94 protein-coding genes and 2 pseudogenes (2 of these 96 running past the window's edge) are annotated in these 115,343 nt (G+C 43.8%); 33 read left to right on the forward strand and 63 right to left on the reverse strand.

Annotated elements, in window-relative coordinates; translation table 11 throughout:
* The 6 genes from LYZ37_RS07960 to LYZ37_RS07985 all read right to left on the reverse strand — a co-directional run.
* On the reverse strand, positions 1-769 hold the 5' portion of the coding sequence (locus tag LYZ37_RS07960) for a TonB-dependent siderophore receptor (protein WP_272785084.1). 1,337 nt of this gene lie to the left of the window's left edge; the window shows 769 of its 2,106 coding nt (coding positions 1-769); the start codon lies at positions 767-769; its stop codon lies beyond the left edge, outside the window.
* 194 nt (positions 770-963) lie between these two features.
* On the reverse strand, positions 964-2,340 hold the full coding sequence (locus LYZ37_RS07965; RefSeq protein ID WP_272785085.1) for a histidine kinase sensor domain-containing protein: 1,377 nt from the start codon (positions 2,338-2,340) through the stop codon (positions 964-966).
* A gap of 3 nt (positions 2,341-2,343) precedes the next feature.
* Positions 2,344-3,006 carry a response regulator transcription factor gene (locus tag LYZ37_RS07970; RefSeq protein WP_272785086.1) on the reverse strand — a complete coding sequence of 221 codons (663 nt, stop codon included), beginning with the start codon at positions 3,004-3,006 and terminating at the stop codon, positions 2,344-2,346.
* Positions 3,007-3,148: 142 nt separating this feature from the next.
* Entirely contained in the window at positions 3,149-3,925 is a 777-nt protein-coding gene (locus tag LYZ37_RS07975) for an MBL fold metallo-hydrolase (RefSeq protein ID WP_272785087.1), read from the reverse strand.
* Between the two features lie 191 nt (positions 3,926-4,116).
* Positions 4,117-5,079 carry a lactate/malate family dehydrogenase gene (locus LYZ37_RS07980; protein WP_272785088.1) on the reverse strand — a complete coding sequence of 321 codons (963 nt, stop codon included), beginning with the start codon at positions 5,077-5,079 and terminating at the stop codon, positions 4,117-4,119.
* Positions 5,080-5,202: 123 nt separating this feature from the next.
* On the reverse strand, positions 5,203-6,075 hold the full coding sequence (locus LYZ37_RS07985) for a DMT family transporter (RefSeq protein ID WP_272785089.1): 873 nt from the start codon (positions 6,073-6,075) through the stop codon (positions 5,203-5,205).
* A gap of 150 nt (positions 6,076-6,225) precedes the next feature.
* On the opposite strand from LYZ37_RS07985, the gene LYZ37_RS07990 reads away from it, so the two are divergent.
* From LYZ37_RS07990 to LYZ37_RS08010, 5 genes are all read left to right on the forward strand, one after another.
* Complete coding sequence (locus tag LYZ37_RS07990) at positions 6,226-6,927, forward strand: glycerophosphodiester phosphodiesterase family protein (protein ID WP_272785090.1); 702 nt, start codon at positions 6,226-6,228, stop codon at positions 6,925-6,927.
* 268 nt (positions 6,928-7,195) lie between these two features.
* The gene (locus tag LYZ37_RS07995; protein WP_171801668.1) at positions 7,196-7,591 is read left to right on the forward strand and encodes a hypothetical protein; all 396 of its coding nucleotides are present in this window, start codon (positions 7,196-7,198) and stop codon (positions 7,589-7,591) included.
* 213 nt (positions 7,592-7,804) lie between these two features.
* On the forward strand, positions 7,805-8,908 hold the full coding sequence (locus tag LYZ37_RS08000; RefSeq protein ID WP_272785091.1) for a phosphoribosylaminoimidazolesuccinocarboxamide synthase: 1,104 nt from the start codon (positions 7,805-7,807) through the stop codon (positions 8,906-8,908).
* A gap of 431 nt (positions 8,909-9,339) precedes the next feature.
* The gene (locus LYZ37_RS08005; protein WP_272785092.1) at positions 9,340-10,464 is read left to right on the forward strand and encodes an AAA family ATPase; all 1,125 of its coding nucleotides are present in this window, start codon (positions 9,340-9,342) and stop codon (positions 10,462-10,464) included.
* Positions 10,465-11,148 (forward strand): hypothetical protein, encoded by a 684-nt coding sequence (locus LYZ37_RS08010; protein WP_272785093.1) that lies wholly within the window; start codon positions 10,465-10,467, stop codon positions 11,146-11,148.
* A 22-nt stretch (positions 11,149-11,170) separates the two neighbouring features.
* Here LYZ37_RS08010 and LYZ37_RS08015 read toward each other — a convergent pair.
* Positions 11,171-11,290, reverse strand: a pseudogene (locus LYZ37_RS08015) (IS110 family transposase); the annotation flags it as partial.
* Between the two features lie 404 nt (positions 11,291-11,694).
* A complete protein-coding gene (locus LYZ37_RS08020; RefSeq protein ID WP_272785094.1) occupies positions 11,695-12,225 on the reverse strand; it encodes a hypothetical protein in 531 nt (176 codons plus the stop codon).
* Positions 12,226-12,356: 131 nt separating this feature from the next.
* Between LYZ37_RS08020 and LYZ37_RS08025 the strand changes: the two genes are divergently transcribed.
* A complete protein-coding gene (locus tag LYZ37_RS08025; protein WP_272785095.1) occupies positions 12,357-13,271 on the forward strand; it encodes a LysR family transcriptional regulator in 915 nt (304 codons plus the stop codon).
* Here LYZ37_RS08025 and LYZ37_RS08030 read toward each other — a convergent pair.
* From LYZ37_RS08030 to gyrA, 5 genes are all read right to left on the reverse strand, one after another.
* On the reverse strand, positions 13,268-14,134 hold the full coding sequence (locus LYZ37_RS08030; protein WP_272785096.1) for a YjjW family glycine radical enzyme activase: 867 nt from the start codon (positions 14,132-14,134) through the stop codon (positions 13,268-13,270). The genes LYZ37_RS08025 and LYZ37_RS08030 overlap by 4 nt on opposite strands.
* 12 nt (positions 14,135-14,146) lie before the next feature.
* A complete protein-coding gene (locus tag LYZ37_RS08035; RefSeq protein ID WP_272785097.1) occupies positions 14,147-15,688 on the reverse strand; it encodes a YjjI family glycine radical enzyme in 1,542 nt (513 codons plus the stop codon).
* 143 nt (positions 15,689-15,831) lie between these two features.
* On the reverse strand, positions 15,832-17,715 hold the full coding sequence (locus tag LYZ37_RS08040) for a methyl-accepting chemotaxis protein (RefSeq protein WP_272785098.1): 1,884 nt from the start codon (positions 17,713-17,715) through the stop codon (positions 15,832-15,834).
* 127 nt (positions 17,716-17,842) lie between these two features.
* Entirely contained in the window at positions 17,843-18,148 is a 306-nt protein-coding gene (locus LYZ37_RS08045) for a hypothetical protein (protein WP_272785099.1), read from the reverse strand.
* A 187-nt stretch (positions 18,149-18,335) separates the two neighbouring features.
* The gene (gene gyrA, locus LYZ37_RS08050) at positions 18,336-20,963 is read right to left on the reverse strand and encodes a DNA topoisomerase (ATP-hydrolyzing) subunit A (protein WP_272785100.1); all 2,628 of its coding nucleotides are present in this window, start codon (positions 20,961-20,963) and stop codon (positions 18,336-18,338) included.
* 285 nt (positions 20,964-21,248) lie between these two features.
* Here gyrA and ubiG point away from each other — a divergent pair, with 285 nt between their 5' ends.
* From ubiG to yfaE, 4 genes are all read left to right on the forward strand, one after another.
* A complete protein-coding gene (gene ubiG, locus LYZ37_RS08055) occupies positions 21,249-21,956 on the forward strand; it encodes a bifunctional 2-polyprenyl-6-hydroxyphenol methylase/3-demethylubiquinol 3-O-methyltransferase UbiG (protein ID WP_272785101.1) in 708 nt (235 codons plus the stop codon).
* Positions 21,957-22,424: 468 nt separating this feature from the next.
* Positions 22,425-24,707 carry a class 1a ribonucleoside-diphosphate reductase subunit alpha gene (gene nrdA / locus LYZ37_RS08060; RefSeq protein WP_272785102.1) on the forward strand — a complete coding sequence of 761 codons (2,283 nt, stop codon included), beginning with the start codon at positions 22,425-22,427 and terminating at the stop codon, positions 24,705-24,707.
* 85 nt (positions 24,708-24,792) lie between these two features.
* Positions 24,793-25,926 carry a class Ia ribonucleoside-diphosphate reductase subunit beta gene (nrdB, locus tag LYZ37_RS08065; protein WP_272785103.1) on the forward strand — a complete coding sequence of 378 codons (1,134 nt, stop codon included), beginning with the start codon at positions 24,793-24,795 and terminating at the stop codon, positions 25,924-25,926.
* Positions 25,926-26,204: a class I ribonucleotide reductase maintenance protein YfaE gene (gene yfaE / locus LYZ37_RS08070; RefSeq protein WP_004748709.1), complete on the forward strand. Its 279-nt coding sequence runs from the start codon at positions 25,926-25,928 to the stop codon at positions 26,202-26,204. Before nrdB ends, yfaE begins: the two co-directional genes overlap by 1 nt.
* A 43-nt stretch (positions 26,205-26,247) precedes the next feature.
* Here the strand turns inward: yfaE and LYZ37_RS08075 are convergent, their stop codons facing one another.
* Positions 26,248-26,499 (reverse strand): hypothetical protein, encoded by a 252-nt coding sequence (locus LYZ37_RS08075; protein WP_272785104.1) that lies wholly within the window; start codon positions 26,497-26,499, stop codon positions 26,248-26,250.
* Positions 26,500-26,743: 244 nt separating this feature from the next.
* On the reverse strand, positions 26,744-27,985 hold the full coding sequence (locus LYZ37_RS08080) for a CinA family nicotinamide mononucleotide deamidase-related protein (protein ID WP_272785105.1): 1,242 nt from the start codon (positions 27,983-27,985) through the stop codon (positions 26,744-26,746).
* 177 nt (positions 27,986-28,162) lie between these two features.
* Here LYZ37_RS08080 and LYZ37_RS08085 point away from each other — a divergent pair, with 177 nt between their 5' ends.
* The gene (locus tag LYZ37_RS08085; RefSeq protein ID WP_272785106.1) at positions 28,163-29,059 is read left to right on the forward strand and encodes a DUF3943 domain-containing protein; all 897 of its coding nucleotides are present in this window, start codon (positions 28,163-28,165) and stop codon (positions 29,057-29,059) included.
* Positions 29,060-29,277: 218 nt separating this feature from the next.
* On the forward strand, positions 29,278-29,790 hold the full coding sequence (locus LYZ37_RS08090) for a glycine cleavage system protein R (protein WP_171324575.1): 513 nt from the start codon (positions 29,278-29,280) through the stop codon (positions 29,788-29,790).
* A 49-nt stretch (positions 29,791-29,839) separates the two neighbouring features.
* Here the strand turns inward: LYZ37_RS08090 and nspC are convergent, their stop codons facing one another.
* From nspC to LYZ37_RS08110, 4 genes are all read right to left on the reverse strand, one after another.
* Positions 29,840-30,979 (reverse strand): carboxynorspermidine decarboxylase, encoded by a 1,140-nt coding sequence (gene nspC, locus LYZ37_RS08095; protein WP_272785107.1) that lies wholly within the window; start codon positions 30,977-30,979, stop codon positions 29,840-29,842.
* A gap of 186 nt (positions 30,980-31,165) precedes the next feature.
* Positions 31,166-32,419, reverse strand: a complete 1,254-nt coding sequence (locus LYZ37_RS08100; RefSeq protein ID WP_004748715.1) for a carboxynorspermidine synthase — start codon at positions 32,417-32,419, stop codon at positions 31,166-31,168.
* Positions 32,420-32,434: 15 nt separating this feature from the next.
* The gene (locus LYZ37_RS08105) at positions 32,435-35,335 is read right to left on the reverse strand and encodes a pyridoxal phosphate-dependent class III aminotransferase (RefSeq protein ID WP_272785108.1); all 2,901 of its coding nucleotides are present in this window, start codon (positions 35,333-35,335) and stop codon (positions 32,435-32,437) included.
* Between the two features lie 507 nt (positions 35,336-35,842).
* Entirely contained in the window at positions 35,843-40,792 is a 4,950-nt protein-coding gene (locus LYZ37_RS08110) for a cadherin domain-containing protein (protein ID WP_272785109.1), read from the reverse strand.
* 288 nt (positions 40,793-41,080) lie between these two features.
* Between LYZ37_RS08110 and LYZ37_RS08115 the strand changes: the two genes are divergently transcribed.
* Together LYZ37_RS08115 and LYZ37_RS08120 are read left to right on the forward strand one after the other, a co-directional pair.
* Positions 41,081-42,394, forward strand: coding sequence for a TolC family outer membrane protein (locus LYZ37_RS08115; protein ID WP_272785110.1), 1,314 nt, complete (start codon positions 41,081-41,083; stop codon positions 42,392-42,394).
* Positions 42,395-42,428: 34 nt separating this feature from the next.
* Positions 42,429-43,010 carry an OmpA family protein gene (locus tag LYZ37_RS08120; RefSeq protein WP_408068352.1) on the forward strand — a complete coding sequence of 194 codons (582 nt, stop codon included), beginning with the start codon at positions 42,429-42,431 and terminating at the stop codon, positions 43,008-43,010.
* 76 nt (positions 43,011-43,086) lie between these two features.
* Here the strand turns inward: LYZ37_RS08120 and nhaA are convergent, their stop codons facing one another.
* From nhaA to LYZ37_RS08145, 5 genes are all read right to left on the reverse strand, one after another.
* Positions 43,087-44,271 (reverse strand): Na+/H+ antiporter NhaA, encoded by a 1,185-nt coding sequence (gene nhaA / locus LYZ37_RS08125; RefSeq protein ID WP_272785111.1) that lies wholly within the window; start codon positions 44,269-44,271, stop codon positions 43,087-43,089.
* A gap of 257 nt (positions 44,272-44,528) precedes the next feature.
* Complete coding sequence (locus LYZ37_RS08130; protein WP_272785112.1) at positions 44,529-45,650, reverse strand: lipocalin-like domain-containing protein; 1,122 nt, start codon at positions 45,648-45,650, stop codon at positions 44,529-44,531.
* On the reverse strand, positions 45,651-48,104 hold the full coding sequence (locus LYZ37_RS08135; RefSeq protein WP_272785113.1) for an ABC transporter permease: 2,454 nt from the start codon (positions 48,102-48,104) through the stop codon (positions 45,651-45,653).
* On the reverse strand, positions 48,085-48,756 hold the full coding sequence (locus LYZ37_RS08140) for an ABC transporter ATP-binding protein (RefSeq protein ID WP_272785114.1): 672 nt from the start codon (positions 48,754-48,756) through the stop codon (positions 48,085-48,087). The genes LYZ37_RS08135 and LYZ37_RS08140 overlap by 20 nt, the downstream gene beginning before the upstream one ends.
* A 123-nt stretch (positions 48,757-48,879) precedes the next feature.
* Positions 48,880-50,256 carry an MATE family efflux transporter gene (locus LYZ37_RS08145; RefSeq protein WP_004748761.1) on the reverse strand — a complete coding sequence of 459 codons (1,377 nt, stop codon included), beginning with the start codon at positions 50,254-50,256 and terminating at the stop codon, positions 48,880-48,882.
* Positions 50,257-50,358: 102 nt separating this feature from the next.
* Here LYZ37_RS08145 and LYZ37_RS08150 point away from each other — a divergent pair, with 102 nt between their 5' ends.
* Positions 50,359-51,792, forward strand: a complete 1,434-nt coding sequence (locus LYZ37_RS08150; RefSeq protein ID WP_272785115.1) for a DUF2867 domain-containing protein — start codon at positions 50,359-50,361, stop codon at positions 51,790-51,792.
* A 34-nt stretch (positions 51,793-51,826) separates the two neighbouring features.
* Here LYZ37_RS08150 and LYZ37_RS08155 read toward each other — a convergent pair whose 3' ends face one another.
* From LYZ37_RS08155 to rsuA, 3 genes are all read right to left on the reverse strand, one after another.
* Entirely contained in the window at positions 51,827-52,486 is a 660-nt protein-coding gene (locus LYZ37_RS08155) for a DUF2913 family protein (protein WP_004748763.1), read from the reverse strand.
* Positions 52,486-53,691 carry a Bcr/CflA family multidrug efflux MFS transporter gene (locus LYZ37_RS08160; RefSeq protein WP_272785116.1) on the reverse strand — a complete coding sequence of 402 codons (1,206 nt, stop codon included), beginning with the start codon at positions 53,689-53,691 and terminating at the stop codon, positions 52,486-52,488. The genes LYZ37_RS08155 and LYZ37_RS08160 overlap by 1 nt, the downstream gene beginning before the upstream one ends.
* A gap of 190 nt (positions 53,692-53,881) precedes the next feature.
* Positions 53,882-54,583, reverse strand: a complete 702-nt coding sequence (gene rsuA, locus LYZ37_RS08165; RefSeq protein ID WP_272785117.1) for a 16S rRNA pseudouridine(516) synthase RsuA — start codon at positions 54,581-54,583, stop codon at positions 53,882-53,884.
* Between the two features lie 73 nt (positions 54,584-54,656).
* Here rsuA and LYZ37_RS08170 point away from each other — a divergent pair, with 73 nt between their 5' ends.
* From LYZ37_RS08170 to LYZ37_RS08190, 5 genes are all read left to right on the forward strand, one after another.
* The gene (locus LYZ37_RS08170) at positions 54,657-56,396 is read left to right on the forward strand and encodes a DEAD/DEAH box helicase (protein WP_272785118.1); all 1,740 of its coding nucleotides are present in this window, start codon (positions 54,657-54,659) and stop codon (positions 56,394-56,396) included.
* 70 nt (positions 56,397-56,466) lie between these two features.
* Positions 56,467-56,865: a PepSY domain-containing protein gene (locus tag LYZ37_RS08175; RefSeq protein ID WP_272785119.1), complete on the forward strand. Its 399-nt coding sequence runs from the start codon at positions 56,467-56,469 to the stop codon at positions 56,863-56,865.
* A gap of 13 nt (positions 56,866-56,878) precedes the next feature.
* Positions 56,879-57,538 (forward strand): response regulator transcription factor, encoded by a 660-nt coding sequence (locus LYZ37_RS08180; protein ID WP_272785120.1) that lies wholly within the window; start codon positions 56,879-56,881, stop codon positions 57,536-57,538.
* Entirely contained in the window at positions 57,528-58,868 is a 1,341-nt protein-coding gene (locus LYZ37_RS08185; protein ID WP_272785121.1) for an ATP-binding protein, read from the forward strand. The genes LYZ37_RS08180 and LYZ37_RS08185 overlap by 11 nt, the downstream gene beginning before the upstream one ends.
* A 149-nt stretch (positions 58,869-59,017) precedes the next feature.
* Complete coding sequence (locus LYZ37_RS08190; protein ID WP_272785122.1) at positions 59,018-59,785, forward strand: DUF481 domain-containing protein; 768 nt, start codon at positions 59,018-59,020, stop codon at positions 59,783-59,785.
* Positions 59,786-59,846: 61 nt separating this feature from the next.
* Here the strand turns inward: LYZ37_RS08190 and LYZ37_RS08195 are convergent, their stop codons facing one another.
* From LYZ37_RS08195 to LYZ37_RS08250, 12 genes are all read right to left on the reverse strand, one after another.
* Complete coding sequence (locus LYZ37_RS08195) at positions 59,847-60,299, reverse strand: hypothetical protein (RefSeq protein ID WP_004748771.1); 453 nt, start codon at positions 60,297-60,299, stop codon at positions 59,847-59,849.
* Positions 60,292-60,984, reverse strand: coding sequence for a winged helix-turn-helix domain-containing protein (locus tag LYZ37_RS08200; protein ID WP_239825694.1), 693 nt, complete (start codon positions 60,982-60,984; stop codon positions 60,292-60,294). Before LYZ37_RS08200 ends, LYZ37_RS08195 begins: the two co-directional genes overlap by 8 nt.
* Positions 60,985-60,989: 5 nt before the next feature.
* Positions 60,990-64,058: an efflux RND transporter permease subunit gene (locus LYZ37_RS08205; RefSeq protein ID WP_272785123.1), complete on the reverse strand. Its 3,069-nt coding sequence runs from the start codon at positions 64,056-64,058 to the stop codon at positions 60,990-60,992.
* Positions 64,045-65,235: an efflux RND transporter periplasmic adaptor subunit gene (locus LYZ37_RS08210; RefSeq protein WP_272785124.1), complete on the reverse strand. Its 1,191-nt coding sequence runs from the start codon at positions 65,233-65,235 to the stop codon at positions 64,045-64,047. The genes LYZ37_RS08205 and LYZ37_RS08210 overlap by 14 nt, the downstream gene beginning before the upstream one ends.
* Positions 65,236-65,434: 199 nt before the next feature.
* Positions 65,435-65,884 carry a hypothetical protein gene (locus LYZ37_RS08215; protein ID WP_272785125.1) on the reverse strand — a complete coding sequence of 150 codons (450 nt, stop codon included), beginning with the start codon at positions 65,882-65,884 and terminating at the stop codon, positions 65,435-65,437.
* On the reverse strand, positions 65,877-66,527 hold the full coding sequence (locus LYZ37_RS08220; RefSeq protein WP_272785126.1) for a winged helix-turn-helix domain-containing protein: 651 nt from the start codon (positions 66,525-66,527) through the stop codon (positions 65,877-65,879). The genes LYZ37_RS08215 and LYZ37_RS08220 overlap by 8 nt, the downstream gene beginning before the upstream one ends.
* A 92-nt stretch (positions 66,528-66,619) precedes the next feature.
* On the reverse strand, positions 66,620-67,351 hold the full coding sequence (locus LYZ37_RS08225; RefSeq protein ID WP_272785127.1) for a DUF2931 family protein: 732 nt from the start codon (positions 67,349-67,351) through the stop codon (positions 66,620-66,622).
* A gap of 1 nt (position 67,352) precedes the next feature.
* Positions 67,353-69,425: a phospholipase effector Tle1 domain-containing protein gene (locus tag LYZ37_RS08230; protein WP_272785128.1), complete on the reverse strand. Its 2,073-nt coding sequence runs from the start codon at positions 69,423-69,425 to the stop codon at positions 67,353-67,355.
* On the reverse strand, positions 69,422-70,207 hold the full coding sequence (locus LYZ37_RS08235; RefSeq protein WP_272785129.1) for a DUF4123 domain-containing protein: 786 nt from the start codon (positions 70,205-70,207) through the stop codon (positions 69,422-69,424). The genes LYZ37_RS08230 and LYZ37_RS08235 overlap by 4 nt, the downstream gene beginning before the upstream one ends.
* On the reverse strand, positions 70,207-72,252 hold the full coding sequence (tssI, locus tag LYZ37_RS08240; protein WP_272785130.1) for a type VI secretion system tip protein TssI/VgrG: 2,046 nt from the start codon (positions 72,250-72,252) through the stop codon (positions 70,207-70,209). The genes LYZ37_RS08235 and tssI overlap by 1 nt, the downstream gene beginning before the upstream one ends.
* A gap of 175 nt (positions 72,253-72,427) precedes the next feature.
* Positions 72,428-73,720: an LssY C-terminal domain-containing protein gene (locus tag LYZ37_RS08245; protein WP_272785131.1), complete on the reverse strand. Its 1,293-nt coding sequence runs from the start codon at positions 73,718-73,720 to the stop codon at positions 72,428-72,430.
* Positions 73,721-73,734: 14 nt separating this feature from the next.
* Entirely contained in the window at positions 73,735-74,466 is a 732-nt protein-coding gene (locus tag LYZ37_RS08250; RefSeq protein ID WP_272785132.1) for a glycosyltransferase family 2 protein, read from the reverse strand.
* 345 nt (positions 74,467-74,811) lie between these two features.
* Between LYZ37_RS08250 and rplY the strand changes: the two genes are divergently transcribed.
* Entirely contained in the window at positions 74,812-75,090 is a 279-nt protein-coding gene (gene rplY, locus LYZ37_RS08255; protein ID WP_004746191.1) for a 50S ribosomal protein L25, read from the forward strand.
* 727 nt (positions 75,091-75,817) lie between these two features.
* Here rplY and LYZ37_RS08260 read toward each other — a convergent pair.
* From LYZ37_RS08260 to LYZ37_RS08275, 4 genes and pseudogenes are all read right to left on the reverse strand, one after another.
* Positions 75,818-77,437: a DUF262 domain-containing protein gene (locus LYZ37_RS08260; protein WP_272785133.1), complete on the reverse strand. Its 1,620-nt coding sequence runs from the start codon at positions 77,435-77,437 to the stop codon at positions 75,818-75,820.
* Entirely contained in the window at positions 77,434-78,420 is a 987-nt protein-coding gene (locus LYZ37_RS08265; RefSeq protein ID WP_272785134.1) for a hypothetical protein, read from the reverse strand. Before LYZ37_RS08265 ends, LYZ37_RS08260 begins: the two co-directional genes overlap by 4 nt.
* A gap of 1 nt (position 78,421) precedes the next feature.
* The gene (locus tag LYZ37_RS08270) at positions 78,422-79,699 is read right to left on the reverse strand and encodes an AAA family ATPase (RefSeq protein WP_272785135.1); all 1,278 of its coding nucleotides are present in this window, start codon (positions 79,697-79,699) and stop codon (positions 78,422-78,424) included.
* A 641-nt stretch (positions 79,700-80,340) separates the two neighbouring features.
* Positions 80,341-80,487, reverse strand: a pseudogene (locus tag LYZ37_RS08275) (integrase); the annotation flags it as partial.
* Between the two features lie 151 nt (positions 80,488-80,638).
* On the opposite strand from LYZ37_RS08275, the gene LYZ37_RS08280 reads away from it, so the two are divergent.
* Positions 80,639-81,829 (forward strand): hypothetical protein, encoded by a 1,191-nt coding sequence (locus LYZ37_RS08280; protein ID WP_272785137.1) that lies wholly within the window; start codon positions 80,639-80,641, stop codon positions 81,827-81,829.
* A gap of 104 nt (positions 81,830-81,933) precedes the next feature.
* Here the strand turns inward: LYZ37_RS08280 and LYZ37_RS08285 are convergent, their stop codons facing one another.
* From LYZ37_RS08285 to LYZ37_RS08315, 7 genes are all read right to left on the reverse strand, one after another.
* Positions 81,934-82,074, reverse strand: coding sequence for a hypothetical protein (locus LYZ37_RS08285; RefSeq protein ID WP_272785138.1), 141 nt, complete (start codon positions 82,072-82,074; stop codon positions 81,934-81,936).
* 395 nt (positions 82,075-82,469) lie between these two features.
* Positions 82,470-83,333: a phage integrase N-terminal domain-containing protein gene (locus LYZ37_RS08290; protein WP_272785139.1), complete on the reverse strand. Its 864-nt coding sequence runs from the start codon at positions 83,331-83,333 to the stop codon at positions 82,470-82,472.
* 300 nt (positions 83,334-83,633) lie between these two features.
* A complete protein-coding gene (locus tag LYZ37_RS08295) occupies positions 83,634-83,762 on the reverse strand; it encodes a hypothetical protein (protein WP_272785140.1) in 129 nt (42 codons plus the stop codon).
* Between the two features lie 345 nt (positions 83,763-84,107).
* Positions 84,108-84,986, reverse strand: coding sequence for an alpha/beta hydrolase (locus tag LYZ37_RS08300; protein WP_272785141.1), 879 nt, complete (start codon positions 84,984-84,986; stop codon positions 84,108-84,110).
* A 31-nt stretch (positions 84,987-85,017) separates the two neighbouring features.
* Complete coding sequence (locus LYZ37_RS08305; protein WP_272785142.1) at positions 85,018-86,964, reverse strand: TonB-dependent receptor domain-containing protein; 1,947 nt, start codon at positions 86,962-86,964, stop codon at positions 85,018-85,020.
* A gap of 151 nt (positions 86,965-87,115) precedes the next feature.
* Positions 87,116-88,054, reverse strand: coding sequence for a LysR family transcriptional regulator (locus LYZ37_RS08310; RefSeq protein ID WP_272787154.1), 939 nt, complete (start codon positions 88,052-88,054; stop codon positions 87,116-87,118).
* Positions 88,055-88,280: 226 nt separating this feature from the next.
* Positions 88,281-89,537 carry an integrase gene (locus LYZ37_RS08315; RefSeq protein ID WP_272785143.1) on the reverse strand — a complete coding sequence of 419 codons (1,257 nt, stop codon included), beginning with the start codon at positions 89,535-89,537 and terminating at the stop codon, positions 88,281-88,283.
* A 756-nt stretch (positions 89,538-90,293) separates the two neighbouring features.
* Here LYZ37_RS08315 and LYZ37_RS08320 point away from each other — a divergent pair.
* A complete protein-coding gene (locus LYZ37_RS08320; RefSeq protein ID WP_272785144.1) occupies positions 90,294-91,133 on the forward strand; it encodes a class I SAM-dependent methyltransferase in 840 nt (279 codons plus the stop codon).
* 95 nt (positions 91,134-91,228) lie between these two features.
* Here the strand turns inward: LYZ37_RS08320 and LYZ37_RS08325 are convergent, their stop codons facing one another.
* From LYZ37_RS08325 to nrdH, 6 genes are all read right to left on the reverse strand, one after another.
* On the reverse strand, positions 91,229-92,938 hold the full coding sequence (locus LYZ37_RS08325) for a protein adenylyltransferase SelO (RefSeq protein WP_272785145.1): 1,710 nt from the start codon (positions 92,936-92,938) through the stop codon (positions 91,229-91,231).
* Positions 92,939-93,022: 84 nt separating this feature from the next.
* A complete protein-coding gene (locus LYZ37_RS08330; protein ID WP_272785146.1) occupies positions 93,023-93,901 on the reverse strand; it encodes a 6-pyruvoyl trahydropterin synthase family protein in 879 nt (292 codons plus the stop codon).
* Positions 93,902-94,165: 264 nt separating this feature from the next.
* The gene (nrdF, locus tag LYZ37_RS08335; protein ID WP_272785147.1) at positions 94,166-95,137 is read right to left on the reverse strand and encodes a class 1b ribonucleoside-diphosphate reductase subunit beta; all 972 of its coding nucleotides are present in this window, start codon (positions 95,135-95,137) and stop codon (positions 94,166-94,168) included.
* A 13-nt stretch (positions 95,138-95,150) separates the two neighbouring features.
* The gene (gene nrdE, locus LYZ37_RS08340; protein ID WP_272785148.1) at positions 95,151-97,283 is read right to left on the reverse strand and encodes a class 1b ribonucleoside-diphosphate reductase subunit alpha; all 2,133 of its coding nucleotides are present in this window, start codon (positions 97,281-97,283) and stop codon (positions 95,151-95,153) included.
* A complete protein-coding gene (gene nrdI / locus LYZ37_RS08345; RefSeq protein WP_272785149.1) occupies positions 97,276-97,674 on the reverse strand; it encodes a class Ib ribonucleoside-diphosphate reductase assembly flavoprotein NrdI in 399 nt (132 codons plus the stop codon). Before nrdI ends, nrdE begins: the two co-directional genes overlap by 8 nt.
* Complete coding sequence (gene nrdH, locus LYZ37_RS08350; protein WP_004746201.1) at positions 97,674-97,895, reverse strand: glutaredoxin-like protein NrdH; 222 nt, start codon at positions 97,893-97,895, stop codon at positions 97,674-97,676. Before nrdH ends, nrdI begins: the two co-directional genes overlap by 1 nt.
* Positions 97,896-98,081: 186 nt before the next feature.
* Between nrdH and LYZ37_RS08355 the strand changes: the two genes are divergently transcribed.
* The 7 genes from LYZ37_RS08355 (at position 98,082) to azu (ending at position 104,148) form a co-directional block, all read left to right on the forward strand.
* Positions 98,082-98,450 carry a HesB/IscA family protein gene (locus LYZ37_RS08355; protein ID WP_239825660.1) on the forward strand — a complete coding sequence of 123 codons (369 nt, stop codon included), beginning with the start codon at positions 98,082-98,084 and terminating at the stop codon, positions 98,448-98,450.
* A 2-nt stretch (positions 98,451-98,452) separates the two neighbouring features.
* Positions 98,453-99,916 carry a Fe-S cluster assembly protein SufB gene (sufB, locus tag LYZ37_RS08360; RefSeq protein WP_272785150.1) on the forward strand — a complete coding sequence of 488 codons (1,464 nt, stop codon included), beginning with the start codon at positions 98,453-98,455 and terminating at the stop codon, positions 99,914-99,916.
* Between the two features lie 4 nt (positions 99,917-99,920).
* Positions 99,921-100,667, forward strand: coding sequence for a Fe-S cluster assembly ATPase SufC (gene sufC / locus LYZ37_RS08365; protein WP_272785151.1), 747 nt, complete (start codon positions 99,921-99,923; stop codon positions 100,665-100,667).
* Positions 100,642-101,913: a Fe-S cluster assembly protein SufD gene (gene sufD / locus LYZ37_RS08370; protein WP_272785152.1), complete on the forward strand. Its 1,272-nt coding sequence runs from the start codon at positions 100,642-100,644 to the stop codon at positions 101,911-101,913. The genes sufC and sufD overlap by 26 nt, the downstream gene beginning before the upstream one ends.
* Complete coding sequence (locus LYZ37_RS08375; protein WP_272785153.1) at positions 101,906-103,138, forward strand: aminotransferase class V-fold PLP-dependent enzyme; 1,233 nt, start codon at positions 101,906-101,908, stop codon at positions 103,136-103,138. Before sufD ends, LYZ37_RS08375 begins: the two co-directional genes overlap by 8 nt.
* A gap of 5 nt (positions 103,139-103,143) precedes the next feature.
* Positions 103,144-103,569 carry a cysteine desulfuration protein SufE gene (gene sufE / locus LYZ37_RS08380; RefSeq protein WP_272785154.1) on the forward strand — a complete coding sequence of 142 codons (426 nt, stop codon included), beginning with the start codon at positions 103,144-103,146 and terminating at the stop codon, positions 103,567-103,569.
* Between the two features lie 129 nt (positions 103,570-103,698).
* On the forward strand, positions 103,699-104,148 hold the full coding sequence (azu, locus tag LYZ37_RS08385; protein WP_171321519.1) for an azurin: 450 nt from the start codon (positions 103,699-103,701) through the stop codon (positions 104,146-104,148).
* An 89-nt stretch (positions 104,149-104,237) separates the two neighbouring features.
* On the opposite strand, the gene LYZ37_RS08390 is transcribed toward azu, so the two are convergent.
* Positions 104,238-106,130 (reverse strand): methyl-accepting chemotaxis protein, encoded by a 1,893-nt coding sequence (locus LYZ37_RS08390; RefSeq protein WP_171321646.1) that lies wholly within the window; start codon positions 106,128-106,130, stop codon positions 104,238-104,240.
* Positions 106,131-106,545: 415 nt separating this feature from the next.
* On the opposite strand from LYZ37_RS08390, the gene LYZ37_RS08395 reads away from it, so the two are divergent.
* Positions 106,546-108,444 (forward strand): glutamate decarboxylase, encoded by a 1,899-nt coding sequence (locus LYZ37_RS08395; RefSeq protein ID WP_272785155.1) that lies wholly within the window; start codon positions 106,546-106,548, stop codon positions 108,442-108,444.
* A gap of 71 nt (positions 108,445-108,515) precedes the next feature.
* Here LYZ37_RS08395 and LYZ37_RS08400 read toward each other — a convergent pair whose 3' ends face one another.
* The 4 genes from LYZ37_RS08400 to LYZ37_RS08415 all read right to left on the reverse strand — a co-directional run bounded on the left by LYZ37_RS08400 (position 108,516) and on the right by LYZ37_RS08415 (position 110,501).
* Positions 108,516-108,926, reverse strand: a complete 411-nt coding sequence (locus LYZ37_RS08400; protein ID WP_171321503.1) for a DUF1330 domain-containing protein — start codon at positions 108,924-108,926, stop codon at positions 108,516-108,518.
* A gap of 30 nt (positions 108,927-108,956) precedes the next feature.
* Positions 108,957-109,445 (reverse strand): GNAT family N-acetyltransferase, encoded by a 489-nt coding sequence (locus LYZ37_RS08405; RefSeq protein ID WP_272785156.1) that lies wholly within the window; start codon positions 109,443-109,445, stop codon positions 108,957-108,959.
* Positions 109,446-109,497: 52 nt separating this feature from the next.
* A complete protein-coding gene (locus LYZ37_RS08410) occupies positions 109,498-109,866 on the reverse strand; it encodes a VOC family protein (protein WP_272785157.1) in 369 nt (122 codons plus the stop codon).
* 83 nt (positions 109,867-109,949) lie between these two features.
* Positions 109,950-110,501 (reverse strand): sugar O-acetyltransferase, encoded by a 552-nt coding sequence (locus LYZ37_RS08415; protein WP_272785158.1) that lies wholly within the window; start codon positions 110,499-110,501, stop codon positions 109,950-109,952.
* 207 nt (positions 110,502-110,708) lie between these two features.
* On the opposite strand from LYZ37_RS08415, the gene LYZ37_RS08420 reads away from it, so the two are divergent.
* Positions 110,709-111,770, forward strand: coding sequence for a cytochrome-c peroxidase (locus tag LYZ37_RS08420; RefSeq protein ID WP_272785159.1), 1,062 nt, complete (start codon positions 110,709-110,711; stop codon positions 111,768-111,770).
* A complete protein-coding gene (locus LYZ37_RS08425; RefSeq protein WP_272785160.1) occupies positions 111,757-114,090 on the forward strand; it encodes an ATP-binding protein in 2,334 nt (777 codons plus the stop codon). The genes LYZ37_RS08420 and LYZ37_RS08425 overlap by 14 nt, the downstream gene beginning before the upstream one ends.
* A 77-nt stretch (positions 114,091-114,167) precedes the next feature.
* Here LYZ37_RS08425 and LYZ37_RS08430 read toward each other — a convergent pair whose 3' ends face one another.
* Positions 114,168-114,524 (reverse strand): PilZ domain-containing protein, encoded by a 357-nt coding sequence (locus LYZ37_RS08430; protein WP_272785161.1) that lies wholly within the window; start codon positions 114,522-114,524, stop codon positions 114,168-114,170.
* Positions 114,525-114,751: 227 nt separating this feature from the next.
* Positions 114,752-115,343, reverse strand: the 3' portion of a protein-coding gene (locus LYZ37_RS08435; protein WP_272785162.1) for a DUF6708 domain-containing protein. The gene runs 506 nt beyond the window's last position; the window shows 592 of its 1,098 coding nt (coding positions 507-1,098); its start codon lies off the right edge, out of view; the stop codon is at positions 114,752-114,754.

Here is a 115,343-nt window from a genome sequence, read left to right on the forward strand (position 1 = left end):
TAGAGCCGTTATCTAAATCGCCTTCCTCTTGCGTGCTGTCATAGTGAACCGACAGCATCACATCGTCGTTGATGTCGTAATCAACAAATAAGCCACCGACAAAGCGCTCAGTTTGTACATCTGTACCGTCAAAACGTGTGCGCCATGAATTCTGATCTTCCTTCGACAAGATCAGACGCGCGCGAAGTGTTTCATCGTTATTTAAAGAACCACTGACATCAACCATTGAACGAGTGTAATTGTTAGAGCCGATATCTTGGCTAACATTCACCTGCGTTTCATACGTTGGCTTCTTAGTGATCATATTAACCAGACCACCTGGTGTCGATTTACCGTAAAGCAAGCCCGCTGGGCCTTTCAAAACTTCAACACGTTCTAATAGTTCAATAGGCTGACGGTAGTGAGACCAGTGCTGCACGCCATCACGCAAGAAGCTCGAACCACTATCTAGGCTAAAGCCACGTAAATTGAATCGCTCACGGTTGGTTGATGTTGAACCAGCCGTAATCGACGCATCATTCTTTAGTACTTCACCAAGAGTGCTAGCACGCTGCTCATCAATGATTTGTTCATCGATAATTGCAACCTGTCCAGGAGTTTCTAGTTGTGAAGCTTCCATACGCATCGCTGTTGAGTTTGTGTCAGCTTTATAGCCATAGTCACGGCCTTCAACAACCATGTGTTCGTCAGTTTCAACACTTTCAGCAACCACTGCTGGAGCAGCTAATACAGCACCGATTACGAGTGCTAACTGGCTCTTTGTGAACATATTTTTCTCCGAATATTTTTATAGAACGTGCTTGTTCTTATCAGTTATTTGTTACGGAGCGAAATATAAGTGATAACCAATATCATTTGCATTAAATTTACAATCTTTGCATTCGTAAACAAATGTTGTCGTTCTGAATCCATAAAAAAAGCGAACATCTAAGATGCTCGCTTTTTCGCTCTGCTCATTTACCACTAGAGAGGTAACGTCAATTGAACCCTTAAGCCACTCTCTTTACGGTTAGAGGCCTTAACTTCACCACCAAGCAGCTTCATTGCTTCTTTGACGATTGCGAGCCCCAGTCCATAGCCACCACTCTGTTTATCCCGTGCCGATTCCAGTCGGGTAAAAGGTCTAAAAATCTCTTCCAATTGAGCTTGTGCAATCCCGGGGCCATTATCCGCCACTTCGATGCAGACTGATTTATTAGGCTGCTCATCGAACTCATAGATAGAGACTTCAATATGCGCATCCTCTCCAGCATATTTCATCGAGTTAGAGAGCAAGTTGGTTACACAACGCATCACTAAACGTTCATCGGTCATAACCACAGGTATCGTTGAGCCTGTTGAGATAGAAAGCGACTGTCCTACCTTAAGTTGTAGTCGACTTTGTTCAACCTGCGTCGAGATAAGACTTTCCAAGCATACCGGAGTCGAATCAGCCTCATAACGTGAGTTTTCTAAACGGCTAAATTCAAGGATCTCTCCAACCAAAGAGTCCATTTCATCGACTTCTTTTTCTAACCGTTCAACCAACGGCAACTCTGAGTCAGCAGCTTTGGTACGTAGCAAATGGAGTGCTAAATTTTGCCTTGCTAGCGGTGTTCTTAACTCATGAGAGACATCGCGAATCAAGCGACGCTGCCTTTCGGCTAAAGCGTGGATCTCTTTGGTCATGTTATCGAAGTCATGCGCCAGATCGTTAAATTCTCGCGTGTTAGACCTAAGCTCTTTAACAACCTTAACCTTAAAGTCTCCTGACGCCAGTCGACGGCTAGCTTCTCGCAGACGGTCGAGTGGCATCTGTAACTTTCTCGCGAAGATCAATGAGAACAACAGCAGAATAGCAATAACGATAATGAACTTACTCACAGAGAAAAAGATGATGAAGCGATGAGCCGGATGAAGCTGACTCGGCAGCTGGACAACCAAGGTGTTCCCTTTATCCAATCGCACACCAATAAGTGGCTTGTTGACCCTATCTTCAAGTAATTCATCAATTTCCCTAAGAAATCGTAACTTAAACTCAAAATGAGGATGCATCTGCCGATGTGATAAAGGCTTGTTCTCTGGATTTAGAACGAATAGATAATACGGCTGAGCATTCGCCCAGTCCGCTAGCTCATCCATATCGCCATCTTCGATTAACACATTGGCTTGATGTGCCAAACTCTGAATATCTTGCTTCACTTCAAGCGGTACTTTCAGCATGGTTTTGATAAGCGCTTGTTCGGCGACCGCTTGCAAAATCACTATCGAGATAATGACCGTCGACATATAGCTGAACAGTTGGAACGCGAGCGAATCTTTACGTTTTGAGAGACTTTTCACTCTCCATGACCAAACCATAAGCTACCTAACACTATCGACAAAACTGTAGCCTTTGCCCCTAATGGTTTTGATATGTTGCTTCGACAGACCCGCCTCGACAAACTTGCGCCTTAAATTACTAATGTGCATATCAAGGTTGCGATCAAATGGGCTTAGCTCTTTTTTGAGTACTTCAATTTGCAACTCGGCCTTTGAAACCACAATACTTTCACGGCTGATCATATAGTTGAGTAAATCGGCCTCGGTGCTAGTCAGTGGTAAATTAGATACTTGACTCGCCGCTCCCGCAAAATCGAAGCATTGACTTTGCCGCTGCTTTTCTAAACCCACGCGACGGAAGATCGCCTTAATGCGAGTCAATAATTCAAGGACTTTGAAGGGTTTACCTATGTATTGATCCGCACCCGACTGGTATCCATCTAACATAGACTCTTCATCATTCAGTGCGGTAAGCATTAGAATTGGCGTAGCAAAGCGTTGGCAAATTTTACGTGCCACCTGCATACCATTAAGTTTGGGCAACATGACATCAAGCAAGACCAAGTCGACCGGTTTTTTCTCGATGTGTTTAAGTGCCGTTTCCCCGCAGTGAACACACTCTACGCTATACCCTTCCGTGATAAGCACATCAGCAAGCAATCCACACAACTCGATATCATCATCGACTACTAAAATTCGCGACATGAGAACAACAGTACAATTGAAAAGGGTTCGCATTCTAATCTGAACCCTAAAACAACACAATGTCCTGCTGCGAGATAATGTTCTAAAACGTCTTTATACCAACTAGCATAAGTAGATGTTCAGATGTTGGTTCTAGAAGGTATTACTTACGTTTTGAAACGCCCAACCGCCAGATTGCCCCCGTAAGACTTTTAAGTTTAACCTTAGTCACACGCCAGTGAGTCGAAGGCGTGCGAGGCGCAGTATCGACCAAATGCTGGTACACCTGTTCATTCAGCTCTACTTGACCACCGTGTGCCACCAGCAGCACTTTTGGGTTTAGATTGTAAACGCGCTTTAGCGACGCTTTGTATTTGTTCGGATGGAAAATCGGAAAGGGTGAAATCAATCTTTGCTTCACTTCAACCATAAGATCAGCGACGTAAAGAATGTCGCGCTCAACATTATGCAGTGAGAGATCTCTATCCGTGTGCCCCGGAGTCTCTAATACTTTCCAATCTTCAAAGTTGGGAATCGCTTCCCCGTCGGAAAGCTCTACATCTGCACTGAGCTTTCTTGAGTACCATAGGTTACGTTTTGGCTTACGCTTTCTATTGGCGACCCATCGAGCCAGCGCAATATCCGTCAAATGCATTAAGAAACCATCGATACCGGAATACCAATCTTTGTCCCTTTTTGCCGAGACGATATTACAACCGGTTATTTCACGTAACTTATGTGCCGCACCTGCGTGGTCGGGATGCATGTGGGTCACGACAACCGTAGTCAGATCTGTAAAAGGTCTTTGAAGTTCATGGGTAATGAATTTTTTTATGTAGGAGATATCCGCTCTAGACGCTCCGTCGAGCAGCATTAACTTATCTGTATATTCAGCAAGGTAGATCTTTTGAATATACCCGTCTAGAGCATGAATTTTCATGACGCAAACCAATTTAACAAATCATTTACATTTCAATGTAACAAGCTTGGCGGCAATTGACAGAGTAAACACTCTATTTTGTGAACTTTGAAGTCTTCTGAAGCGCGAGCATTGAACTTATCTAGTTCAATCGAATTAAAAACGGGTGGTTTTAACCCCACCCGCATTAGGTTGTTTATAGCAACAGCCACCTATTCTTTGTACATAGCAAGACCCGTCTTATCCGACACTTGCTTCACGACCTTATTCACTTCAATCGCACTACTTGTTAGCTCTTCCATCTCTTGTTGGGTAAATGGATGGATAAGAATCGACTCTGCGCCGTTTTTTCCTACCACGGTTGGAACGCTTAGCACAACATCATTCAGTCCATACTCTCCATCAAGCAAAGTAGCCACAGGTAGCACCGAGCGCTCATCAATCATGATTGATTGGATGATACGGAAAACACTAGCGGCAATACCGTGAGTGGTATTTTGCTTACGTTTAAATATCTCGTAACCCGCTTGTTTTACCGACTCAAGTAGCTCGTCGGCACAGATTCGCTCAATATGGTGAGTATCACAATAGAAATCGGCCGGCTGCCCAGCGATGGAGATAAGGCTCTTAGGTGTAAAGCAATGACTACCATGCTCCCCCAGCACATAACCAAACACGTTCTTAGGATCTAGATTGACACGGCTAGCGACAATACTCATTAAACGCGCCGTATCAATCACACAGCCACTACTGATGACTTTAGAGCGCGGAAAACTGGTATTGGTGGCAATAAAGTGAGCGACTAAGTCACAAGGGTTACTGACAACAATCAATGTGGCGTTAGGTGCGACTCGTTCAACTTGCTTTGCAATATCAACACCGATACGGCTATTGATTTCCGCCAGATCGATACGAGTTTGACCTTGCTTGATTTGAGCGCCCGCGGTAATAACCACGATGTCGGCACCAATGAGCGTTAAGTAATCATCGGTGGGTACTAGATGGGTATTTTTTGAAAACGTCAGTGCTGAAGTGTGCCTAAAGTCAAACACCTCTCCTTCTGCTCGTTGCAAGTCTTTATCAAGCAGCACCAATTCACTGATGCTACCCAGTGTCAGGAGGTAGTTACACACCCCAACCCCGACTGAACCTGCTCCAATTACACCAATTTTCATTTAACTTTCCCTGTATTCGTTACCTCTTGACTGTGGATTGTACTAACAATTACATCAATTATTCCAATTTAATTTTATGCTAAAAATAAATAACAGAATTTACGACTACAGATTGGTCAATGATCAGTTTCTTCCTTTAAACAGTCGCCCATCGGTTCGGTAGAAGATCAGAGCGAGCAGAATTAAGCTACATCCAATTAATTTGTTTCGTGATAGCTGTTCTCCATACCAGAGAATGCTAAGGATAACCGTCCAGATTGGTTCCAAAAGCATGATGAGCGCAGCGTTGGCAGGGTTACATCCCTTTTGCCCTAATGTTTGCATCACGTATCTAAGGCTGGTGGCAAGCAATGCGCTAAGAGCAAACCAAACCCAAATAGACGCTTCAACACTTTCAGGTATCGTTTCAAATAGTGACGAGGCAACCAGTGCCAGAACTCCGGTAACAAACAATTGAATGCAGGTCAGCATCAAAACGGGGATTTTCTGCGCGAGTTTACTGTTCACATTGAAGTGAAGCGCAAGAAGACAGGCATTGGCAAGAAACCACAACTGCCCTGCTGAGCTTTTCCAACCATCTGTTAATGACAGCATTGCTAAGCCAGCGATTGCAATCGGCATCGAAACCCAAAAGGCTCTTTTCGGTCTTTCTTTATAAAGTACCCAGGCAATGATTGGCACGATGATCATCGATAGGCTAACAATAAACGCCCCTTCACCGAGCGTCTCGCTGATTGAAATGGCATAAACCCAAGTCAGTAGCGCTAACGCCAGAATGCTACCTCCTCCTATGGCTTGAAGTAACAATTGGCTTGTTAAATCCCTAAAGCGCTTATAGCACAATGGTAACAAGCAAATAGAAGCCACCACAAAGCGCAACCCAACAAAACCAAACGGGGGAAGACCTTGTATTGCTTCTTTGGAGAAGATCCAGCCTAAACCAGCCAGTGCAGTGGTGAAGAACAGAATCCAGGCAGCTTTACTTTCAGCGTTCAATTTACATCTCTCTAAGGTCTAACGACCTATCTATTTTATTATTAATATCCGACTGATAGTGTCAGATTTAGGCTGCAATGGCTATGAATTATCTATCCAAAATTTAAGCGAAGGAGTAATCTATTCTCTTTCCATCATTGAGAAGAAAATATGATTATTGTCGGACATCGCGGAGTCGCCGGTCGCTACCCTGAAAATACAAAATCGAGTATAGAAGCGGCCATTAACCTCGGTCTCGATTGGGTTGAGGTAGACGTACAACCCACAAAGGACGACCAACTTGTTATCTGTCACGATCATACAATTAATCGATGCAGTGACGGTTCCGGTCGTATCGATAAACTGACTCTGAAGCAGCTAAAGCAGTATGACTTTGGCGCTTGGTTTAATGCAGAGTTTGCTAATCAGCGCCTTCTCACACTAGAGGAACTTCTCACCTTAGCTAAAGCGCAAAACTTAAAACTCAACCTTGAGATAAAAGTAGACTGCCATGATGTTCAAAAAGTGTGTGAGTTACTCAAAGAGCAATTAGCCAAAAGTAATGTTGATCCTTGCGATGTTGTGCTTTCGAGTTTTAGTCATGCAGTGATACGTCAGCTTAGCCAATCGCTCCCACAATATCGACTTGGTGTGTTGTGTAACCGTCTCGACAAGAAAACCAAAACTCTCCTTAAAGAAGTAGGTGCCTTTAGTTGCAACATCAACTACCGATGGGCTAACAAGCTGCAGATTGAACAACTCAAGCATGACGGATATCAGGTATGGAGCTACACCGTCAACAACCCGAACTCACTGAAACACCTACCTAACCTAGACGCGATTTTTAGCGACTTCCCCGAACGATTCTTATAGCGCTACTGACGATCTGACATACAGTGTTATCCAGTACTACTGTATAACACTGTATAGGCCATAGTGACCTGTATCACTATTTATGAATTATTTGTCAAATCTCTCTCACACCCAAAAACCTCACATTTATTATATATATCAAAACCTTAAATAACACCCCGAACTCGCGCCGTTCTAATTCTGTTTAAATGCTGCACAAAAATGCTTGCCAACACAGCCAATAAAAACTACTGTATAACCATACAGCATGTACAAAGGAACAGTAATTATGATTCAGGCACATACTCAAACTCACACGTTCTCTAAATACAATGTTTTGGCTCAACCTACCGCGCCAATGAACATCGATAACGATACGTTAAGTCGCCTAGCTGGTCTTTCTGGCCAGAAACAATGGATCTTATTTACTGCTGAATGTCCTCGCCCTGACTATGAGCAGTTCGCTGCTTTCAGTGTGAGCTGTAAGAAAATTATCCAGATGAAAGCTTCTCAAAAACAGTCTGAGTTTGAAATTGTTAAGAAAGCGATTGAATCAGGTAATGCGAGTGCTGTTGTTGCATCAAACAATATTCCTATGGTTGAGCAAAGCTTACTCCGCAACCATGCTACCCAATTCCAGTGTGAAGTCTTTTTCGTTGAGGGCAGAGTTAACCAGTATCACTAACAAGCTCAACAAATTCACTGTCTTTTTGCCCTACCTAGCGTAGGGCTTTTTCTTTTTTGCGCCCTATTGAGCTGTTTTTCGCCATCTAGAGAAAAAACAAAGCAAACGTTTGCTTTTTCTCTGGCAGCACAAAATAGTTCTGGTATTATGCGAAGCAAATAAATTATCTGCGTAGATAATTTCACCACCTTGCTAAAGTATAGGAATGTCAAAATGAGTCTCGCTGATCAAGTTCTTGCTGTTAACGATGATCTTCCAATTCGTACCGATAAACCCGTCCACAGCGGAAAAGTACGCTCTGTTTACTGGCTAACTGAAGAAGACAGCAAGCGTCTTATCCAAGAAAAAGGTTATGACGTTGCCCCTGATGCGCCACTTGCTATCATGGTAATCAGTGACCGTATCTCAGCATTTGACTGTATCTGGCATGCTGAAGGCGGCTTAAAAGGAGTTCCTGGAAAAGGCGCGGCACTCAATGCGATTTCCAACCACTGGTTTAAGCTGTTTAAAGACAACGGCTTGGCAGACAGCCACATCCTTGATATTCCCCACCCTTTCGTTTGGATCGTTCAAAAAGCGAAACCAATTATGATTGAAGCGATCTGCCGCCAGTACATTACCGGCTCAATGTGGCGATCTTATGAGAAAGGCGAACGTGAGTTCTGTGGTATTGAGTTACCAGAAGGACTAGAAAAGGATAAAGCGTTGCCAGAGCTGCTGATGACACCTTCAACGAAAGGCATTTTAAAAGGCATTCCGGGCGTGCCTGAAGCGGATGACGTCAACATCACTCGCCAAAACATCGTTGATAACTTTGCAGCATTCAACTTCTCTAAAGCAGATGACATTGCTCAATATGAAAAACTGCTACGCGAAGGTTTTGTTGTCATTAGCAACGCTCTTGCAGAAATCGAACAAATCTTTGTCGATACCAAATTTGAATTTGGCTACGTTCACGATGCAGCAGGTAAAGAGAAACTTATCTATATGGATGAGGTGGGTACGCCAGATTCATCACGCATTTGGGATGAGCGCGAATATGATGCAGGTAATATCGTAGAGAACTCGAAAGAAGGTTTCCGCCAATTCTTGCTTAACCACTTCCCTGATCCTGACATTCTTTTAAACAAAGAACGCATGGATGAGCGTGAAGCTTTAGCGCGTGACAATGAATTACCTCTAGAAGCCTTAATGGATATTTCTAAGACTTACCTCGGCATCGCTGAGAAAATCACAGGCGCTGAAATCCACCTCAGCGAAAACCCTAAACAAGAGATCATCGATATCCTAAGCCGTGGTTACGGCCTGATCGATTAAGCTCCCCCACCCGATTTCAAATGCCCTCGCTTTTGAGGGCATTTTTGTTTTGTGATGCTGTCGTTATGGGATTTTCGATTTAAAGCGAACTAGAAATGTTAGAAGAGGCTGGATTGATTATGCCCCAAAGCTTTTCAGTACCAATAAGCGGACGACCTTGTCAGAGCGCTAATAGACCAAGTTAATCTAATCTGTACTTTGGGCTGTTAGACTGAATTTTCCGTAGTTTACCCCCCGCAACAATATGTCGATTCACATAACAGGCTGATACCAGTTGAGTTTCATAATGGACGCCAGCAAGATAGACGGAATGAAAACACAGAAAGATTCCGTCTAATAAGTGTTATGACAATTGAGTTCATCAATCTAATGAGATTTCCACAAGAGTGGAGTATGATTAGGACAAGTATAGATAGTTAAAGGTATATCTGTTGAAAGTATTGAAGTTAAGTTTTGAGCAATCTAAACCTAAGCTAATAATTGATAATGTAGAGTTTGGTTCATTGAATGCACTAGTTGGTATATCTGGAGCTGGTAAAACTACAATCATTGTAGGTTTACAGAAGCTTGTACAGATAGCACAAGGAGCAAAAGGCCATTCGTTTCAATGGAATTTGAGCTTTATAGATGATCTAGATCGTAAGGTCGAATGGTCAGGAGAGTTGTCATCTCCTTCATCAGTCACTGATGAAGGCGCTGAGTATGGACATTACCTTGCCGAAATATTAGAGGTTGATGGTGTTAAGGTTATATCAAGGTCAGAGGATAATATTCAGTACAACGGCGTCACACTACCGAAACTAGACTCACTCACTAGTCTAATTTATCAATTTAGGGATGAAGATGGGATTGCTGATGTATATGACTCCTTAAACTCGATGACAATTGTTGATGTAGATTCGAATGACTTTTCGAGACCTAAGGCTGTTCCTCTAATTAACGCTAAAATTCATGAGGAAATAATTAATTCTGGCTTTGATAATATCGAGGAAATATCTAAAAGATACAAAGGTATTAAGTGTAGAGAAAAAATATACTACGCCTTTAAATTTGATCAAGATAAATTCGATGATTTTATTTTTGCATACAGCAGTATCTTTCCGTCAGTTAAAACAATAGAGCCAAGGTTGATTGAGGCTATTACGGATGATTCTGAAGAAAAAAGAAATCTAATTTATATAGATATGCATATGGAATCTGGTGAAGTTGTCAATCAGCACTCAATTTCTTCCGGTATGTTCAAAACGATGATGATACTTGCAGAGTTATATTTTGGTAACAATAAGTCACCAATTGTGATCGATGAAATTGAGAATAGCTTGGGTGTGAATTGCTTATCTGATGTTCTTTCAGAAATGGAAGCAACTGAAAATCAAATTATTTTAACGTCTCACCACCCTAAGGTTATAAATATGATTCCAGCTAAGTTCTGGAGCATTGTTTCTAGAAAAGGGAATGTTATTTTTACAAGAAAAGCAGAGTCAATTATAGGCTCAACAAGTAGTCACGATAAATTTATTCAGCTTATTAATAGCAAACTATACCGAGGTGAATAGGTGAAGTTGTATTTCCTCGTAGAAGGTATTTCCTCTGAAATGCAAGTATACCCTGAGTGGGTGAAGTTGTATCTTCCAAATCTAGAAGTTCATGATGATTTCGATAGCTTTAAATGTAGCGACACTGGGGTTTATTATATATCGGGTGAGGGCTATCCATCTATCTTAAATCATATAGAGCATTCTGTATCAGATATCAAATTGTCAGCAGATGTAGATTACTTCTTTATTGTTTTAGATTCAGATGAAGACTCGATTGAAGCTCGCGAGGAAGAAGTGAAGGTAAAACTAGAAATGTTAGAGTTACCTGAAAGAGTAAATGTTTGTATCGTAGTTCAGAAAAGATGTTTTGAAACTATTTTATTAGGTAACCGCTATGTAATTCCAAGGCAACCGAACAGTGAGCCTCTAGTCAGTTACATGAGATACTACAATGTTAACGATAACGACCCAGAGTTAATGGGTGCCTATAGTGACGGTGATACTCATTCGCAGTTTCATGCAAAATATGCAATTAAAGCGCTTAAAGAAAGGCGAGTGAGGTACTCTAAGTCCAATTGTAGTGGTGTTGCAAATTTGGGGTATTTTGAGAAAGTCGTTGAGCGAGTAGATAAAGATCAGCATCTTAAATCCCTTTCTCCGCTTATAAATACATTAACTGAAGTGCGTGAAAAATTGTCATAACAAGAGACTATGGCGTCAATAGTTAATTTTTGGCGCTATGCTGTTCCCACACGACACCGTCTCTTAGCACCGAATTTAAGATAATCACCATCTTTCTCATACAGGCAACTATGGCCACTTTTTTGGGCTTTCCTGCGGCAATTTTGGTATTGCGTTGCTCCCCCCTTAACAGGGCGTTACTTTTCTATACGTGAACTAATCCGTTACATTCTAACTTACTAATACAACTAACTCGTTTCTGTCCAAAAATACGTTAGCGAAATAACACTCGTTCAAGCACCATTTGTATGCAGATCACGGATATCTCGTTCCTCAATTCCAAGATCACGAGACCTTTCCACACCGTCATTCCTGAAACAATGTACCCACGTAAGTAAGTATTTTCACCCTAGGTGGGCATTGTTGTCAGGAATCTACTTAAGGGGTGTGCTGGCTTATATTAGTAGATGTGTTTCCGCGCTGAGAAAAAACGAAAGCCCCCTGACTATCAAGGGGGCTCGCTGTATTTCACGTGCGCGAAAGACCTCACACGTCGCCTAGCTAAGTCTACTTATCTTTACCGCCTTTATTTCCACCGCCATTGCCGCCACCACGGTTACCACCGCCGCCACGATTACCGCCACCTTTATTACTATTACCGCTGTTTCCTCGGCTTTCGCTGCGGTTACTGTTTCCCTGACTTCGAGAACTCGATGAGCTACTCGTCACGTTGTTCGATTGTCGATTCGTTTTAAGCTCCCCTGTCCCATTACCCGGATTAGAATACTTAGCATGTGCATTAAGCTCCTCTTGAGTAACAAAACCATCGCGATCTTTATCGAACGAAGCAAACGCACTGAGTCCATCTCCTTCTTGCTCAGACTCATCGCCTTCTTCCTCGTCACCGTCATCATCACCCTGACGGAACTGATTGAACTCTTCTTGTGATACTAATCCGTCACCATCGGTGTCAATGTCTTCAACACTTGGTGGCGTTTTGGTTCTGTTGCTGCCCGTCTCTTCACCCTCTTCTTCTTCCGCGTAAGCATTAGAAAATGCCAGTGCTAACAAGACAGCAGTCAATAGCAATTTCTTCATAATTCACTCCTGATATATCCCTCAATTAAAGTCTAGCGGATATCGCGGTGATCGCTTATGTGAGTGACAGGCTATGAATTATTGCGGCGAAGCGGTATAAGTAGCATTCCCAATTTAAGTCCCTTTGAATTATGGATTACCTAGCCCTTTCTCGAATCAGCCTTAAACACCTTACCGTGTTACATGTCCTTCTCAGCACTCATAGCGTGACCAATGCCGCCAAGGTTTTATGCGTTACACCATCGAGTGTGAGTAAGACTCTCAACCAGCTGCGTGATCAACTTAAAGATGAGCTGTTTTACCGCGAGGGAGGCCAATTAATTCCAACGCCATTTGCGCTCAATATTGGCTCTGAAGTTCATAAAATATTGTCGAGCATGAATGGTATTTTGCACCAAGGTGCTTTCAAACCAGCGGAATTCGAGGGGACGATTTCTCTCTCTATGCGCGAAAGTACCTTTGAACTGTTCGCGTCAAAAATCGCGCTCATCATAAACCAGCTCGCCAACGCGAGAGCCATCAATGTTTACGCGAAAGAGCAGTTAAGTTTTGATGCCTTGGTGCGCGGGCAAGTCGATTTTATGATCTTGCCGCATGACATTAGCCAACCGCCAACTCGTAGCCGAGAGCTAATGTGGAAGCAAATTCATTCAGATGAGATGGTGTGCTTGATGTCAGAGCAGCACCCACTCGCAAAGAGTGAGTTGGATATACCCGGATACCTCTCGTATCAGCATATCGGTATTTTGGACAAAGACCTCGCTGAGCCCTACTTCGAGCAAAACCTGACACAAAAATACGGTGCTCGTAAAGTGGCAATGTCCGTTGCAGATTTTGGCGCTGCCGCGATCATGTGCCACCATTCAGAACACTTGCTGACCTGCTCTAAAATGTGGGCTGAAAATGCAGCGCAAGCGAAAGGCTTAGTTTCTAAACCTCTTCCTTTTGAGTATGGTGAGGTCGCCTATAGCTTAGTGTGGAACCAAGCAAGCTTAAATAACCCTGCGCTACACTGGCTCCATCAGCAATTAACGACCGCTGACTAAGTATAAATAGCGGGGGTAAGTATCGGTTGGGCAATTTTATCTGCAAAAAGTGAGCGAAACCGATTCATCTCATCTTCGCTACATTTACCCCACTCCAATGCTTGCCCACTCACCCCGTGATGCTGAAACGCATTGAGCCGAACGACGACATCATCTGGCAATGAACGAATTAGCTTAACAACCTCATCGATTTCAGTGTCCAGATCACTTTTCCCCGGAATATGTAACAGCCTAAGCTCATGCAGTTTTTTGCCTCTTGCTAGGTAGCGAATCGAATCAATCACCCTGTGGTTATCTCTTCTGGTTAACCACTGATGCGTTTCACTCTGCCACGATTTTAAATCAAGCATAACGCCGTCAAGAACAGGTGCGACTTTTTCCCAAGCATGAATAGGTAAATAGCCGTTACTATCAATGAAACAGGTTAGATGTCCTAGTTCTTTGTCTGCTTTGATTGCTCGAAATAGCGCTATGATAAACGGAAGCTGAAGAGTGGCTTCTCCACCCGAAACCGTGATGCCGGAAATAAAGAAGTGTTGGTTACGGATGAGCTCCAAGACTTGAGTGACATTGTAACGCTTAATCTTGGGACTCGATTTGTGACCACAGATATCGATACATTTATCGCAGTGAGTGCAAAGCCCTTCATCCCACACTACTTTGTTATCAATCATAGCTAACGCTTGTGTAGGACATGAATCAACACAATCGCCACAGTGATTACAATGATTGATCGTATGTGGGTTATGGCAATTTAAGCAATCGAAGTTACACCCTTGTAGAAAGATGACCAGGCGATTACCCGGCCCATCAACACAAGAGAAATTAAGAATGCGGCTAACTAACGCTGACTTCTCACTCACTGCTATGCCCTACTACTTGTATACTGGCTCTGTTTCCATGCTTACCACGCGAGGTGAACGGTCTAGTATTCCAGTGTTCTTGGCCGCCTCAGCTCCCAAGAAAGTGGTGTTTTTACGTGAGCCTTCCTCGGCAAACTTGTTGATATCAGAAAGCTTAATCATGTAACCCGTGACACGGACTAAATCATTAGATGCAACGTTCGCGGTAAACTCCCTAAAGCCTTGCCTCAATGCCCCCTTGCACAAGTTGAACATCGCCTCAGGGTTGGATTTTACCGTTTCATCTATGGTCAAAATATCACTAATGCCAGAGGTGTAATATTTGTGTTGCTCAGCAGTTGCTTGAACATAAGACACAGGATCAGGTTCTGTGCCATAAGGGATACGAACGCCTGGCGTCACATCTTCATCTAAGCTAATCCCACCTTGAGCGTGAAGCAGCGCCTTGCCCTCTAAGCCGTATTTCACTGGGCTACTATCGACAAGGTGAGCCAGTTTTTCTGATATTGCCAGTGCGAGTCGATTTGCCTGATGGCTATGACCGTATTGCTCATCGATGCCTTCTTTATCAAGCAAGATATTGACCGCTTCAGCCATACCATAAATGCCATACATGGGTGCAAATCGATTCTCTTCAACCAAACCCTCAGTGGTTAAGAAACCTTTGAAGAAATTCGATTTCTCATGCAGGTGACTGCTGCGCGCATCCATAAGCTCGATCATTAGCTCACTATAAGATGGCAAAACGTAATCTAGAAAATCTGTTCTATCTTTGGCACGCAATGCGACTTGTTTTAAGTTCATGCGAACTAAGGTATTCGAACCACCAGCAAGAGGCAGAGAATTGTAGCAACTAACAATGCCAAACTTGTTTTCACCATAAGCGGCCGCATGCATCGGATAATTAGCAATATGAGGTTTGCTACATTCGCAGATATTGGTCGTCGCTTGTTTGAGTAGATCGTCTGGAGTAACGTTCGCGTCGTACATAAAGGTTAAATTAGGAGCGATCTGCTTTAACTCAGCGTCGACTCGCAATATGGTTCGGCAAATAACATTGTCGGTAGGACCAATATTCACATGCATAAAGGCATCAGGCAGCGTTCTATCGAGCATGATCCAAAAACGTTTCAGCTTGGTGTAAATTTCCGCTTCACTTAAGGTTCCTACATAGGGCAGCAAGACATCATCAAGCTGACCAAGATAGACAGGAATATTCGTTACAGAAGGAACATGGTGGTAGATGATCGTCAGTAGATTCAGTGCATCATCAAAATCAGTCGCGGGTTCTAGCTCTAGGTAATCTGAGCCTTGCTTAAGGAATTTCCCATAGTCAGGTAAAACATAGCGAGGTTTGAAAGGGGCATGGCCTTCAAACATGTCACAAATTACGCCCTCTTCCATCGCTTTTGAAACACCTTCAGAAACCTTCATATAGGGAAGACTGGCTTCCGCTTCTAGGGCTAAGAATTGGTTTTTCTGTTTTGGAGAGAGCTTAGCATCGGTAACGATATTGTTTACACGTTGCTGAAATGCGTTGTTAATATCAGACATAGTTATTTTCCTTATTATTTATAAGGATTCTAACCAATATCCTCCATGTCCACTATTGAGATTACGTTGATGACTGATGTCCATTTTGGAAATTAATAGTCAAGAAAAAGCCCCGAGCTTTCGGGGCTTTAAGAGTCATTGGATTACAGTTTAAATCGCTGAATCTCTTGCTCTAGTTCGTGAGATAGCTCAGACAACTGTGCGGCTTGTGCTGCAGCGTCGTGCGCTTCATCGGCAAGCTCATTCGAAACATCACGAATACCAACGGTGTTACGCGTGATTTCAGAAGTGACTGACGCTTGCTCTTCAGCAGCAGAGGCAATTTGAGTCGCCATATCGCTAATACGCTCTACCGCTGTTTGAATTTGAGTCAGGCTAACTGCGGCTGAATCAGCGTCCGCCACACTAGTATCGGCCAACTGACGGCTATCACCCATGATGCCGACAGCTTTACCTGTTGTGCCCTGCAACGTTTCAATCATCTGCTGAATTTCTTGGGTTGAAGCGTGGGTACGTTGACTTAGAACACGAACTTCATCGGCAACCACAGCGAAACCACGACCTTGCTCACCTGCACGCGCAGCTTCAATAGCAGCGTTAAGCGCAAGTAAGTTAGTTTGCTCTGCAATATCTTGAATCGTAGAAAGAATAGTGCTGATGCTCTTGCCATGAACTTCAAGCTCTTGGATCACTTCTGTCGCTACCTGAACTTCCGTTGCTAAGTTTTGAATCGAGCCTTGAGTCTGAACGACCTGCTCACCGCCGTGAACACAGGCAGTTACCGCTTCCGAAGAATTCTGAGCTGTATTGTCAGCATTACCTGCAATTTCTTGCGTTGCAGCCGCCATTTCATTGATCGCTGTTGCGACCATGTTGATCTCATCTTGTTGCAGGCGAATACGAGCGCTGCGCTCTTCTGCTTGTTGCGCTGTTTGCTTAGATTGCTCTGACAGCGATGCAGATACCAGGCTTAGCTTAGAAACCATAGTGTGCATATTACCAACGAAGGTATTGAAGTTAGTTGCAAGCTGCCCCACTTCATCATCGCTACGTGGTTCAAGGCGCTGGGTAAGATCACCTTCACCCGAAGCAATTTCCTCAAGTGCATTGGAAACACGAACTAAGTCTTGGAATAAGAAGCTCACTAACCAAGAAACCACCACTATAACGATTAAAGTAATCACGATTGCCGTAATGATTAGACTTTGTAGCAGCTCAGTGTGCGCCGCTTCTTCTGTTGCGCGATCCATCTCAATAGCAAAGATCCACTGAGTATCTGGAACCTTAGTAAAGAAATAGAGCTTCTCTTGACCATTACGTTCAATCAGCTTGATTGAACCTGCATTTGCAGCCTCTTCGATAGCACGTAGAGTGAACTCTTTTGAAAGTGTGGTGACAGGTTTAAGAGAAAGAGATTTATCTGGGTGCGCTAAGAAAGTGCCATTCTGAGTATCAATCAACATCGCGTAGGCATTTTTACCCGCATCTAAGTTGATCACATCGTTGATTAGTTGATCAATCAATACATCAGCGCCAACCACACCTACGAACTGACCGTTACGGCGAATTGGTTCAGCAATCGTCACTAACAAGGCATTCGTAATCGCATCTTTGTATGCCGTAGTGATAATCTGACGGCCTGCATTATTGGCATCGATATACCAAGGGCGAACACGTGGGTCGTAATCCGCTCGGTTGCGCTCTGGGTGCGAACGGTACATCCCCCCTTCTGGCGTACCTAAGAAGATGTCATCAAAGCCACCTGCTTTTCTCGCTTGTTGTAGGTAAGGTACAACGTCGACTTCATTGCTGTAGTCATTAAACGCAGAAGCAATATCTTTACGAATATTGATCCAGTCTTTGATGCCAGTAGACGCCGTCGTAGCGAGACTTTCTGCACGCGCATAAACACCATTTTGCGTTTGCTGCTCAAGTTGATCGGCGGATAGCCATGTTAACGCGCTCGCCATTAGCACTACTGCTAATAGGCTCGCACCTATAAGTTTTTGCTTTAGTGATAAGTTCATAAATTAAATATTGGTTGTGGAACAGACAGAGGTTGCGAATTTTATAGCCAAATTCTTCTATTTGCACGCAATATTATCGAGTTATTAACTTACACTAACTATCTGTAATATCGTTATTTTCTTGGCGTCAGAGAGTCGTCGCGTGGTCGTTATTAGCTTCAGATTTATCTAGCTCTAACTGTGCCTGCGGGTTGTCTCGATAGTACTTATCGAGTAACTCTTTTCCGTATATCACTTCAGTTTGCATATGCAGCCCAAACACTATCGCGGCAAAGAGTGCGCAGATAATGTTGAACCATTTGGTGACTTTCTTTCGTCGGACTGGAGAGTAAATAGCAATGTTCACAGCTACCAGTGCGAATGGATATATCACGATGATTGCGATTAAAACGGCGAGATAGTTGGAAATCGCCATAGGTGTGTCGTAACCCATAAACACCTCCAAGATATGTTTCAATACAATCTACCCATGAAGCATGTCTTAAGTCTCAGACCGGTTTAGGCAATGAGCTTTTTGATGCTCAACACTTGAAGTCACTCGAAGAAATGAAAATATGGAGTGATAAGGGCAAAAAAAAGCCAGACACTGAGTCTGGCATTTTGATGTTCAAATAACTGAATTACTCTTCAGTATCATCGCTTTCGCTTGGTGCTTCTGATGATTCCGCTGCTTGAACTACTTCGCCCTCGACTGCTTCTTCACCTTCAGCAAGTTCCGCTTCTTCTACCTCATCGATACGCTGTAGACCCACAACGTTTTCGTCTTCAGCAGTACGGATTAGCGTGACACCTTGCGTATTTCGGCCTACTTGGCTTACTTCAGCAACGCGTGTGCGAACTAGAGTACCAGCGTCGGTGATCATCATCATCTCGTCGCCTTCTTCTACTTGTACCGCACCAACTACAGGGCCATTTCGCTCAGACACTTTGATAGACACAACGCCTTGAGTCGCACGACCTTTAGTTGGGTATTCTGCAAGCTCAGTACGCTTACCGTAACCATTTTGCGTCACTGTTAGGATGTCACCTTCATTTGAAGGAACAATCAGTGAAACTACTTGATCATCTTCGGCTAGCTTCATACCGCGTACACCTGCTGCGGTACGACCCATTGCACGTACTTTGTCTTCTGCAAAGCGAACGACTTTACCCGCTTTCGAGAACAGCATGATGTCACTGTCACCATTAGTGATGTCGACACCAATTAGCGAGTCATCGTCACGTAGGTTCACAGCAATTAGACCGTTAGCACGTACGTTAGCAAATTGGTTCAGTGGCGTTTTCTTAACGGTACCATCGCCTGTCGCCATGAAGATGAACTTATCTTCAGAGAACTCATCAACAGGTAGAATAGCAGTAATACGCTCACCTTCTTCTAGTGGAAGAATGTTAACAATTGGCTTACCACGAGCGGTACGGCTTGCTTGCGGTAGTTGGTAAACTTTCAGACGGTAAGTCTTACCACGAGTAGAGAAACATAAGATGTTGTCGTGGGTATTCGCCACTAGAAGACGTTCGATGTAGTCTTCATCTTTCATCTTAGTTGCGCTCTTACCTTTACCACCACGACGCTGAGCTTCGTAGTCACTTAGAATTTGGTACTTAACGTAACCTTCGTGAGATAGCGTAACAACAACATCTTCACGAGCAATCAGCTCTTCCATGTCGATGTCGTGGCTTGCCGCTGTAATCTCTGTACGACGTGCGTCACCGAAGCCATCACGTACCGCTTCTAGTTCTTCACGAATTACTTCCATCAAACGCTCAGTGCTTGCAAGAATGTGCATTAGCTCAGCGATCTCATCTAGAAGTGCTTTGTACTCGTCTAGAATCTTCTCATGCTCTAGACCCGTTAGGCGGTGTAGACGAAGCTCTAGAATAGCTTGCGCTTGAGTTTCAGTCAGGAAGTACTGACCGTCATGGATACCATACTGCTCTTCTAGCCATTCAGGACGAGCAGCATCAGTACCCGCACGCTCAAGCATTGAAGCAACGTTACCAAGATCCCAACCACGTGAAACCAAGCCCACTTTCGCTTCTGCTGGTGTTGGCGCGTTTTTGATCAGTTCAATAACTTCATCAATGTTTGCTAGTGCAAGAGAGAGTGCTTCAAGAATATGTGCACGCTCACGCGCTTTACGTAGTTCGAAAATAGTACGGCGAGTTACCACTTCACGGCGGTGATCAACAAAGCACTTCAACATATCTTTCAAGTTGAATAGCTGTGGCTGGCCGTTGTTCAGTGCCACCATGTTGATGCCGAATGTGGTTTGAAGCTGAGTTTGTGCGTAAAGGTTGTTTAGAACCACTTCGCCAACCGCATCACGCTTACATTCGATAACAATACGCATACCGTCTTTATCTGACTCATCGCGTAGTGCACTGATGCCTTCAACTTTTTTATCTTTAACTAGCTCAGCGATCTTTTCGATCAAGCGTGCTTTGTTAACCTGATAAGGGATTTCGGTAACAATAATGGTTTCTTTACCATTCTTGTCTGTTTCGATATCCGCTTTCGAGCGCATGTAAATCTTACCGCGGCCCGTCTTATAAGCATCGACGATACCTTTACGGCCACTGATTAGCGCTGCTGTTGGGAAGTCTGGACCAGGAATGTAGTCCATTAGCTCATCAATAGTGATCGCTTCATTATTGATGTACGCAAGACAGCCATCAATTACCTCTGTCAGGTTATGCGGAGGAATGTTGGTTGCCATACCTACTGCGATACCAGAAGCACCGTTTACCAATAGGTTAGGAATTTTTGTAGGTAGAACAGCAGGGATCTGCTCAGTGCCGTCGTAGTTAGGCACGTAGTCTACTGTTTCTTTATCTAGGTCAGCCAAAAGTTCGTGGGCAATTTTTGCCATGCGAACTTCGGTGTAACGCATTGCTGCCGCTGAGTCACCATCGATCGAACCGAAGTTACCTTGACCGTCGACCAGCATGTAACGAAGTGAGAACGGCTGAGCCATACGTACGATTGTATCGTACACAGCGCTATCACCGTGTGGGTGATATTTACCGATTACGTCGCCAACAACACGGGCAGATTTTTTATATGGTTTATTCCAATCATTACCTAGTACATTCATCGCGAACAAAACGCGGCGGTGTACAGGCTTTAGGCCATCACGCACATCTGGAAGAGCACGACCCACGATTACTGACATCGCGTAGTCTAGGTATGAACCTCGAAGCTCATCTTCAATGTTTACGGGCGTGATCTCTTTCGCTAGATCGCTCATAGAGCCATTATCCCTCTATTTATAGATCGTATGTACAATACGCTTAAGGTGCAAAAATATAACATACATTTCAGTGGTTCGGCATTACTTTCCCTCTCCTTTTATCAGGTTGTGAGCTTGGTTGTGAATCAAACGCCGAGAATTTGCACACTCATCTGATATCTTGCTGATAAATGGTTATATTTTATCCACCCGTAGAGAAAAGTGATCCCGTCTATGGAGTGTATGTGGTTAACAGGTATAATGCCTGTCATTCAAGGAAGCGGTTAAATTAGTAGAGTTGTTATGACCCAATCACAAAACGTCGATCCAAACGAAATTAAGAAGTTTGAGGATATGGCCTCACGCTGGTGGGATTTAGAAGGTGAATTTAAGCCTTTGCATCAGATCAATCCTTTGCGCCTCAACTATGTTTTGGACAATTGTGATGGCTTGTTTGGCAAAGAAGTCTTAGACGTCGGTTGTGGTGGCGGAATTCTAGCGGAAAGCATGGCCAAAGAAGGCGCGGTTGTTACTGGTCTTGATATGGGTAAAGAACCATTAGAAGTGGCGAGACTGCACGCTTTAGAAACCGGTACTAAGCTCACCTACATCCAGAGCACAATTGAAGATCATGCTGCGGAAAACCAAGGCAAGTATGATGTTGTGACCTGTATGGAGATGCTTGAGCACGTCCCTGACCCACAATCAGTGATTCGTTCATGTGCGGCCTTGGTGAAACCGGGCGGCCATGTATTCTTTTCAACACTTAACCGCAACCTTAAGTCTTATCTGTTCGCGATTGTCGGCGCAGAAAAGCTATTGAAGATTGTCCCTGAAGGCACTCACGATCACGATAAGTTCATCCGCCCTGCTGAGCTGATTAAGATGGTTGATCAAACCGACTTAACCGAAACCGGGATTACTGGCCTGCACTACAACCCTCTTACAGACACCTACAAGCTAGGTCAAAATGTTGATGTAAATTACATCGTTCATACTCAGAAATTTTAACATTTGTCACATACTAGATGTAGTGGTCAAGATTAAGGCGATAGCACATGCTCATCGCCTTTTTTAGTGCCAATTGAAGCAATTTTTGTCGGTTTGATTCCAAAATAATCAAAGCAAAAATCGAAGACAACTTTGACCAAAGATCAAGGAATTTTTTTTTGTTTGTGGTTACTTCTAAACCGATCTAAAAACGGTAATTAATTACAATCTTACCCGCTCTAACCTCATCGGTTAGTAGTCACTTACTGTTTTTTTTAATTTTGTTAGTTATCCACAAGTCATCCAAGATCTGTAACTTGAAAAGCCATGGGGATAGCACTATCTTGTAACTCGCATCTCGATGCACCCCTATATGTTGTGTTTGTACTACAATATATAGATAGACTTTGATCACAAAGCCGGAACGATTTTTACAAGAATTACACAAAAATACGGCTTTTATCAGTTTTGTTAGGGAAATGAAGCAGAATGAACCAACAACTTACCGTTACTAAGCGTGACGGACGCAAAGAAAGTATTGATCTCGAAAAGATCCATCGCGTTATCACCTGGGCTGCCGAAGGTCTAGACAACGTCTCTGTATCTCAAGTAGAACTACGCGCTCACATTCAGTTCTACGACGGTATCACTACGTCTGATATCCATGAAACCATCATCAAGTCTGCAGCAGATTTGATTTCTGAAGAGACGCCTGATTACCAATATCTAGCGGCACGTTTGGCTGTATTCCATCTACGTAAAAAAGCGTACGACCAGTATGAGCCACCAACGCTATACGATCACGTTGCTCGCCTTGTGGATATGGGTAAATACGACCAGCACATTCTGGAAGACTACACCAAAGCAGAACTTGATGAGCTAGATGCCTACATCGATCACAAGCGCGATCTCGATTTTTCTTATGCAGCCGTAAAACAGCTTGAAGGTAAGTACTTTGTTCAAAACCGTGTATCCGGTGAAATCTATGAAAGTGCTCAGTTCCTTTACATCCTAGTTTCTGCTTGTCTATTCGCGAAATACCCGAAAGAGACACGTCTTGATTACATCAAGCGCTTCTACGATGCGACATCGACATTCAAAATTTCTCTACCTACGCCGATCATGTCTGGCGTACGTACTCCTACTCGTCAATTCAGCTCATGTGTACTTATTGAGTGTGGCGATAGCCTAGATTCAATCAACGCGACAGCAAGCTCTATTGTTCGTTACGTTTCTCAACGCGCTGGTATTGGTATCAATGCGGGTCGTATCCGTGCGCTAGGTTCAGAGATCCGTGGTGGTGAAGCATTCCACACGGGCTGTATCCCTTTCTACAAATACTTCCAAACAGCGGTTAAATGTTGTTCTCAAGGTGGTGTTCGTGGCGGTGCAGCGACTGTGTTCTACCCACTATGGCATGGTGAATCTCAAGCACTGATGGTTCTTAAGAACAACCGTGGTGTTGAAGAGAACCGTGTTCGCCATATGGACTACGGCGTACAGCTAAACCGCTTGATGTATCAGCGTCTAGTTGAAGGTGGCAACATTACTCTGTTCTCACCATCAGATGTACCTGGTCTGTACGATGCGTTCTTTGAAAACCAAGACGAGTTTGAGCGTCTATACGTTAAGTACGAAAACGATCCTTCAATTAAGAAAGAAACCGTTAAAGCTATCGAGATGTTCTCTATCTTGATGCAAGAGCGCGCTTCTACAGGTCGTATCTACATTCAAAACGTTGACCACTGTAATACGCACAGCCCATTCGACTCAGAAGTAGCACCGGTTCGTCAATCTAACCTATGTTTGGAAATCGCACTACCGACTAAGCCGCTAGTTAACGTTGAAGATGACTCAGGTGAGATTGCTCTATGTACATTATCGGCGTTCAACCTTGGTGCAATTAAGTCTCTTGATGACTTTGAAGAGCTGTCAGATCTTGTTGTTCGTGCACTAGACGCACTACTAGATTACCAAGACTACCCGCTTCCAGCTGCGTACAAGTCGACGATGAACCGCCGTACTCTTGGTGTTGGTGTGATCAACTACGCTTACTACCTAGCGAAAAACGGCGTGAAGTATTCAGATGGCAGTGCAAACGGTTTAACGCACCGCACATTTGAAGCGATGCAGTACTACTTGCTAAAAGCATCTGTTGCGCTGGCGAAAGAGCAAGGTAAGTGTCCTTTATTCCATGAAACGAATTACGCGAAAGGCTTAATGCCAGTCGACACTTACAAGAAAGCCGTTGACCAGATCTGTGACGAGCCACTGCACTACGATTGGGATGGCCTACGTGAAGAAATCATGACGCACGGCCTACGTAACTCTACCCTAACCGCGCTAATGCCATCTGAGACATCTTCTCAGATCTCTAACGCGACCAACGGTATTGAGCCACCACGTGGTTATGTTTCAGTGAAGGCGTCTAAAGACGGTATCCTGAAGCAAGTTGTGCCAGATTTCCTTGAGTACAAAGACAACTACGAGCTGCTATGGAACATCGGTTCAAACGATGGTTACCTGCACCTAGTGGGTATCATGCAGAAATTTGTCGACCAAGCGATTTCAGCAAATACTAACTACGACCCAACGCGTTTTGAAAGTGGCAAAGTGCCAATGAAGAAACTGCTTCAAGATCTGCTCACTGCGTATAAGTTTGGTGTGAAGACACTTTACTACCACAACACACGTGATGGCGCGAGCGACGATCAGAAAGACGCAGTACAACCACAAGACGACGATTGCGCAGGCGGCGGTTGTAAGATTTAAACCATAATCCTGACTAAAGGGTTATCAAGGCTTAACAAATTATTCGCCCCTCAGACATGAGGGGCTTAAAAGGAATTGAGGCACCATGGCTTACAGTACTTTTAACAGAAACAAAAATGACCAGCTAAAAGAACCAATGTTCTTAGGTCAATCAGTAAACGTTGCTCGTTACGACCAACAGAAGTTTGAGATCTTCGAAAAGCTCATCGAGAAGCAACTGTCTTTCTTCTGGCGTCCTGAAGAAGTGGACGTTTCAAGCGACCGCATCGATTACAATAAGCTGCCAGAGCATGAAAAGCACATCTTCATCTCAAACCTTAAGTACCAAACACTACTTGATTCTATCCAAGGTCGTAGCCCTAACGTTGCCCTACTACCCTTGGTATCTCTACCAGAAGTAGAAACTTGGATCGAAACTTGGTCTTTCTCAGAGACGATTCACTCACGCTCTTACACACACATCATCCGTAACATCGTGAATGATCCGGGTCTAGTGTTTGACGACATCGTTGAAAATGAGCATATCCTTAAGCGTGCTGAAGATATTTCTCGCTACTACGACGATCTGATTCAATTGACTAATGATTACCATCGTTACGGTGAAGGTACTCATAACATCAACGGCGAAGAAGTGAAGATTACCCTTCACGACCTTAAGAAGAAGCTCTACGTTTGTTTGATGTCAGTTAACGCACTAGAAGCGATTCGTTTCTACGTAAGTTTCGCGTGTTCGTTTGCTTTTGCTGAACGAGAGCTAATGGAAGGTAACGCTAAGATCATCAAGCTTATCGCTCGTGATGAGGCGCTGCACCTAACCGGCACACAGCACATGATTAACCTGCTACGTAACGGTCAAGATGACTTCTCTTTCATGCAAATCGCTGAAGAGTGTAAGCAAGAGTGTTTCGAGCTGTTTAAAGATGCTGCTGAGCAAGAGAAAGAGTGGGCAGAATACCTATTCAAAGATGGCTCAATGATCGGTCTGAACAAAGACATTCTTTGCCAATACGTTGAATACATTACGAACATTCGTATGCAAGCTGTTGGCCTAGACGCAGCTTACCCAGAAGCGACTTCTAACCCAATTCCTTGGATTAACGCATGGTTGTCTTCAGATAACGTGCAGGTTGCGCCACAGGAAGCAGAAATTTCATCTTACCTAGTTGGTCAGATCGACAGCGACGTACGTGCAGACGACTTCAAGGATTTCGAACTGTAATGCCTAATATCAAAATCAATGCTATTACATCGGTTCAGTCTCACCCTTCTAATACCATTCTCGAAACAATGGAGAATGCAGGGTTAGAGCCTGAATACAACTGTAGAGATGGGCACTGTGGCGCTTGCCGCTGTAAACTGGTCTCAGGTGAAGTTGAATACGTTGGTTTTGCAATGGCGTACACGCAAGAAAAAGAAATTTTGCCGTGTATCTGTAAGGCGAAAACAGACATTGAAGTGGAAGGTGTCAATTACTCGCTTAAAGAAAAACGCGCATAAGTATGCACGAAATAGACAACGGCCAGCTTAATGCTGGCCGTTCTTATATCTGAACTCGCACTCCAGACAAAAACTCATCCGCAGTCAGCATAGAAACAGGCTTATCTGCGATCTCCCTTCCATCATCATCAAATAACGAAAGTCGATAGCCCAAACACTCACCACTTGGTTTGTCTTCTGGCGCTTTTAGCCACAAAGAGATAACGTCTTGATGCTTTCCATTAAGTGCTTCACCTAAAAAGACTTTTTGGCTCGCCACTTGATACCAAACAAGGATCTTGGACTGATTAAACATGCTAACCTCCCTGAGCAATTGAAATCCTGAATTGTCATTTTATAGGTTATTTGGCCGAATGCACGTATCAAATCTAAGACAAAATCCTCTTCTATTGAAAATCATCCAGTTAAGCGATATTCGAATTTGGCATATAAAAATAATATGAGTATGAATGAGTAATAAGAAATAGGATCATTCACTTATTACAGAACAGTAGACTGAACCAATTTGACAAAATTGGCTCACTGTCCTAGTTGAATAATTATGCTTCTATTGCGCTGCGTGGTACAAACATTTCTTTGTTTCTGCTTAAAGAACTGTACTGGACAAACATAGGTTTAGCGTTGAGGTAACGGCGTAGCATATCCGCCGCAACGGTTGTGATCACCAGAGTACGCTCTTCGCGGGTATAGTTGCGATTGAAAGTTAGCGTTTGTCCCCACTCCCCTTCTGGTGCTGCGAGTGCAACTGAGAATGTTTTATCAATGACCTTAGCTGTCACTATGGCAATATCCGTCGCGCATTTGTCTTTCGTTGCTCCAGCAAGGGCAAATGCGGCGGCAAGTTGGTCGTCATTTTCATCACCAACATTAACGCGTTCGCCTAACACCCAGCCATGACCACAGTATTCGGCTGCCACCTCTTTTGATTGCAGCCAGTGTGATAACGAACCATATGTCGATTGTTCCGCCGTCGCGATAGATTGTTTGCGCTCTTGGATTAGGTAGGCAACATGATCCTGCATAGATTCATCAACACTCACCACATTGCTTTCAATCAGATTGAAGATAATCTGCAGCAGTTTGACTCGGTTATCTAAATCATTCTTAGGGCCAAACAACTTCACTTCGATGTAAGGCAAGTACGAACGGTAACCCAGTGTGTAGCCATCAGGAAGTTTTACCTTGTCGAGCTTATCTGACAACGCCGACTCAGAAGTGCCAAAGGTATAGAGCTTACTGCATTCTTGCCCTATTACATCACTATGAGTGGCTTTCATATCGGGCAGAATTTGTTGCTCGACCATCAGCTTAAACTCACTAGGTACACCCGGCGTGAAATAGAAATCACAGTCATTAAAGTGAACTTTGAAGCCACAAGCAGTTCCAATTGGGTTATCAAGTAGAACCGAACCTTTTGGCAACATGGCTTGTTTACGGTTACTTTCTGGCATAGCTAACCCGCGAGAGGTAAAAAACGTCTCTAGCCTTGCTAACCATTCTGGATACAGAACAAGCTCAGTCTCTGAAGCCACAGCCACAGCTTCAGCGCTCAAGTCGTCACTTGTTGGGCCTAGCCCACCGTTCACCACGACAACATCACTATTAAAACTAAGCATCAATAGCTCTGCGACAAGAGCTGACATCTCGTCACCAACTGTTGAACGTTTAGTTACGCTAAAGCCATGTTCAAAAAACCTTTGTGATAACCACGCAGCATTCGTATCAACGATGTCTCCGTGGAGGACTTCTTCCCCAGTGCTCAGCATTGCGATTTTCAACATTATTTTATCCTTAGTGGGAAAACGTCACATATTTTATGAGTTTAACTGATATTTATTATGGCATTAGGCCAAAAAACAACTAAGTTTCTTATTTAGGACAATTTCAGATTCCCAATACGCCAACTTTGTTGGATACTTGTGACCCTGATCATTAAAATAATAACGATGGAGTACTCAGTGTTGAAAAAAAGCATCACCGCTTTAGTTTTGTCAGCTTCTGCCCAGGCCAGTGCCAATGTATATGATTCTAATCAACATATTGAGTTTTCATACACTGTAGATCAAGCTGAATCCGACACGTTTTTCTATCATTCTTATCAATATCAATCGTCAGACCCGTTTTCACTCAGTTTGACAGAAAATGACCTAAAACTCGAAGGTCCAGGGTTACCTAAATATCTCACTGTTTCCGACGGCAAAGATTGGGATTATTTGATGGGGCAAACCTACACGATTTTAGGACTGAGTGTCGCCACAGTCGGCTTGATGACGCTTCTTCCCGAGTCAATCACAAAATGGGATGAAGAAGATCGTGATATCAGTAATTTGGGTTCCAAGTGGAAAGACAATGTCACTTCGGGCCCGACATGGGATCGAGATGAGCACTTCCTAAACTATGTCATGCACCCATATTTTGGTGGTGTTTACTACACAGCAGCACGCCATGCCGGCTTTAACGAGTTTGAGTCTTTCTTATACTCTGCGACGATGTCGACCTTCTTCTGGGAATACGGTGTCGAAGCCTTTGCAGAAGTGCCTTCTTGGCAAGACATCTTTATCACCCCGTTCTTTGGTGCTGTCGTCGGTGAGATGATGTTTGAAGCAGAACAAAACATTGTCGCATCTGGTGGTGAAGTATTAGGCTCTGAAACGGTTGGCGATGTCTCTCTGTTCTTCCTAAACCCAGTCGGCCATATCCACGGTTGGGTGAGCGGAGCTTGGGGTGGTAGTGCAGAATTCCAATACAGCAGTAAACCTTGGTTCGGCAATCAAGATGCCGCTAAGTTCGCTATGGCTGCAGGTGCTAGCTATGACAACGTTTTCTACGGCGTCGAGATGAAAGTTAGCTTTTAAAAGCACACCACGTCTGACTGAAAAAGCGATGTTTTACATCGCTTTTTTTGTGCTCGCGGTTAAAGATCCGTAGCAGTGACAAGGATTTAGGTGTAAAACTTGACTCAGGTCAAACCCAAGCTTTACGCGCATTCTAAACTGAAGTTAGGTATTAAGATCGCTTTCCTTATTAACAAGTATTGAAAGCACATGCCTTTCTCAGCGTTTGGAGGCCCAATATGAACAGCACATTTATTGTTAATTTCGTTGGCAAAGCGACGCCTGCCACTATCAAACAACTTGCCGCTATCACCCATGAAAATGGAGGTAAATGGCTCATCAGCAAAGTCAATTTCATCGAAGATCAAGTTGCTGCGGTGATTAAGGTTGAGCTTCCTAGTACGAACGAGCACTTTGTCAAAGACGCCTTCACTTCCCATCCTGACTTACTGGTACAAATTACAGATTCGGATCAGTTGGCGCACGATGTTGATACTATTTACCAACTCAGACTCGATTCCAATGATCGCGCGGGCATCGTTAACGAAATCACCCATGTTCTAGATGGGCAAGGCATTAGTATCCTTGATATGGATTGCCAAAGAGTATTCATTGCAGGTGGAGGTGGTGTCAGTTCAAGTCTATTTACAGCCAGCCTGTCGATTCGACTACCCAAACAAATCAGTATCGGCGACGTGGCTAATGAACTTGAGTCTTTAAGTGAAGACACAAGAGTCATGGTAGAAAATTAAAATTGAGTCTAATAAAAAAGAGAGCGACGAATCGCTCTCTTTTTTTTGTCTAGTTCACAGACCATTGAGAAAGTGAACGTTTAAAGTCTGAATAATCAAATTCATTCAGCTTCTGAACCTCTCCCGAAATTCTCTCACAATAGACTGAAGGCATACGCAAACCATTGAACCAGTTAAGCTTAACCATGGTATAACCTGCACTATCCAAGATGTGGAGGCGTTGACCAATCTGTAGCGGCTTGTCAAAGTTAGCCACACAGAATTGGTCACCGGCAAGGCAAGAGCAAGAGCCAATCACATATTCATGCTCACCGCTATCTGACGCTTCAAGAATCGATGCTGGCTCATCATAGATTAACGTATCTAAGCGATGAGCCTCTGTTGCTGAATCTACAATCGCTGTCTTCTTAACGTTCTCAACTATATCAACCACTGTCACAACAAGATCCGTGGTTTTGGTAATGATGGCCTCGCCCGGCTCAAGGTACATCTGTACAGCGTGTTTTTCTGAAAACGCTTTTAGCGCCAAGCCTAATTTCTCAATATCGTAACCCGGCCACGTAAAGAACACGCCACCGCCCATGCTTACCCAATCAAGCTTATCTAGGTATTCACCAAACTGCTCAGAGATCGAGTCAAGCAAACCAATGAACGCATCAACATCTTTGTTTTCGCAGTTCATATGGAACATCACACCGTCAATGTCATCGAACACTTCTGGGTTGATGTGATCCGCTTGCACCCCTAATCGAGAGAACTGACGCGCTGGATTTGCCAGATCTTGACCAGCATAGCTAACACCCGGATTCAAACGTAAACCAACGGATGCTTTACCTTCAACAATATGGCGGTAGGCCGCAAGCTGAGACTGTGAGTTAAAGATCATCTTGTCACAAATATCAGCCACTTCACGTACGTCATCTTCACTGTAGCCCACACTGTATGCGTGCGTTTCACCGCCAAACGTTTCATGGCCAAGCTTGACTTCAAAAGGACCAGAGCTTGTGGTGCCATCTAAGTAAGGCTTAATAATGTCAAACACGCCCCACGTAGAGAAACATTTGAGTGCCAACACCAGTTTCACACCAGAGATTTCTTTCAGCTGTTTTGCTTTCTCTAGATTTTCAATCAACTTATCTTCGTTGATCATAAAGTAAGGGGTTTTGAGTTGTTCTTTATTCGATGTCATTTATATGTACTCAAGCTCTAGCTAAAGGTGAAAGAGTAAAACCAAATGGGTTGGCATTGGTAATTTTCAATTTTGTCCTGTCTGAACGAAGTGAGTTACAAAATTAAAATTACTAATGCCCACTTCCTATACCTAAAAAAGGGAACACTACTGTCCCCCTTTGATACCAAACTAAAAAATCAGTCGTTACTTTTTAAGTTCGTGAATGACTGGCAGACCTTGACCCGCTTCAAGCTCTTGAACATGCCAATCAAGACCAATGCTTGGCATTGTTTCTAGGAAGGGGTCTGGGTTTAGCTGTTCCATGTTGAACACACCCTTATCCGCCCACTCACCACGGAAGAACTGTAGCGCTGCCGTAATAGCTGGAACACCCGTAGTGTAAGAGATCGCTTGGTGTTCTACATCTTCGTAAGCCACTTCGTGGTCAGCATTGTTGTAGATAAATACGCTGCGCTCTTTGCCGTCCTTCTTGCCTTGTACCCAAGTACCGATACAAGTTAAGCCAGTGTAACCCGGAGCAAGTGACGTTGGATCTGGAAGCAGTGCCTTCAGTACGTGTAGAGGTTGAACAACTGTACCATCATGCAGTGTTAGCGGATCTGGGCTAAGCAGACCGATGTCACGCATACAGTTAAAGTAGTTTAGGTACTTATCGCCAAAGCCCATCCAAAACTCGATACGTTTCGCTGGGATAAACTCTTTCATTGAACGAACTTCATCGTGCGCCATTGAGTAAACTTTGTGCGTACCACAGTTAGGGAAGTCAAACTCAAGCATACGTGAGTGACAAGGGACTTGTTTCCACTCTTCGTTTTCCCAGTAGAAAGAGTCACCCTGAATTTCCAGCATGTTGGTTTCTGGGTCAAAGTTGGTTGCGAACTTCTTACCGTGATCGCCTGCGTTAACGTCCATTACGTCAATCGTATCGATCTCATCGAACAGATGCTTAACTGCGTAAGCAGCAAATACAGAAACTACGCCCGGATCGAAACCTGCGCCAAGAATACCGGTAATACCCGCTTCAGCAAATTTCTCGCGGTAACCCCACTGCCAATCGTAAGCTTGAGGAACCTGCTGACCTTCAGAACATAGGTCAACCGCCACTGAGGTATCTAGGTAGTTTACCTTCGCTTGGTAACACGCTTCCATAATCGCCATGTTTACCCACGGAGGACCCGCGTTGATAACTAGGTCAGGTTGCACTTCTTTGATTAGAGCAACTAACGCTTCCACATCATCCGCGTTGACGGCACGAGCTTCAAGTTTCTTCGAGCTGTCTTTAAGGTTGTTTTTCTTCTGGATAGATTCGATGATCTTTTCACATTTACCGATTGTGCGAGACGCAATAGTAATGTCACCTAGTACATCGTTGTTTTGCGCTGCTTTGTGCGCTACAACCCAACCGACACCACCTGCACCAATTTGTAAAATAGCCATAGTATTACGTTACCTTTATTTCGCTAGCTCAGAAGCTAAATTTTTGATTTTGTTTAATAAAGACTCAAAGTCAGAAATCTTCAAGCAAGGGTTTAGAATAGTAAATTTAAGCGCCGACTTCTCATTCACTACTGTTTCTCCAAGTACGGCAATGCCACGAGTCAGGGCCTGCAGTCTTAGAGTCTTATTCAATTCATCTAAATCGCTAGTGTGCGAGTCACACACTCTAAACAGCACAGTCGACAGTGAAGGCTGTGCGAGTAACTCAAACGCCGAATCACTTTCAATCAGATCTGCCACCTGTTGTGTCTGCTCAAGAAGATGGTCATACATTTTGCCCAACGTCTCTGGACCTACGCTTTGCATAGTCATAAAGACTTTTAGTGCATCAAAACGCTTGGTCGTTGCAATCGACTTATCGACTAAATTAGGCAGTTCATCATGTTCGCGATTGAGATAATCGGCATGATGAAGAAGGTACTTAAAGTTCGCTTTGTCTTTCAGCAGCACCGCGCCACAACTGATTGTTTGATAGAACAACTTATGGAAGTCAACGCTAACTGAATCTGCACGCTCAATACCCGCTAAACGCGACTTATGGCTGCTTAGAATCAAAGCGCCGCCGTAGGCACTGTCAACGTGGAACCACAATGCATTTTGCTCAGCGATATCAGCAATGGATGCTAAGTCATCAATCGCACCGTGATCGGTTGTGCCCGCCGTACCTACTACAGCAAAAGGTATTAGGCCCTGAGATTTCAAAGCCTCGATTTCAACCTTTAAGGCATCAACCTTGATGGTTCCATTTGAATTGGCATCGACACAGCAAACTGAGCTTTCACCTAAGCCGAGCAAAGACGCAGATTTTTGCACAGTAAAGTGAGATTTCTTCGAGCACAGGATACGCAACTTACTCGCGTACTCTGGTAGACCTAACTTTTGAATCGAATGTGAATCAAGCTTATCGGCAATCCAATCGCGTGCGAGTAGTAAGCCCATCAGGTTACTTTGGGTTCCACCACTGGTGAAGATACCGTCTGCTTGAATGCCTAACTCATACTTCTCGCACATCCAGTCAATCACTTTCTGTTCAACGTAAGTAGCTGCCGATGCTTGATCCCAAGAGTCCATTGATTGGTTTAGCGCAGCAATCATCGCCTCAGCGACAATCGAAGGCATCAATGGTGGTGTGTGAAGATGCGCAATACAGTCAGGGTGCTGTACAATAATTGAATTCTTAGCAACTAAGTCTGCCGTCTCACCAATCACGTCGATCAACGAAGCGTTTTTATTATCGAGATCAACAGCCTTGATTGCCTGCTCAAGCTGCTTAGGCTCTAAACCAGAATATGGCGCACCAATTTGCTCAAACACCGCTTTCATTTTCGCCGTAGTATGATTCATGGCTTTAGCGAATTCATCACTGCCAGACTTACCTGTTTGAACGAAATGTTGCTTCCACGCAGCATTGCCCTCTTGTGAATCAAGATGGCTACCACCCGCGACAATAATCGCTTCTTCAAGCACGCGCAGAGCAAAATCAATTTGCTCGAAAGAGATAATCAATGGTGGAAGAAAACGGATCACGGAGCCATCACGTCCACCTTTTTCAACCATCAGACCACGTTCTAACGCAGCGCGTTGGATTTTCAATGTGAGTTCACCGTCCGAGACAGGCTCACCAAACTTATTAAGCTCATTACCTGGCTTGCGAATTTCAACACCAAGCATCAACCCCTTGCCACGTACTTCCGCGATACAGTTTACTCGTGACTGAATCGCTTCGAGACCGTGACGTAGGTACTGGCCAGCAATATTGGCGTGCTCAACTAAGTTGTCGCGTTGGATAATTTCTAGCGCTTTGGCACCAGAGACCATCGCTAACTGGTTACCACGGAATGTGCCTGTATGCTCGCCCGGTTTCCATGTGTCGTGCTGCTTGTTAATCACCAGCAAAGACATTGGCATACCGCCACCAATCGCTTTCGACAGACATAGAATATCGGGAACAATGCCTGCTTCTTCGAATGCGAAGTTATAGCCTGATTTGCCGACACCACATTGAATCTCATCAAAAATCAGTAAGATCCCATGCTCATCACAGATACGACGAAGTTCTTTCAACCAGAAAGCCGGAGCTGGAACAACCCCACCTTCACCTTGCACAGGTTCAACAACGATAGCAGCTGGTTTCATGATACCCGCTTCGTCATCGTGCAATAGACGTTCAATATAGCGAATGCTTGCTTTGGCACCCTCGTCACCGCCTAAACCAAATGGGCAGCGCAAGTTATATGGGAACGGCATAAAGTGAACGTCAGACATTAGGCCAGTTCGACGTGCCTTAGTCCCTAGATTACCCATCATGCCCATGGTGCCGTTTGTCATACCGTGGTATGCGCCACGGAAAGCAAACATGGTGTTTCTACCTGTAGTTTGCTTTGCGAGCTTAATCGCGGCTTCAACGGCGTCTGCACCAGAAGGCCCACAAAACTGAATGACACAATCGTCGGCCAACTCTTGTGGCAAAAACTCTTTTACAGTTTTGATGAAGTGCGTTTTTGCTTGGGTCGCGATATCAAGCGTTTGGTACGGTAAGCCACTGTCTAGCTGAGCTTTTAGCGCTTGATTGATTTCTGGGTGGTTGTATCCCAGCGCCAGAGTACCTGCTCCAGCAAGACAGTCTAAAAATAACTGACCACGAGTGTCTTCAACAAGCGCACCGTAAGCCTGTTTGATGGCAATAGGCAAACGTCGTGGATAAGAGCGAACTTCAGATTCATGTTGCTCTTGGTCTAGTAGGATCTGATCTGGAGTTAGATCGTAGGTTCCTTCCAAAACTGGAATCTGAGTTGAAAATGGAGTTGCGATAGCAGTGTTCATCACTGTGTTATCGACTTCAAAGGCTGTGCTCATGATTTAATCCCTTGAAATGTAATTCTTTCCCCTCGTAAGAACAAATTCTAAACTGAGGGTATAGCAAGCCGTAGCGCGAATTATTTAAAAAGCGCATACGAGAAAACGATCCATCATGGATGGATTACATATCGAGAAATTAGATCAAGGTTCAGTAATGCAACTGTCCTGTAAAACAGGGCATTGAGGAAGAACTAAGCTGATTAATGTAGTTTTATTATGTGAGTTCAATGTTGGGTTTCCCATTCACATGCCGCTTAACGACATTAGTATCCCGTCTATCGACAAAAGGACTTGCCGATACCTACCCTACGTGATGTTCACTCAGCCCGAATGTCATCACGCGTATCCCCCAGAATGTCCTTATTGAGACTCCTCTCCGAGATTGCGGCGAAAATTATCATAAATTGAAATCATCTGGCAATAAGTTTTCACGATCCGATTAAAATAATGACCTAATTATCAAAAAAAGACCAACCGATTGGTTGGTCTTATAAGCCAAAATGATTACGCTGCATCTGTTTTGAGCACTTGAGTTAACATTTCTAACTCACTGGTTATTGAGTTGTTTTCAACGAGTCCTGCATCTTCAAATGCGTTGGTCACTCCTTCAAGAATGATGGTTTGCTCTCTACCTTCATCAGTCACTGTCATTACGATGTCATCGCCATCGACTTCAGCACTAATAGAGTCAATTAAGTCACCGACTAAGACATTATCGTCTTCTTCTAAAATGCCTCTCAAGTCTATCAAGTCGCTGCCTAAATCAAAGTTGTCAACAACATCGGTACCATTATCCAAAGTAGAGTCTAACCAGACAAACACGTTGTCGTTTTCATCACCTAACATGACTTGATTACCTAAGTCAGCATCCAAATCATCCCCTTCAGCCGCAGACAACACCTCGTACTCTGGTGATTCTGATACATCAATGGTAACCGTTGATTCATTACTAATAGCTAGGTCTGAGTCGACCGCGACATAATCGAATGTTACGTCTTCGGTAATATCTTGGGTACCAGATAGGTATCTCAGCTCCCAGTTGCCTCCGGTTGAACTCAATTCCATCTGTACAATTGGATTATCAGGTGATGAGTAGCTGAAATCGTATAGAATTTGCTGATTACCGACATCACCTTCATCTTTCTGGTACTGTTCTACATGGGTTGTACCGTCTGCAAAGGTATAGGTCACCTCAACATAAACGTTACTGTTGGTATTAAAAGAACCTCCCATACCATCTAAGCCGAATGTCACCACATCAAGTGGGTTGTCGCTAAGATCAACAATCAAAGTTTCTTTCTTGTTCATCCCGTTACCATCGGTATCACCAATACCCCAACCAACATGTGGCTTATCTCCAGTGTATTGTTTTAATGGTTTGTCGTTGTTGTCAGTTATCGAAATTCCTATCGTATTGCCGTTATCCAATGTAATAAGTCGCTCGGTATCGCTTACCCATTCACCCCAATTGTAGAAACCATCATCATCTAACACTATGTCGTCTGGATCACCACTGTAACCAATCTCAAATGGGTCACCGGGGCCTGGTACATAAGTAAAGTTATCAGGGTCAAACAACTTAGCGGGATCAATTGCATCTCCCCAAACATGGAGGTCTGCTTCAGTCAGTACACGAGTCTCACCAAAATCATCGGTATAAAGCAAAGTACCGTACTGAGGAAGCGAGGTGATCATGACATTAAGTTCTACGCCATTAAAATCATCATCTTCATCAGAGATATGATCGAGGTCCTCATCATCAGAGTCGAAGATAATAGGCACAAAGATCGCATCACCCGCATCAACGTCGAAGTCTTCGGAGACTGGAAGTTCATTGACATTGAGTTCACTCAATTCAACATCTATATCTGTTGATTTCTGAATCCCAAAACCATCAACTTCGGTGGCGGTTACAACAAGAGTATGTACATTGGCTAACGCTTCGAAATTGTTGGTAAACGCCAACACCCCTGCTGCCGTTAAGCTGATGTTTCCGTTGGTTGGATGAATCTCGAATAGCGGTTCGTCGCTGTCATTGAAGATATTCGTTTTGATGCTGTAAGTGACCTCCTCACCATCAGCATCCGTCGCAGACACAGTACCAATCACATAGTCTTCTGTATTGTTCTCAAAGTAGGAGAACGCATACTGGTCGCCGTCGTTTGGATCAAATACTGGTGCATTGTCATCTAGGTTGATTTCATCCAGATTAACCGTCACATCGGTGGTTTTGACTGGGCCCAAGCCTTCATCTTCGGTCGCCGTAACCACAATACTGTGTTCATTTTCGGCTAGCTCGTAGTCGTTAGTGAATGCGGCGACGCCTGCTGCAGTTAAGCTGATTTCACCCGAGGCTGAATCGACCTCGAATAATGGCTCTTCAGCATCATTAAACACATTAGTTTTAATGCTGTAAGTGACATTTTCGCCATCGGCGTCGGAGGCGCTGACTGTACCAATCACATAGTCATCGGTTGAGTTTTCGTTATATTCAAAGTTATACTCACCACCTTCATCGGTGCCTTCAAATATTGGGGCGTTATCATCCAGATTGACCGTCACATCAGTGGTTTTAACCGGACCGAAGCCTTCATCTTCGGTGGCCGTAACCACAATACTGTGTTCATTTTCGGCTAGCTCGTAGTCGTTAGTGAACGCGGCAACGCCGGCCGCAGTCAAGCTGATTTCACCAGTAACTGAATCGATTTCGAATAGTGGCTCTTCAGCATCATTAAACACGTTAGTTTTAATGCTGTAAGTAACATTCTCACCATCCGCATCCGTCGCACTGACTGTACCAATGACATAGTCATCGGTTGAGTTTTCATCGTATTCGAAGTTGTATTCACCGCCTTCATCGGTACCTTCAAATACCGGAGCGTTATCATCTAGGTTAACCTCATCCAGATTAACCGTCACATCAGTGGTTTTAACCGGACCCAAGCCCTCGTCTTCTGTCGCCGTAACCACTATGCTGTGTTCGTTTTCTGCCAGCTCATAGTCGTTGGTGAACGCAGCAACGCCTGCTGCGGTTAAGCTGATCTCACCAGTGACTGAATCGATTTCGAATAGCGGCTCTTCAGCATCATTAAACACGTTAGTTTTAATGCTATAAGTGACATTTTCACCATCCGCATCAGAGGCGCTGACGGTGCCAATCACATAGTCATCGGTTGAGTTTTCATCATATTCAAAGTTGTATTCACCGCCTTCATCGGTGCCTTCGAATATAGGGGCGTTATCATCCAGATTGACTTCATCCAGATTAACCGTCACATCGGTAGTTTTAACCGGACCTAAGCCTTCATCTTCGGTCGCCGTAACCACAATGCTGTGTTCGTTTTCCGCTAACTCGTAGTCGTTAGTAAACGCTGTAACGCCAGCTGCAGTTAAGCTGATCTCACCAGTGACTGAATCAATTTCGAAAAGTGGCTCTTCAGCATCATTAAACACATTGGTTTTAATGCTGTAAGTGACATTTTCACCGTCTGCATCACTCGCGCTGACTGTACCAATGACATAGTCATCAGTTGAGTTTTCATCGTATTCGAAGTTGTATTGACCGCCTTCATCGGTACCTTCGAAAACAGGTGCGTTATCATCAAGGTTAACCTCATCCAGATTAACCGTGACATCGGTCGTTTTGACTGGACCCAAGCCTTCATCTTCGGTCGCCGTAACCACAATTCTGTGCTCATTTTCTGCTAGTTCGTAGTCGTTGGTGAACGCGGCAACGCCAGCCGCTGTTAAGCTGATTTCACCGGTGACTGAATCGATTTCGAATAACGGCTCTTCAGCCTCATTAAACACATTGGTTTTAATGCTGTAAGTGACGTTTTCGCCATCCGCATCACTCGCGCTGACTGTTCCTATTACATAGTCATCAGTGGAGTTTTCATCGTATTCGAAGTTGTATTCACCGCCTTCATCGGTGCCTTCAAATACCGGAGCGTTATCATCAAGGTTAACCTCATCCAGATTAACCGTGACATCCGTAGTTTTAACTGGCCCTAGACCGTCATCCTCCGTCGCCGTAACCACAATACTGTGTTCATTTTCGGCTAGCTCATAGTCGTTAGTGAACGCTGCAACGCCAGCTGCGGTTAAACTGATTTCACCGGTGACTGAATCAATCTCAAACAACGGCTCTTCAGCCTCATTAAAGACATTAGTTTTAATACTGTAGGTAACGTTCTCGCCATCGGCGTCGGAGGCGCTGACTGTACCAATCACATAGTCATCGGTTGAGTTTTCATCGTATTCGAAGTTATACGCTCCTCCCTCGTCAGTGTCTTCGAAAACTGGTGCATTATCATCTTCATTGAGCTCGGTAAATATCACATCGACATCGACAGATTGTGGTTCACCAATTCCGTCCCCTTCAGTAACAGTGACGACGATATTGTGGACGTTTTCAAGAATTTCAAAATCATTCACAAAAGACTCAGCACCTGCCGCTGTCAGGGTAATAACCCCGCTATCTGGGTCAATGGCAAATAGGTCTTCTCCACCTTCGTTTTGAATATTTGTCGAAATGCTGAAAATAAGAACATCGTTATCTGGGTCAGTCGCTGCTACTTGTCCAATGGCAACTCCCGCCGCGGTGTTTTCCGGTATATCAAAACTGTAAACACCATCTTCAAACGCAAAGGTAGAAAGCTGCTCTTCGCCTTCACTGCCACCTGGAACAAAATCATCTGTCGCGACAAATTGAGGAAGATCATTGGTACCGTTAATCGTCACTGTAACACTGCCAACTGTGCCGTCAGTAGATTCAATAGGGAATACGTCAACGAGCGAATCACCGATATTAAGCTCATCAAAAGCACTGTTCGCTACATAGGTCCAATTACCATCGGCATCAATAGAAAAGACACCATTGTCACCTGCGACATCACCTTGAGGAATAAATGTCGGGACATCTGTTTCTGTTGCGACAACCGTACCAGTAATGACCCAAGGAACATCCGTTTCAAATACGCTAACGGCATCATCTCCAACAAACACTGCCTGAGCCACTAGATCGAGTAGAGAGAGGCTCTGCGTTTCAGAAAGGCCTTGAGACTCAAGGCCTGATGTATCAAATTGAGTTTCCGCTAGTGTTTCAGCTCCGGTTCGCTCGATGTCTCCGGTCCCTGTAGGGCTTGAACCATTTTGTCCACCGGCGGCGGTTGCAAAGTCTTCATTTTGAGTCGGGTCGACACCTTCTTCAATCTGCTCGATGATCGAAGCTATTTCATTGTCCAAGTTAAGATCGAAGTTCTCTCCTCCATCGCCTATAAGCTGAGCTTCTATCTGCGGCTCGGTTGCGGCGGTGGCCCCTTGTCCCAAAACGACAATGACTTCTCCAGGTCCTGGCACCTCTCCTGGCACTAATTCTCTAATCTCACCGTTGATGTCAATTACTACTGTTGTACTAGCCAACATAAACGGTGCTAGACTTTTCGCATTCATAACCCAATTCCCATCTGTGCGATATAAGTCCCCCCACCCCATGAAAGGTGTTAAAACTTTCGCGTACTCCCACATCCTATAAAGCTAGAACTCGACCTATTGACATTCAACTCAATAGCAAGAAAGTCCATACGAAAGTTTATAAGTCACTAATAATTCAACTCATCAATTTCGCATAAAGATTCTCACTTTTGGAATACGTCTACTAAGCTTTTGGTACTTACTTTTGGGGCATTCCCTAAACATAAAAATTGGATTATCGACTTAGCAGATATTAAGGAGGCTCCCTTGAACCTGAAAAAGTCACTTATCGCTAGTTGTGTGGTTCTCGCCAGCTTCACTGCTTCCTCGCAAACATTGGAGCAGGCAGTCGCAATCACACTCGCTACCAACCCAGAACTAAAGAGCACCTTCAACGAGTTTAAAAGTGCAGTTAAACAGGCCGACGCTGCAGGCGGAGCTTATCTGCCAAGCTTGGATCTAGATGCGGGTATTGGGTATGAAGGTATAAATCCAGCAGAATCGACCGGGAGAAGTGATTCTGATCTAACAAGAAAAGAAGCAACCCTTAGCCTTACCCAACTCTTATGGGACGGTAATGCCACTCTTAACGATATGGACAGAACTGCGGCTGACGCCGAATCCGTTCGCTTTCAACTTTTATCGGACGCCTCAGATCTCGCGCTTCGTGTCACTCAAGTTTACCTTGATGCTGTCAAAGCAACTGAGATACTCGCGCTTTCAGAGAGCAATCTAGCCGTTCACAAAGAGATTTACCGAGACATTCAACGAAGAGCCCAATCAGGTATTGGCTCTACTGCTGATGTGTCACAAGTAGAAGCTCGTATAGCAAAAGCTCACGGTAATCTACTCGCTGCACAGAATAACTTGGTCGACACCCATACTCAGTTCACGCGTTTAGTAGGTCAACAGCCATTGGGATTAATCTACCCAAGAGCAGATGAAACTAAACTGCCTCTTTCTTTGCAAGACGCACTTGTTGAAGCATTCGAGAAACACCCTGTCATTAAAGTATCGATGGTCGACGTGGACTCGGCGCGTTTTCAATACAAACAGTCGAAAGGTAATTACTATCCGACATTTTCCATCGAAGCGAGTCAAACGTGGCGTGATGACGCTGGTGGCGACCGAGGCAGTAGTGACGAAACCTTAGCTATGCTTCGCATGCGCTACAACCTATACAACGGTGGCTCAGATAGCGATCTATCCGAAAGAGCGGCTTACCAGCTCAACCAAGCCAAAGATCTGCGTGATAATGCCTATCGTCAAGTTGAAGAAAGCCTTCGACTATCTTGGAGTGCGTTGGATTTAACATTGCAACAAAAGAACTTTTTGGCAGACCATGTAGACTCAGCGTCTGAAACCGTCATTGCGTACGAGAAACAGTACCGTATTGGTCAACGAACCTTACTTGATTTACTTAATACAGAGAATGAGCTATTCGAAGCAAGAAAGGATTATTTAGATGCACATTACGCTGAACAATACGCTAAGTACCGCGTGATGAACGCAACCGGCAATCTGCTTGACGCTTTGCTAGTAGACACACCTGAAGAGTGGACTCAGCGAGTGGAGTATTAATATGAAAGTTAAACAGTTTATCCCATTTACCCTTATGGCTTTCATTCCCATTAGCGCAGTGATTGCCGAAGACGAGTACGATTACATCAACACACCTGTGGCGAACCAAATATCGGATCTCACTGATGACGATCGAGATGGTGTTGTCAATGCGCGAGATATCTGTCCCGGCACACCATCTGGCGCACAAGTGGACAACGATGGCTGTGGTGCGGCTCTTTTTGAAGAGGAGGAACGCCAACTTCGAATCTTATTTGCCAATGACTCTTATGAAATAAATCCTATATTTTCGGATCAAATTCAGACTATGGCAGAGTTTTTGGAGCGTTATAAGTCTGCCTCAATTCAAATACAAGGTTATGCCAGTAAAGTCGGCACTGCCGAATACAACCTAGAGCTGTCAAAGAAAAGAGCACACGCAGTAGAAGATGAGCTTTTGTCTTACGAGATAGATCCTAAACGAGTAACCATCGTCGGTTATGGTGACACTCGCTTGGAGTCCGAAGGGGTCGATGAAACTTCCCATGCTCTAAACCGACGCGTCACAGCCACTGTCGTCGGTCTGAAAGAAGAGGTAGTCGAAGAATGGACAATCTTCTCAGTTATTGAGAAGTAGTAAGATACTGCACCATCCCACAAAAACAAAAGCGCCCAATTTAATTGGGCGCTTTCTGTTTTAACCTATTTGGTCTTTAGTGCTGAGATTTGACCTGTGCGTTACTCTCAACACTAACGCTCTTCTTTGGCAGCGAAATGTGCAGTAGGAAGTAACCTAACAGAGCAGCTGTCGTCGAGCCCATCAAGATACCCAATCGTGCGTAAGTATCAAACTCTGCGTTCATTGGGCCAAAAGCAAGCGATGAGATGAAGATCGACATCGTAAAGCCAATGCCACATAGCACCGAGACTGCAAAGATATGGCGGAAAGTAATACCTTCCGGCAGTTTAGCCACACCTGATTTAACAGCAATCCAACTAAATGTGTAGATACCTAACGGCTTACCAACCAATAGACCAAGAGCGATACCCAGTGGCAGCATTGAAGTCAAACCGTCCATCGATACGCCTTCTAACGAAATACCTGCGTTAGCGAATGCGAACAGTGGAAGAATACCAAACGCAACGTACGGGTGAAGTGCGTGCTCCATATGCTTAAGTGGTGAATGCTCGCCCTTTTTACCTTTAAGAGGAATTGCGAAACCAATGACCACACCAGCTAACGTTGCGTGAACACCGGACTTCAATACCGCAAACCACAAGATAGCACCAACAATTATATATGGCGTGAGTTTAGTCACCTTCTTAGCGTTGAGCATAAACAGCGCCGCGGTCATCGCAAACCCAACAGCCAGTGCAGTGGTAGACAAGTCACCTGTGTAGAACAGCGCGATAATCACAACAACACCTAGGTCATCAATAATCGCCAGAGCAAGCAAGAATACCTTCAAGCTCACTGGTACTCGTTTACCGAGCAGAGCCATAATACCTAATGCAAAGGCAATGTCAGTTGCCGCAGGAATTGCCCAACCTTGAACCGCTTGTGCATCTCCATAGTTGAACATCAGGTAAACCAAGGCTGGCGCAACCATACCGCCTACAGCAGCAATGGCAGGGAAGATAGCGGTTTCCTTTGATTTTAGAGCGCCTTCAAGTAGCTCACGTTTAACTTCTAGACCAATCAATAGGAAGAAGACTGCCATCAAACCATCGTTGATCCAGTGTGAAACTGACATACCTAACACGTAAGTGTGTAAAAAGCCTTGGTATGCATCGTTAAGAGAGGTGTTTGCGATTGTCATAGCGATTGCAGCAGCAATAACTAGTAGAATGCCTCCGGCAGACTCTAATTTGAAAAAATCGCGAATAATATCACTCATGATATTGTCCTTATATTTATTATGTTAATAAGCGATTAACAATGAATACAGTCGAGTTTATAGAGTTGGCTACATCAGGAAAAATCGATTGTTTAGATTATATCTTTCGGTTTTTCCGATACACACTTCTTAAAGTTCACCTTATTTCTTTGTTTCATTATAGGCAAAGTATCGGAAATTCCACATAAAATACAAAAAGCCACTTCTCATTGGGTAAGAAGTGGCTTTTAGATCACAAGGATAAAGATGACTGCGATTTAATATCCAGTCAGTTGCATAAAGCCTTGAGCATTGTGGCTGCCTGTAGTTGTTATTGGTCCTTCCCAATAAGGAAGTACGAATGGCAGCCACAAGTTGTTGTTCATCGCTTGCGTTTCGAGGCTGACTGAAAGGTGAGGAATGTTGATCATCCAACTCGTTGGTATCGTTTTACCATTTGCCAATACTTCCTCTTGAAGTGGCACCACCTCGATATCTTCATTGTACAGTGTGACGACTTTCCCATCGTTGGTCGCGATAGTACCAAACACATAAGGTAGCTGGCTCTCATGACGGTAGCGATTGATTGAAAGCGTGGTTTCGTCATCCAAGTGGAAAACAAACCAGTCCCAACCTTGTTGATCTTCAGCCAATAGTCCACTGCCCCACTCTTTGCTCATCCAACCCGTGCCCTTAACATCAATTACCCTGTTAGGTGCGAGCTCTAGTTGGCCTTCAACGGCCAAAAATGGGGCGGTTAAGTTATGGGATGCAATCGGCAGTAGATCGTGTTTAACCACATAGCCACGCTCACGAGGAATAACAAAGGGGCCCCGCGTTGCCGTCTTTAAACGTACTTTAAATGTGTCTGTTTGCGCGTCCAATAATCCTGGAAATGGCGTACGACCTAAAGAGCGCCAGAACCAGTTGTCTATCCAGAGACGAAATGGTTTAGACGTCATTCCAGCCTGTCCGATTCCGCCACGAGCGACGCGTTGCTCTCGCCATACTTTGTCTTTATTAGAGACGACGACATGAGATATAAACAGCTGAGGGCTCAGCCAACCCGACATATTGCTATCATTGGACGCTATTCTAAAATAGCTCCACTGGACACCATATTTTTCACCGTATTGATCCTCAACATTAGCGAAAAAGTGCCACCAGCCATGTTGGTATTCATTGTGGAAGGCAAAATCTCGCGGAATAACAACAGGGTTATCCGGTAGAACAGGCTCAAACACCTGAGTCGGTTTAGACACTAGAACAGAACTTACCTCATTCGTTCTAGCGACAATATTGTTACTTGCACTGTGTTCATACAGTGCCACCAAAGCAAACGCACTTAAGATGAGCGTAACAACGAAAACCCCAAGTATTCTCTTACTTCTACTGCTCATCTATAACGAATCTCTTAGTGATTTCATCGGCGTATTGCGCACCATTCTTAACACTGGAATAGCGCCCGCAACCATCAATGAAAGCATGGCTAAAGCACCAGAATGTAGATATTCCGTCGGAATGAATTGAACCTCTAACGTCCAACCAAAAGATTGTTTTATGACGATATCAACCACCAAGTTCGCCAGAGCTAAGCCTAAAGGCATGGCTATGAGAATCGCTATCGCACCAAATACGAACAGCTGCAAACTGCCCATTAAAATCAACTCTCTTCCTGACATACCTAAGCAGCGTAACAAAGAGATATGCTTTTGACGCGAAACCTCACCCGCAACAGTGGCGAAGAATATACCAAACACGGCAATCACAAGCGTAATGTTACCTAGGGTATCTGCGATAGAGAAGGTGCGATCAAAGACTCTCATTGCCTGACTGTGAATGTGGCTATTATCAAAAATCCGTTCTGCATCGAGCCTGAAAATGGTTTCTAGACGCCGCTTAAGGCCAATCGGATTCACACCATCATTTAACACAGCCCCGAGAGCAACGGAACCACTCCCGGCAAAGGCGTAAAGCCAATTACGATGTGATAGCAAGACTTGATTATACGGATTGCCATAATCGTAATAGACGCCGACGACTTGCCATCCAGAACCGAGCTTACCAGTTAAGTCGATATAGTCTCCGGGGCGAATACCAAGCTTAAGGGCCATAGACTCACTGATCATCACCCCTTTTGAGTGATGCAGGTGATACCAATAATTAGGAATACCCAGTTTAACCGTCAGGGCGTCAAGCTCCCCTTCTGATGCTCCTGTGCTGACAACTTGCAACGCACCTTTATCGGTTGAGATATCTTTTTCCCAGCGCCACCAGACTGAGTCTACTTCCGGCTGTTTGGTCAGCCAAGTGCTCATGCGTGCCGCTGCACTATTGTTTGGATAAATGTATAAATCCGCAGCTAGTCGCTGGGTTAACCATTTATCCGTTGTATCTCGGAAACTGCCGACCATGGTTTCTACACCAATATTGGCAGCCATTGCCAACATAAACGCCATCGTCGCTACGCCACGGTAACTCATGCTCGCCGCCGCGTCAGCAAAGAACCAACGTACCTTCACCCAGCGCAAAGAGTAGGACAAGCTTTCAAACACTTTCCAGATAATATAAGGGGTAAAGAGCGCTACACTCAGCAGCATTAACGCAATAATTGCAAAGCCTGTCTCCTGAGTTTGCGGAGCTTGGTAAAGAGCAATAGCTGCAACACAGCACGCACAAGCAATAAGCGCTTGAATAGTAAATTCAGCACCAGCAAATCGAACAAGGGATAATCTAGTCGTCAAGCGACTTGGTTGAGACCGTAGCAAACGAACCAAAGGCCAAGCACAAGCCACTATTGCTCCGGCTAACGAAAGATAAAAGCTGTATAGGCTAGAACGCCAGTCCCATGCGATCGACAATCCAATATTGGTATCATACAAATCGCCTAAGCTCGCAGATACCGTTGGAATAAGCTGATTAGCCAGTAACATACCTAAGATGTTGCCACATAGCCAACCGACAAAAACTAAGGCAAAGAGTTCGAGTAGCAACGCCTGAGCTAACTGCCAACCCGACACCCCCATCTGTCTTAAATTCCCAACCAGAGGCTGACGTTGAGTCAGGGTCATCGACATGGCTTGATAGAAGATAAATAGCCCAACTAGAAATGCTAGCATCCCCATCGCACTCAAGTTCAAATGGAACGCTTCGGTCAATGACTCTAGCTCAGCGCGTGAGCTTCGAGTGAGCACCATTCCATTAGGCAGAACAGACTTAAGTTTAGCGATCTTCTCTTCTGGCATATCCGCACAAGCGATCACCGAGATTCCTGAGCTACGTTCGATCATCCTCAGTAAAGACATATCAGCGACGATACGCGTACCGTTCAATCGTCTTTCGGCATCAATACTAATCGGCCCCAGAGCGCTACCATCGTTTAACCGAATAAAGTCGCCATTATTCCATTTCATATGCAGTGCGAGATCAGCACTAACAAGCACAGGGTATGGTGGCTTCATTAGCGCAAGAGAAGATATATCATCGAGCAAAGAGCCGGATTCAAACTCGATCATCGCAACCGGATCGATTCCAACCAACATTAAGTCGGTTCCATTTGCCGTCCTTATGCGTAGGCTTTCAAATGGCGCACACTGGTGGAAGCCATCACGGCGAAGTTGAACATAGAAGCCTTGAGGGATCTTGTTTGCTGCGTGCTTAGGACGAATTCGGTAAGGGAGAGGATTAGAGAATAGCTTTTCGCCATGTTCATAGCTCTGTCGGGCATGGCTGTTGATTGAGCTAACACCAACAAGAAGAGAAACACCTAAAGTTAGACCAAGCCAAACTAGGATGATTTGAAAAGGATAACGTCTGTAATGACCAAGTAGCGCTTTAACTACGGGCCATAACATGAAGCTGTCCTCCTTGTAGCCTTATCTTTCCTTCCATATGCTCAGCAACGCGCTCACTGTGCGTTACTAAAAGCAGAGTACAATCGAGCTGTTTGGTCAAAGTAGTCAGAAGACGCATTACCGCTTCTGCGTTGCGCTCATCTAAGCTACCAGTTGGTTCGTCTGCCAAGAGAATCTTTGGTTCCATATAAAGCGCACGAGCAATGGCTGCCCTTTGCTGCTGACCACCAGACACCTCTTCTGGATAGCGCCCCAATAGAGGCATCAAATCAAGTGCGGAGAGAATTTGTCGCCAAAGCCCAGAATCTTCAGGAAGACCTTTGAGTTGCCGACAAAAGCGAATATTGTCGGCAATATTTAGGGTAGGAAGAAGGTTAAACTGCTGAAAGATAAGACCAATATTGTTTCGACGGTAGGCAGTTCGTTTGGTTTCCGCGACTTCATGCATTGAGAACTTAGGGAAAGTAACCTCACCCGAATCTACGGTATCTAAGCCGGCAATCAAGTTAAGTAAAGTACTCTTTCCGGAGCCACTCTCCCCCATTAAAGCTATCTGCTCTCCTTGCTTTAATGACAACTCAGCACCTTGTAAAACGGGGTGAAACTCACCACCATCTACATAGCCCTTACATAGGTCTGTTAGTTGTAACATCTATACTCTCGAAAACCTTAAAAATAGGAATGTGAATCTACACTAAATCGTCGAATCAAGAAAGTATTTTGGATACTAGATCACAAGATATGCATCGAAACACTATAAACTTACGTTCAAAGTCTAATTTTCGATCAAATTTCGAATCCATTTGCGTGTCTGCATGCGATAGAGAGAAGCAAACCACTTAATGACCTCTTCAGTCAAAAACAGCAAATAGATCCATTCCGGTTTCCATCCGAGACCAATCGCAGCGAAAGCGGCTAGAGGAATACCAATCAACCACTGCGCGACAAGGTCTTGATATAAACAGAATTTAACGTCGCCACCCGCTCGAAGCACACCTACAATAGTCATCATAGGAAGGGAGCGGAGAATAATCCCGACGCTCATCACTAGCATGAACTTCTCGGACAGGGCTCGTGTTTCTGGTGTAAGTGCGCTAAACGCATCTAAAACCAAACCTTGAACCAGATAAAGCACAACAGCTACGACAACACCGACAAGGACGCTAAGTATCGTTACCCCAATCGCCTGATAGTATACTTCATCGTATTTCTTTGCCCCGATTTGGTTGCCGACGAGTACTGCGGCGGCGTTTGACATCCCAATCAACAGAGCCAGCGCAATCGACTCCACCGGAGACATCACTGACAATGCAGCCAAACCTTGTACGCCCGATTGTCCCATAATGGCATGGTAAGCGAATAAGCCACCTGCCCAAGCGAGAAAGTTAAATGTGGTTGGGAGCGATAACTTCAAAAACTTGATGACACGAGTCAATTCAAGCACATTGCGAAGGTCGTTAGCGCTAAAGGCAAGCAGGTGTTTTTTGGCGTATAAGTAGCCAAACAAGGTCGCAACTTCTATTGCACCACTTAACACCGTCGCAATCGCTGCCCCTTTAATGCCCATGGCTGGGACACCCAACTTACCGAAAATAAATACCCAGTTCAGAAAGATGTTGGAGAGAATCCCGATGCCGCTAAAAAAGGTACTAAGGCCTGGTTTGTGCATCGCTCTCAGGCCAACTGCCATACTCGCAACGCACGCTACTGCAAACATACTTACTGAGGTGATCACTAAGTATTCAGCACCTAACTGAATAACTTCCGGATCGTTGGTTGCTAAGCCCATCACCTGCGTTGGAAACAAGATAAACAGCAAAGCGGTAATCGCGGCAAAAACCATGCATACCAACCAAGTCAACGCGGTACTTTCCCTAACCCCTTTGCGATCACTCGCCCCCCAATACTGAGCGGTAAGCAAAGCCCCGCCTGTTGTGACTCCGACCAACATAATGGTGGTGACAAAAGTGGCACGAGCCGCAACTCCAACCGCCGCAATTTCAGCTTCGCCAAGCTGACCCAACATTAAAACATCGACCAAGCTTCGGCTCGAAAACATGATACTTTGTAAAGTGATTGGCAAAGCAATCGCGATCAAGCGTCTAATAAAATCGCCACGGGTATGGGTTAAAACTTGGGAAAGAGTTATCAATCGCGCACCTCAAAATGCAACAGTATGAAAAGAGAGAAAAAATGAGTCGACTATTATATGATCAGTCGGAATATGAAACCATAAAAACCACAGGGGTTCGGGATGAAAAATGTGCTGGTTTTGGGTGCCTCTGGCTACGTAGGTTCACAACTCCTATCTCAGCTATGTGATCGCGGCTATCATGTTACTGCGGCCGCTAGGCAAATAGACTACCTTAAAGCCCGTGTTGAGCCTCATCCAAACCTAACGCTACGCTATCTCGACCTTGCTGACGAGGCTGCGACTAAAGAGTTAATCCCTAATTTCGACCTAATCTATTTTCTGGTCCACGGCATGGCGCATGGGCACGATTTCTTGGACTATGAAGTGTCTTTAGCCGAGAATTTTAAAAATGCTCTAACCCAGAGCGCTGTTAAGCATGTAATTTACCTAAGTGCGATTCAGCCGCAAACTGGGGACTCTAGCCACCTCAAAGCGCGGCGAATGACAGGAGATATTATTCGCAAGTCAGGCGTACCGATCACTGAGCTTCGAGCCGGAGTGATCATCGGCCCGGGTTCTGCAGCGTTTGAGATCATGCGTGACTTTGTTTACAACATGCCGATTCTCATTACACCAAAGTGGGTTGAGTCCAAGGCAAACCCCATCGCACTAGAAAACCTCAATCACTATTTGTTGTCTGTTGCCGAAGAATCACCGACACAGCATCAGCTCTATGAAGTGGGAGGGCCAGATACGCTCAGCTATCGTCAACAGTTCCAAGTCATCGCGAGTACAATCAAAAAGCCTATCTCCATTTGGCCCACTTCCCTACTCACACCTAAGATGGCTTCTCAATGGCTTGGCGTTGTGACTTCCGTACCCTCAAGTATTGGAGCGGCGTTGCTATCGGGATTAGAGCATGATTTCATCGCTGATAGCCAAGCAATCAATAGCAAATATCCCCAAACCCTTGTCTCATTCAATGAAATGGTTGCGAACAGTATCGAGCAAGAAGGAAAATTTGTACGAAGTAATGTTTGGGGCTTTGACCCTGCGGCTCTCTCGCGTTGGCAACCGGGATATGGTTATTACCCAAAACAGACTGGCGCCGAAATAGAAACCGAGCTTTCGTCTACTCAACTTTGGAAACTCGTTAAACAGATAGGCAGTAGAAAAGAGGGTTACTTCTTTGCCAACACCCTTTGGCGTACCCGTGAGTGGCTCGATATCTTCTTTGGTGGCGGAAAACCGATTAGACGTTCGCCTCCAGGACCTGAATTACAGGTTGGTGATCATATCGATTCGTGGAAAGTAATTCGCTGCGAACAAAATCACTTCATCTCATTGCTGTTTGGTATGAAAGGTCCTGGTTTAGGGCGATTAGAGTTTTTGATTGAGGATTTAGGAGAGAAAAGAAAACTAACTGTCACCGCGTGGTGGCATCCGCAAGGCTTTAGAGGTCTTTTGTACTGGTTTGCGATGATGCCAGCCCATCTTTTCATCTTTAAGGGTATGGTCAAAGCCATCGTTAAAAAAGCAAAAGAGCTTCCATAATAGAAGCTCTTGTCGATTCATTTTCTTGGGTAGTTTACACCGTTAAACTGAGTGGAATCTCAGCTAATCGGTCACCTCGGTTGGCTGGAAAGACTAAATATTCACCGTGATATTTCACGTTGGATTTATAGTCCGTGACCTTATGAACCATAAAGCCAGCTGCAGACGCTTTCTCGACAAAATCAGCATGGTGACCACGCACAAACCAACTCATCGGTTTGATCATATCTTCACCATCAAAGCTGCTTTCACACTGCTCTGTACACATAGCAAGAGAGTTTGGTCCCTCAGTAAAGATTTGCACTTTGCCACAACCAACCAGTTCTTCCGAGGTTGTAACTTCCCAGCCCTGCTCTTCCATCATGTCGATGAAGTTATTGATCTCATGATCTTTAAGAATGCGATCTTCTTGGTCTTGAGGGAAAAACTGAGCATAGAACTTGGAAATTCGCTGAAACGTCTGCATTAAGCCCGCATTGTTGCCCTTTGAGCGACCTGTCTTCTGCCAACGGATTAAATCGTCCGCCACAACACGTGGAAACTGTTGTGACTTGATGGCTTTAGTAATCCAACGAACCAAATAAAGGTTGTTTGCTGTTGGCCCATTAGTGAGTTTGCCAGCTTTATGCTCATTGGTAATCTCTTCTAGAGCCTTATTCACTAATTTTTGTATTTCTACCGTATATTCAGACATTACGCCTTTCTTCCAAATATCCAATAACAAGCCGCAGAGATGACTGAACATGCACTCATCACTGTAATCATCGGCCATGTTACACCGCCTGGCATCATTGCCACGACAGCACCAATAACTGAACCTGTACCAAAGCGCAGAGTTCCTGCCAACGAAGACGCCGTTCCCGCCATCGTTGGGTAGCCACTTAACAGCAGTCCCATTGAGTTACTACCAATTGTCGATAATGTACCAATAAACATCACAACAAAAATGACCGTTCCCCATAAGCCTGCACCTAACAGCCAAGTAACAAACAAACCAATACCCGCGATGAGTTGAACAATCAGTCCAAAACGTAACATGGTATGTGAGCCGACCTTTTTAACCAGTCGCCCGTTGATGCTCGTCATTATGATCATCGCGACAATGTTCAAACCAAACAGATAACCGAACTGCTCAGGCCGCACACCATAAATATCAATGTAGACGAAGGAACCCGCCGTTAAAAAGGCAAACATCCCGGCAAACGAAAATGCTCCAGAAAAAATCAGCCCCATCGCCACGGGGTTTTTCGCCAGTTTGATATAGTTGCGTAACGTATTGCGAATTCGAAATGGCTGCTTGTTCTCAGCGCTTAACGTTTCTGGAATCTTCCAGAGCACTAAGCAAATAACGACGACAGAGAATGCTGCCAGAATCCAGAAAATCGCACGCCAGCCAAACCACACCGCAACGTATCCACCAATCATTGGTGCGATAAGTGGTGCGATGGTAATGACTAATGTGACGAACGACATCGCACGGGCAAAGTCTTCACGGTCAAACATGTCTCGAACAACGGCTTGAATAATCACCGCAGCAGCAGCGCCTGCAAAGCCTTGCGCCGTTCGGACCCAAGTTAACGCTTCAATACCGGTTGTTGTGGCACTCACTACAGCTGCCAGCCCAAAGAAGAGCACGCCCAGAATTAAAACCGGACGACGACCATAACTATCGGCTAATGGTCCATGAATCAACTGACCTAATGCAAATCCAGCGGTATAAGCAGTTAACGTAATTTGCACCGCCCCTTCAGCAACACCAAGATCTCTGGCGATCGTTGGCATCGCAGGCAGGTACATATCAATCGCTAATGGGGTTAATGCACCAATGGCGCCCAAAACAAGGAATAACAGAAAACTGATTTGCGGGGCCTTGGTTTGATCTAAGGTTCTCTCAGACATAAATCTCCTACTCGGTTGCGAATCAGATGCAGCTTCCGTGCTGCAACCAAACAGAATAAATGACACTAAAGTGTTGTGGACTGTTGACCTTATGCGGTTAACAGACCTGAAGTGAATCGATCTATATTCAATCAATTCTGTCTAAAAGACTAGTTCCTAGATGGAAATAAAGTATTTCCTCAATAAAGAATTAATTCCAAACAGAGTCAATTTCTTCTTGAGTTAAATAGCGGTATTCACCCGGTTCTAAGGTTTCGCATAGCTCAATCTCACCAATGCGTTCACGGTGAAGATGCTCAACTTTGTTGCCAAGTGCAGCAAACATACGCTTCACTTGGTGGTACTTACCTTCGGTGATGGTCAGTAACACCTCTTTCTCGTCTTCATCTACCACTTCTAACTTGGCAGGGAGAGTCAAACCTTTTTCATTTCTTAATTGAATACCTTCGGCAAACTTCTCTGCATAATCCGCTTGGAGCGGATCAACCAGCCACACTCGGTAAGTTTTCTCACACTTGTGTTTAGGCGAAGTGATTCGGTGCGACCATTGGCCATCATCAGTAATCAAGACAAGACCCGTAGTATCAACATCAAGGCGACCAGCAAAGTGCAAGTCTTCCATTTTGACTTCATCTAACAACATAAATGCCGTCTGGTTGAAACCATCTTCATGCGAACAAACAAAACCATCTGGCTTAAAAAGCATGATGTAGCGAGGGCCCGGTTTTTGAACCTCTCGGCCTTGCCATTCTACCGTGCACTCTTCAGTCACTTTAGTCGCGCCACTTTTCTGCACCACGTCATTGACGGTAACATCACCACTTTTAATGATTTTTGTTGCTTCTTTACGTGTTGCCCCAAGTGCATCACATAGATATTTATCTAAACGCATGAATACCTCATCTTTGCTAGGTGGGGTATTATAGTGCGACTAGACTAAATAGTTGAGCTATTTCACACATTTTATGTATACACTCCGTCCCTATCAGGCTGACTCCGTCAAAGCGGTCATTCATTATTTTCGAAAACACTCGTCACACGCTGTGTTGGTACTCCCCACTGGCGCAGGTAAAAGCTTAGTTATCGCTGAGCTGGCTCGCTTGGCTAAAGGGCGTGTATTGGTGCTTGCTCATGTAAAAGAACTCGTCGAGCAAAACCATCAAAAATACGAAGGATACGGACTGAAAGGCTCAATTTTTTCTGCGGGTTTGGGTCGCAAAGAAACCGACCAGCAAGTCGTTTTTGCTTCAGTGCAATCTGTCGTGCGCAACCTCGATCAGTTTAAAAACCAATTTTCACTTTTGGTCATCGATGAATGTCACCGAGTGCCCGACGACAAGAACACCAGCTATCAAAAAGTCATCAACCATTTGCGCGAGCAAAATGCGGGCATAAAGGTGCTTGGGCTCACCGCCACCCCTTACCGTTTAGGCATGGGTTGGATTTACCAATACCACACACGGGGATTAGTTCGTAGTGAGGAACCGCGCTTCTTCCGCGACTGCATATTTGAGCTACCCATTCGCTACTTACTGGATGAAAAGTTTCTCACTCCAGCACGCATGATGGATGCGCCCGTACTGAGCTATGACTTTTCTCAGCTCAAGCCCGCGAATACTGGCCGCTATAAAGAGTCAGAAATGGATATGGTGATTGATAAGGCGAAACGTGCAACACCGCAGATCGTCGAGCAAATCATTCATATGTCTACCGGTAAGCAAGGTATTATGATTTTTGCTGCGACAGTCCGCCATGCTCAAGAAATTTTTGGCCTACTACCGGAAGGACAAACAGCCATCGTGATCGGCGATACGCCAACACCTGAACGTGATGCCATCATTCAAGACTTTAAAGAGCGCAAAATTAAATACTTGGTCAACGTGTCAGTACTGACAACGGGCTTTGACGCACCGCACGTTGATTTAATTGCTATTTTACGACCAACCGAGTCGATTAGCCTTTATCAGCAAATTGTTGGGCGCGGATTGCGTCTCTCTCCTGGTAAAGAGGAATGTTTGGTTCTGGATTACGCGGGCAATAGCTACGATCTCTATCAACCTGAAGTGGGTGATGCTAAACCCGATTCAGACAGCGAAATCATTACCATTCCCTGCCCTGCGTGCGGCTTCAATAACAACTTCTGGGGAAAGCTAGACAGTAACGGCTTTCTAATTGAACATTTTGGCCGCAAATGCCAAGGGTTCTTTGAAGATGAAGAAACTGGCGAACGTGAACACTGCGACTACCGTTTCAGAGCTAAGTATTGCGGAGAGTGCGGAGCCGACAACGATATCGCCGCTAGAATCTGCCATGAATGCGATGCCACTTTAGTCGACCCAGACAAGAAGCTTAAGGAGGCGTTAAACCTTAAAGACGCTCTCGTCTTTGAGTGCTTAGAAATGGCTTTAAGCGTTCACAAAGATGACAAAGGGAAAAGCAGCTTAAAAGTCTCTTACATTGGAGATAATCAGGCTCAAGTGAGTGAATTCTGGTCATTGACGACGAAGAATCAGAAACAACGCTTCAAGGATCAGTTTGTTCGCCCTCACCTAGCAGACAAACATAGGCCTTTTGAAGACGCTTCACCGACTAAAGTGGTGAATAATCAACACCGATTCCGTCCACCTCAATTTGTTATTGCAAGGAAGTCAGGACGATTCTGGAAAATGCGAGATAAGATTTTTGCTGACGAGTTAACCAACTAAGAGCTAATTCATTTGGTGTTCATCTATCAACACGTATACTGACTCACAGTAATTTCAAGAAGGTAAGATTATGTTGAAGCGTCCGTTAGTAAGTCTGACAGCCATATTGGCGTGCGTCTTTGTTTCATTTCCAATATTGGCTAAGAAGCATCACGATGAAGATGGGCATGCGCTAGTTCAAGACGTGCATAAACCTGGTACGCGAATCGAGTTCGAAGAAGACCAAGATGAGGTCTACGACGCTGTACAAAAAGGCTATGTTCGCCCATTTTCTGAAATGTTTGCGGCGGTAGAGCGTGACTTAAACGGTCGGATCATTCATGTCGAACTCGAAGAAGACGATGATATTTGGGTCTATGAGCTTAAATTGAACCACAATAACAATATCATCAAAGTTGAATACAACGCCGAAACCCTTGAAATGCTGCAAATTAAAGGCAGAAACATTAAAGAAGCACTAAAAAAATAGAAGATTAAAGCTTATGAAAATTCTTGTAGTGGAAGATGAACCGCGTCTTGGTGAACAAATTGTCGAAATTCTGGAACAAACCGGTTGGGTTCCTGAACTGTCTCAAGACGGTATCGATGCTCTGTACCGAGCGACTTCAGAAGAGTGGGATGCGATCGTGCTCGATCTAGGTCTCCCAAAACTAGACGGTCTGACGGTACTCAAAGGCATTCGAGACGAGAATATTAACACACCAGTCGTGATCCTTAGCGCTCGTGACACGTTAACTCAACGTGTAGAAGGCTTAAACGCAGGCGCAGACGACTACCTAACCAAGCCATTTGAAATGGTTGAGTTAATTGCCCGTATCCGAGCTCAACTTCGACGCGCTTCTGGTAATGCCTCTCCTGTTATGCAAGTCGGTAATTTAAGTCTTGATACCCGCACTTCAAAAGTGATGTGGCAAGGCCAAGCGATTAGTTTGACAGCCTTAGAATACAAGGTTGTCGCTTACTTTATGCATAACCCTGAGAAGGTCATTTCGCGCACAGAATTGGTCGAGCATATTTACAAACAGGATTTTGACCGTGATTCAAACACCATTGAAGTGTTTATTGGTCGAATTCGCAAAAAGATTGCACCAAAAGTAATCAAAACAGTGAGAGGCTTGGGGTACCAGCTTAATGCCGAATAACAAACGCTCACTACTTAAAAGACTGAGTTTAAAAAGCCGATTAGTTCTAGCGGCTGTGGTTTGGCTAACAGCTATGGTAATAGCGGTTGGCGTGAGTGTGCCTAACCAAGTCTTCAACTATATGGCTGGCGACGCAAAGTCTCAGTTATCCATTTATATGGACGAGATTTCCGCATCGATAGAAGCCGATGAATCAGGCAACATCACTCTCGCCTCCAACCTTTCCGACCCACGCTTTAATCGTCCTTATAGCGGGTTATATTGGTCAGCGAAAACCGAGACAGACTTGCTTCGCTCACGCTCTTTGTGGGATCAACGAATTGAAAGCAAAAAGAACGGTAAAGAATATGTTGGCGCTCGCGACGAAAAACTCATCTATATAAAAACCAAACTCTATTACCCAGATTATGATGGGCCCATTGAAGTTCTGATTGGTATTGATGAACAACCCATTGAAGATACTGTACGCGATTTAATGAGTCAGCTGTGGATTATTCTCGCTCTACTCTACTTCGGTGTTTTGGCAGTAATCATGTTGCAAGTTCAGTGGTCGCTTAGTCCACTCAACAAGATGCAAAAAGAGTTGAACCAGCTTCGCTCCGGAGATAAAACAAGCCTAGATGAAGAGTATCCAAAAGAGGTGGCTCCGGTCGTTTCCGATCTCAATGCACTGGTTTTCCATTACCAAGAATTGCTTGAACGCGCTCGCCATCATGCAGGCAACCTTTCTCACGCGCTAAAAACCCCCTTGTCAGTACTAAGAAATGAAATTGGTTCGCTCGACAAAGAGACACGAGATTATCTCTTGCCTCCGGTTCATCAAATCCAAAGCCAAATTGATTACCACTTAGGTCGCGCGCGAATGGCAGGCTCTAAGAATATTCTCTCTGTTCGTGCTAATCCCGCAGAGCGCGTTGATGCAATTTCGATGGCGTTTGACAAAGTATACGCCGAGCGAGGCGTCGCTTTGATTAATGAGCTTGACTCAGACATCGAAGTTGCCGTCGACCCAACCGATCTAGACGAAATGGTAGGTAACTTGCTAGAGAATGCCTACAAGTGGTCTTGCAATATTATTCGTGTCCACTCTGAAGAAAATGAGCCGGGTACCATTGAGATTATTATCGAAGATGACGGCCCTGGCATTGACGATGAAGATATTCAGCAAGCACTTAAACGTGGTGTGAGATTAGACGAAACTAAGCCGGGAACAGGTCTTGGACTGAATATCGTTAACGAAATGGCACACAGTTATCGCGGTAAGCTTGCGCTATCAAGAAGCTCTATGGGTGGATTAAAAGCTGTCCTTGCGTTTAATACATCCAACTAAGTCAATCTTGAGTCAAATAACAATGAAAGCGACGTAATCTGCGTCGCTTTTTAGTTGTTGAGAATGATTTAGAGTGATTCAGTACTGACTAAGGTTATCGAATTCGATAATAGACTGACGAATAAAAACCATGTCAGCTCTGTTAGCAAATGAAAAATGCCCCTTTTACCTTATCGGCCTTATCATCGATTTTAAGCCTGCTGCTGTTACCCTCTCTTTCTTTTGCACAAGACGAGGAGAGCTCCAACGTTGAAGAGTCGCCTTTCACCGCGCAAACCAAACTTGGCTTTATCTATACAGAAAACACCAGTTCTTCTCTTTCTGTAAATTCAGCTTTGTACCTCAATTATCAGCAAGAGTCTTGGCTACATAAGGCGTCATTTGAAAGCTACTATACTGACGCCGACAATGCTGATGATGGAGCAAATCGCTATACGGTCAATGCGGGATCAACCTATGACTTTGCAGAGAAAACCTTCGTACGTGGTGCTGGCCGATTTGAAAATGACTTGTATGGTACTTACCGTAAGCAGTGGATATTAATGAGCGGTATTGGTGTCTATTTGGTTAACAATGACATCGTAAAAACCTCTATCTCTCTTGGTCCTGGTTATCGTATCACGCAAAGACAGCCGTTCGATTCTGAATGCCCAGACCAAATGAATTATGAAGTGATTGCTTCTTCTACCCTCGATAGCTCTATTGTTTTCTCGGAGAGGCTTTCAATGGGCGCAACCTTTGACGTGGCACACGGTGAAGAGAACACCCATTACAACACTAAGGCATACATCAAGAATACCTTAATGGCGAACCTGTCTTTAGTTTTCGACGTTGAGTACATCTACAACACAACCGTTGCTGAAGACCAATCACCGGATGAAATCTACAGTACGATGAGCTTAAGCTATGATTTTTAACGCCAACTTAAGCCCTATTCAAAAACAGCGCCACTAGGGCGCTGCTCTCTCTTAACTATGTTTATGACTCCAAATGTAAAGCCACTTTCTTGCCGACTAATATTGAGCCTTTATCACCAATATCGATAAGGTTCATTAGGCCATCAAACGAACCCGGTCTAACAAACAGTTGCTCAATCACCCCTCCTTTCGCCCCCTCTAGGTCAAGTGGGGTGTGCGTATCATGCATGAACAATATTCCGTCTGAGTCCATGCTGTACTGCCCTTTGCCTGAAAAACCAACTTGGCTTTGCGGTAACATTGCAAACACGCCATAAGTGTTGTTTTCATTTAATGTCAGTTCAAGTCTCATTGGCAAAGACGTAGAGAAGACAGTTGATGGCTCTTCAATATGAATGTGTGCCACCGTGCTACTCGTAAAATGCCTGTTTGGCTGATCACCAGTATTAAAGGCAATACCGACTCCAACGCCTAACCCCAATATCGCTGCGCCAAGGATAATTTCTTTATTCACAATTCACTACCCCACTTTGATTGCTGAAACTGACAGAACGACCTTGCTCATCAAGCATTAAGCTAAGCTCATCAAACTGATACACCGTTGGATTCTGGTAATAGATTCTTTCGCCATTGTTTGTTGGCTCATACCAGCACTGGTTATAAGTTTTAGCAACATACTGGCTAGAGATCAGTAGCTCTTTAGCTAGCATCGTCCCAAAGAAGCCAATCACAATCGCAGCAGCAAACACCGAGGCGGCTTTATAGCTGATTGACGAACCCACTTTTGGTGGGGAAAGCTTGCGCTGCTTATCAGTCTGCGGTGTTTTCTTCTGTTCGGTTGCCAATGGTTCATTCTGAGAAACTTTAACTTCAGAGAGGCATGTTATCTTTTTAACCGTACCGATAAATTCATAGCCCACGCCACGCTCTGTGCGGATGATTTCACCAGAGCGATCTTCTAAGCCGCGACGACAACTGGATATGGAGTGCAGCAAACTGCTGCTCTCCACGACAATGCCACGTTTATGCCATACTTCTTCCATAAGCTCATGTTTACTCAATACTTTTCCTTTATGAGAGAACATGTAGGTCAACAATGAAATCTCATTGATACCAATTGGGTGACGGATCTGGCTCTTAAGGCTTTGAATATAGCCGCCAGTGTCGTCAAGTATGTGAGTTCCGTTGATTAGCAGCATCGTCTTTACCCCTCTGTAGCTAGCTCAAAGCGTTTCGATTTTTCAGTCACCTTAGCGAACGCAACATACGCCATAGGCACAATGAATAACGAGAAGAAAGTCCCCACCGTTAAGCCACCAACCAAAACTAAGCCAATGTTGGTACGTCCTAATGAACCTGGGCCATCCGCCAGTGCAAGTGGCAATGAACCAATAATCATCGTTAGTGAAGTCATTAGAATTGGACGTAAGCGAGATTTCGCACTCATAAGAGCCGATGTCATCGCACTGTAGCCCTCTTTACGCTTAATGTTGGCAAACTCGACAATCAAAATACCGTGCTTAGTGACTAGACCTACCAAGGTCAACAATCCAATCTTTGAATACAGGTTTAAGCTATGGCCAAACACACTTAATGTCAGTACTGCACCAACCAAACATAGCGGTACGGTAATTAAGATGATTAGCGGGTCGACAAAGCTTTCAAACTGCGCAGCCAGAATCAAGAAGATGAACACCAGTGCCAAGCCAAATAGGATCTGCATTCCTGCTTCAGATTCATTGAGCTCTTTAACCACACCGTTGTATTCGTAGTTTTGGCCCACTTTCAGCAGTTTTGGTAACTCGGCATCTATGTAAGCCTGAATATCACTTGCACTGAAACCTGGCATTAGATCAGCTGTAATTTCTGCTGCATCCTTACCACCATAAGTCTTAATGTTTGATTCCGCTGTCACTGGCTCAATCGAAACAAACTGAGACAATGGTAGTCTTTGACCCGAGTCAGAGCTTACGTACAGCTTATCTAGAACTTTGAAATCACCTAATGCCTGACGGTTTACCTGCACCTGAATTGGGTATGTAAAACCATCTTCTGCCTGTAAATCTGCTGCTTTTACGGAACCAAGGAAGGTAGAAATAGCGCTAGTGACATTGCCGTAGTCTACTCCTGACAGCACAATTGCATTACGATCAATGGAGAGGTCAAAACGTAGCTGATCTCGGTGTGTCGAGTTGTCTACATTCGAAAGACCTTCATAGTTTTCCAGCAGCTCTACTACTTTCTCTGCGGTATCAGATAACGCATCTAAATCACGGTTAACTGTGGTCAATTCAAGAACGAGATTGCTTGCTACATCTAGGTTATCCGCAGAGCGCACAGAGAAAGAAGTTGAATAGGCTGAAACCGTTTCACCCGCTTTAGCCATCATCTCTTGAATGATCTCATCAGCACTTTGGTCACGCTCTTCCCAAGATTTAAGTAGAACATGGTTGGTTGGCGCTGACTCGATATAAGCTAGGTTTGCTTCAATCGCATCACTGTCTTTGAACACATTGTTTATCTGTTCGGCATTTTCCAGATCATAGAGACGACCTGCGCCCGCTGGACCATGAGACGAGACTTCAATAAAGCCTGTATCTTCCGTCGGCAAAAGAACCTTTGGCATAAACCATACTGCAACACCTGATAAAACAATCAGAGCAGCCGTGCCACCCAGCACCATACGCGGACGTTTGAACCAAGCATTGAGATACAGCATGTACTTTTCAGTCATCGCATCTAACTTGGTTTCAACCCACTGGAACCACTTTGGTGACGTTGTCACCGATTTGAGCATGTAAGCGCTCATCATCGGAGATAACGTCAGCGCAACAAAGCCTGAGATGATCACAGATGCAGCAAGCGTATAAGCAAACTGCCTGAACAGATCTGCAGTTAAGCCAGACATTAAACCAATTGGAAGATAAACCACCGCAAGTGTTAACGTCATTGCGATAACTGGGAATACGATCTCTTTACAGCTCTTCAGCGCTGCTTGAAACGGGGATAATCCCTCTTCAATGTGACGGTAACAGTTTTCTACAACGACAATCGCATCATCGACAACCAACCCGATCGCAAGGATGATCGCGAGAATGGTCAATACATTAATACTGAAACCAAGCATTGCCATAACCGCAAATACACCAATCACACATACAGGAATGGTAATCAGGGGAATCGCCGCTACACGCAGCGAGCCAAGGAAGAGCACGACAATTGCGGAAACCAATACAATGGCTTCAACTAAAGTCATAAAACCTTGATCGATCGCTTCTTCGATAAAGTCGGCCTGATTGTAGACCATCTTCATCTCGATACCTTCTGGTATCTGCATCGTTTCCATTGCCGCTTTAACACGATTAGCCACCGTCACTGGGTTTTCAGTTTTAAGCGGTAATACTTGCAGAGACATCGCCATGTCGCCATCGACGTTAAGCATACTTGGCTCTAGGCTTTCTTCACCCATTTGGATGTCAGCAATGTCGCTAACACGAATGATTTTGCCATTATCAACACGCAGTACAAGATCGCGAACATCTTCAATGGTAGTAACTTGATTGACTGGGTTAATGGAGAAGTCACGCACTTCGCCTTTAATCGTACCAGCAGTAAAAGTTGCGTTATAGGTGCTTAGCGTTCCAACCACATCGGATGCACTGACATTCAGTGCCGCCATGCGCTCTGGCTGCAACCACACTCGAATTGCGCGGCTCGAACCACCATAAGGCCCCCAGACTCCGCCAACGCCTAGAACATTCTTGAACTGTGGCGAGATTTGCTGATTGATGAAGTCAAACATCTCTTGTTTGTCCATCGAGCCATTATTGACAAACGTAATGATGTTACTTGGCATTGAAGTATCAGATGAGTCATCTGTCACCGTTGGTTTGTCTGTCATCGCAGGCGGAAAATCAGAGATTCCATCTACCTTGCTACGCAGGTTGTTCATCAAACTCGCGTATTCAACGTCACTAATGCCGTCTTCGAATTGAATCTTTAAAGAACAACTTCCCTCTTGGCAGTCGGTTGTCATCGTTTTGATTTTGTCTAACCCAGTAACAGCAGTAATAAGTTCTTCCGCTACGTTTTGCGACATGAACTCAGCACTCGCTCCTGTGATTGAAGCGCTCACCGTGACAGAGGCCGTTTGACGCTCAGGAAAGTACTGAATAGCCAGTTTCTGGTAAGAGACGATACCAAGTAACACAATCGCGATACTTAGCACCGAAGCAAGTACCGGATGCTTGATACATATTTCAGGCAGCTTCATTCGTTACCTCCGTCGACTTGTCCGCTTTAGGCTCGGCGATTTTGCTTGCTTCTTTGTTAGGCGTTTCAGCAACTGGCTTTACCTGCTGTTCTTTCTTCTCAGGCTGAGCCGGTAAGGTTCTCGCTGGCAAAGTCACGGGAGACTTGGTTTGCTGAACAGCCACTTGAACATCTTGATGTAGATTTTGACGACCAGTGACAACAACACGCTCTCCAGCATTTAATCCAGACACGATCACAACGTAGCCGTCATTGGTGTTTTGCCCTAGCTCAACTGAACGCTTGGTTGCTTTGTTGTCTTCAATAACCCAAACAAATCGCTGATCACCTGACGTATCTACTGCAGTTTGAGAGACCACCACATCATCTGACGCCTCTCCGACACTTTGCGATACCTTAGCGAACATTCCTGGTACCAGTTTGTTATCACTGTTATCTAAGTGAGCATGGACCTCGACTCGACCTGAGTTCTCATCAACTAAAGGCGCAATATAGTCGACCGTACCGGTAAACTCTGTTTCACCATAAGCATCCACTTTTACCGACACTTGCTGACCAAGTTGAGCTTTGCCGACCTCTGCCTGAGAAATTGAGTAGTGCACTTCTACCGGATCAAGCTTGATAAGGCTAACCAAAGCTGTCGCAGCTTCAACGCGGCTTCCTACTGAATGGGTAAAGTTAGTGAGTTGCCCGTCAAAGGGTGCAACAAGTTGGTAGTTTTGTAGGTCAGTTTTCTTTTGACTGAAATCCGCTTTTGCCAAACTTGCTTGCTGCTTTAGCTCTTCAACATCTTGAGCTGACATTGAGTCTGGTTGTTTCTTTAATAAAGCTAAAACACGAGCAAGTTTTGATTCAGCGAGCGCCAACGAGCTTTCTGCTTTGTCTAATTCAGCTTTCGCTTGCGAGTCATCAAGTTGAGCAATGAGCTCCCCTTTCTTAACCACATCGCCGTCATTGAAGTTGAGTTGCTTTAATTTTTCGCCAGCACTAAATGTTAATGCTGCGGAGTCTGTCGCTTTCAGCTTACCGACTTCTTCAATACTAGAAGCGGTCATTTGTTGCTTCGCGATCTCGATGGTAACAGGGACACTTTCCATAGTCTCTGCAAAAGCAGTTGAACCGATAATAGTGGTGCCAATACAGAAAATAGACAGGGATAAAGTCTTAGTATTTTTCATAGTGCGACTCTGATTGATGGAAGTTGTCGCTTGTTATACCTAAGATTTTTCTGACAAAGTTATCGTTTTGTCAGCCAGAGAATGATTAATCCTTAACGAACCTTAAGAAAAATCAAACCTTTGATTTTAAATGATTTATATACAAAAAAGCCGCAGCACCTTGCAAAGTACTACGGCGATTTAAAACTGATTAATGACGTTATTCAGCGTACTTTGAAAACAAGTATGAGTACCTAGGAGCCACCAAAATAACTTGGTCCTGCGAATAGGGAATCATTTTAAGCTCTTCTAACGAATGCATGCCACGCTGTGAAAACATCGTTTCCAATAGAGATACTTTTTGCGAAGAAGGCAGGACTTGTTCCGATGTGGTTGGCATCAGTGAAAGCCCATAGCGGGTAAAGTGGTATTCTCCCGCCGAGTTAAAGCCGACATCTCCCTCCGTCAAAAAGAACATCTCGTACTGACCAGATCGTTTGAGATTAATTGCCGACTTCATCTTAATGATGTGAGTATTGTCATCCGATTTAACCAGTAGACTGGTATCACTTTGCAACGCTTGAGCGATAGTTGGCGAGTTTACTACACCAGCCAAAACTCCAATAAATAAGCCTGAAGCAATACTGGCCGCTAGAATTTTCTTATTCACAATCCACCTCCACTTCAGAAGGAATAAAGCTGATTGAATTCCCCTCTTGATCGACCAAGATGGTTTGGTTTTCAGAAGTAAAAGCGCGAACGTTGTTCATCACTAGTGACTTGTCACTACCAGGTTGAGGGATAACGCAGCCAACATATCGGCTCTCTTGATAATCAGCCTCTACCCATGGCGTGCTCAACCAACTATAAGCCGTAAAACCGACTGCCGCACTAAGTGTAAAGGCAATGAGGTAAGCCGTATTATTGCGTTTAAGCTGCTTTGGTTCGCTGGGGCTCGACTCTCGGGTAATAAGCGGAGAATCGATTTCTTGCGGTTGGTAGCTTTCTACATGGCCATTAAACTGATAGCCGACACCGCGGACTGTGGTAATAATTTCACCACCGCGGTCTTCTAATGCTTTACGACAAGTCGATACCGCATGGAGTAAGCTACTTTCCTCTACCACCACGCCTTTCTTGTACCAAATTTCATCGAGAAGCTGAGCCTTTGAGAGTGGCTTATGAGGATGCTCAATCATAAACTGCAACAGAGCAACTTCGTTGCTGCCAAGAGCGACTTTGATACCACTGTCTCGCTCTTCTAACGTCCCCGTTAAAGCGTTAAGAATGTATTTATTGTTTATCAACAACATAGGTAATAATCTGAATTCTTTATATTATTACCTTAACCATATCTTAAAATTCATAAAATGGAAGAGCCCAGCGTAATGCTGAGCTCTGTTGTTTAATTTAACTCGGTGATTTCGTAGTTGGAATAAACCTTGTTAACTTTGTCCCATGGGATCGGGTCTAAAATCACGTTGGCTTGCTCTGCTCTATCAGCAATTCTCGCGCTATAGTTAGCTTTGTAAATTTCGGCATTGTTACCACGCGAGTCTGCTTCAAGCTCAGCATCTGGCATTAGTTCTGTTACATATTTATACTCGCCACAGCCATCTAACCAAACCTTAGTGTTTCCATTAGGTAAGAATCCAAAAACAATGTCACTTTGATAGCAGTCTAGGATCGCGCCATCCCATGTGGTCATTTTCCGTTTTGTAACCATCGCTGCTTTGACCTCTTTAGTTAAGTCAAATTTAGTCACAAAGAATCTTGTATTGCTTATCGATGCCCAATATACAAAGACGCTGTCTGGCAGTGTTTGAGTCCCAGCCACTTGCGGTAAAACCCCTACTGCCGAACCCAACGGAATTCCAAAACCATTATAATTTGGTAACTTATCTAAAACTCTATCTAGCTCCGTCCTGCGAATAAAGTGGAGATCGTTGTGAACAAATGAGGTCCAGTCAGCATCATTGTTAACACCATAAGCTTTCGTCACCTTTGCTGGATAAAGTGAAGACATGGCGTAACCAATGCGCCATTTAGGCATATCTTCAGGAACACTAGGTACTTTTGCGAATGCGTTGGAAACGACCGGAACTACCAATAGTAGTGTGGCTATTAATTGCTTCATCTTAGCTTTCCTTTTTGCATTCAAATATTTCTCGCACAAACGTATCACCATGCTCGTGTGGTTTGTTCGCGATAGAACAATCTGAAGAATGGTGAATTAAGTTCGCTTTCATAAGGCTAACCATGATAGAGCTATCTTTCACATCTTCAATATTACTAACATCAAGCTCGCTTAAAAGCTCTCCACTTTTGGCTGCAGATAACGCTTTTTTGCAAAACTTTCCAAAGTCATAATTACCAACGGTTTGCGGTACTGAGTAATAGCTATCCCCTTCTTCATTCCAAACCCCGCCTTGTTTATCATCTAGGGGGACTTTCGCATGTTCAGCAAACCCAAACATAACGCGAAGATACAATCGTGATAAGTCCCCTTCTACCACGCGTTTTTTCTGCAGAGTACCTTCCAAATAGGTTTGATCATTACGTCCTTGATTAACCGTTCTATAGCCGACAATATAATCATCTTTATTCCAACCTAAAGACACTTCGTGGTCGATGACTTCTTTGAATTTTTCATCTAGCGACGCCTTCACCTTATCGTAGTTCCAACGTCCAACATCTCGCCTTAATCTTTTAACTGGTTTTACTTCTAGGAGCGGTAACAAATATCTATCCTGTGTCTGACCACCGACAGTGTCATAAGCTATCGTAGACTGGTAGCCACCTCCAAGATCAGAGTGCGCTCCGGGGACGACATATTCTTTGAACTTACAGCTTGTATTTACCTTGTTTAGGCAAAAGTTATATCTATATTCGGTCTTCTTATGCGCTGTAAGATGGACGACGTTTTCAATGCGACTCGGCTCTAACCAAAGCCTTACGTCACCGTTATCATCGTTATGAGGAGTAAAATCGCCGCTAAATGGGTCAAAAATAGCAGCAACAGTGTCAAAAACACCAACAAACTTTATACAACACGATTCGTTGCTATCCCAATCATAACCCGATTTCAAAGCAATTGAATTGGACTTACATGCCTCAGTAAACTTAGTTGCGAATAGGCCTTTTTCACCATCTATTATGACATTTGTAAAATGCCTTGCCGCTGCTGCACCTCTACTAAACCCAAAGACATCGAGTTCCAATTTGGATATACCATCAGCCATAGCTTCCACATAAGCACGAGATTGACGAATCTGATTGAGGTTATCGCACAGTGCACTTATTCCAGTCTCAACTTTTGCTACTACACCATAATCACCTGTTCCGAATGCTTGCCCTGGAACTACGGACTCATCTGCTGGCTTAGTATTATCAACGTCATTGCCTGTACCAATACCTGTAACGTATTCGGGATGAACAAATGTTCGGCTTTCTTCCAAGTATTCGTCCCTCAAATACAAATCATGTAGTTTCTGGATGTTCGTCAGCTCGTTGGCAGCACTTCCATCGACTGCAAAATCTTCTTCCCAAAAGAAATGAAACTTCTCATCTTCTGGAAACTTGAACATATCGCTAGGCCACTCGGTCACAGCCTTATGTTTATTAGCCGCATGTTTGTTGCGCCATTTCGTATAATACTTATCTAACTGGCTCTTACCCCATTGAGCGCTGTAAGTATTATTGCCTGTCCCATCAAAAAACATCCCTACGCGTAGAGTAATAAAATTGAAGCCTTTTACTTTAAGTACATAACTCTTATCTGCGACGAGTTTAAATGTATCGGCTTTTCCTTGTTGGTGGCGTGTAGGTAATGCTTGATCTTCGGTTAGTTCAGTTAGATCCCCTGCTGTAACCTCAAAGAAAGTGGGTTTGGAATTTTTATGTCCTTGATATTCATTGGCAAAGTCTTTAGTAGGATTACCTTCAGAGTTTGGCTTGCGCTCGTTCCCTTGAGATTCGATTAACCAAGACTTACTGTCTAGCTTCAGCGTGACTTCACCTGGACAGATATCTTCTACAAGGATTGGGGAATCACCCAAAGTAATGGGGTACTCATTGCAAGCTCCATCAATGAGAACACCACTAACGCCTTGGAACGGTTTATTAAATTCATCCCTTACTTGTACTTCAATCCAGTGTGTTTTCTTCTCACATGGAGTGCAATAAGGGCTAGCTCCGGTGGCGCTGCTCATACCCAACTCTCCTTAATGGCTTCTAGCTCTTTTAGTTCTTCAAATGTTAAGTGGAAAGGAATAGAAAACTCTGAAATGTGAGTACCTGTAATTTTGGCCAGTTCAACCATTGCACCGTACTCTAACTTTTCAATTTTAAAGCCAACATCTATCCCTTTTTGTAGTGCTCCGACTAGGACGACTGATGGCGTATCTAGCTTTTCCATTAGTTGTGGAAACAGCTCCCACCATCTTCTTTCTATCGCATGGGCATGAGCTTTAATGTTGTATAGCTCAGCTAGATGATGAGGCTGTATTTTCCACCAAGCTTCGCTTTGTGGCTTAAAGTCTGGTTTAGGTGTATTTGAAAACACTCTAATTTCATCGTCAAAAAAGGCAATTTCACTGATATTTCCCATAAAACTTGCCAACTCTCCCTCGTCCATAGCTTTAAGCATTGGTAGGACAATTTTTGAGTCGTAAAAACGAAATAGAACTTCTTCACCTTCGAGAGATGCCGTGAGCAAACTTTGTAGATGTTCTACAACTTCCTCGAATTCATGTTCACTTCGAATGCCGATACCTCTATTAAGTGTTTCGTCTTGTAGTAACAATACTTCTTCTGTCACAGGGATAAGCCAAGGTGATAAATCTTTAACAGAACTAAACATCTCGCCTTCAAAAAGAGGCCTCGAATCTTCAAAACCAAACCCGAACTCTTTTACGGCTTCTGTGTGGGTTTTACTATCAGCTAACCAGAACGCCGCCCCTTTACCTTGAGTAATAAACCATTCCTTCAACATCAGGCATCTCCTGCCAAGGGACAAGGTTTGACTGCAGGGACATTGGCTTCTTCTGCTTTCAGTAGCGCTTGGTAACTAACAGCTTTTGATACCTCAGGTGCTTGAGGAGACTCTACATCTTTTGGTAATTCAGCAAGCTGCCCTGCGTAGTCGCTGCCCCTGCCCGCACTACCGCCGCCATTTAGATTTATGGCAGGGCCAACGAGGTGAACACCACCTCCATCAACTTTGACGAAACTTCCGCCAGCTTTTAGGGTGATTTCAGCTCCTGCTTCGACCACTATTTTCGCGCCACTTTTCAAGGTAATTTCGCGCCCTGCATCTGCACTGAAAAGTGTACCGATTTGTTGCTGTGAACTACTTTCAACAACTTCGCTCGTCGTACCCTTTATCTGGGTTCGACTTTCTCCTTCGATCGTAGAATGGGCACTACCTAAAACCTGTTTGAATCGATTATTTTCAACTATCGAGTGCTGGTCATGGCGGATATGAGTCGTAGAATCATTTTTTACTTCAGCATTGAAATCTTTTTGTGCGTGCAAATAGATCTGTTCTTTATCTACTTGATCTTCAAAACTCAACTCGTTGAAACCTGAGCCCTGATAGGATTCGCTGCGTATTACTGTTTTGGTTTTGTTTTCAGGAAGCGAGTACGGCAGTGTATTATTCGCATTGTAGGAACGACCAGTCACAATTGGTTGGTCTGGATCACCGTTTAGGAAAGAGACAATCACTTCTTGCCCTACTCTCGGTAGCGCCATCATTCCGTACTGCGAACCCGCCCACCCTTGAGAAACCCTTACCCAACAAGAGCTGTGCTCGTCTCCGCTAGAATACCGATCCCATGGAAAATGTAGCTTAACCCTACCATGTTCATCACAGTAGATTTCTTCGCCTTTAGGTCCTACTACGGTTGCAATTGAAGAACCGTCGACAGTTGGTTTGTTTTGAGGTTTTGATTGCCAAGTGCATTTAGCGGGAACGAGGACAAGTTCATTGTGATAGGTAGTCGCACCATTGCCTCCCTCTTCTTCTAAAGCTTGAGGCTGGGTACCACGTATTTTGATGGAAATGACCTGCCAGTCCTTTGTTATTTCATCATCAATGTGCTCTTCTATCGAGAAACACAATCCGGCTTGTAGAGCTATTGCATTGGATTTCGCGGTTGCGAAATGCGCATTTCGGCGCAAATAATCCATCCTTGTCTGACTAATCAGTTCACCCACTACATCTTCTTTGTAGCGCCCAGGAGAATCAAAATACTCATAGTGTTCAGTGTTTTGGTACTCTTGTTCTACCCCTAACTTCTTTTGCACCAATCGATATGAAGGTTTTTTAAAGCTGTAATCGCTAAGCTCAACTCGACTCACTTCTACGCGTTTAGTTTCTAGCAAGCTTGATATACACGGCTCATCATTCGCTCCACCTGCTAAAGCGTTGTAAGGCAATGCAGTTTCCAGTTTTAGTAGAGATTCATTCGTATCTGAGAAAACTACTGTGTGCTTACCTTGCTCATGGTAGAAGCTATAAATAATCCCTTCTTCTGCTAGTAATCGATTGATAAACGCAAGGTCTGTTTCACGATATTGCACGCAAAACTCACGTTGCTGATACTGATTCTTTAGCGAAAATGAGTAGTCATTGATACCCATTTCCTGAAGAAGGATAGAGACGATCTCAGGGCAAGTTTGATGTTGGAAAATTCGGCTGTTGTGCCTTAGCGATAGGCGTTCTAATGATGGGACAAGAGTTAAAGAGTAGAACGTATGGTGATGACCTGTATCTCCTGCCGTAAACTCTCTTACCACACCATGTAAAATTCGCTCCAACACACCATTACGAAAGAACTTTAACTGCACATTTTTGTCGACGATGTCATCTTCACTAAGATCATGACGACGACTAGCAAGATTAATCTCATAACGGTAGCCGATACACAACTCTTGGTCATCAGATGAAAGCGATTCGCAACCGTTAAATTCGTGGACGACTAGAGACTCATCTTCAAGCCCGTCAATCTCAATTAGGTAGTTCAGTGTTGGCATTTCGCTTCCTTTGCTTAACTCGCAGACTCTTGAGTTTATTTCGTGAATCTACGCGTTATCGCAAAGTTAATGCCAAGACTTTTCTACCTATAACCCCTATGTTTATTGAATCGAGCTAACACCACCAAGCAAACTTTTGCTCATAATTAGGCAGCATTTTACTTGTAGGCAATAATTATATTTCTGACCGAGAAGCTAACTCACTCTTAATAACCAGTACTCGACCATCGGTGTAATAATCATGCTCGCCATCTAAAATGGTCGGTGGGTGATAGGCGGCCATATCTATAGATACATTAGCTGTCGCACTTATGACTTGTTCAGCAAACTTGTCTCGCTCAAGGTCAACATTAGGGTCGATGCTATGCAGAATCGTCACAATACCTGAATATGGTGTTATCTGAAGACCATCATCGTAGCTTAGCGCCCCTACCCATAGGTTTTGGTTTGTGTTTGAATCCACACCAGCTTGCCACCAACGGATATGACTGCGTTTTAATAAATTGCCCGGTAGCTGAAATGCTAACTCTTGCGGCACACCATTCCAGAACAGATCTGAAACTGGTGGAGTATTCAGCTTAAGCAGTTCAACGTAGTCACTTATCTCTAGATCATTTCTAGAGAAAGTTTTGTTCTCAATCCAACCTAACTCCGCCATTAAGGTCCGCGGGTCTTCACCAACATACGCAACGTTGATAACCTGAGCATCAAATACGGCTGATTTCCCCGGATACGCCTTGAGAGGCAGCTCGCTTATTGTTACCAACTCATTCCCCGCTTTCTGTTCAGACACACCCTCTTTAGTCGTAAAGTCATCAGAATAGAAAAAGAAGTGGGCATAGTTAGCGTACAATACCGATGCCAACAAGAGCGCAGTGAACTTGGTAAACATTAAACGCCAACGCAGTTTTCTACCGATAAGATAGAAGCCGACACTCGAACCAACAGCGATTAAGATAGCCTTGTGTTCAACTAAAAAAACTTTAGCTTCGTTGAGTATTGGGAAGTTATCTATTCCATAACCAAGTAAATAGCCCCAAGCAACAAACTGACCAACGCCAAGAAACAAACCAATGGTAGAATACAGGCTAAATCGTGCCCAACTGATTTTTTGCGAGCCTGCAATAAACGGCACAACCCAAGCGATGGGCCCAAGCAGACGCGCAAACGCCAGCACATAGTTACCTTTTTTGGCCATCAAGTGTCGACACCTTGCAATTGGACGACGTGTTTTAGATTGACAGCGAATCAGTTTTCTCTGGGCGGGATTACCTAGCCTTCGCCCGATAAAGTAGCTCACTTGATCGCCGATAAAACCACCGAGTAAAACCGCTATCACTCCGGTAATGATGCCTTGCTGGAGTTGATAGCCCGCAGCGAACAAGAACGGCTCGCCCGGTACAAACAAGTTGGGGCCAATCAACGCATCTAGCAAGGCCCCGACAAATAAGCTGAATCCTTCAAACATATTGGGTTACTCGGTTATTGCTGCTCTTTGTAGTGACCGAACTTGTATTCCATTTCGTTGTTACGCATTTCGCCAAAGAAGAAACGTCGCACGTTTGCTTTAAGATAGGTTGCCCCCATTTTGAAAGCACCGTCTTCATCTAAGCGTCTTGGGTCAAAGCCAAAAGTCAGCGGCAAGAAGCGGAATCGCCATGTTTTGCTCGCTCGTTTCACATAGTCGCAATCTTCACAAAGGACGATTTGTTCATCGAAACCGTTCAGTTGCTGATGTACGCGCTTGGTCGAGAAAATGCACGCACCTACCGCGGTAGGAAAAACAAACTGAGTGACGAATAAACCCAAGTTGAACATGCCGTAGCCAAGCTTATGTACTAGTGCGAGATCTTTTGCACCCATATATACGCCCGCCACTTCAAGTTGTTTTTCTTCTAACTGGCTTAATGCGTTAGCAAGAAAGTTTGGTGATAATTGAACATCGGCATCAAGGAATAATAGACGCTCGTGCTTCGCAAGGTTTGCTCCGGTATTGCGGCCTAAGCTGACACCTCTTGTTTCCATTTTATGGATAGTAAGGGCTGGCAGTGATGCCTCATACGCGGCGGCAACATCGCGCGTTGCATCATCACTGTTTGAATCGACAAGGATCACTTCAAACTCTTTGTGAGTCTGCTTACTAAGATCTTCCATTAATCGACCGATACGCTTCTCTTCGTTTAGCGTAATAACTACAATGCTTACTGGTCCCATAGTGTGTTCCTCTCTCAATGAATAACGTTGTTTTGTTAACTTGAGATACAGAATAAGGTCGCAAGGCTTAACCAATAGTGAGGTTTCTATTCAGATTCGGTTCATACGATTTGAGCGCAATTTGAACCTTGATTTTGACTTGGTTGAATCAATCTTAACCGATTGATTATAATTGCCCTTAAAATCGCCGATTTAGATGATTTTGAGTTGCTAGAAAAACGATTGAGTGATAGTATCCGCGCTCGCTTGAAGAGTTACTACCAATTTCTTTTCAGCGTTTAGCACACTTAACAAGGTCGCATTGTTAGTGTGAACATGAATATCTTAATTTTTGAGAGTAATACTATGAAATTTGAAGCAGTAGTACGTACTGAACTAGGTAAAGGTGCGAGCCGCCGCCTACGTCACGCTGGTAAATTCCCTGCAGTTGTATACGGCGGTGAAGAAGCAGCAGTATCTATCGTTCTTAACCACGATGACGTTGTTAACCAAATGGACAAGCCTGAGTTCTACGAAGGTATCGTTCTAGTGATCGACGGCGCTGAAGTTAAAGTTAAGCCACAAGACGTTCAACGTCACGCTTACAAGCCAAAAGTTGAGCACATGGACTTCATCCGCATCTAATTCCCTACCAAGGAATTAATTCGGATTAAATCCAACCTTTTGCATAAAGATTATCGGCCTTACCATCCGAGACATCTAAAAATTCGAAACCCCGATGCTACCAACATCGGGGTTTCACCGTTTTTGATAGCTCAAAAACGCTCTCAATTCTCTTCAACTTACTGAAACTTAGTCACTTTACATGAACCCACAGTAACCACATCATTTTTGGGTGGATTAAGTGTGGACGAATAGTGGACTTATACAGTAGTTTCTCTCTCAACTATCTTAGACCCATTTTCACCACGACTCAAATCACTGCCCTACTTCCCCTACTTTATTCTTTACTCTAGAACATGTCTGAAAATGCCTCAAAGAGCCTCTAAACGGTTTCCGAGTAAATCCTACATCAGTGTTATACTTTCGATTAAATCGGTTACTGGTGAGGCTACAGAAATGGATAAGAAGACTTTTACCGAGCAAAAGGCACTTAAGGAGAAGCCCAACTTTGTATTTGATGATTGAATTGCTAGCATGAAGTTTGAGAGTTACCTCTTATTATCTTTGATTTCGGATTCAGTACCTTTAATCAAAGTGGGCAGCTCTCTTCTTTTCAAATTGAAGCGTCAGATCTATTCGGAACTAATACACTCTATCAGACCAGAGATAAAGCCCAGCTTGCAACGTTTATATTACGGTGCAAACTGAGTTATCAAATAGAACAAGCTCACTTAAGGTGATTAATGTTTCAACTAACTTTTTCGTACTTCACATCATCAAACTTCAATATTCTGGCTGATGGTTTTACTATATTTTCCACTTCCCATTTATAGATAAGTAACTCTCGCTTGGACGCAAAGCCCTCGAAATCACGAGCATTCCATAGCTCAATCAACTCATCATTTAAGAAATGTTGCTCCTTATCTCTCTTATCAAATAAGTGTAATTGGGGGATATCAGGTGCTAAAGACTCCGATATGAAATAGAATCCAGCTCTAGCTTTAAGAGATTTTTCAAGACCTTGATAATGGAAATCATCCGGTTGTTTCAATAAACTTTTCTTGTTTGACATCAAATCCTTTAGTACTTTTTCACGTACGCTAACATTCTCTTCATATCGTTTCTGACATAAAGCTGATGCCCAAACTTTTACTCGAGCAGTTTTAAACTGAGTGTTCTTAGACCATATAGATACTGCTGGTTTTATATTCAGCGACCAATTATAGGAGCCAGTATCTAAGAAGTTAGCAAGATCTTTTATTGTATTACTAACATTTTGAGCAGTGTTACCGAAAGCACCAGTGTAGCTAGTTAGATAGTACCATGCTTGTAGCTCATCAAAAGGTATAGAGGTATCTCGTGAGAAAGCAAATGCTAACCCAACAGTCTGTGCTTTATAAGGAAATTGACCTGGAGATGTAATACCTAACTGTTTTTCTGAAAATTCAGCCAACTTCAATATACCAATATATGCCCGTTCAATCACTTCTTGATTTAGAAGGCTAGCTAGCTTATCTGTATTTTTAAAAAACAAATCTAAACCTAAATTCAGTTTAATCACAGATAAAAGAATACTATTATCGATATTTTTCCAACCTGGCATGCGAGATAGGTAACGCTCCGTATACTCTTCAGTAAGTGCTATTAAGTCGAAGTCAGATTTGTAACTCAAAGCATTAAGCATATGAATTTCAGACATAGGAGTACCACGAGAATTGATCCTCTCGAAACTCTTAGTTACAACAGCTTGATCATCCGCCTCCAATGGGACAATTGGAATCTTATAATTTTTGAATGCAGATGCTATGGTATCTGATCTGTCAATCCACTCTTCATTTTCAAATGGTATCGACCGTTGGAACTTCAGTAAACTTCGTGTTGACTCCAATATGCATGATAAAGGCATATATTGTCCCGAATTTAAATTAGCTCCAATCTTAACGAGATCACGATAAAGAATAAAAACACTATCATTATCTCGAGCGTTTAGATCACAGTACACGTTAAACTCTTCAAGCTCTTCGTTAGTTGCGATATCGTCTGACTTGTATAGCAAAGTACCAAAAAGCGTACTTAAACGCTGAAGTCCATCCATCAAATATGAGTTATATACTGAGTTCCCTTGATTATTAATCGAAAAAGGGCCTATTTTATCATGTGATTTAATGTCTGATTGTCTAGTTTGCCAAACTAGCATAGCGCCGATCGGTAAACCTTCCAAAACACTACAAAGTAAGTCATGCTTTTGAGACCAAGTCCAAACAAGTTCCCTTTGGAACCTAGGAATTCTTAGGACGCCATCTTGCAATTCTTTTAGAGCTTGAGTAAGAAAAACTACTTTTGGCTCTGCGTTGTAGCTAAAACTCATACTGGTAACCTTATATGTTCAAGTAGTTTAGATTCAAAATCACTTAGCTCTCGGGAGCTATCCTGTTCACGCATGATCTTTCTGATTTCCCCCCATTCATTTTCATTTTGTAAAAACTTATCAGCATACTTGCTTGAAAAACCTTCCCACAAGTCGCCTTCGCAAAGAATGGTATCCATTACACTGTCATACAAACCTGATTTAGATAATGGAGAGTCCATAACTCCAACTTTCATATGATAATGATGCTGTTGTTCTACTGTAAGTTTTTTAAATGCATTGTATTTCTTAAAATCAGAGCTCCTGGCTCGTACATTAGGGTGTATTTTTGATATCAAGTAGTCTACGGGCAAATAATTTTCTATTGAACGTCTTTCTAAACAATGATGAGGAATGCCGTTCGCTAAACAAGTATCAACAATCTTTCGTGCTTCTGGTTGTAGGGAGCCTTTTCTAGGAGCGTCACTGTCGCAAAACACAAACCGTTTGTTCCGGTAGCCAAGAGATGTAGTTTTTTTGTTAAGGTTCTTCTTCATCTCACTAATGCCACCCAAAGTTTTTGGCTCAACCCGTTGCTCATCTTCTAGCTTCTTTAACAAAAGAGAGTTCGATTTCGAAAGAACCAACCTTAGGAATAGCCCATCATTGATACCATTTTCTAGCCAAATCTGGAAAGGCATAGCTATTAACTTCTTTGCATCATCTAATGTTATCTCGGGTACTTTGAGCACCCAGTTACTTGTTGTAATCTTAGAGGTAACTTTGACTTCATTGACCAATTTATAGGTAGCGCAATCACATATATAGTTTGAATGCGCTATCTGCCAATCATCTGAGTTATTAGCTGCTATCCAAGAGCTGATACGTTTAGAATCCAAATCGAACTTTAGATATGCCGCATTATCAATGGCAGAATACAGCAGCAACATCAGCCCCGCGTGGTTTCTGTCAACAAAAATACTCTCATCTAAATCAAAAACCACCTTATTCCCCTCGCTTTGATGACGAATCTAGGCTCTGCTTAGCTTTTTCTTGTCTCAACCTAACCAGCCTTTTAGCTTGGTTTAGACTTTCTCTAAACACCTCTTGGGGCCACGCACTAGATAGATATGCTTCACTATCAAAAGAAATTGACTCTAATAGTGAGCCCTGTTCAGTTCTGGAAGTCCAATAACATGAAAAGTTCTCTGTACTTAGTTCAGTATCCAAGATAGCAATTTGTAAAGCTCGGAGGAAACTTTCTGAGTGTGTTTCAAGGATAAACCTAATACTCGAATTCTTTTGAATGCACTTAATTATAAAGTTTGCAAGCTCTACGCTCGCAAGAGGATGAAGATGTAACTCTGGCTGTTCTACAACAATAATAGGACTTTCTCCCAACTCACCATTGGCAGCCATCGCAGCCAACACCACTACAGGTAATGCTTGAGCGATCCCTTCACCAGAATCCAAAATTGGAACCCTGTGAGTACCTCCAGAGTCTTCTAAAATCGAAACCGTATCCAAACCAACTCTCATTCGACCACTAGTGGCTGATGAAGATAAAGAGCCAAAAAAGATTTCTCTTTGGCATGTCGTTCTTAGCCAGCCATTTATATCTTCTATAGAATTAGAGTTATTTTCATTAAGGTGCCAAATTACTGGCCCGACCCCAGAACCGTTTGGCATTATCTTTAGGGGTACACCCACCCCCACTTCAAAAAAGCGCTGAGGTGGTATGCGAGTTGATGATACCCAATGAACAGAGTTAGAAAAATGGCTGATTAACTCGTTAAAGGTCAACTCTTCAGTCAATCTAAAACCATGAAAGTTAATGACATCAGAGCTATCATTAACATTTTCTAGCATTCCCTCTGAGTCAACTGATGGAATGTAAGATAGCTGTCGATTATCTGTCGAGATCGATAAAGACGTCATCATTTCAGCTTCTGATCCAAGTTTTTGTAGTTCAAACTCCAAATAATCGCCGTTATGCCATTCTAGCCCAAAACCTAACCGGCTCTCGCCACTAGTTACAACGTTATCAAACACCCCCCCACGTAAACTTTCACTAGAATAATCCAAAAAACTAACAGTGAAATAGTTTGGTTTGTTACCTTTCATACTATCACTTAGTAGAGGAAAAGATCTGACCAAAGCACTTTTACCCGTATTGTTATAACCAAAAAGGAGAGTTAAGTTTTTTAGGTCAATCGTATGTTGCCCTTTAAATGCTTTATAGTTTTTGTATTTTATAGATTTGAGAATTTTAGACGTTGGCATAATTATTTAGTTATCTTTATGGAATATTGGCTTTCTGATAGCTTTCATTGCTGAAATTTTCGTTACTTTATCTATTGATAATGTGCTCAGATTTCTTGTTTGGAAAGCATGAAACTATCGTTATATTATTCTATTCCCCTCAATAATATCACTATGTTTTCATATCTCGTAGCTCTAAATATACCTTTATGATCAATAACTCATATTTATCCCTATCGAGCGTAACCCTTCTGCTATCCAAGCTTCTTATTCCAAAGGAAACGGCTCAGTAAAACTGCCTATTCCCCGGCATATCATCAACGCCATTTCTGACCTCAGATCATACTGTTTGTCTACACTTGCTTACTTCTTAAGTTCATAAAGATACCGTAAGCTACGTGCAGTTCTAAGAACATCTTAATCCGAAATGTTTCGTATCTTTTCACCTTTACCCTACAGTTTTAATACTAAAGAGAAGCTGAAGTTAGAGGACTCTTATTCCTATCAACGCTGGTACACTTTAGGAAGAGAACAAGTTTGCAAAACTCGGATAAGCAGCTAAAAATGTTCTGACTTTGAACATTTTGCTCCTCCGAAAAATGGCAAAAAGTGTTCTAACCTAGAACACTTTTAAGATCGGTTATTAGGATCTAACAGCTAATTCAACGCCCTAGATAAACCGCAGTCACTTCCTCTCGACTATACCCTAACTCTTCGCTGATGATCATTCTGGCTTCATAGTCTCGCTGCTTGTCTGCACCACTCAAGCCATGTGCACGATCTAACCCCATCTTGATACATGCTCGTTCTTATTTACCTAGGTGTGTTTTATACATATCCTATTTCGGTATAGCATTCATCATACCTGTGCTCGTTATTTCTATTGTTTGCTATTGTTCCTGTTTACTATTTCCCCAGCAGCAGCTAACTTGATACTTAGTTGATAGTAAAGAGTTGGCCATGAAAAAAATAAGCCTAAAGCCTTTAAGATCCTATAATCCTTTTTTTCCAAGTCCCGATGAATTTGCGGAGTTTATGGGAGCGAATGTTTCAGTAAGGAACAAAGTAAAGACGTTCGCGCCGTTGATGGATATAGAAGTTAACATCGCGGATCGAAGTTTAGACAACCTTGGTAACACGGGCGTTTCCCTAAAGACCGCCTCAACATTGGCTGAAAACGTACTTACTTATCTTAGGAGGGTAAACCTAAGGTTCCCTAACCTTTTTAAATTAAGGAGGCTGATGGCAGCTGACGTGGGAATATATTGGGAACAAGCTATAGAAGGATATCGATGCTCTCAGGATCCCACAGGCAATGAGTTAGAATTGAATTTGGCTTACATTGAGAACTTTATTAAAACTCGCCAAAGGGACATTCAGCCGCAGCTAGATATCTTAAGAAAACACAGAGGTAAAAAATCCACGCCAGATTTTGAGCTCATAGCCGAGCTCTACTCGCTAGTGTTACCTAAAACACGTCTCATCACTCTAGAACAAGAAACAGTTTTTAACATATTTAAGGAGGGTCTTCACCACGGGAAACTTGTTCCTGAAGATGAGGCTGCTCTACTCCTCTTCATCAACGATTTTAACTTATCGCTTCTAGCTACTGTGGATCATACTCTTATTGATTATTACGAACGTTATCTTCGAGAGCAGCGGATATGTGTTAGTTCTGCCTCTAAATGGCCTTCGTCAGGTATTATCTATGACGTTTTCACCCAAGACGGGACAACTTACTTTGATAGGTTTATTTCATACTTAAAATGGTTCAGCGGCAAAAGCTACACTGAATTGGCCGAAGCGGTACCCGTGACTAGAAGTGGAAAAGAAAAAGGCGAAGAGGATCTTGAGGCAAATGATAGTGGTCGCCTACTTATAGATATTCAGAAAGAAACCCTAAAAGACTGGCGTAAAGGTAAAACTAGGCCGTCCATTGAAAAACTCAATGGTTTCTTTAGTGAACTTAAATTACTTAATACGCTCGACTTATCTTTGTACGGTGTAATTTTTCTGGGTATCGATAAATATATAGCGAAAATGGTAAACGCAGATCAATCGAAACCTCAGAAACAAGAACTATTAGAGCAAGTATTTAGCGCAGAACATTACAAACGGCATTATGATAAGTGGAAAAAGCTGCCTGACTAGGCAGCTTTGGACTAATGCAGGTTATTTTCTCGGAGGATTATTTCCGCGGCCTTTTCCTGACGGGCGACCAGTCTTACTTGGACCATTAGGAGGAGTGTTATTACTCATGATAAATCCTCCCAATCTTCAGGGCGGTCTTCGTAACCTCGAGATTGCCAGTAGGCATCATTTTCTGGGTCAAGCTGACGTGAGTAGTTGTCTAAGTCATCTTGAGTTGGCTCATAACCATCTTTAAATCCTGACATATTGGATTCCTTTCTTATACGTAGCCTCATTGCTACGCGTTCAAGAATGCATGACCCAAGAGCTTTCCAGTAGAGGGGGTAAGAGCGCAAGTTTTCATTTAACGAATGAAAAGTTCGGGGCAGGTCTAGCCTCTTGCTCTAACTATTAGGTTCTCGTAGTTCAAGTCTGAAGTTAGAGAACTCGTATTTCTATCAATGCTGGTACAGTTTAGGAAAAGAACAAGTTAGCAAAACTCGGATAAACAGCTAAGAATGTACTGACTTTGAACATTTTGCTCCTCCTAAAAAAGACAGAAAGTGTTCTAACCTAGAACACTCTACTCCTCCGAAAAACGACAAAAAGTGTTCTAACCTAGAACACTTTTAAGATCAGTTGTTGGGGTCTAACCGCTAATTCAACGCCCAAGATAAACCGCTGTCACTTCCTCTCGACTATGCCCTAACTCTTCGCTAATGATCATTCTGGCTTCATAGTCACGCTGCTTGTCTGCACCACTCAACCCTTTCGTTGACGGGCCTCCCGCAGCAGGAGCGCTATTACCCGTCAACTCAAGGTATCGCTGGTGCGCATACGCATGTCTTAGGCCATGTGCACGCTCTAGCCCCATCTTGATACACGCTCGTTCATATCTACCTAAATGAGTTTTATACGTGTCCGCTTTCGGTATTAATGAATCATCCCCCACCCACTTTTTTATCGAGTCGATGAGTTCACGCTGTGCTTGGGTTCTGATTGGTACGGCTCGGGGTCTAGCGCCCTTTGTTTTAGTCAGGACTAAGTGATCACCTTTATCCGAAAAGCGCAGTATTATCTTCATGCACTCTTCTCGGCGAAGACCAAAGGCGGCCTGTAATCTGAAACTCGCTTCTAAATAGCGGTTATTAAGCCTAGATAACTGCTCATTTGATATGTGGCGGGACCGGTTGATGTTTGTAACGTAGTGGCGCTTTTCAATACCTAGAGATGCATTGTTAGCGGGTATAAGCCCAGGCTTACCAATTTTTTCTGATAGCCATCTTAGGTGAGACATTCGGTTTTTTATTGTACCAGTCGATAAGCCTTGCGATTGCCAATGAGTTAACAACTTTACGGCGTGTCGACGGCCAAAATTCTTTAGCTCTAAGTTTCGTACATTCAGCTCTTTCAGTTGACTGTCCACCAGCTTGAGCACTTTCTTTCTCTCTGCTTGCGTGGCTTTCGAGCCGTCTGGGTTTCGGTGTAGTAAACGGGTAATTTGGAAATAGAAATTAGTAGCCATGCGCTAACCCTCTTCTTGTTCAATGAAAAATAAAGAGCCGTGTGTTGTCGGCTCTTTCTCTTGTCATTCGAAGGTTCTTATTTCACGGGTGCAGTAGTTAGGTATCAATGCGATTTCAGATTAGTGTTGTTACTCCCGTTCATTTCGACAGAACGCCTATCACTTCTATGAAGCAACTAGGTAATGGAGTGAGACTACTGTGCGGTCAGAAATTCCGAACAATTGAATGACTGTAAGCCATGTGCAATTGCTTAATCCCCAGAAGCCCGTTGGGCTAGTGAGATAAGAATGCGCTGGTAATTAATTGGTTTCTTTTACAAGTAGGCTATGCAGCAATGGCTGCGTATTTAATTCCATTTCATTGTGTGCGATGAGTGCTGAGTATTCAAATTTGGTGACGCTCTCAGCGTCAGCTTTTTTCGGTGTCATTCGCTGGTAATTCTGAGAATCGGCTCGGAAGGTAGTAGTGGCGGGCGCTGTCCGTCCTGTCACTCCATGTTTGGAGTGACAGGACTCGCTCACAATTAACTCAAATACAAAAGGCCGAATAATTCGATAACGCAATCGGTAGACTTCCCGCACTGCATGAGTTGTCTCTGGGGTTAAAGACACAGTGACTTTTAAGGATTCAACCTTTACCTATAGCTAAACGAGACTCGCATCAATTATCGGAATAAGAACTCCAAAAGAAGAATGTGAAAAAGCCAATTGCTGTTGCAATTGGCTTAGTATAAAACCGTCAAAATTTATTAAGCAACTTATCGTTCGAGACTGTTAATTCGGAAAATATTGCTGCAAGAAGTCCAAAACATGCGGGACGTACTTGTCTGTATCAAAGACTGGAGCACTATGCCCTACACCTTCCTCAATGAACAATTGATTAGGTACTCTGTATTCATCCAACTTAGCTTTTAATATCTCACTTTGAGCTAACGGCACTCGCTTATCCAAAGTGCCGTGCAGTTGGATATATGGGGGCGTGTTTTCGTTAACATAGGTCGTCGTTGATGCTTGCTTGGCAATCTCTGGAATGTTGCTAGGGATATCCCCCAAAAAGCGAGACACTGACGACTTTTTGCTGGTTTTCTTCCCCCCCTTGTTGCCTAACTCAAGTAAATCAGTAGGACCGAAAAAACTCACCACTGCAGAAACCTTGTATTTCGGTGGTTCATAGAATTCCACTTGATCGTATGCTGAGTTAGTTGCCCCGATAAAGCCCGCCAAATGGCCACCCGCAGAGCGTCCCATCATCACAAGATTATCCGCTTTGATACCGAGCTTTTCAGCATTATCGTGCAGATAGTTCAGTGCATCATTGATGTCTTGAACAGGCTTAGGAAAGGTCGCCTCCCCACTCAAACGATAATCAACCGACGCTAACGCATAGCCCTCATTCAATACAGATTGGAGTAGTAATGGATTCTTTTCTGGGATTGCATCTTTGCTCCCACGTTTCCATGCACCACCATGCACCCAAACCAACAGCGGGTATTGAGTATTTACTTCAGCCGAGGGGGTATAAAGATCGAGCTTAATCTGTCTTTCACCTGCGGTCTTGAACAAGATATCTTTTTCTATATTGAACTCCCCTGCGATACAGGCAAAAGGCATAAGTAATAGAGAGGCCATTGCAGACTTAATTTTCGTATTCATAGTTTTGTTGTTCGCCTAAAAAGTAATTCGATTAGAAAGTCGCTTCAGCAGCTAACCAGTAACGTCGGCCATCTTCAATGTAACCAAACTCTTCTTCTGTAGTTTGCTCATCGAACAAATTGTAAACCGCCGCCATTACCTTCACATTCTCAGTTACATGCCAATTCGCACCGAGATCAACGTAAGTAATTGAAGGTGCGAGAGTCCGAGTACTATCGCTCGTAATGTTATCTTTTTCTTCACCTTGGTAGTTCACACGAGCCCATGAAGCAATATCGTCACGCACTGCCCAATCACCGTTAATCGAGATTTGATGTTCAGGAGCTTGAACAAGTGGTAAGCCATTATCTTCGTCATCGGTGTTCTTCTCACTGCGAGTATAAGTGTAGGTTGCACTTAGTGTTATCGATTCGGTAATGCCCTGAGAAACTGAGCTTTCCGCGCCATAGCTGATCGCATCATCAATGTTGACGTAAGTACGGTCACAACTTCTGCTATTAGTGCATGTAGGATCGACATATGCACTTTCTATTTTGTCTTTGAAGTCGCTGTAAAAAAGAGTGACGTTCGCAGAAAGATCTCTATCATCGACGTAATATAGGCCCATCTCCGTGTTCACTGATGTCTCTGCCGTTAGTTCTGGGTTCCCATAAATTGCACAACGGCCTCGACAGCTTTCTTGAATCCAGTCTTCGTCCATTTCTGTTAGGCTAGGAGCACGATAGCCGGTAGATACACCACCTTTTAGCGTCCAACTCGGATCAATGGACCACACCCCGTAGACTCTTGGACTAAGCTGCCCATCAAAGATCTCATTATCGTCGTAACGTAAACCAAGAGTGAGAGCGAATGTATCCGTCAGATACCATTCATCTTCAGCAAAGATTGCCCATTGTTGGTTTTTAGAAGTCAGCGATAAACTATTGTCTGTTAGATCCTTTTGCTCAAATGATGCGCCTAGTGTGAGGTAGTGAGTATCAATAGGCAGGCCTAGCTGAGTATTAATTTGGCTATTTTTAATCTCTTTCTCTGCACCGATATTTTTGACTGTTTCAGTGCTAACAAACGAAGCACTCGTCCCCCATGCATAGTCACCATTGTGACCGAGACCAACGGATTGACGCTCATATTCTCGCTCGGCAACTTGAGATTCTCGCACCACTGACTTGTCTAGAGTCGTCACTCGCTCTTGGTTGTGATTGGTAAATTCTAGCGTGAAGGTATCATCCGTTGTTGGAGTGAGGTAGACAGACGCTCGGTAGTTATCGAGGGTTTTACCCGCATAACCGCCTTCTATCTCGTCTTCTTTTCTTTCTTGATATAGGCCAGTCACCGAAGCACTTAATAGACCATCGACAATTGGGCCAGCAAGGTATAACTGTCCTTGATAGCTGTTCCCTGATTTCGAGTCTTCTTGAAGCGTCATTTCAGTTCGCAAACTGCCGTGCCATTGTTGATGGTCTTTACGAGTGATGATGTTAATCACCCCTCCTAATGCATCTGAGCCATACAAAGTCGACATAGGGCCACGGACGACTTCGATGCGTTCAATGGCACTGAGTGGCGGTAACCAATCTTGTTCGGTAAATGTACTACCGTTGGTTTGGGTTTCTCGGCCAGACTGCTTTCTGCCATCGACGAGAATTGCCGTGTATTGAGCAGGCATACCTCGGATTGAGATATCTTGTCCATCACCGCCCCCCGTAACTGTGACTCCTGGAATGTCAGTTAGGGCATCAGTAAGGTCTTTATATGAACGATTTTCAAGTTGTTCTCGTGTGATAACACTGATTGTTGCGGGTGCTTCTGTAACCAGTTGTTCGTAGCCAGAGGCCGTAACAACCACGGTCTCCATGGTCGTTGAATTGTTGCTATCGGAAGCAGAAAGTTGGTTACTCGCAATGCTTGCCATAGGTACAGTAAGACAAGCACAAGCGACGGATGTAGATAGTAGAGTATGTGAGAAAATAGGTTTCATATTGAGCTAATTTAGAATGTAATTGCATTTAATAACTATTCTCAATTAAACCCGATTCAAACAATCACTGACAAGATAATCTATATCGTAAAAACAGAATGTCACTATCCATAATACGAATAGTTAAAGTTAGACTATCCGCGTAAAGCATTTAAGATAAGGTATCTTTACCAACATAAAGCTGCTTAAAAATGTCACGTACCCACTCACACATCGGGTCATCGTTAAAGCGTTTATGCCAATATAGGTAGACCTCTTGGAAGTCCAACTGCAACTCCGGCGGGACTTCACGTACGATTAGACGAGAATCTTGGCAGGCAGCTTCAGCAAATGGTGTCGGCAGATGAAAAATAATATCTGTTTCCGCAGCGATGCTGGGAGCGGAGCTAAAATTGCTTAGCTGAACTGGCGCTGACAAGCGTTGTTTTTTGTTTGCTAACCCAAGCTCTTGGTACTTGTGTTCAAAAGACAAACGTTTCTCACCTTGCAAAGAAACTTGTCCAAAATCGAAATCAGCCAGTTTTTCGGGGGTAAGATCTTGGTCAGCCAATGGGTGTTTGCGGTTCATTAACAAGCGGAATGTGCGTTTCGCAACGACCATTCGGTAGATATTTTGCTCAGAACTTGGCGGCTGGTGAGAAGACAGCGCGAAGTGCACATCTCCAGCAACCAATGCATCAAAATGACGTTTTGGTGCTGAATCCAAGCTGACCGTAAGATTTGGGGCTTGTTGACGAATCTTGGCAATCACCTTGGGCATTAAAGTATTTATCTGCGGAAGAAGCCCATAAACCTTGACTGTGCTCGTGACGGTACTTGGATCAAAAGAGTCTTTATGGGCAAGTTTCTCTAAACTGGTAATGACATTGTTGATGTCATGCTTTACCGACTCCGCTTTGGGTGTCAACTCATACCCGTACTTCTTTCGTACCAGCAATTCGTCATCAAAGAAAACTCGCATTTTTTGCAATGCTCGACTTACCGCCGACTGACTCATGTTTAAAGCCATGGCAGTATTCGATACATGCTTTTCTTCCAGAAGGTGCTTTAAAACAAACAGTAAATTCAAATCAATTTGAGACAAGTTCATGTAAATACGGTCCACTAAGCTTCCATTAGGTGGAATAGTACATAAACTTTGAGAGATTGTGGTAAGTGTTTTTGTAGTGGCTTAGTCAATTGAGTTACCTGACTAGAAGCTCGAAGAGGTGGCCCTGAAACAAGTCGCAGCCATATTTTTCGAGCAGTAGTTTCTGTTCCTTTGTTTCCACACCTTCTGCTACGACTATCCTAACAATCCGGACTTTTTGAATCTACTAACCAACCTTTGGTTTCACCTCAATCGCCGATACCTGATTCCAGCGAATATCATTTTCTCTCGTGTATATCTTCGTTGTATCAGCATTGGCATGGGCCATTCGCTCAGTAGCGCTTATGCCCTGCTCTTCAATCATTCTGGCCGACAAACCTCGAATCTCGTGATAGGTAGGTCGAAGGGATTTTTTGAGGTGATCGTATAAACCCAAAGAGTCTCTTACTTTGCTGAACTCTTTGCTTATATTGTGGTGGTGAACCTGATAAAGATGATCCGTTTCCTTAGAGATGCCGCGTTGTAATTGACGAGGTTTTCTATGCACTACATACGGACAGTGCAACCTTGAGGTTTTGGATAGATCGACAATATCTTTAATCGCCTGAGTAACCGGAATTGCTACCGCAGAAGTCTCCGACTTTTGGACTTTCTGGCGATGGATGTAAAGCGTTCCGTAGATGGGTTGGCCGTCAATGTAGTCCACCCTACTCTCTGGATTCCATAGAATACCGCATACGCCTTCTCTTGGCTTCTTGATTCGATAACGCAATCGGTAGATTTCTCGCACAGCATGAGTCGTCTCTAGGGTTAAAGACATTGCTACTTTCAAAAACAATGGTGCTGCTTCGTAAATCTGAAGATAGCTTTCGTAATCTAAGTTGTGACGCGCTTTGGTGTAATCCTCTTTCGATAAACGTCGCTGTTTCTTGTTAAGAACAAAGTTACTCTCTATCGCACTCTCATCAGCCAAATAGGAAAATATCTTTTTCAGATTGCTGATTTTTCCATTTAGCTGTCGATTATTAAGTTCGGCATAGTATTTACCAATGTGCTCATTGATATGCTGTAACTTCAGCGATTTTGTTAAGCACTTACCCATATGCTCTTCCAACCTTTCGCAGTCACGTTCTAAGTTTCTAAATACATCTTTAGAGAGCTTCTCTTCGGCTTTGACACGGGCCAACACGACAGGAAGCCAATCTTTTAATGGCTTATTAAACTTATCTCTACGCCCTTTTGATATAGCTCTTTGAAATTGGGTTGGCTCATTAAGATCGAAGTCTTGCGTCAATTCCGGCCTGTTCTGCATGTTATAAACATACGCCGCTTGAATCGCCTCTTGCTCAGTTGTGCCACTAGGGAAAAGTCGTTTAACACCTTCAACTGTTGTAAAGCGAAAACGAAGATCTCCCCTGTGGCTCATTCGCACAAGAAATGCTGGGTAGTGAGCCGTTTCTTTACTTCTTGCTCGACCTACCATCACGACTCCAGAAATCTGACTAATTCTGAAATTCGATCTGCTGGGTTGCCTATATCCTCATCTATACAGACAAGGTATCGACCTGTGGGGGTTCGAGTGCCGCCCAGCTTGCCAATTTTTATCCAATTAATGATCGTGGCGCTGCACATACCAGATCCAGGATAAAATTCCTCAATGTACTGACTCGGTCTTAAATATCGGATTGCCATGTTCTTCTCCTCACATTTCAAATAATGAAAATTGCTTAAGAAAAACTATGCATGAAATTTTCGGTAAGATTTGTTTTGCGCGGCAATTGGCCACAAAAACAGATGAAGAAGAGATACGTAAAGTGGCCGATGCCAGTCGCTATAGGGTGGACTTATACAGTAGTAGCAAATTTACAACCAATTGATTTATAAGCTTTTACCAATTCGAGCATTTTCGCATTTAAGACGCCACTTTAAGATACGAAATGCTCTATAAAGTAATGAAAACTATAAAAATCAATACCCTATAATTGTGCTTACTACCAACATCGGGGTTTCACCGTTTTTGAGCTCTCAAAAACTCCATTTACTCAGTAATCCCCTCTAATTGACACCACTATTCGTCTGGTATAATCTCCGCGCGATTTTTACTTTTCTAAGGAGGCATTTGCAATGAATTTTATTGGAACAACTACTTCTTTAACACGTCTTTACTGCATTTGAGGGCATTAAACCGCTCTGTAGTCTGTTGTAAGGACGGCAACTAAATCCTTGTCGGAATTACAAAATGTTTAAAAAAATTAGTAACGCAACAACTAAACCTGTTGTTTGGTCTGAATACACAGCAGATGTTCTTTGGACTGATAACCATATAGCAAGTCAAATGCTCGCTTTCCACTTAGATCCAGAGCTAAGCCTTGCCTCTAGAACTGCATCTTTCATTGAAGAATCTGTTTCTTGGCTAACTTCTGAGTTTAAGCTAGATGAAACTTCAAAAGTGATTGATTTTGGCTGTGGGCCAGGGCTTTATACCCATCGCTTTAAAGAAAGAGGAATCGGAACAGTCGTTGGTTTGGATTTTTCTAGAAACTCTTTGAAGTATGCAGAAGAACAAGCGGAGCGAGAGCGCCTTTCTATCGAGTACAATCATGGCAACTATCTCGAATATAGCGATTCACGAACATTCGATTTAATTACCCTAGTTATGTGCGACTTATGCGCTTTGAACCCAGAACAACGCTCAAAGCTATTTAGTAAATTCAAGCTACTACTTGCCCCTAATGGTTCGATTGCACTTGATGTTTATACCGCAACAAGATTTGCCAACCAGAGTGAATCTTTGAGCCTTGAGAAAAATTCTATGAATGGCTTTTGGAGTGACAAAGATTACTGGTGTATCCAATCTTCGTTCAAATACGAGGATGAAAAGGTTACGTTGGATAAATATGTCATCTCTCAAGAAGACAAAGAATGGACAGTACTCAACTGGCTTCAACATTTCACCATTGAAAACCTTAGCCGAGAATTAGCCGCTCACAACCTTGAGATCAAGCGCACTTACAGTGATCTTAGGGGGACACCATTTACAGATGGTGATGAGATAGCACTAGTTATTGGTCACAAATAAGCAGAGCTTGAACGAAAAGGGGTGAACGCCCCTTTTCTAGTGAGTAACAAGTCACGACAGCGCCAGTGAAGAGATAGCTGGCGCTAAATCAGTAGCTACGAAGAACAGCTGTAATGAGACACACCACCAGCGGCAAAATACTCCATCGGCCTTAGCTGATAGTATTTTGCTTCAACCTCTTCAGATTGCTCATCATACGGGTTAGCCAGAATGCTTTGCAGTTCTTGGATTAGGCTAAACTCCCCTTTCTGCGCTTGTTCATAAGCGGGAACAATCAACCACTCTCGCCAAGTATACTTAGGGTTCACCTTTTTCATTTGGCACGAAACATCCTCAAGGCTTTTCTCCCCAGCCGAGCTCAGTAACTCTCGCCAAGATTTAAGCCACTGATTCCACGCCAGTTCTAACTCCTCGCTTAATTGCGCATAAAAGCATGCTGACAAATCAGACACCTCTGTTGGAATCTTAGAAAGTTCGCGGAAGAAGATAGTGTAGTCAACGTGGCTTTTAATCATCAAAGCAAGCAGTTGGTTAAATAGGTCGCTGTTTAGTGTCTCTAAGCCGAGCTTAGACGCCCACATCTGACTCGCTTTCGCCTGCATAACTGAAGAAAAACCTTCAACAATCTGTTCCAACTTTTCTAACGCATCAGGTTCCGATTGCAGTAAAGGCTTCAAGGCACCACAGAATGTCTCGAAATTCTTCTCGGCGGCCTGAGATTGGTTAAGAAAAGCAAAGTGACGACCACCACCAGTCCAAGGTTGGAAAAATGGTTCAAAGTACTCGCAGAATCCAAAAGGCCCATAGTCTAGGGTAAACCCGCCTACTGAGCAGTTATCACTATTAAAATTACCCTGACAGTAACCGACACGCAGCCAATTGGAGATTAAAGATGTTAGCCGCTCTCTAAACTCGGTCGCTAGGAGCAATATTTTTTCAGCCAAAGGAAGGCTAGAGTCAATTTGCTGCTTGTATTCCCTTTCGATGATATGCAATACCATCATTTCTAATTCAGCCATCGCGTTAGGATGTTCGTTAACGCGCGCTCTGCGGCTAAATAACTCTAGTTGCCCTACTCGCAAAAATGAAGGTGCTACCCGAGTCGAGATAGCAACCGGATTAGCGATCATAATATCTGGATTCTCTGACCGCGAGCCTTCACTGTACCAAGGGCGATCAACCGTTTCCGTTTGGGAAGCAAATAGACTCAATGAGCGTGATGTTGGGATCCCTAAAGCATTCATATACTCTTGCGCTAAAAACTCGCGAACGCTTGAACGCAATACCGCTCTGCCATCCGCTCCACGACAATAAGGCGTTGGGCCGCCACCTTTGAGCTGCATTTCCCAACGCTTGCCGTTCAATACTCCTTCGAAAACTGATACCGCGCGACCATCGCCATAACCGTTCCCCGTTTTGAAAGGACACTGATCGATGTATTCATTGCCAAATATAGAAAGCGCATAACCCGTCGCCCACCCTGTCGTTCTCATCGGTGCAGGCACGTTAGTTACATCACCAGAGAACAGTTGTTTGAACGCTTCTGTTTTTGCCAGACTATCATCAAGGCCTAACTCTCGAAAAAATTGTTGGCTGTGAGCAACATAAACAGGATCTGCAATAGGTGTTGGCTTAACGGGTACATAATGCCCAGAAAAGACCTGTCTCGGATAAAAGTCTAGGCCATCTTCCGTTGCATCTGGATCTGGTACAAGCGTATCCAACAACGAATAATCCGCGACTTTCGCAAGGTCATTCAGTTCGCAAATACGTTCTGAGGTATCTGTACCTGCTTTATTACTCATTGCCCTACTACTCCATGTATTTTAAAGACCAAAAGTGGTGATACGTCCGTCACTAGCAAAAAGTATCAACGCTAGTTCAAGATTTTATCGAAAAGCCATCGCCCCTTTACCCACACCTTCATAAGCGATAACTTGTAACGATTGACCTTCTGCAACCGTTGGTTTTATTTCATCAGCAATGTAACCCGCTAATAGCTCAACCGTTGTATCCGTTGGCAAAATTTCAGTTTCACTTTTGGCCATGGCAAGTTCAAACTCACCCTGCGGCGCTGTGTATCGGAAACCATAATGGCTTTCGTCGGAAATTACCTTAGCACTTTCGCTGAGATTCAGCGTTGAAACAGAAACCTGATCTTCCTTTGAACCTAAATAGATATCTTCCCAGCGTTTGGAAAAAGCCACTTCTTTGTCGTTGTCTCGCTCCCCATCGACAATAATTTCGATTGGAGAGCGGTGTCCGTGTGCGATACGTTGGCAGTTGCCATCGTGCTTTTTCAAACCATGCGTGTAATGGTAGAAGGCACCTGCAATGTTCTCATGACGCAGTGTAATTTCCAGCCCTGTCACATTGCTAGGCAGGTTGTTTCGCAGAATCTGGTAGACATGTTGAGTAATGCTCTCAATGGTGACGGCTTCGGCATCAATTAAGCAATACGCTTCATTCGGGCAGTTTAGATGAATACTCTTTTCACCACGCAGGACGTCGAGTGTGGAATAACCCGATTTACTTGGTTTGTAAACGATAGCTGCGCTTTGTACTGGGATAAGCAATCGATGATCGACAAACTCATCAACGAGTTGTTTGATTTGCTTCTTCACCCTACCGAAATCCAACACCATACTCATTTCATTAAGCTCACCAGACATGATGACATCGACTATCCAGCTGTCTCCGACGACTCCTCTCTGTTCACAGATGTATGAAGAATCGATAACGGTGAGATCTCTTACAAATAGGTTCAAGTTGAACTCCTTACTGCTTTAATGAGATACGGGAGGCTGATTATCATGTCAGCAGGCACTTCGTCTCATTGTTTAGGGTGAATAAAATGGAGTGGCAGAATGTATCAACGACTATATAAAGTCCACCTTTTTCATTGCTGCCTATTAAGAAAAGAACAAAGTCTATACAGTTGCCACTTTAACTAGCCCAAGATACGGCAAATAGCCATAAATTGGGCATGGAGAACAGCGTATAAATGCAAGCAACGAAACTGAGTTTAGACCTTAAAAATCCCAATCTTCGTCTTCAGTAGCGACAGCTTTACCTATAACGTAAGACGAGCCTGAACCGGAGAAGAAGTCATGGTTCTCGTCTGCATTTGGCGACAACGCAGCCATAATGGCAGGATTAACCTGACATAACTCATCAGGGAATAGAGGTTCAAACCCAAGGTTCATCAAAGCCTTATTCGCGTTGTAATGCAGAAAGTGTTTTACGTCTTCTGTTAAGCCAACTTGGTCATACAGTGATTCCGTGTACTGACTTTCAATTTCGTACAAAGAGAACATTAAGGAGTAGGCTTCATCCTTGACTTTAGCTTGCTCTTGTTCCGCCAGTTCGTTAAACGCTAACTGGAACTTATAGCCAATGTAGTAGCCGTGAATCGCTTCATCACGAATGATCAGGCGAATCAAATCCGCTGTATTGGTCAACTTTGCCCGACTCGACCAGTGCATTGGTAGATAAAAACCGGAATAGAACAAAAAGCTCTCAAGAAATACACTCGCCACTTTTTTCTTCAGTGGATCGCCTTCAACCAAATAGTCTTCAAGCACTAATTGAGCTTTCTTTTGCAATAGCGGGTTCTCTTCAGCCCAACGAAAAGCTTCGTCGATCTGTGGCGTAGTGCACAAGGTCGAGAAGACAGACGAATAGCTACGCGCATGCACAGCTTCCATAAAGGCAATATTCGTTAGCACAGCTTCTTCATGGGGCGTTCTGGCATCTGCCATTAATGCTGGGGCACCCACCGTATTTTGAATCGTATCAAGCAAAGTTAGGCCAGTAAAAACTCGAATTGTTAATGTCTGCTCTTCTTCAGTCAGTTGTTTCCACGTCTGAATATCATTCGATAGAGGCACTTTCTCTGGAAGCCAAAAGTTAACAGTTAATCGGTTCCATATCTCAAGGTCTTTATCATCTTGCATTCGGTTCCAGTTGATAGCGCGAACCGGTTCAGCGTATGTAGTACTCATGGTGATTCCTTGTTTACAAAGAGCAAGAGACGCAGCCTTCAACTTGCGTACCTTCGAGCGCTTTTTGGCGCATACGTATGTAGTAAAGCGTTTTGATCTTCTTCGTCCACGCATAAATTTGCGCTTTATTGATATCACGAGTCGTGACTTCATCACTGAAGAAGAGCGTCAAGGACAAGCCCTGATCGACATGCTCTGTTGCTGCAGCGTAAACATCAATAATGGCTTTAGGACCAATCTCATAAGCATCTTTGAAGTACTCAAGGTTTTGGTTATTGAGGTATGGTGCAGGGAAGTAAACGCGCCCAATCTTACCCTCTTTACGAATCTCAACTTTCGCTGTCACCGGGTGAACCGAAGCCGTCGCATCGTTGATGTAACTGATTGACCCTGTTGGTGGAATCGCTTGAAGGTTACGATTGTACAATCCAAACTCAACAACCTTGGATTGCAGTTGCTGCCATTCTTCAACGGTAGGCACGCGCATATCGAGTCGCTCAAACACCTCTCTGACGGTATCCGTCTTAGGCGAATAGTCTTTCTGCAGGTACTTGGTGAAAAACTCTCCGTTGGCGTATTGAGATTGTTCGAAGCCAACAAATACTTGCTGCTTCTCTTGAGCCAATTTGTTTGAAGCCGTTAAACAATGGAACAGAGTGGCGGCAAAGTAAGCACTGGTAAAGTCGATCGCCTCTTCGCTGTCATAATGAATCTGCTCTCTCGCTAAAAATCCGTGCAGGTTCATCTGACCTAAACCGATAGCATGGCTTTCATCATTCCCTCTGCGTATCGACGGCACACTGTCTATCGCACTCATTTCAGAAACGGCATTGAGTGCCCGAATTGAAACCTCTACCGTATGCGCTAATTGCCCACCATCTAGCGCTTTAGCAATATTAACCGAACCTAAGTTGCAGGAGATGTCTCGCCCTAAATGCTGGTAACTCAAATCATCATTAAAGTGAGAAGCGTCGTTAACTTGCAAAATCTCGGAACAAAGATTCGACATGTTAATACGTCCCTCAATCGGGTTGGCAGCGTTTACAGTATCCTCAAACATGATGTAAGGATAACCAGATTCGAACTGAATTTCGGCCAGCGTTTGAAACAAGCCTCGCGCAGAAATTTTGCTCTTGCGAATACGAGGATCGTCGACCATTTCATGGTATTTCTCGCTCACGCTGATTTCAGAGAAAGGCATACCATAGACACGCTCGACATCATGTGGTGAGAACAAATACATATCTTTGTTCTGTTTAGCTAACTCTAGAGTAATATCCGGGATCACAACGCCTAGACTTAGCGTTTTGATACGGATTTTTTCATCTGCATTTTCTCTTTTGGTGTCCAGAAACTGCATGATATCAGGATGGTGCACATTCAAATACACCGCTCCAGCACCTTGGCGAGCACCGAGCTGATTCGCATAAGAGAAGCTATCTTCTAGCAACTTCATAACAGGCACAACGCCGGAACTTTGATTAAGAATGCCTTTGATCGGAGCCCCTTGCTCGCGCAGGTTACTCAATAAAAGTGCAACGCCTCCCCCTCGGCGGGACAGTTGTAATGAAGAGTTAATCGCCCTACCGATGCTCTCCATATTGTCTTCGATTCTCAGCAAAAAGCAGGAAATCAGTTCGCCTCGACTCTTCTTACCCGAATTGATAAAAGTAGGAGTCGCTGGCTGAAAACGCTGAGAAATGATCTCTTGCATGAGATCGAGAGCGAATTCTTTGTCACCCCGAGCAAGTGTCAGCGCTGTCATCACAACACGATCTTCAAAACGCTCTAAATAACGTTTTCCATCGCGCGTTTTCAGCGCATAAGAAGTAAAGAATTTGTAAGCTCCAAGAAATGTTCTGAAGCGGAATTTAACTTGATAAGCGCTATCCCATATTTGCTGCAAGAAATCTCTATCGTATTGTTGTAAAACTTCTTTTTCGTAATAGCCCTCGTTGACGAGGTAATCCAGTTTCTCACCTAGATTGTGGAAGAAAACGGTGTTCTGGTTGACGTGTTGTAAAAAGAATTGGCGGGCGGCCTGTCGGTCAGCATCAAACTGAATACCGCCTTGATCATCAAGTAAATTAAGCATGGCATTGAGCGCGTGGTAGTCCAACGGCTCGGTGCTGAATTGGTTATCCATGGTGTTTCCAAAATTGTTCTAATCCCTGCTGCACGGCTTGGACATCGTGCTGGGTTCCCGAAAGTTCGAAGCGATAAAGCACTGGGACATGGCATTTATTCGCAATTATTTTTCCAGCCTGAGCAAACAACTCGCCAAAATTTCGATTACCAGAAGCAATGACACCCTTGAGGTGAGCACGGTTTTCAGCTTGATTGAGTACTTTGATCACCGATTTTGGGACGGCACCACGCCCTTCCCCGTCAGCATATGTTGGACATATCAAAACAAAAGGCTGACCGATAAGCTGAGTGGGCTCGTCTTCGCTGATAGGAAGTCGAATCGCTTCAACGTCTAACCTCTCAACAAATCGCTGGGTATTACCCGAAGCGCTGGAATAATAAACAATCATTACGCGATCTGGCTGATCATATCTGGGCGAAAGCCAGACCAATGACGCTCACCTGCCACGACGACGGGCGCCTGCCTATAGCCCATTGATTGCACCGACTCCATCGCCGAGTCATCTAATGTTAGGTCTACAACTCTATGAGCAATACCCTTCGCTTGTAGCGCTCGAACCGTAGCGGTGCACTGAACACACTGGGGCTTAGAGTATACGATGATATCCATATTTGATTACCTTTTGTTAAATTTTGTAATGATAACCATTATCAATTACATCCATATATAGTATTGCTAGATCTTACTTTGTCAATATGTAGTGCAGACTAGCATTCTCCACACTAAATTCATGGTTGATAATGAAATGATAATCAATATCATTCTCGTAAATTTAAGAACAAAAGGAACTTCGTAATGAGTATTCCAAGTTCAGATTCCACTCAAATATCTATTCATGACATGGAGTGGCAAGGTGTCACGCTGACCGATAACGCAGCCAAAAGAGTTGCGCTTTTGACGCAAGATGGGCATCACTTTTACCTCAGTGTTAGACCGTCTGGATGCACTGGTTTTGCCTATGAAGTGAAGCTGGTAGAAGAGATTTCTAGTGAAGATTTGCGATTTGAGTCACACGGCACGCCTTTTTATGTCTCTCTATCCGCGATGCCAATGTTAGACGGCACAGAACTCGATTTCGTCCGTCAGGGCTTAAACAGCACTTTTGTTTACAACAACCCCAACGTAAAAAATCTTTGCGGATGTGGTGAAAGTTTTGGAGTTTAATCATGTGTGCAGTTGAGACACAGCCCGAAGTAGAAGAACTCTTCCAAACCAGTCACTATAAGGAGGGTTTCTATACGCAGCTTTCCTCCGACACGCTATCCAAGGGGATAAACGAACAAGTTGTTAAAGCTATTTCAGCCAAACGTAATGAGCCTGATTGGATGCTTCAATTTAGGCTAGATGCCTTTAAGAAATGGCAACAAATGGAGGAGCCACACTGGCTCAAAGCGGACTACCCTAATCTCGATTATCAAGACTACAGCTATTACTCAGCACCAAGCTGCGCCAGTTGTGATTCTGACTGTTATGATGACGGATCAAATGAATACCTGACCAAAGAAGTTGAAACCGCATTCGAGCAGTTAGGTGTTCCAGTTCGTGAAGGGGCTGAAGTTGCAGTTGATGCCATTTTTGACTCTGTTTCAGTCACAACCACCTACAAGAATGAGCTAAAAGAGCTCGGCATTATTTTCTGTTCGTTCAGTGAAGCGATTCAAGAACACCCGGAACTCGTCCAACAATATTTGGGGACAGTCGTACCACCAGAAGATAACTTTTTTGCTGCGTTAAATGCAGCCGTCGCCTCTGATGGTACCTTTGTTTACATTCCTAAAGGGGTACGTTGTCCGAGAGAGCTATCGACTTACTTTCGAATCAACCAAGCCAAAACAGGTCAATTTGAGCGTACCATTTTAATTGCCGATGAAGATGCCTATGTCAGCTATATAGAAGGCTGCTCTGCACCAATGCGGGACACCTATCAGCTGCACGCCGCAGTCGTGGAAGTGATCATCCATGACCGCGCAGAAGTGAAATACTCGACAGTACAAAACTGGTTCTCTGGCGAAGAAGATAGCCAAGGTGGCATCTTAAACTTTGTCACTAAGCGAGCGGTTTGTGAAGGACGAAACAGCAAGATGTCATGGACTCAATCTGAGACAGGCTCCGCTATTACCTGGAAATATCCAAGCGTCATTCTTAAAGGTGATTACTCCGTTGGTGAGTTCTTCTCAGTTGCATTAACAAACGGGAGCCAACAAGCCGATACCGGTACCAAGATGGTTCATATTGGTAAGCATACTCGTTCGACTATCATCTCCAAAGGGATCTCAGCAGGTAAGAGCGAAAACAGTTACCGAGGTTTGGTAAAAATCTTACCCACAGCAGAAGGCGCAAGAAACTTCACACAATGTGATTCCATGTTGATTGGTACAGATTGTGGTGCTCACACCTTCCCTTACATCGAAGTAAAAAATCCTTCAGCACAAGTTGAACACGAAGCCACGACATCTAGAATTGGTGAAGATCAGCTCTTTTACTGTGTGCAACGCGGCATCAGCGAAGATGACGCTATTTCAATGATCGTAAACGGATTTTGTAAAGACGTATTTTCAGAACTACCCCTTGAGTTTGCTGTAGAAGCACAGAAACTGCTTTCAATCAGCCTCGAACATAGCGTGGGATAATCCAATGTTAGAAATTAAAGATTTGCACGTCAGTGTAGAAGACAGCCCGATTCTAAAAGGTATTAGTCTGTCGGTAAAACCCGGCGAAGTACATGCCATTATGGGGCCAAACGGCTCGGGTAAAAGTACCCTATCTTCTACGCTCGCAGGTAAAGATGATTACCAAGTCGATTCCGGAGAAATTGTTTTTAAAGATAAGGATTTGACTGAACTCGATCCGGAAGAGCGCGCTGGTGAAGGGGTATTTCTCGCATTTCAATACCCAGTAGAAATACCTGGTGTAAGTAACAAGCTATTTCTTAATACTGCCTTGAATGAAATTCGTGATTATCGAGGCCAAGCCCCTCTAGATCGTTTTGATTTTGAAGATTTGTTAGAGGAAAAAGCACAACTACTAAAAATGCCAACCGATCTCCTACAGCGCTCGGTCAATGAAGGCTTCTCAGGAGGAGAGAAAAAGCGTAATGACATTTTGCAAATGGCTGTGCTCTCTCCCGACCTATGCATTCTGGATGAAACTGATTCTGGCCTAGACATCGACGCTCTAAAGGCAGTCTCATCAGGTGTAAATGCCCTACAAGATGGCAAACGTGCTTTCATTCTAGTGACTCACTATCAGCGCATTCTCAACTACATTAAGCCCGACTATGTGCACGTGCTTTATAAAGGCAAGATTGTTAAATCTGGCGATCATACATTGGCACACCAATTAGAGGAGAAAGGCTATGGGTGGATTACTGGTGAAGAGTAACCAACACGGTTTTGATTCTTTGGCGCATCTAGTACAACCTCAAGAGTGGCAAAAAAAGCAGTTTGGTAAGGCCGTTGAATTAGGAATTCCTACTTCAAAAGACGAGGCGTGGAAATATACTTCTCTCAATGATTTTAATGCCCTGCCACTCCAATTAGCGATGCTTCAATCGGCCGAGAATATCTCTTATGAAGGATTAAGCTTAGGAATAGACGCCTACCGACTCGTCTTCTTCGACGGACATTTCTCAGCAAGGTGCTCTGATTGGATACCTAAAGTTCGCGTCACTCCTCTCAACGTTCTGACTTCAGTAGAAACGTATGAGCTATCGCGGTCAGTTCGCCCAGACGCGTTCACTCATCTCAACGATGCCACCGCAACTGGCGGAGTCTTGATTGAAGTTGAGCCGAACACGCAGGTCAATAAACCGATCTATCTGCTGCATATTAGCTCTGGTCAGAAAGGGGAAGTGTGCAGTTATCGTCATCACATAGAAATGGGACCACTCTCAGAGCTTGAGGTTATTGAGCATCACATATCGCTCGCTCAAGGTGGTGGAGTAACGCTGTCACGTTTAACCAACTACGTTGGAGAAGGTGCTTGTTTTCATCATACCAAACTAATCGAAGAGTCACCGCAACAGCATCATTTTGGGCACAACGACATTCGCCTTCAGCGAGATGCAAAAGCTAGCTCAACCTCGCTATTGCTTTCAGGTCTATTGCTAAGAACCCAAACCAGCAGTGAGGTTTGCGGAGAGAATGGCGAAATTGCCATGAACAGTATCTCGCTGCCTACCGATAAGCAAACCTTTGATACAAGGACTTATCTCAAGCACAACGCCCCTCACTGTCAAAGTGAACAAATACACAAGATTATTGGTCGTGACCAATCCAACGCCGTATTTGACGGGATGATTTACGTCGATCCAACGGCATTGAAAACCGATGGTCAAATGGACACGCATAGTTTACTGCTCAGCGACAAAGCACAAGTCAACTGCAAACCTCAACTTGAAATTTATGCTGACGATGTGAAATGTAGTCATGGTGCAACGACTGGTCAGTTAGATCCTAACCAAATCGCCTATATGAGAGCGAGAGGCATCAATCGCTTTAACGCCGAGCAAATATTGATGTCCGCGTTCGTTTGCGAAGTGGCAGAAAAAATTCGTCATCCTAGCTTGCGAGATTACGTTATCTCTCAGCTAAATAGCTCACTACATGGAGAAATCAGTCATGGCTGATTTGCGTTCTCTTGAAAGCCCATGGGCAGGTGACTTTCCTGCTCTAACAACTGAAGTCTATGGAAAACCGCTCGTCTATTTAGATACCGCGGCCACAGCACAAACACCAAACTCTGTTATCGAGCGCATGACTCAATTCTATAAACGTGATTATGCCAGTGTGCACCGTGGAGCCCACTATTTAAGTGCCAAGGCAACGGAAGATATGGAGTTGGTACGCAAGCAAGTCGCAGATTTTGTGCATGCAAAAGAAGCTAGTAATATTGTCTTCACTAAAGGGACGACCGAAGCGATCAACTTGGTGGCCAACAGTTACCTGAGACCTAAAGTAAAAGCCGAAGACGAAATCATCGTCACAGAGATGGAGCATCATGCCAACTTGGTGCCATGGCAGCTTCTTTCTGACATCTGCGGGGTTAAAATTCGAGTCTGGGCAATGAACAGCCAAGGTCAGCTTGATCTATCTGGGCTAAAATCCCTTTTGAATCGCAAAACTCGCTTGGTCGCGATTAGCCATGTATCAAATCTCTTAGGCCAGATTAACCCGATTGACGAGGTGGTCAAACTGGCACACAAAGCGAACGTGCCTGTACTGGTTGATGGCGCTCAAGCTGTTATGCACCAACAAGTCGATGTCACTGCCCTTGATTGTGATTTTTATGCTTTCTCTGCTCACAAACTTTACGGGCCTACTGGAACTGGTGTCTTATACGCAAAATCAAAACACCTTGATAGCATGGTTCCTTGGGAAGGCGGTGGTGCAATGATCGATCAAGTAACCTTGCCCATTGGGACATCTTATGGTCAAGCTCCATGGAAATTTGAGGCAGGAACGCCCAATATCGCAGGTATATTAGGCTTAGGCGCTGCCATTGAATACGTAGACAATATTGGCTTAGATAACATTGCGGTCTATGAAGCGCAATTGATGCAATACATGGAACATTCATTATCACAAGTACCCGGTATCGAGATCTACGGCGACCCGAACAATCGCACCGGGTTGCTTTCTTTTAACCTCAATGGGCATCACTCATTTGACGTTGGCACCTTTTTAGATAGATATGGTATCGCCATTCGCACCGGACACCATTGCGCAATGCCATTAATCAAACGACTTGGGCAAACTTCTGTATGTCGCGCATCGATCGGCATGTACAGTCAACCCAATGATATCGACCAACTCTGCCAAGCACTGCAACGCATCAGCCAACTGTTAAGGTAATAAATATGATGACACCTGAAAAAGTGATCCGAAACTTTAACCGCTGCGTAGATTGGGAAGAGCGGTATTTATACCTCATAGAGCTTGGTGAACGATTAGAGGATTATCCTACTGAAAAGCTAGATGATGACCATTTGGTAGCGGGGTGCCAAAGCCAAGTTTGGGTGTGTAGCAAGTTAGATGAACACGGAAAAATTGCTCTTAAGGCGACCAGTGATTCTTCTATCGTTAAAGGTGTCCTGTCACTGGTCTTGGTGGCTTATAACAACCAAAGCGCTGAGGATGTTCTTTCTTTTGAGATTCATACTTGGTTCGAAAAGCTTGATCTTAAATCACACCTGACGCCTGGACGAACTCAAGGTTTAGAGGCAATCGTAAAATCCGTTCGTAATCTGGCCTACTCATACCAACAAGGTACGGCAACTCTTTGAAGTTAGTCTGAATCTGCAGACATTTATTCAAAGGAACGCACACTTTTTCAATTAACAATCGATGATAATAAGATGTATTTGAGAAAAGGTCGGATGTAAACAAAACATAATATAATGGAGAATCTAAATATGTCTTTTCGTATCCTTACTGCAGCCTTAGCCCTTGCGAGTTTAAGTTTTGGTGCACAAGCTAGCGAATGTGAAGTATCTGTTGATGCTAACGATATGATGCAGTTTTCTGCCACTACACTAAGTGTTCCGGCAACATGTAAAGAGGTTAAGTTGACACTTAACCACACGGGTAAGTTACCCGCTCAATCAATGGGACACAACGTCGTGATTACCGACACTGCCGCACTTCAAGCAGTAGGTACGGAAGGTATGTCTGCTGGAGCAAGCAACGACTATGTTAAGCCAAACGACGAGCGTGTTTATGCACACACAAAGGTCATCGGTGGTGGCGAGTCAACAACCATTACGTTTAGTACAGAGAAAATGAAAGCTGGTGGAGACTACTCATTCTTCTGTTCTTTCCCTGGCCACTGGGCAATCATGAAGGGCAAATTCGAATTTAAGTAATTCTCTACTCAAGCTTTGCTAGAACATTTCGCTTAGCTAACTGTAATATGGATAAAGCTGGGAGCACTTCTCCCAGCTTTATTTTTTAGTTAACTCAGTTTGAAGTTGGCTACCTGACGCTTAAGATCGTCGTTAGTATCATTGAGTCTTTCTGCTGCCTGTACCGTTTCTTGTCCGCTATCCACAAGCGACTCAACAATATCTCTTATAGACAACATGTTTCTACTTAGCTCTTCGGCCACGGTACTTTGCTCTTCCGTTGCGGCGGCTATCTGAGTGCTCACATCATCAATTTCTTTGACGGAGTCGCTCATCATGGAGAGGCTTTGAGAAACATCTGAGGTTTTATCTGCCGTTTCTTGGCATTGGTTTTTAGTTGCGTCCATGGCAGTAACGACACTCTCCGTCCCACTGAGGAGTTGGCTGAGCATATCTGAGATTTCCATTGTGCTGTTCTGAGTTCTTGCTGCAAGTGCCCTAACCTCATCCGCAACCACGGCAAATCCTCGTCCTTGCTCCCCAGCTCTAGCGGCCTCGATTGCGGCATTTAAGGCAAGTAAATTTGTTTGCTCTGAAATTTCCCCAATAACATTGAGCACATTACTGATTTTATTTGCGTCTTGATTCATGCGCATGATGCTGTTGGACATCTCATCAACCTCTGAAACGAGTGCACTTACCGTATCAACTGCATTATTTACTATTTTCAAAGACGATATGGCTTCTTTACTAGCTTCATCAGTAATACGATTTGACTGATTAACGTTCTCTGCCACATTTCGCGCACTCTCACTCATTTCTGTAATCGCGGTAACGACCTGTTCAGTCTCTTTTGAATGAGAGATAAGCTTGGACTCGTTGCTTCTCGCTGTAGAACCAAGCTGTTCGACACTTACTGAGATGTTTTCACTCGCATGAGAAATATGAAGCATCATTTGTTGCAGGTTTTCTACAAACTTATTGAAGCCTGCACTGATTTGCGCCAGGTCATCGTCACCATTAACATCCAACCTTTGAGTCAAATCACCATTACCATGGGAAAGGTCGAGAACAGCAGATTTGAGTTTCAGTAACGGACGATATGCATAACGGAGAATGAGGAAAATAGCGCCACAGCTGATAAGGAGCAATAGTCCGCCAGTGGCGAAAGATTCGTACATAGCACTATAAACATCGGTCAGGGCAGACTCCTGATCCACAAACACCATTAACGTCCAGTACATGCCGGAAGCTAGATTCACTCGCTCAAAGTAGCCGTCAAATTGAATACCTAAATATGGAAAGGTTAGATGCCCTGACTGCTCGGCAAAAAACATCTGCTCCATTTCCTGAAAGTTAGGACTAATTTGAGATGGCGTTCGCCCAATATCATTAGGATCATCACTGGCAAAAAAGACTGCATTTCTATCGGTGAGCGTTGCCGCTCCACCAGCAAACCGCATGTTACTTACTGCCGTTACAACATCACCTAACTGGACGTCCCCCAGAAGAACTCCAATAAACTGACCACTCTCAACCACTGGCATGGTTACGCTCACCACTTTTTGCTTAGTGACTTGATCTTGGTATATATCAGTTAGTGAAACGCCAGAAGCATTCTTTGCGGCTCGGTACCAGTCTCGGGTGCGAAAATCAAACTTGGTCCCATCTAATGACATATAAGTGCGTCCATCATCGTAAGTCATAATGACATTTGAAATGGAACTGCTCTCTGCCAGTAAAGTAACTAGGTGTTGGTTTTCTGTATCACTGAGCTGGGAGTTGAAACTCTTGGCACCTTGAGCAATGGCATTTGTTTTGAATTGCATCATCTGCTCTAGCTCTGATACGTGAAAACTCAGTTTGTCTGATGTTTTAGAAACAAGTCCGCCAATCATCTTGTCTCTCATCGCTAAGATGTTCAGCGTACCTAATACGATCAATGACACAGCAACCAAAGTGCCAACGCCAATGTAAATCCTTGATTTAAAGCCTAAGTTCATCATAAACCTCACTTGCTAAGCGAGCTAACATGGAATTATGAATGACATTCGGTTGTTTTAGTTGTTATGTAGCGACGCCATATTGTTATTGTATGCGCGCAATCAACCCATCACCCAGCCAACGATAACTTTCCTGCACAGTATGCAACTTAGTTATCAATAGAACATCTAGTTGCAGATGAGTGAATTTTCAATATTTAACTAAAGAAATGTATAAATAATCATTCTTATTTACCACAAACTCATCTATTGACTGAATATATGAGATCTCATAGATACTTTTGAATCTATAAATATAGAGTCTCTACTCAGTGTCTATATTCACCTATACACGAGTTTTCGTGTTGGCTAGGTAGCGAAAAACACTCTCGCTGCTTGTTCCTGATACTAAGTACTTAAATCTTGGAGCAAAATTATGAGTAACGATAACAATATAAACTATGGACCGAAGCGAACACCTTGGATTGAGCAAGTTCCAGAGTTCGCTGTAGGTAAAATAACCGCACCTTCTGCTGATCCCATTGAGGTATACGCAGAAAGAAACTATGACTTTCACTATACCGAACAGGCAATTAATGGCTTTGACGTCGAATTACCACCGACAGGCCAAAACTGCGGTGAGCAAAACAATGTCTATGATCAGATACAAGCCTATGTCGATTCACAGAAAGAGAGGTTTTTAGGCTATCAGACGGAAGAGGATATTAGCTATAAAAATCGATTAGCACCTTTTCTTAACGTCAGCTTAAACAATGTTGGTGACCCATTCGTCAATGGCAACTATACGATCAACTCAAAGTGCGTCGAGCGCTCTGTCCTTGATTACTACGCCTCACTTTGGAACGCTCAGTGGCCATCGCAAGGCCCATACATAGATGAAGATGGCAACTTCCAAAAAGGAGTAGGCGAAAGCTATTGGGGCTATGTACTCACTATGGGCAGTACAGAAGGCAATTTATACGGCATGTTGAATGCCCGAGATTATCTCAGCGGAGTGATGCTGCTTGAAGAGGAAATACGTGCTGAAACCGATGATGGTGAGACAATTTCAAATTGCCAAGTGTATGCGCACCACCCTTCTCCACCAATCCACACTCCTAATGCATACACTCCGGTGGCGTTTTTCTCTGAAGACACTCACTACTCCATCGTCAAAGCAATGGCCGTAGAGAAAATAGAGACCTTTGGCGAACTTGGTAATCGGCTATATCCTGATGAGAACCCAGTCAGTCCGGGTAAGCCTTGGCCCGCTGAAGTAGAATCAGAAGGACCAACCACTGCGCTGCCTGCAGGCTCTGGTGCAATAGACGTGGATAAACTAATCCAATACGTCACTTTCTTTGCTGAAAGAAGATACCCAATACTTCTAGTCCTTAATTGCGGAACAACATTTAAAGGCGCATACGATGATGTTTCGACAATTACCGCCAGGCTAAAACCAATCCTTGAAAGAAATGGACTATGGAAAAGAGAAGTACCTATCGATCCAGATGACCCAACTCATGGATATGAGACTCGGACCGGCTATTGGCTTCATATTGACGGAGCGCTTGGAGGAAGTTATGTCCCCTTCATAAAAATGGCGAAAGATTGTGATGAGTACCAAGCCTTCTTTAAAGAGCATGGTGACTATACTGGTCCTAATTTCGACTTTACTAACCCTATGGTGCATTCAATTGTAACCAGTGGGCATAAATTTCCCGGAGCACCGTGGCCAACGGGTGTCTATATGACCAAGCAGCAGTATATGGTCTCTCCTCCGGATAACCCAGAATATATTGGTTCACCAGACACGACGTTTGCAGGCTCGCGAAATGGGCTATCGCCATTAGTGTTATGGGAATACTTCGCCCGCAATAGCTACAAAGAGCAAATTAGGCTGACAATGAAAGCTCAAGAAGTCGCCAAATATGCTCAGGAGCAACTTGCGCTGGTTGCTGATTATTGGGCCGAAAAAGGATCACCTCTTCCTCAAGGGCTATGGTTGCAACGTACACCACTTTCGTTGTCACTCATATTTTGCCAGCCGAACGAAGAAATTATCTTCCGTTATTCTTTGGCAAAAGAAAGCACCACAGTGACGACTTACGAGAACGGCAAGGAGATTGATCAAGTTCGACACTATGTTCACCTGTTTACGATGTGGGATGTAGATAAACAACTCATAGACAGTCTATGTGAAGACTTAAAGCAAGACGGAGCGTTTGATACTCGACTGTTTAAAAAGATTAAACAGTCGACTGTACACAAACCTAGAGTGAAGAACGCTGTAAGACAAATTCAGCTTCCACTTAAGGGGCGGTCCTTTCGTTAGAGAACTAGAAGTGTTTGAATACTAAACTTTCAAGTAGCCCAATCACATTGGGCTACTTCTCTGAAATACCCTTACTTAGGGACTCTAGTCTCGATGTTCAGTTGCCCTTCAAGACCAGCTTCACGATGAACGCTTAGTGCTTGGAACTCCTCACATGAGGTCATATCTAGTAGAGCTTGGCGCGACGGGTACTTTACAATTACGCAAGCATCCCAGAGGTCATCTACCTGACCTAGGATGAGTCCGGTCACTTCAGAATAAAACACCACTTCGGCACCATACTTCTCTAACACGCTTAGCATAGGTTGACCGTATAGGTGATAGGCTTCAACGCCCGTTAGCTCGGTTTCTCTTCCATCTGCATACTGGGCTTTGTCGCGAAATTTAAAGAGATTAAGTAAATGGATCTCACCGGAATTAGGATTGTCTGTGAGTGCATTCATCTGTTGCTCAGACGGGTAAAGCTGATTAATAACTTCCATGTTATTCTCCATAAAGCGCGGGGTTTAAGCTCAGTTATGCTCTAACCATTTGTGCATAATGTAACTGTCAACCAAGCCGTGAATACGATGCCGATAGGCTTTCGGTATTGTCCCTATGATGTTGTAGCCTAGCGATTGCCACAGCTTAACGGCGATCTCGTTAGTAGAAACAACAGAGTTAAACTGCATCGCCTTAAACCCAAGTTCAACCGCAACAGTTTGCGAGTGGATGCACATTTTCCTCGCTACCCCTTTACCTCTCGCGGCTTCAGCAACCATATAGCCGCAATTACAAATATGATCGCTCGGCCCCTGCGCATTCGCTTTTATATAATAGGAACCAAGCACTTGGTCTTCCTCAATAAAGACGAAGGTTTTCATCACTTGCTTACACCAAAGGTCATACGCTTGTTCGATATCCATATCCGCTGCAAACGCATACGTCTCTTGAGCCAGAATGACTTGCGCAAAGGTGGGCCAAAACTGAGCAAAGTCTTCCTTGGTCATCTCTCTAATCATTCTGTTCCCTCATTCTTTTAAATGCCTACATAAGCCGCAGTGAATCTACGCTTTATGGGTAGATACTAACCTCAATCAGGTTTGAGTCAGGGTCGAGAAAGTAAACAGACTCAATCGCGCCAGTCGCTCCCGACTTCTCAACAGGCCCCTCAACGATGGTTACTTGCTCTGCTTTAAGATGATTGATGATCTCTTCCATTTTCCATGAAGAGATCAAACACAGATCTCCAGAGCCAACTCGTGCCCTATTCCTTGGCTCTTGTCCAAGTAATTGAAAGTTAATTTTCTGGTTACCAAACTGTACGGCTTTACGCCCACCAGCGAAAGTAAGCTCCTTCATTAACAGTACGCGCTGGTAAAACGACACTGACGCGTCAATATCAGAAACTGTCAGCACGATATGGTCTATGTGGCTAATCATAAAATCCCTCGATTATTTGACTTCGACTTGCTCTCGCGCATATTGGAACTTGTTCAAGTAGGAGTCAAACCCGCCAGATATTATTAATCCTGATTTAAACGCCGTATCAGTTTTGCTGGCGTCCCACCATATAAACAATCTGCTGGCACATCGCTGTTCACCACTGAATTTGCCGCTATTACCGAACGTGCTCCTATCGTCACACCCTGATTAATCACGCAGTTACCGCCGATCCAAACGTCGTCTTCGACGATAATCGGTTTGCAGTACGTTTCCCACTCTCTTCGCTTGTTAAAGTCTAATGAATGTGACGCAGTGTAAAACTGTGTGCTAGGGCCAATCAGTACGTTATCACCAATAGTAATTTTTGCCCCATCTAGCATTACCACATTCATGTTGATAAAGGTGTTATCGCCAATTTCGATTGTTTTACCAAATTCACAATGAAATGGTGGTCGTACAATACTCTGACCTACTGACCCAAATAAAGCGTTCTGCAATGCCTCTGTTTCATCTGATTCGATGGATTGGTTAAACGCTTTTAAGGTAGCTAGAGCATGAGTTCGAAGATCATTTATTTCTTGGTCAGCACCATCAAACCGCTGACCTGACATCATTTTTTCTAGTTCAGACATGAAAATCACTCACTGATTAAGACTCTTCGAAGCTAACAGCTTTATAGAAATTTAAACAGAGTAAAGACAGAAAAAGTACTTTCCTATTTTCAATCTAAACTTATAGATGAGGGAAATTTGTAAACTTATAGCGCAATATAAATATGAAACTATATTTATATTTAAAAGACAAAAGATCTTTGCTTTAGAGAGTACGGATTGATAAATATGATAATAAATAAAAGGTCAGTTGTAATAATACTTGCCATGGCATTGGTAGGTATCGCTCCGCTATTTTGGCTAATACTGTATAGCGGAGAAAACGCTCATAGCCACGACTATGAGCACCAACATCACACTCTTTCAGCAAATGTTCGGAAAGACCAATTTCCGAGTTCAAACCTTGTGTCTCCAATCCCTTCAGACCATCAAGTTGATAAGAATCAAGCCAAAATAGGCTGGCTACTATTCAAAGATCCTCAGCTCTCTTCTAATGGTCAAATTAGCTGCGAATCTTGTCACGACTTGAGCAGCAATGGCGCAGAACCAACCGCTGTCTCGACTGGTGTTGAAGGACTCGGAGAAAGAAACTCTCTTACCGTCTTTAATGCTGCACTGAATTACCGTTTTTTCTGGGATGGAAGAGCTAACACTTTGAATGATCAAATTGATGGCCCGATACACAGCAACGTCGAGATGAACTCTAATTGGAAAGATATCACCGAATACGTTACAAACTCTCCTCAATATTCCCAGCTTTTTGGTGAGCAACAAGTCGAAATCAATGAAGCGACTATTAAGTCTATGCTCGTCGAGTTTATGAACGCCCTTGTCACGCCAGACTCCCCTTTTGACAAGTACCTTTCTGGCGATAGAAACGCCCTAACGACTCAGCAAATAGAAGGATGGAAACTTTTCCAGCAGCATGGATGTATCCGCTGCCATCGTGGCACCAATATCGGTGGTGGTATGGTGATGAAATTTGGCTTGTATGGTCAAGAGTACAACGGGCAAGAACGTTCCGCTGATACTGGCCGTCATATGCATACCAATAAGCAGGAAGACATGTACATCTTTAGGGTAGCAAGCCTAAGGAATGTTGCGGCAACCCCACCTTATTTTCACGATGGGCAAACACGCAACCTTGAAGACGCTATTGAAATTATGGCGCGCAGTCAGCTCGGACTTTCATTAGCTCCTAAAGAAATTGACGCCATAAGTGCATTTCTAAACACCCTATCGGCCGAAAGACCTGCCATCCTTGAGGAGTTTGAAAATGAATCTTACTAAAATCTTGTTTTCACTCGCTTCAGTCTTGTCTTTGTCAATTGGCACCCTAGTATATTTTCTATATCAGGAGCATAAACAAATTACGGAGTTCTATTCTTCGATTAGTTCCTTAGGTCATGAGATCATTGAAGTTCGCGACGCAGTCACTAATCACGCCCTATCTCCTCAGTTAGATCCCTATTTTTTAAATGCAGAGATCGTCAATCTTGAAAAAGAGAGTAAAGGTTTGCTTTCTCGTTACCAGAAGACGCAAAAATTAGGCCTTTACAACAAGCAAACAAACGAAGTCTTGACCCAGTTCCACCAATCCTTGCTGGCTCTGTCAGAAACTTTAGATAAAGTGGTTGGACTAATTATTGTTAAAGATGCCTTACTCACATCAGTGATAGAACACGTGGAACTCGGTACCGAGAGCTCTGATTTAGAGCGAGACATCATAGCCAAGAAGATACATCAAAACGCGAGTTTGGATTACATACCCGCCAAATTGAAATCAACTGTTTCAACTTTTAAGCAGGTAGATTCTCAAAGACGCGCACTCTTTGCTTCACTTCTCTCACCTAAAAATTCCGAGTTTGTCGAACACTCGGAGAAGCAGCTAAGGCAGCAAGCGATAAACGTTCAAAATAAAATATTCCAGTTACTCGCTACTCTAGCTATCGTTGTTTCCGCATTTGTGATTTACACCTATGTACACCGCTTACAAGAGTTAAAACGGAACAACCACGCCTATCAAGAGGCAATCGATAGAACGGAGAAGGCCAATCACGCCAAATCTATTTTCTTAGCCACGATGAGTCACGAACTAAGAACGCCGATGAGTGGTGTCCTCGGTGTTGCACAGATGATTCGTGAAGACACCAACGAATCTAGAACCAAAGAACACGCTGATATCATTATTAATTCTGGTAATCATCTGGTCACACTGCTTAATGACATTCTCGACTTTTCAAAGGTAGAAGAAGGTAAGCTTGAACTCGAACATACCCCATTTTCGTTGAGAGAGCTTGTTCAGCCTTTAGAAAGCACCTTACTACCACTGGCTCAGAGAAAGAACATCACACTCACTATTCCACATTACCCATCCGACGATCTAAAACTGGTTGGGGATGTGGCTCGTACAAGGCAACTGCTATTCAACCTGATTGGAAACGCCATTAAGTTCACTCAACAAGGCAAAGTCGAGGTCAATATCCAAATAAACGATTCGGGTTCAGTCGGTGTGCTGTTTACCGTTACGGACACGGGTATCGGTATTGAGGATGACAAGCTAAACAGTATTTTTATTCCCTTCGAGCAAGCTGAGCTCTCTACTACCCGAAAATTCGGCGGCACAGGTCTTGGCCTTTCGATTGTGAAAAAGCTAGTCGATTTAATGGAGGGCGATATTTCAGTCTCTAGCCGAGTTGGCTATGGTTCTAAATTCGATATTTTCCTCCCTCTTGAAGTTCAACAAGACCGCGTGGACTTAAGTAATATCGAAGAAGCCTCTCTGAACAACACTGAACATTTACATAAAAAACGAATACTCTTGGTTGAAGACAACCGGGTCAACGCCGTTGTCGCGAAAGGTTTCCTTAAAGATTACGCACAAGACATCACGTGGGCAGAAGACGGATTGCAAGCCCTTGAGGTTTTAGAGAACGAACAGTTTGATCTCATCGTTATTGATAACCACATGCCCAACCTCAGTGGTGTTGAAACCATCAAGCGTATAAGAGAGACACTAAAACTCGATACCGTGATATTCGCGTATACGGCAGATGTCTTCAAAGAAGCTCACGACTCGCTAATTGACGCGGGCGCTAATTTCGTACTCACGAAACCCCTTCAAAAACCGAGTCTAGAGCTCGCATTAAAACAGTTTTCTCGTGAAATTATGGCGAGTTCGCAGCAAGAAATTGAGGGAAACACGGTTGTACCTTTAATTCGTCATCCCGCAAGCCAACTCGCGCTTACAGAAGAAGAGTTGTCTGCCAGTTCATCTTTTAATGACCAGTCATTGAGTCGCGTGACTAAGCTAGAACTGTTAATCGGTTTAAAAACAAAGCTTAATGCTTTAACTGACCAACTTATTGAAGCCTATTCAAGTTCAAGCCTAGAATTGCTAATTGAAGCTTTAAGCCAAATAGAGACATCTGCGTCAGAGCTCGAGCTTGAAGAAGTGCTTGCTCTCGCTACAGTGGCAAAAGAGAGTTGTGAAAACAGCGAGCTACCCAACGTTGAACACTTACAGCAACTGATCAACCGGATGTTGGTTAACCTCCATCAGGCACAGCGGCTTACTTTGGAATTAAGTCACTCAACAAAACATGCATAATCTCATGAACAAAACGTACATATGCCCTTGAACGAAAAACGGAGCCTTCAGGCTCCGTTTAGAAATTACTAGTGAAATCAGGCAGCGGCTTCTCTTAGCCGAGCAAAGAAAACAGGATACTTGCTACGGATCTTTCTTTGTTCATCAACCATGATTTTAAAAGTTGGGCCTTTACGTAATTGAACAATCACTTCATCACGCTCAAAACGCAAGACTGCGCCTTCAATTTCCACGCGACTTTCGTCGTTAAGGTTAAGCATTCCTTTAATCTCAAGCCCTTTGTACATGGTATTAGAGTTGGCTACCACCATTCTAATGCCACCTTCTGAAACCTCCGCAACCTGAAACAACTCATCTCCGAGCCTAACAAAAGGCCTAGCGCGCTTCGGGTATCTTAAGCGGTAATACTGTCGTTTCTGTATATAGCTACTCATGGTCCTGATCCTGCTCCGTGCTACTCATAGCTAGGTATAATCCCTAAGTATACCCTTTCTACGCAATAAATGATGTAAATAACCACTCGTTATTCTACTTTCACTTTACTATATCGGCAATGAATTGGTTTTTTGAAGGTTTGAACTGGGTGGGGTTGTGAGATTGTGAGGCTGGTTGGCTAGTTTTGAAAAGCCGCTCGGGTGAGCGGCTTTACTTTTTGTTTCTACTAGGCTTTAAGTAACTTCAGATTAGCTAGAGTGCCACCAGAATTGTAGTGCTTAATTGCAGCATCTTTCTGCTTCCTTAAATCCTCACTTGGTTTTGCCCACTCTTCTCTCGGTAGCGGCTTTGACCACTCATTTACTTCTGGAGGGAAATTTGCCATAGAGATTCGACTATCCCACTCCGAAACAATATAAGGCAGCTTCCAGAAGCATAAGATATTAAAAGCATAATAACCAAACATATTAAAGTATGAGGCGGTAGGATCTGACATACTCAGAGCAAATAAAGGACGATGGCTTTCTCTAAATTTTTTTCTTAGCCTATTTCGACTAGCATCAAACGACTTTCTGTCTTCATTTTGAGCTTTTGTGGCCCAATATTCAGGTTCTTCTTCCATATAGCAACGAATAATTTCCCACGAGCGCTGCCCTTCTTCCATGAGCCCTACTGGTCTTTTAAACATCCAATAATCTTTACCCGATGAATCCGGCAATGCGATTCCGAATGTGACATTTGAGACAATTGCGCTACCTGTAAAGCCTTTGTATATGGACACCCATGAGACAGTTTCCTCCCAAGGGACAATTGTGGGC

It is taken from the genome of Vibrio tubiashii, assembly GCF_028551255.1.
Taxonomy (GTDB): Bacteria; Pseudomonadota; Gammaproteobacteria; order Enterobacterales; family Vibrionaceae; genus Vibrio; species Vibrio tubiashii_B.

Bases quoted from the DNA above. Each gene is read 5' to 3' on its own strand.
- LYZ37_RS07965 (WP_272785085.1), bottom strand. From the start codon at position 2,340: ATGGTTTGGTCATGGAGAGTGAAAAGTCTCTCAAAACGTAAAGATTCG.
- LYZ37_RS07970 (WP_272785086.1), bottom strand. From the start codon at position 3,006: ATGTCGCGAATTTTAGTAGTCGATGATGATATCGAGTTGTGTGGATTG.
- LYZ37_RS07975 (WP_272785087.1), bottom strand. From the start codon at position 3,925: ATGAAAATTCATGCTCTAGACGGGTATATTCAAAAGATCTACCTTGCT.
- LYZ37_RS07980 (WP_272785088.1), bottom strand. From the start codon at position 5,079: ATGAAAATTGGTGTAATTGGAGCAGGTTCAGTCGGGGTTGGGGTGTGT.
- LYZ37_RS07990 (WP_272785090.1), top strand. From the start codon at position 6,226: ATGATTATTGTCGGACATCGCGGAGTCGCCGGTCGCTACCCTGAAAAT.
- LYZ37_RS07995 (WP_171801668.1), top strand. From the start codon at position 7,196: ATGATTCAGGCACATACTCAAACTCACACGTTCTCTAAATACAATGTT.
- LYZ37_RS08000 (WP_272785091.1), top strand. From the start codon at position 7,805: ATGAGTCTCGCTGATCAAGTTCTTGCTGTTAACGATGATCTTCCAATT.
- LYZ37_RS08020 (WP_272785094.1), bottom strand. From the start codon at position 12,225: ATGAAGAAATTGCTATTGACTGCTGTCTTGTTAGCACTGGCATTTTCT.
- LYZ37_RS08025 (WP_272785095.1), top strand. From the start codon at position 12,357: ATGGATTACCTAGCCCTTTCTCGAATCAGCCTTAAACACCTTACCGTG.
- LYZ37_RS08035 (WP_272785097.1), bottom strand. From the start codon at position 15,688: ATGTCTGATATTAACAACGCATTTCAGCAACGTGTAAACAATATCGTT.
- LYZ37_RS08040 (WP_272785098.1), bottom strand. From the start codon at position 17,715: ATGAACTTATCACTAAAGCAAAAACTTATAGGTGCGAGCCTATTAGCA.
- LYZ37_RS08045 (WP_272785099.1), bottom strand. From the start codon at position 18,148: ATGGGTTACGACACACCTATGGCGATTTCCAACTATCTCGCCGTTTTA.
- gyrA (WP_272785100.1), bottom strand. From the start codon at position 20,963: ATGAGCGATCTAGCGAAAGAGATCACGCCCGTAAACATTGAAGATGAG.
- ubiG (WP_272785101.1), top strand. From the start codon at position 21,249: ATGACCCAATCACAAAACGTCGATCCAAACGAAATTAAGAAGTTTGAG.
- nrdA (WP_272785102.1), top strand. From the start codon at position 22,425: ATGAACCAACAACTTACCGTTACTAAGCGTGACGGACGCAAAGAAAGT.
- nrdB (WP_272785103.1), top strand. From the start codon at position 24,793: ATGGCTTACAGTACTTTTAACAGAAACAAAAATGACCAGCTAAAAGAA.
- yfaE (WP_004748709.1), top strand. From the start codon at position 25,926: ATGCCTAATATCAAAATCAATGCTATTACATCGGTTCAGTCTCACCCT.
- LYZ37_RS08075 (WP_272785104.1), bottom strand. From the start codon at position 26,499: ATGTTTAATCAGTCCAAGATCCTTGTTTGGTATCAAGTGGCGAGCCAA.
- LYZ37_RS08080 (WP_272785105.1), bottom strand. From the start codon at position 27,985: ATGTTGAAAATCGCAATGCTGAGCACTGGGGAAGAAGTCCTCCACGGA.
- LYZ37_RS08090 (WP_171324575.1), top strand. From the start codon at position 29,278: ATGAACAGCACATTTATTGTTAATTTCGTTGGCAAAGCGACGCCTGCC.
- nspC (WP_272785107.1), bottom strand. From the start codon at position 30,979: ATGACATCGAATAAAGAACAACTCAAAACCCCTTACTTTATGATCAAC.
- LYZ37_RS08100 (WP_004748715.1), bottom strand. From the start codon at position 32,419: ATGGCTATTTTACAAATTGGTGCAGGTGGTGTCGGTTGGGTTGTAGCG.
- LYZ37_RS08105 (WP_272785108.1), bottom strand. From the start codon at position 35,335: ATGAGCACAGCCTTTGAAGTCGATAACACAGTGATGAACACTGCTATC.
- LYZ37_RS08110 (WP_272785109.1), bottom strand. From the start codon at position 40,792: ATGAATGCGAAAAGTCTAGCACCGTTTATGTTGGCTAGTACAACAGTA.
- LYZ37_RS08120 (WP_408068352.1), top strand. From the start codon at position 42,429: ATGGCTTTCATTCCCATTAGCGCAGTGATTGCCGAAGACGAGTACGAT.
- nhaA (WP_272785111.1), bottom strand. From the start codon at position 44,271: ATGAGTGATATTATTCGCGATTTTTTCAAATTAGAGTCTGCCGGAGGC.
- LYZ37_RS08130 (WP_272785112.1), bottom strand. From the start codon at position 45,650: ATGAGCAGTAGAAGTAAGAGAATACTTGGGGTTTTCGTTGTTACGCTC.
- LYZ37_RS08135 (WP_272785113.1), bottom strand. From the start codon at position 48,104: ATGTTATGGCCCGTAGTTAAAGCGCTACTTGGTCATTACAGACGTTAT.
- LYZ37_RS08140 (WP_272785114.1), bottom strand. From the start codon at position 48,756: ATGTTACAACTAACAGACCTATGTAAGGGCTATGTAGATGGTGGTGAG.
- LYZ37_RS08150 (WP_272785115.1), top strand. From the start codon at position 50,359: ATGAAAAATGTGCTGGTTTTGGGTGCCTCTGGCTACGTAGGTTCACAA.
- LYZ37_RS08155 (WP_004748763.1), bottom strand. From the start codon at position 52,486: ATGTCTGAATATACGGTAGAAATACAAAAATTAGTGAATAAGGCTCTA.
- LYZ37_RS08160 (WP_272785116.1), bottom strand. From the start codon at position 53,691: ATGTCTGAGAGAACCTTAGATCAAACCAAGGCCCCGCAAATCAGTTTT.
- rsuA (WP_272785117.1), bottom strand. From the start codon at position 54,583: ATGCGTTTAGATAAATATCTATGTGATGCACTTGGGGCAACACGTAAA.
- LYZ37_RS08170 (WP_272785118.1), top strand. From the start codon at position 54,657: ATGTATACACTCCGTCCCTATCAGGCTGACTCCGTCAAAGCGGTCATT.
- LYZ37_RS08175 (WP_272785119.1), top strand. From the start codon at position 56,467: ATGTTGAAGCGTCCGTTAGTAAGTCTGACAGCCATATTGGCGTGCGTC.
- LYZ37_RS08180 (WP_272785120.1), top strand. From the start codon at position 56,879: ATGAAAATTCTTGTAGTGGAAGATGAACCGCGTCTTGGTGAACAAATT.
- LYZ37_RS08185 (WP_272785121.1), top strand. From the start codon at position 57,528: ATGCCGAATAACAAACGCTCACTACTTAAAAGACTGAGTTTAAAAAGC.
- LYZ37_RS08190 (WP_272785122.1), top strand. From the start codon at position 59,018: ATGAAAAATGCCCCTTTTACCTTATCGGCCTTATCATCGATTTTAAGC.
- LYZ37_RS08200 (WP_239825694.1), bottom strand. From the start codon at position 60,984: ATGCTGCTAATCAACGGAACTCACATACTTGACGACACTGGCGGCTAT.
- LYZ37_RS08205 (WP_272785123.1), bottom strand. From the start codon at position 64,058: ATGAAGCTGCCTGAAATATGTATCAAGCATCCGGTACTTGCTTCGGTG.
- LYZ37_RS08210 (WP_272785124.1), bottom strand. From the start codon at position 65,235: ATGAAAAATACTAAGACTTTATCCCTGTCTATTTTCTGTATTGGCACC.
- LYZ37_RS08220 (WP_272785126.1), bottom strand. From the start codon at position 66,527: ATGTTGTTGATAAACAATAAATACATTCTTAACGCTTTAACGGGGACG.
- LYZ37_RS08225 (WP_272785127.1), bottom strand. From the start codon at position 67,351: ATGAAGCAATTAATAGCCACACTACTATTGGTAGTTCCGGTCGTTTCC.
- LYZ37_RS08230 (WP_272785128.1), bottom strand. From the start codon at position 69,425: ATGAGCAGCGCCACCGGAGCTAGCCCTTATTGCACTCCATGTGAGAAG.
- LYZ37_RS08235 (WP_272785129.1), bottom strand. From the start codon at position 70,207: ATGTTGAAGGAATGGTTTATTACTCAAGGTAAAGGGGCGGCGTTCTGG.
- tssI (WP_272785130.1), bottom strand. From the start codon at position 72,252: ATGCCAACACTGAACTACCTAATTGAGATTGACGGGCTTGAAGATGAG.
- LYZ37_RS08245 (WP_272785131.1), bottom strand. From the start codon at position 73,720: ATGTTTGAAGGATTCAGCTTATTTGTCGGGGCCTTGCTAGATGCGTTG.
- LYZ37_RS08250 (WP_272785132.1), bottom strand. From the start codon at position 74,466: ATGGGACCAGTAAGCATTGTAGTTATTACGCTAAACGAAGAGAAGCGT.
- rplY (WP_004746191.1), top strand. From the start codon at position 74,812: ATGAAATTTGAAGCAGTAGTACGTACTGAACTAGGTAAAGGTGCGAGC.
- LYZ37_RS08260 (WP_272785133.1), bottom strand. From the start codon at position 77,437: ATGAGTTTTAGCTACAACGCAGAGCCAAAAGTAGTTTTTCTTACTCAA.
- LYZ37_RS08270 (WP_272785135.1), bottom strand. From the start codon at position 79,699: ATGCCAACGTCTAAAATTCTCAAATCTATAAAATACAAAAACTATAAA.
- LYZ37_RS08280 (WP_272785137.1), top strand. From the start codon at position 80,639: ATGAAAAAAATAAGCCTAAAGCCTTTAAGATCCTATAATCCTTTTTTT.
- LYZ37_RS08285 (WP_272785138.1), bottom strand. From the start codon at position 82,074: ATGTCAGGATTTAAAGATGGTTATGAGCCAACTCAAGATGACTTAGAC.
- LYZ37_RS08290 (WP_272785139.1), bottom strand. From the start codon at position 83,333: ATGGCTACTAATTTCTATTTCCAAATTACCCGTTTACTACACCGAAAC.
- LYZ37_RS08295 (WP_272785140.1), bottom strand. From the start codon at position 83,762: ATGACACCGAAAAAAGCTGACGCTGAGAGCGTCACCAAATTTGAATAC.
- LYZ37_RS08300 (WP_272785141.1), bottom strand. From the start codon at position 84,986: ATGAATACGAAAATTAAGTCTGCAATGGCCTCTCTATTACTTATGCCT.
- LYZ37_RS08305 (WP_272785142.1), bottom strand. From the start codon at position 86,964: ATGAAACCTATTTTCTCACATACTCTACTATCTACATCCGTCGCTTGT.
- LYZ37_RS08310 (WP_272787154.1), bottom strand. From the start codon at position 88,054: ATGAACTTGTCTCAAATTGATTTGAATTTACTGTTTGTTTTAAAGCAC.
- LYZ37_RS08315 (WP_272785143.1), bottom strand. From the start codon at position 89,537: ATGGTAGGTCGAGCAAGAAGTAAAGAAACGGCTCACTACCCAGCATTT.
- LYZ37_RS08320 (WP_272785144.1), top strand. From the start codon at position 90,294: ATGTTTAAAAAAATTAGTAACGCAACAACTAAACCTGTTGTTTGGTCT.
- LYZ37_RS08325 (WP_272785145.1), bottom strand. From the start codon at position 92,938: ATGAGTAATAAAGCAGGTACAGATACCTCAGAACGTATTTGCGAACTG.
- nrdF (WP_272785147.1), bottom strand. From the start codon at position 95,137: ATGAGTACTACATACGCTGAACCGGTTCGCGCTATCAACTGGAACCGA.
- nrdE (WP_272785148.1), bottom strand. From the start codon at position 97,283: ATGGATAACCAATTCAGCACCGAGCCGTTGGACTACCACGCGCTCAAT.
- nrdI (WP_272785149.1), bottom strand. From the start codon at position 97,674: ATGATTGTTTATTATTCCAGCGCTTCGGGTAATACCCAGCGATTTGTT.
- nrdH (WP_004746201.1), bottom strand. From the start codon at position 97,895: ATGGATATCATCGTATACTCTAAGCCCCAGTGTGTTCAGTGCACCGCT.
- LYZ37_RS08355 (WP_239825660.1), top strand. From the start codon at position 98,082: ATGAGTATTCCAAGTTCAGATTCCACTCAAATATCTATTCATGACATG.
- sufB (WP_272785150.1), top strand. From the start codon at position 98,453: ATGTGTGCAGTTGAGACACAGCCCGAAGTAGAAGAACTCTTCCAAACC.
- sufC (WP_272785151.1), top strand. From the start codon at position 99,921: ATGTTAGAAATTAAAGATTTGCACGTCAGTGTAGAAGACAGCCCGATT.
- sufD (WP_272785152.1), top strand. From the start codon at position 100,642: ATGGGTGGATTACTGGTGAAGAGTAACCAACACGGTTTTGATTCTTTG.
- LYZ37_RS08375 (WP_272785153.1), top strand. From the start codon at position 101,906: ATGGCTGATTTGCGTTCTCTTGAAAGCCCATGGGCAGGTGACTTTCCT.
- sufE (WP_272785154.1), top strand. From the start codon at position 103,144: ATGATGACACCTGAAAAAGTGATCCGAAACTTTAACCGCTGCGTAGAT.
- azu (WP_171321519.1), top strand. From the start codon at position 103,699: ATGTCTTTTCGTATCCTTACTGCAGCCTTAGCCCTTGCGAGTTTAAGT.
- LYZ37_RS08390 (WP_171321646.1), bottom strand. From the start codon at position 106,130: ATGAACTTAGGCTTTAAATCAAGGATTTACATTGGCGTTGGCACTTTG.
- LYZ37_RS08395 (WP_272785155.1), top strand. From the start codon at position 106,546: ATGAGTAACGATAACAATATAAACTATGGACCGAAGCGAACACCTTGG.
- LYZ37_RS08400 (WP_171321503.1), bottom strand. From the start codon at position 108,926: ATGGAAGTTATTAATCAGCTTTACCCGTCTGAGCAACAGATGAATGCA.
- LYZ37_RS08405 (WP_272785156.1), bottom strand. From the start codon at position 109,445: ATGATTAGAGAGATGACCAAGGAAGACTTTGCTCAGTTTTGGCCCACC.
- LYZ37_RS08410 (WP_272785157.1), bottom strand. From the start codon at position 109,866: ATGATTAGCCACATAGACCATATCGTGCTGACAGTTTCTGATATTGAC.
- LYZ37_RS08415 (WP_272785158.1), bottom strand. From the start codon at position 110,501: ATGTCTGAACTAGAAAAAATGATGTCAGGTCAGCGGTTTGATGGTGCT.
- LYZ37_RS08420 (WP_272785159.1), top strand. From the start codon at position 110,709: ATGATAATAAATAAAAGGTCAGTTGTAATAATACTTGCCATGGCATTG.
- LYZ37_RS08425 (WP_272785160.1), top strand. From the start codon at position 111,757: ATGAATCTTACTAAAATCTTGTTTTCACTCGCTTCAGTCTTGTCTTTG.
- LYZ37_RS08430 (WP_272785161.1), bottom strand. From the start codon at position 114,524: ATGAGTAGCTATATACAGAAACGACAGTATTACCGCTTAAGATACCCG.